58 protein-coding genes and 10 pseudogenes (2 of these 68 cut by a window edge) are annotated in these 115343 nt (G+C 65.0%); 35 read left to right on the forward strand and 33 right to left on the reverse strand.

Going from position 1 to position 115343, the window contains the following annotated elements; translation table 11 throughout:
• The gene (locus DM992_RS33175; protein WP_111020556.1) for an IS3 family transposase occupies positions 1–795 on the forward strand; it begins 305 nt to the left of the window's first position. Within the gene, positions 1–795 belong to an annotated coding region that runs on past the window's edge; the region does not span the whole gene.
• Between the two features lie 178 nt (positions 796–973).
• Here DM992_RS33175 and DM992_RS33180 read toward each other — a convergent pair.
• From DM992_RS33180 to DM992_RS41975, 6 genes and pseudogenes are all read right to left on the reverse strand, one after another.
• On the reverse strand, positions 974–1426 hold the full coding sequence (locus DM992_RS33180) for a TetR/AcrR family transcriptional regulator (RefSeq protein ID WP_343212485.1): 453 nt from the start codon (positions 1424–1426) through the stop codon (positions 974–976).
• A 448-nt stretch (positions 1427–1874) separates the two neighbouring features.
• Positions 1875–2615: a hypothetical protein gene (locus tag DM992_RS33185; RefSeq protein ID WP_111020557.1), complete on the reverse strand. Its 741-nt coding sequence runs from the start codon at positions 2613–2615 to the stop codon at positions 1875–1877.
• 283 nt (positions 2616–2898) lie between these two features.
• Positions 2899–3396, reverse strand: coding sequence for a hypothetical protein (locus DM992_RS41970; RefSeq protein WP_162631794.1), 498 nt, complete (start codon positions 3394–3396; stop codon positions 2899–2901).
• A gap of 175 nt (positions 3397–3571) precedes the next feature.
• A pseudogene (locus DM992_RS43050) lies at positions 3572–3914 on the reverse strand (DHCW motif cupin fold protein).
• A 185-nt stretch (positions 3915–4099) separates the two neighbouring features.
• Positions 4100–5298, reverse strand: a pseudogene (locus DM992_RS33195) (IS3 family transposase).
• 67 nt (positions 5299–5365) lie between these two features.
• Complete coding sequence (locus DM992_RS41975) at positions 5366–5641, reverse strand: hypothetical protein (protein ID WP_162631795.1); 276 nt, start codon at positions 5639–5641, stop codon at positions 5366–5368.
• 1058 nt (positions 5642–6699) lie between these two features.
• Here DM992_RS41975 and DM992_RS43440 point away from each other — a divergent pair.
• The 4 genes from DM992_RS43440 to DM992_RS33210 all read left to right on the forward strand — a co-directional run bounded on the left by DM992_RS43440 (position 6700) and on the right by DM992_RS33210 (position 10417).
• A complete protein-coding gene (locus DM992_RS43440) occupies positions 6700–6834 on the forward strand; it encodes a hypothetical protein (protein WP_275427581.1) in 135 nt (44 codons plus the stop codon).
• Positions 6835–7137: 303 nt separating this feature from the next.
• Entirely contained in the window at positions 7138–8466 is a 1329-nt protein-coding gene (locus DM992_RS33200) for a hypothetical protein (RefSeq protein WP_162631796.1), read from the forward strand.
• Between the two features lie 15 nt (positions 8467–8481).
• Positions 8482–9234 carry an iron-containing redox enzyme family protein gene (locus DM992_RS33205; RefSeq protein WP_111020559.1) on the forward strand — a complete coding sequence of 251 codons (753 nt, stop codon included), beginning with the start codon at positions 8482–8484 and terminating at the stop codon, positions 9232–9234.
• 229 nt (positions 9235–9463) lie between these two features.
• Positions 9464–10417 (forward strand): cupin-like domain-containing protein, encoded by a 954-nt coding sequence (locus DM992_RS33210; protein WP_105393962.1) that lies wholly within the window; start codon positions 9464–9466, stop codon positions 10415–10417.
• Positions 10418–10671: 254 nt separating this feature from the next.
• On the opposite strand, the gene DM992_RS33215 is transcribed toward DM992_RS33210, so the two are convergent.
• A complete protein-coding gene (locus DM992_RS33215) occupies positions 10672–11616 on the reverse strand; it encodes an ornithine cyclodeaminase family protein (RefSeq protein WP_105393961.1) in 945 nt (314 codons plus the stop codon).
• Entirely contained in the window at positions 11613–12584 is a 972-nt protein-coding gene (locus DM992_RS33220; RefSeq protein WP_239511508.1) for a threonine/serine dehydratase, read from the reverse strand. The genes DM992_RS33215 and DM992_RS33220 overlap by 4 nt, the downstream gene beginning before the upstream one ends.
• A 501-nt stretch (positions 12585–13085) precedes the next feature.
• Between DM992_RS33220 and DM992_RS33225 the strand changes: the two are divergent.
• Together DM992_RS33225 and DM992_RS33230 are read left to right on the forward strand one after the other, a co-directional pair.
• A pseudogene (locus tag DM992_RS33225) lies at positions 13086–13232 on the forward strand (transposase); the annotation flags it as partial.
• Between the two features lie 163 nt (positions 13233–13395).
• A pseudogene (locus DM992_RS33230) lies at positions 13396–14594 on the forward strand (IS3 family transposase).
• 385 nt (positions 14595–14979) lie between these two features.
• On the opposite strand, the gene DM992_RS33240 reads toward DM992_RS33230, so the two are convergent.
• The 14 genes from DM992_RS33240 to DM992_RS33305 form a co-directional block, all read right to left on the reverse strand.
• On the reverse strand, positions 14980–15891 hold the full coding sequence (locus DM992_RS33240) for an amidohydrolase family protein (protein WP_111020560.1): 912 nt from the start codon (positions 15889–15891) through the stop codon (positions 14980–14982).
• Between the two features lie 69 nt (positions 15892–15960).
• The gene (locus DM992_RS33245) at positions 15961–16884 is read right to left on the reverse strand and encodes an AEC family transporter (protein ID WP_111020561.1); all 924 of its coding nucleotides are present in this window, start codon (positions 16882–16884) and stop codon (positions 15961–15963) included.
• Entirely contained in the window at positions 16836–17993 is a 1158-nt protein-coding gene (locus DM992_RS33250; RefSeq protein ID WP_111020562.1) for an FAD-dependent oxidoreductase, read from the reverse strand. The genes DM992_RS33245 and DM992_RS33250 overlap by 49 nt, the downstream gene beginning before the upstream one ends.
• A complete protein-coding gene (locus tag DM992_RS33255; RefSeq protein ID WP_059241114.1) occupies positions 17983–18333 on the reverse strand; it encodes a cupin domain-containing protein in 351 nt (116 codons plus the stop codon). The genes DM992_RS33250 and DM992_RS33255 overlap by 11 nt, the downstream gene beginning before the upstream one ends.
• Positions 18320–19501, reverse strand: a complete 1182-nt coding sequence (locus tag DM992_RS33260; protein WP_111020563.1) for a CoA transferase — start codon at positions 19499–19501, stop codon at positions 18320–18322. The genes DM992_RS33255 and DM992_RS33260 overlap by 14 nt, the downstream gene beginning before the upstream one ends.
• The gene (locus DM992_RS33265; protein WP_111020564.1) at positions 19498–21093 is read right to left on the reverse strand and encodes a methionine--tRNA ligase; all 1596 of its coding nucleotides are present in this window, start codon (positions 21091–21093) and stop codon (positions 19498–19500) included. The genes DM992_RS33260 and DM992_RS33265 overlap by 4 nt, the downstream gene beginning before the upstream one ends.
• 13 nt (positions 21094–21106) lie before the next feature.
• Positions 21107–22372, reverse strand: coding sequence for an ATP-grasp domain-containing protein (locus tag DM992_RS33270; RefSeq protein ID WP_111020565.1), 1266 nt, complete (start codon positions 22370–22372; stop codon positions 21107–21109).
• Positions 22373–22387: 15 nt separating this feature from the next.
• Positions 22388–23743, reverse strand: a complete 1356-nt coding sequence (locus tag DM992_RS33275) for a SidA/IucD/PvdA family monooxygenase (protein WP_111020566.1) — start codon at positions 23741–23743, stop codon at positions 22388–22390.
• A complete protein-coding gene (locus DM992_RS33280) occupies positions 23740–24885 on the reverse strand; it encodes an FAD-binding oxidoreductase (protein ID WP_111020567.1) in 1146 nt (381 codons plus the stop codon). The genes DM992_RS33275 and DM992_RS33280 overlap by 4 nt, the downstream gene beginning before the upstream one ends.
• Entirely contained in the window at positions 24882–26294 is a 1413-nt protein-coding gene (locus DM992_RS33285) for a lysine 2,3-aminomutase (RefSeq protein ID WP_111020568.1), read from the reverse strand. The genes DM992_RS33280 and DM992_RS33285 overlap by 4 nt, the downstream gene beginning before the upstream one ends.
• A gap of 174 nt (positions 26295–26468) precedes the next feature.
• A complete protein-coding gene (locus tag DM992_RS33290; protein WP_111020569.1) occupies positions 26469–27797 on the reverse strand; it encodes an MFS transporter in 1329 nt (442 codons plus the stop codon).
• A gap of 71 nt (positions 27798–27868) precedes the next feature.
• Complete coding sequence (locus DM992_RS33295) at positions 27869–28756, reverse strand: oxaloacetate decarboxylase (RefSeq protein ID WP_060233159.1); 888 nt, start codon at positions 28754–28756, stop codon at positions 27869–27871.
• An 8-nt stretch (positions 28757–28764) separates the two neighbouring features.
• Positions 28765–29655, reverse strand: coding sequence for an amidohydrolase family protein (locus tag DM992_RS33300; RefSeq protein WP_111020570.1), 891 nt, complete (start codon positions 29653–29655; stop codon positions 28765–28767).
• Between the two features lie 71 nt (positions 29656–29726).
• Positions 29727–30989: an MFS transporter gene (locus DM992_RS33305; RefSeq protein ID WP_239511546.1), complete on the reverse strand. Its 1263-nt coding sequence runs from the start codon at positions 30987–30989 to the stop codon at positions 29727–29729.
• Between the two features lie 157 nt (positions 30990–31146).
• Here DM992_RS33305 and DM992_RS33310 point away from each other — a divergent pair, with 157 nt between their 5' ends.
• Positions 31147–32043 (forward strand): LysR family transcriptional regulator, encoded by an 897-nt coding sequence (locus DM992_RS33310; RefSeq protein ID WP_111020572.1) that lies wholly within the window; start codon positions 31147–31149, stop codon positions 32041–32043.
• Positions 32044–32454: 411 nt separating this feature from the next.
• On the opposite strand, the pseudogene DM992_RS33315 reads toward DM992_RS33310, so the two are convergent.
• Positions 32455–33672: pseudogene (locus DM992_RS33315) on the reverse strand (IS3 family transposase); the annotation flags it as partial.
• Positions 33673–34028: 356 nt separating this feature from the next.
• On the opposite strand from DM992_RS33315, the gene DM992_RS33320 reads away from it, so the two are divergent.
• The 15 genes and pseudogenes from DM992_RS33320 (at position 34029) to DM992_RS33395 (ending at position 87956) form a co-directional block, all read left to right on the forward strand.
• Positions 34029–34343, forward strand: coding sequence for a helicase (locus DM992_RS33320; protein ID WP_111020573.1), 315 nt, complete (start codon positions 34029–34031; stop codon positions 34341–34343).
• A gap of 645 nt (positions 34344–34988) precedes the next feature.
• Positions 34989–35828, forward strand: a complete 840-nt coding sequence (locus tag DM992_RS33325) for an alpha/beta fold hydrolase (protein ID WP_239511509.1) — start codon at positions 34989–34991, stop codon at positions 35826–35828.
• A gap of 157 nt (positions 35829–35985) precedes the next feature.
• Positions 35986–36936 carry a UDP-glucuronic acid decarboxylase family protein gene (locus tag DM992_RS33330; RefSeq protein WP_111020575.1) on the forward strand — a complete coding sequence of 317 codons (951 nt, stop codon included), beginning with the start codon at positions 35986–35988 and terminating at the stop codon, positions 36934–36936.
• Between the two features lie 198 nt (positions 36937–37134).
• Positions 37135–38445 (forward strand): diaminobutyrate--2-oxoglutarate transaminase family protein, encoded by a 1311-nt coding sequence (locus tag DM992_RS33335; RefSeq protein ID WP_111020576.1) that lies wholly within the window; start codon positions 37135–37137, stop codon positions 38443–38445.
• A gap of 77 nt (positions 38446–38522) precedes the next feature.
• Entirely contained in the window at positions 38523–39494 is a 972-nt protein-coding gene (locus DM992_RS33340) for a TauD/TfdA family dioxygenase (protein ID WP_111021568.1), read from the forward strand.
• Positions 39495–39705: 211 nt separating this feature from the next.
• Positions 39706–44121: a beta-ketoacyl synthase N-terminal-like domain-containing protein gene (locus tag DM992_RS33345; RefSeq protein ID WP_111020577.1), complete on the forward strand. Its 4416-nt coding sequence runs from the start codon at positions 39706–39708 to the stop codon at positions 44119–44121.
• A complete protein-coding gene (locus tag DM992_RS33350) occupies positions 44118–47441 on the forward strand; it encodes a type I polyketide synthase (protein WP_111020578.1) in 3324 nt (1107 codons plus the stop codon). The genes DM992_RS33345 and DM992_RS33350 overlap by 4 nt, the downstream gene beginning before the upstream one ends.
• 110 nt (positions 47442–47551) lie before the next feature.
• Positions 47552–53227, forward strand: coding sequence for a type I polyketide synthase (locus tag DM992_RS43055; RefSeq protein ID WP_239511547.1), 5676 nt, complete (start codon positions 47552–47554; stop codon positions 53225–53227).
• Between the two features lie 34 nt (positions 53228–53261).
• Positions 53262–60830 (forward strand): annotated as a pseudogene (locus DM992_RS43580) (aminotransferase class III-fold pyridoxal phosphate-dependent enzyme); the annotation flags it as partial.
• A 13-nt stretch (positions 60831–60843) separates the two neighbouring features.
• Positions 60844–62460, forward strand: a complete 1617-nt coding sequence (locus tag DM992_RS33370) for an MBL fold metallo-hydrolase (protein ID WP_111020582.1) — start codon at positions 60844–60846, stop codon at positions 62458–62460.
• Entirely contained in the window at positions 62448–66362 is a 3915-nt protein-coding gene (locus DM992_RS33375) for a non-ribosomal peptide synthetase (RefSeq protein WP_111020583.1), read from the forward strand. Before DM992_RS33370 ends, DM992_RS33375 begins: the two co-directional genes overlap by 13 nt.
• Positions 66359–75454 carry a non-ribosomal peptide synthetase gene (locus tag DM992_RS33380; protein WP_111020584.1) on the forward strand — a complete coding sequence of 3032 codons (9096 nt, stop codon included), beginning with the start codon at positions 66359–66361 and terminating at the stop codon, positions 75452–75454. The genes DM992_RS33375 and DM992_RS33380 overlap by 4 nt, the downstream gene beginning before the upstream one ends.
• An 87-nt stretch (positions 75455–75541) precedes the next feature.
• Positions 75542–85696: a non-ribosomal peptide synthetase gene (locus DM992_RS33385; RefSeq protein WP_239511511.1), complete on the forward strand. Its 10155-nt coding sequence runs from the start codon at positions 75542–75544 to the stop codon at positions 85694–85696.
• A 63-nt stretch (positions 85697–85759) separates the two neighbouring features.
• Positions 85760–86239, forward strand: coding sequence for a hypothetical protein (locus DM992_RS33390; RefSeq protein ID WP_111021569.1), 480 nt, complete (start codon positions 85760–85762; stop codon positions 86237–86239).
• A gap of 16 nt (positions 86240–86255) precedes the next feature.
• The gene (locus tag DM992_RS33395; RefSeq protein WP_111020585.1) at positions 86256–87956 is read left to right on the forward strand and encodes a cyclic peptide export ABC transporter; all 1701 of its coding nucleotides are present in this window, start codon (positions 86256–86258) and stop codon (positions 87954–87956) included.
• A gap of 114 nt (positions 87957–88070) precedes the next feature.
• On the opposite strand, the pseudogene DM992_RS43070 reads toward DM992_RS33395, so the two are convergent.
• Positions 88071–88250 (reverse strand): annotated as a pseudogene (locus DM992_RS43070) (AMP-binding protein); the annotation flags it as partial.
• Positions 88251–88390: 140 nt separating this feature from the next.
• Here DM992_RS43070 and DM992_RS33405 point away from each other — a divergent pair.
• Positions 88391–89293, forward strand: a complete 903-nt coding sequence (locus tag DM992_RS33405) for a LuxR C-terminal-related transcriptional regulator (RefSeq protein ID WP_111020586.1) — start codon at positions 88391–88393, stop codon at positions 89291–89293.
• A 312-nt stretch (positions 89294–89605) separates the two neighbouring features.
• Here DM992_RS33405 and DM992_RS33410 read toward each other — a convergent pair whose 3' ends face one another.
• A complete protein-coding gene (locus DM992_RS33410) occupies positions 89606–90439 on the reverse strand; it encodes a helix-turn-helix transcriptional regulator (RefSeq protein WP_111020587.1) in 834 nt (277 codons plus the stop codon).
• A gap of 773 nt (positions 90440–91212) precedes the next feature.
• On the opposite strand from DM992_RS33410, the gene DM992_RS41980 reads away from it, so the two are divergent.
• The 5 genes from DM992_RS41980 to DM992_RS33430 all read left to right on the forward strand — a co-directional run bounded on the left by DM992_RS41980 (position 91213) and on the right by DM992_RS33430 (position 99841).
• A complete protein-coding gene (locus tag DM992_RS41980) occupies positions 91213–91377 on the forward strand; it encodes a hypothetical protein (protein ID WP_162631798.1) in 165 nt (54 codons plus the stop codon).
• Between the two features lie 462 nt (positions 91378–91839).
• The gene (locus DM992_RS33415) at positions 91840–93588 is read left to right on the forward strand and encodes a cholesterol oxidase substrate-binding domain-containing protein (RefSeq protein ID WP_111020588.1); all 1749 of its coding nucleotides are present in this window, start codon (positions 91840–91842) and stop codon (positions 93586–93588) included.
• A 474-nt stretch (positions 93589–94062) separates the two neighbouring features.
• Positions 94063–95262, forward strand: coding sequence for an efflux RND transporter periplasmic adaptor subunit (locus tag DM992_RS33420; protein WP_239511512.1), 1200 nt, complete (start codon positions 94063–94065; stop codon positions 95260–95262).
• On the forward strand, positions 95259–98450 hold the full coding sequence (locus DM992_RS33425) for a multidrug efflux RND transporter permease subunit (RefSeq protein ID WP_111020590.1): 3192 nt from the start codon (positions 95259–95261) through the stop codon (positions 98448–98450). Before DM992_RS33420 ends, DM992_RS33425 begins: the two co-directional genes overlap by 4 nt.
• Complete coding sequence (locus tag DM992_RS33430) at positions 98447–99841, forward strand: efflux transporter outer membrane subunit (RefSeq protein WP_111020591.1); 1395 nt, start codon at positions 98447–98449, stop codon at positions 99839–99841. The genes DM992_RS33425 and DM992_RS33430 overlap by 4 nt, the downstream gene beginning before the upstream one ends.
• A 123-nt stretch (positions 99842–99964) precedes the next feature.
• Here the strand turns inward: DM992_RS33430 and DM992_RS33435 are convergent, their stop codons facing one another.
• From DM992_RS33435 to DM992_RS33455, 5 genes and pseudogenes are all read right to left on the reverse strand, one after another.
• Positions 99965–100867 (reverse strand): LysR substrate-binding domain-containing protein, encoded by a 903-nt coding sequence (locus DM992_RS33435; protein ID WP_111020592.1) that lies wholly within the window; start codon positions 100865–100867, stop codon positions 99965–99967.
• A 267-nt stretch (positions 100868–101134) separates the two neighbouring features.
• Positions 101135–101263: pseudogene (locus DM992_RS33440) on the reverse strand (IS3 family transposase); the annotation flags it as partial.
• A gap of 34 nt (positions 101264–101297) precedes the next feature.
• Positions 101298–102506, reverse strand: coding sequence for an MFS transporter (locus tag DM992_RS33445; RefSeq protein ID WP_111020593.1), 1209 nt, complete (start codon positions 102504–102506; stop codon positions 101298–101300).
• Between the two features lie 5 nt (positions 102507–102511).
• Positions 102512–102745 (reverse strand): annotated as a pseudogene (locus DM992_RS43075) (IS3 family transposase); the annotation flags it as partial.
• 262 nt (positions 102746–103007) lie between these two features.
• Positions 103008–103274 (reverse strand): annotated as a pseudogene (locus DM992_RS33455) (helix-turn-helix domain-containing protein); the annotation flags it as partial.
• Positions 103275–103394: 120 nt separating this feature from the next.
• Between DM992_RS33455 and cqsA the strand changes: the two are divergent.
• The gene (cqsA, locus tag DM992_RS33460) at positions 103395–104804 is read left to right on the forward strand and encodes an alpha-hydroxyketone-type quorum-sensing autoinducer synthase (protein ID WP_111020594.1); all 1410 of its coding nucleotides are present in this window, start codon (positions 103395–103397) and stop codon (positions 104802–104804) included.
• A 39-nt stretch (positions 104805–104843) separates the two neighbouring features.
• Here cqsA and DM992_RS33465 read toward each other — a convergent pair whose 3' ends face one another.
• Both DM992_RS33465 and DM992_RS33470 read right to left on the reverse strand, forming a co-directional pair.
• The gene (locus DM992_RS33465; protein WP_111020595.1) at positions 104844–105869 is read right to left on the reverse strand and encodes a response regulator; all 1026 of its coding nucleotides are present in this window, start codon (positions 105867–105869) and stop codon (positions 104844–104846) included.
• Positions 105869–107239, reverse strand: a complete 1371-nt coding sequence (locus tag DM992_RS33470) for an ATP-binding protein (RefSeq protein WP_239511513.1) — start codon at positions 107237–107239, stop codon at positions 105869–105871. Before DM992_RS33470 ends, DM992_RS33465 begins: the two co-directional genes overlap by 1 nt.
• 1210 nt (positions 107240–108449) lie before the next feature.
• On the opposite strand from DM992_RS33470, the gene DM992_RS33475 reads away from it, so the two are divergent.
• From DM992_RS33475 to DM992_RS33500, 5 genes are all read left to right on the forward strand, one after another.
• Positions 108450–110147: a M4 family metallopeptidase gene (locus DM992_RS33475; RefSeq protein ID WP_111020596.1), complete on the forward strand. Its 1698-nt coding sequence runs from the start codon at positions 108450–108452 to the stop codon at positions 110145–110147.
• Positions 110148–110185: 38 nt separating this feature from the next.
• Positions 110186–110500, forward strand: a complete 315-nt coding sequence (locus DM992_RS33480; protein WP_111020597.1) for a hypothetical protein — start codon at positions 110186–110188, stop codon at positions 110498–110500.
• Positions 110501–110744: 244 nt separating this feature from the next.
• Entirely contained in the window at positions 110745–112235 is a 1491-nt protein-coding gene (gene ansP / locus DM992_RS33485; RefSeq protein ID WP_034182575.1) for an L-asparagine permease, read from the forward strand.
• A gap of 319 nt (positions 112236–112554) precedes the next feature.
• Positions 112555–113910, forward strand: coding sequence for a nitrate regulatory protein (locus tag DM992_RS33495; RefSeq protein WP_111020599.1), 1356 nt, complete (start codon positions 112555–112557; stop codon positions 113908–113910).
• A 336-nt stretch (positions 113911–114246) separates the two neighbouring features.
• Complete coding sequence (locus tag DM992_RS33500) at positions 114247–115089, forward strand: formate/nitrite transporter family protein (protein ID WP_111020600.1); 843 nt, start codon at positions 114247–114249, stop codon at positions 115087–115089.
• 72 nt (positions 115090–115161) lie between these two features.
• Here DM992_RS33500 and DM992_RS33505 read toward each other — a convergent pair whose 3' ends face one another.
• Positions 115162–115343, reverse strand: the 3' end of a protein-coding gene (locus DM992_RS33505; RefSeq protein WP_111021571.1) for an ABC transporter ATP-binding protein. The gene runs 733 nt beyond the window's last position; the window shows 182 of its 915 coding nt (coding positions 734–915); the start codon falls outside the window, past its right edge — the gene reads right to left on this strand; it ends in the stop codon at positions 115162–115164.

The following is a 115343-nucleotide window of genomic DNA, read 5'->3' on the forward strand; positions in this document are numbered from 1 at the left end:
CGGCGGGGTCTCTCGCAACGCAAGGCATGTTGCTATCTGGGGCTGAGTCGCCGGGTGGCCACCTATACGCTCAAGCAACCGGAGAAGGATCGGAGCCTGGGCGAGCAACTGATGGTGGCCGCGCAGGAAGTGCCGCGCTTCGGCTACCGGCGGATGTCGGCCTGGCTGGCGATGGGCGAGTCGCGCGTGCGGCGAATGTGGCGAGCCTTGCAGCTCAACATTCCTCGGCGGCGTCCGCGTCGTCGTCGTTGTGGCAACGACATTCGCTTGCCCGGTGCGACACAGCCGAATTCGGTCTGGAGCTACGACTTCGTGCACGATCAACTGGTCGATGGGCGGGCGTTGAAGATGCTTTGCGTGATCGATGAATACACCCGCGAGTGCCTGGCGATCGAAGTCGGCTCCAGCTTGCGGTCGCAGGATGTCATCCTGACGCTGTCGCGACTGATGCGGCTGTACGGCAAGCCCGCGTTCATTCGGTCTGACAACGGCGCCGAATTTACCGCTGCCAAGGTCATGCGCTGGCTGCGGGATGCTGCCATCGGTCCGGCCTTCATCACGCCCGGCAGTCCGTGGCAAAACGGGTTCGTCGAGAGCTTCAACGGCAAGTTGCGTGACGAATTGTTGAACCGGGAATGGTTCCGCAGCCGCGCCGAAGCCAAGGTGCTCATTGAACGCTGGCGGCAGTTCTACAACGAGCGCCGGCCCCATAGCGCGCACCGCTATCAACCTCCCGCCACGGTCCGTCGAGCCTGGCTGGATTCCGATAATATCGACACGAGACTCACTGCCTGATTGGCTACAAAATCCCGCCGCAGGTCAGAGGCACGCAGCAATCCCGTTCCAATAGTCGACAGACTTTGAAGCCAAAGCGGCTGTTGAATTCATGAATGATCATTCTCAAAATCATTAAAAAATTCGGCATTGACTTTTAGCGGATGCCGCCGACCGAGCTATGACACTCGGATATGCTTCACGTCACTGCGCGCAACGCCATGTCGACGATCGATGCGAGTGCAGTCTCATTCATGTCGACCTTACCGAGCACGCGTATCCCTTGAACCATGCATAGTAGGAATCGCCCGGCTTCCTCTGCGTCGAGACGACGATCGAATTCGCCGACTTGCTGACCTCTTGCTATCGCGAGACTGAATTGCGTCGCTATACGCTGTAAAGTCGATTCAATATTTGACCGCAGAGCATGATCGCCCGGCAGGAGTTCGATCACCGTATTGGTAATAAAGCAGCCATGGCGCTCGGATAGATTCACGCTCACCTTCGTATAGTGCAGCAGCGCTTCGCGAAGGGCTTGCCGTGGAGGTAAGTCGGCAGTCAACCTTTCCTTCAGTCGGGCAACGGCCCCTTCTGCATAACGGTCGAACGCCGCGACGAGCAATCCATGCTTATCGCCAAACGTTCTATACAAGCTGCCTCGAAAGACCCCGGTCGCTTCGCATAGCGCATCGACGGGGTCGCGTGGTAGCCGTGTTCCCAAAATACTCGCGCAGCGGCCTCGACCGCGTGGTCGACGTCAAATTCTCGCGGTCGTCCACGTTCGGCGGCACGCGCCCTGCGGTGGCGCTGTGTATCAGTCGTGTTCATGCAAGCGATATTAGGACTATTCAGTCTCAAAATCAACATCTCACGCGATGGTGATGAACATCGGTCGGTTAGTTGGTGCAAGGCGCGCCGCTCTCGACTTCAGTGAGGAGACGGACGATTTGCAGAAGCACGTTTTCCCCATGGACCGTTGAACGCCCAGAATGCGACACTCGAAGGTCGCACTATGCTCGAGGTTAATGTCTCAAACTGGCCGGCAGGCGACGGCGAGATCGATGCAGCCGACCAGGCGGGATCGTGACTAGTCCTGGCGATTAGTCAGGTCGGTGCCACCGACCTGACTTGTCACACACGCTGACTCTTTCATCATTCAGCCGGACTTGCTCCTCATTTACCTTCAGCGAGGTCGAAAGATCAATGTCAAAGGCGACATTGAGCGCCTGCCTGACATGGATAGCCTCAACGGGAAGCTCCCAGGTCAGGAATACCTGAGTGCAATCCTGGTCGGGCGGGAAGTCGTCCACATCAAAACCGCTGCTGCCGCGCCGAATGACGCCATGAGGCTGGCAGGTATCGAATATCAGAACCGAACCCCGGATCAGGGGGATTCGAAGACCCAACGACGGAAAGTGTACGTCCTGACCCTTATCCTCGCTCAGGAAGAGATTGCAGAAGGCCGCGCCGCCATACTGCTCTCCGTCGTGGTGATACCTCGCGCCGCGGCAAGCCATGAGAGCGACGTCACTGGAGGCAATTACTCCGGGCAGTCCAAGCTTGCTCGCCCAATCAGCCACTGCCTGCACGCAGTGCGAGTAGTCCGGCCAGCGCGCTCGTGCTCGTGCCAGAGGTAACGCCTCAACATCCCCAGGTTCCAGGGTCATGCGGGACGAAATCTCCCTAGCCCAATCCGCGAGCAGACGCGCCGGCGGCTCTGGCACGTCGACCGTGCCCGACAGCACGATGTCACTTACGCGCCGACTGCGGATGGCGTCGCCCCTCCAGAAATAGGAGGTGAGGACGTTTTGGGGCCGGGGTTGCAGGGAAGGGTAGCTCATTTGTCGCAGTGTAAAGCGGCTACCTTGGTCGCCGTGCCATCTCGTGCCAGTGAATGGCGCTTCCCGACAGCGGAAGCCGCTCGACGTCGCCCTGCACCGCTCGACGGCGACTTCCGATCCTAAGCGGGAGTAGCGTATGCGAGACTCGGTGCCGCAGAGCAGTCCGCCGAGTGGCCACGGGACATGGGGACTCGCTTCCCGCGTGCTAGCCGCCTGGCTCAGTGTGACTAGGGGTGAAAGGCCGAAGTGTATCTTCTCGGGGCAGTTCTGCTGGGGCAGCATTTCAGTCAAACCGCCTCAACACCCATGATCCTGAATTGCCTTTGATGAAGTCAATCCCCCATTCCGTGTTGACGACGTCTGAAAAGTAATGGAATTCAACCTCGTCAGGCGAAATGTCGACATATGCCAGATATTCCTCGTAATCCATTTCCTTCGGAAGCGATCGAGCAGCGGCGTCCATCTCGACAATATTGCCGAGAACCTCTTTGGCAATGTCGATAAATCGATGATCAATCCTTGAATCGAAACTAGGCACATAAATTTCAAATTCGAAAAAGTCAGCCTTTATCTTGCAACAACCTCGTTCCGGGCGCGACGGAAAGAATATCGCTGATGAGTCGGGCTCATCGGCTCTAACATATTCTCCGCGCTCGAATTTGTAACGCCCAGCCTCACGATGTGGCTGAATTTCAAGAGGTGATCCCGTAAATTGGTCCAAATAGTAAGAGGATGGTTGTGTATCGAGAGCGTACTCGTTCATGGTCAGTGCTTGAAGCATGGCAGAAAACCGTTGCTAGTTGACGGCGCGAGGCAGTGACCGTCTACATTGATTGCTCGAAATTGTCGACGATCTGAACCAAGATGGCGAACGTCTTTTCCTGGCCGACTGCCACCCGATGCGGTCGACTGTATCCGACCCAGAGCGGTTCTTTGACGCGCTCAATGAAGGCCGCTCAGTCAACGATGAAGAGCTTCGCACCCGTCTTCGTATAGGACCGGTGTGGCTCCGCGTTATCGCCAACCTGGTAACTCATGCCGGCGGTCAAGACGAACTTCCGTCCATCTTCGATGGGTTGTTTCCAACTCGCCTTCGAGGCAGAAAAGGACGTGCCCTTTTTGACACCAATGGTCCGCTAGATAGCCAGATGTATATTCCACCATTCGTACTCATATTTGATTCGGCTTTTCACCGAGAAAACGTGTGCCCCAATAAGCTATTCCGGTTTCCCCTTTGTGCTCCGTCGTCTCGACTTCAGCCCAGTTGGTCGTGCCGAAGGCAAATGAGTCCATTTCCATACCGGTGTTCCCTCGTCAAAATTAGTCTCGTGCGCATACGCTAATCGGCCATCGTGCTCCGTACCTCACTACCGCATTCCGACGACGTGGCGCGAGGGGAGATTGTTACCCGTTCACTGAACTTATTGTTCGCGGACTGCGTGGCAATGTCGAAATGACCCTGCCTCGTTTTCACGTACAGCAACTCATGCGGCGATCAAGCTGGCCTCGTAGTCGACGGGGGCAAGGAAGTCGATCGAGGTGTGCAGGCGTTGCCGATTGTAATAGCCCTCGATCCAATCGACGATATCCAGGCGTGCGTGGGCACGCGTTTCGTAGTGAGTCTGGTAGATTCTTTCGACCTTCAGCGTCTTGAAGAAGCTCTCCATCGGGGCGATATCCCAAGCGTTGGCACGGCGGCTCATTGAAACGTTTATCTTGAACGCGACGGTCAATTTCCTGTACGCGCGACTGACGTATTGAGCGCCGCGATCGGAGTGCAGCAGCAATCCCGGTGGCGGTTAGCGTTGCCAGCACGCGCTGCGCAACGCCTGGCAGACCAGGTCCGCGTTGATCCGCTCGGACATCGACCAGCCGACGATGCGTCGGCTCGCCAGATCCAGGATCGCCGCCAGATACAACCAGCCCTCGCCGGTCTTGATGAACGTGATGTCGCTTACCCAAGCTTGATTGGGCCGCCAGCCATCGAAACGCCGATCCAACAGATTCGGCGCCACCGGCAGGCGATGGGTCGAATCCGTCGTCACCCGATACGGGCGCTTGTAGACCGGGCGCAGCCCCTGGCGTTGCAGGCTGCGACGCACGCGTTCGGCGCTCGCCGGCCGGCCCTGAGCACGCAACTGTCGCACGATACGAGGACGGCCATAGCTGCCGCGGCTGGCACGATGAATGGCGGCGACCTCAGCGTCCAACATGGCATTGGCCAGTGCCCGCCGACTTGGCTCCCGGCCGCGCCACTGGCAATAGCCGCTGCGCGACACACCCAGAACCCGGCAAAGCCGACTCACGCTGTACTGGTCGCGATGTGCGTCAATCCAGGCGTACCTCACCGCGACCCCTTCGCGAAGTACGCCGTCGCCTTTCGAAGAATTTCGATATCCAGTTTTGCGCTGGCCAGTTCCTTACGCAGACGACTGTTCTCGGCCTCCAGGTCGCTGACCGGACGACGACTTGAGCTCGGTGCACTCGGCGCCGGCCCTGCTGCGGCCTGCGCACTTCCATCGCGCCGATCACGGCACCAGTTTCCCAGCGTCGCCACCGGCACGCCCAGCCTGCGAGCAGCCTCATGCTGACCGACGCTCTCAGCCAGCCGCACCGCCTCAACCTTGAATTCCTTCGTGTACTGCCGTCTCGGTACCACGTTCTCTGCCATGTTCTTCTCCATACAGTCAAAAAGTTATCAAACTTCTTGCTGTACGTGGAATCGAGGCAGGGTCACAACCCTCGTGTCATCATCGAGATGGGACGCCGGTGATGGGAAACAAATTGCCTTCCAAAAATGGAAGCTCATAGAACCCCTCCTCAAAACGTTCCCACGGAATCGGTTCTCTGCATCGCACAGTCCACGCCACACGGTCATCCAGCACTACCCGGCACATTCTTCCCGCCGTCGAGACAAATTTTTCGCATCCCGTAGCGATTCGAACCACTTCAACTACACGGCCATTTAGGTTCGGTGCTGATTTGATATGAACGAGGAGCGCCCAGTCTCCGATTTTGATCCCCATGATGCACTCCCGCCTGCCCCCGTGGCACCGAACCGACTCACCGCGCATACACACACATCGGCGACACCGCCGTACGGTCATGAGGACTGTCACCAACACCGCTATTCCCGACCACCACGACATGTCCATGCCGCCGAAAATCGGTCAAGCCACCTGGCTGACACTGACTGCCAAGGGGAATCTCGTGTTCTACATGTTGCAGAAATGAAATATGCCCCCAGCAGCCGTCCAAAAATTCACGCCAGACAGCGCGCTCCGGAAGAGTCTGGATCGACAGACAAAGCTCCGATTCAAGCCTCGAGCCCGATCCAGCCTACGATCTTCGGCAACGCTTCTACAGCGGGCAAACAACGCTTGCTTCCAGTCCGCGCGCATTCGCACCGGTACCCTGTCAAGAGCCAGTAACGTGCCACACAATGCAAGCTATTGATTTATCGAAATAAAAACCCATCCAGATGGGGCCTAGCCCGACGCGATGGCCGAAATGTTTCACGGTTGATCAGCCATGATGCGGAAAGAGTCACGACAATTCCAGTGTCGTCATATAAGCAGAGCGCGTGGCCGAGCTATCCACGTCAATGAGCGTCACAAGCACTTGATTCAAATTGGTAACAGCGCGAGGCCCAGAATGGCCGCCCCTCCTCCCCTGATGTCGTGCAACCGCCCTCCATCAAAACTGGCCGCGTGTTCGAGAGTCCGACCACTGGCACACACTAACCATTCGCCCCGTTGGCAAACGCAAGCGTTTCCCATCGTGGCCAGCCAAGTGCTCTCGACCCCGCTATTTGTTCCACCGCGTTGACAGCAATCGTTCCCATCATGATCAGATCCGTCCCTTTTCACGACCAGTTTCAAAACCACGAAATCGATACCAAGATTAAATTCCCGAAATTGATGAACCCACAAAATCCGAAACCGAAACAAATATAATTCGCCCTTGACAAGAAAAAATAAATAACTAACCTACCCTCATTGCTTTCTCGGAAAGCTCGCAATAGTCACAAAGTGCCGTTCCACCCATCCGTTTAATTCAATAAAAAATTTGCTAGGAGACAATCATGGAATCGGACGACATATGGGGCCACAACACCTCATTCAATAACAACCTCACCGTTGCGCGCGTCGACGATCGACTTTTCGGCATCCCTGTCTCTGCCTTGCCTTCTTATTTCCGCCGGAATTGTCCTTATTGACACCAATACCCAAAACTATTCAAACGGCCGCCTCATTTTCAGCCAATTTCACCCGAGCAGCCTCCTCTGAGAGTCTGGAATGCTTATATCGTGCCGCGCGCTTCCGTTGCGCAATCGATATCGGGTCTTCGCGTGATGTCACTCAAAAACAACCAATCACGAAGTGCTTTTCTTTTTCCATCACTCTAAACGAGCTTGATCGACCATGTTTTATAAGCGCCTGATTAACCGCGGTACCACAGGCAATTCATTCTCGCAATATCAGCCAGGAGAATAACCATGAGCTCAGTAATTCATATTGATTTGCTGGAAGATTTGCTGCTCGTCACGACCAAGTATCTGGAACAGGTCGAGGACGTGGCGGATCAGATCGATCTGGCAATACGTTCAGGCGATGCACGCGCGTCGCGATCCTTCGCCCGAGGATTGCGAAGCGACGGAAGTCTGGTCGCACGTTTCGAGCGCGCAACCCGTTCGCTGCGCGATGATGGCCTGCGAGCGGAACGCACTGCACGCGCACTTCGCGACGAGGAGCTGCGCGCCGAGCTGGCTGACCGTGCCGCTCGCTCACTGCGCGCCGATCGCGCCGCGCGTTCCGGGCGGGCAGATCGCGCTGCACGCTCGCTGCGAGACGAAGAGCTTCGCGCCGAGCTGGCCGACCGTGCGGCGCGTTCGCTGCGCGACGAAGAACTCCGTGCAGATCGCGCTGCACGCTCGCTGCGAGACGAAGAGCTGCGCGCCGAGCTGGCCGACCGTGCGGCACGTTCGCTGCGCGACGAAGAACTCCGCGCCGATCGCGCTGCACGCTCGCTGCGGGACGAAGAGCTTCGCGCCGAGCTGGCCGACCGTGCGGCGCGTTCGCTGCGCGACGAAGAACTCCGCGCCGATCGCGCCGGTCGCGCTGCACGCTCGCTGCGGGATGAAGAGCTGCGCGCCGAGCTGGCCGACCGTGCGGCACGTTCGCTGCGCGACGAAGAACTCCGCGCCGATCGCGCTGCACGCTCGCTGCGGGATGAAGAGCTGCGCGCCGAGCTGGCCGACCGTGCGGCACGTTCGCTGCGCGACGAAGAACTCCGCGCCGATCGCGCTGCACGCTCGCTGCGGGACGAAGAGCTTCGCGCCGAGCTGGCCGACCGTGCGGCACGTTCGCTGCGCGACGAAGAACTCCGTGCCGATCGCGCTGCACGCTCGCTGCGGGATGAAGAGCTTCGCGCCGAGCTGGCCGACCGTGCGGCACGTTCGCTGCGCGACGAAGAACTCCGTGCCGATCGCGCTGCACGCTCGCTGCGGGATGAAGAGCTTCGCGCCGAGCTGGCCGACCGTGCGGCACGTTCGCTGCGCGACGAAGAACTCCGTGCCGATCGCGCTGCACGCTCGCTGCGGGATGAAGAGCTTCGCGCCGAGCTGGCCGACCGTGCGGCGCGTTCGCTGCGCGACGAAGAACTCCGTGCCGATCGCGCTGCACGCTCGCTGCGGGATGAAGAGCTTCGCGCCGAGCTGGCCGACCGTGCGGCGCGTTCGCTGCGCGACGAAGAACTCCGCGCCGATCGCGTTGCACGCTCGCTGCGGGATGAAGAGCTTCGCGCCGAGCTGGCTGCTCGCGCAGAAAACGGGCTAGAAGTCATCAAATAATCCGGGCAGCGAAAATTGACGACTCGATCAGAACTGGAACAGCGAATCGACAGCCTCCTGGCTGGTGAGGTTGATCGTATCCTGACTACCGTTCCGTACGCGGGACATCTCATTTCTGAGGAGCAGGCTCTCGATGACGAATATTACATTCGACATCGCATCGAGACGATCAAGCGCATCATCCTCACTGCCAGAATCGATGCGCTGGCTCTGGCTCGCATGATCGAGGAAGACTATGAAAGCAGCCGTCTATGGGGCCGTTACACCGCGGATGAATTGAATCATGACCTCCTCTTCAGACGCGATCTCCATCAACATGGATGCAGTAACGAAACCATAGACGGCACACCTCCGCTCGCTGCGACGCGAAATCTCATCATTTATCTTTCGCGGCGGCTAGAGGAAATCGGATCACTCACCGCAGTCGCTTATTCGTTGTTCGTCGAGTGGAATTCCGATCGCGTCTCTGCGCGGGTCGTCAATCGTGCGGAGCGCCACTATTCCGCCAAGCACGTTTTGGGCGCACGCAGTCATGTTCATTTCGATAAGAACGCGAACCACTACGCGATGATCCTGGACATCACCGACAAGCTGGTTGGCCGTCTGAAGGACGAGAATGCGCTTTTCGACACTTTAAAGGAGCTTGCGTCGTTGTTCTGCGCTTACTTTCAGGAACTGCACGACGTCACCATTGGCCAACGAGCGGAAGCGTTCTCCTCGCCCCAACCCGCGCCGTCGGAGCGTGACCTGCACGCCGTCCAGTCGTAAGCATCGGTTGCGAGTCTTCCACACCCGGAAGGCCAGCGTGGAGGCGACGGAAGCGCAATCTGATGAATGTGTAAGGCAAGCGGCGTCGCCGGACACATTCATGCAACGTCCCAGCCATTACGTAGAGGGATAGGAGGATGACGAAGATCCGCCGAACGTATCAAAGAGAAGGCGCGCCGTCGGTCTAACCGGCTGGTGGTGCGCAGGAGATCAACATTCCATACCAAGCATGAACGCCGAACGTTTGCGCAAGGGTTTCGAATGTGACGGCAAGTCAGATCGGATCGGGATTCGTCGAATCGACATCGCCCCCCGACGATCCCTTCCTGTCATTCCGGTCACGCGAAATCGGGTACAAGCGGAATGCGTTCCACAGACAATCATGAATCCTTCCGTTACTAATCGAGCATGGCTCCCGACCGCACGCCTGACTGAGCGGGTCACGACACCCAGCGCAAAGGAATTCTATCGGCACTATGTACGGCCGGGACTACCGGTCGTCCTAAGAGGGGCAGCACTTGGGCTGGGTGCCATTCAACACTGGAGTTCGACATATCTGAAAGCCGCGGCGGGAAAACGCTCAGTCCCGATCGAGTTTTCCCCTGACAAGGAATTCGCGCTTCCGGAGCGCATCGGAAAAGATCGCATTCACTCGAAATTTGGCCGCTTTGTCGACTATCTGCTCGACGGCGACGCCAGCAGCCCGACGACCTATTATCTGGCGCAGGTCGATACGTTGCAATACCTCCCCGAACTGGTCGGCGACATCGTCCGGCCCTCGTTTGCACCACTAGCGGAAATCATGCGACCTCCCTATCTGTGGATGGGGATCGGGGGCAACGCGTCGACTCTGCATTACGACTCCTACGACAACCTCTACGCGATGGTCAGCGGCCGCAAGCATATCACTCTGTTTCCACCGTCGGATCGCGCCCATCTCTACCCGTACGTAGATCAGCGCAAGCACGGGCACTTCAGTCGGGTCAATCTTCGTTGTCCAGATCTCTCGCAGTTCCCGGGCTTGCTGAACGCCCGGCCCTTCGAGTGCGTGCTATGCCGGGGCGATATTCTCTACATCCCCGAAGGCTGGTGGCACTATCTGCGCTCGCACGGGCTCAATGTCGCGGTTAACTGGTGGTGGATCGAAGACAGCGCCAAATCCACTCACGCGCATTCCGTGTGATGCAACCAGGCTAATTCAGCTCCGTAAGCGACCGACATCAAGCGGCGCTCCGCGTCCGACCTGCCCTGCGACGCGGAGCCAGCCTCAACCGGCGAGAGGGCGCGTCACGGCTCAGTGCCCGAACCAGATACCAATACGCGACCGCAATCGATACGTCCTCACGTCCGGCCCAGCTAACAACACGATCGGTGCGCGACGGCAACGTCACCTGCCCGTCGTCGTCGGCCGACGCCGCTCCGCCACCTCCGCTCCGTCTATCGACTGACCACGCTCGCCGCAATCTGCGCATCCTGCACCGCGACGCCAGTCAAATCCGCCAGCGTGATCTGAGCCCGATCGGCGTCGTTGCGGCCCCGACGCTTTTCGGCAAGCAGGACCCCTATTTCCACCAACTTATCCGTGTGAATGAGTCGCGCGGATAACGCGTGGGAAACCTCGCCATACTGACTGCACTGCGCGATGGAGTCGACCACGACGGCGCCCGCCCGGGCAGCGATGCGCGGATCGAGCTCCTGCTTCCCAGCCGCGTCGGCTCCCACGGCCGTGATGTGGGTGCCATCGCGAATCCACTCTGCTTGAAGCAGCGCTTCGCGTGAAGGTGTCACCGTGACGATCAGGTTCGCATTTCGCGCCACGTCCTCGGCCGTGGAATGAACCTGCACGGAAAACCCCTGCGCCGACATGTCGGCGGCAAATTGCAGACTGCGTTCCGGATTCCGTTCCCACACGTGCACCTCGCGGCACACCGTAACTGGTTTCAGATACTCCAGTTGCAAGCGGGCCTGGACCCCCGCGCCAATGATCCCGATGCCGCCAACCTGGTGTGGTGCGAGAAGACGCGCCGCTAGTTGCCCCGCGATCGCGGTGCGCACGCAAGTCAGCCAGCCTTCATCCTGCAGCAATGCGAGGGGTTCGCCCGTCGTCGCCGAAAACAGCATGACCAGCCCGCTGTTGCTCGGCAGCCCCATCTCTGGATTGTTGTAAAACCCGGAAGATGCCTTGACCGCAAATGTCGCGGTGCCTTCGACATACGCCGACTTGATACAGCACTCGCCATTGACCGAAGCAAACTGAAAATGCTGAACGGGCGGCACCTGCGCCCCACCCCGCGAATAAGCGATAAAGCCTTGCTCGACCATACGCACCGCACGTTCCACGTCAAAGCGCGCAACGATTTCATCCTTGGTCCAGATTCTCATCGCACCGCCTCAATGAATTTATCCAGCATGATGTTCCGGCCGCAGATCACGACGGCAACCGCCCGTCCCCGATATTCCGGCGCACGCTTGAGCATCGCCGCCAGCGCGACGCCCGCGGCGCCCTCGACCATCCAGCCGTCGGTTTGCGCAATGAGCCGCATCGCCGCCTTGATTTCCTCTTCGGTCACCAGTTCGGTTTTCGTGATGATTTTCCGACTGATGTCGAACGTCACGGTATCCGGCTCAATGCCGCCCGCTGTGCCATCAGAAATCGTGTCTGACTCTTCCGATTCGACGATCCTGCCAGCTTTCAGGGAGTGGTAAAGGGCCGCCGAATTGGCCGGCCAGCAGCCCACAATCTCCGTCGACGGATGCAATGTCCGGACGGCGGTGCCGACACCCGAGATCAGCCCTCCACCGCCCACGGAAACGAAAATAGCGGATAGGTCAATACCGGCCTCACGGGCTTGCTCGTCGAGTTCGAGACCGATAGTTCCCTGTCCGGCGATGACGTCGATATCGTTGTACGGCGATATGAATGTCATCTGCTTGAGTTCCGCCTGACGACGGGCTTCAAGTTCGACACCTAGCGCCGTGTCGTCGATCGTGACAACGTTCGCACCGAATGCCCGGATCGCGTCGAGCTTGAGCGGCGACGCCGTGCTGGCCGCATAAACCGTCACAGGCACGCCGGCGAGTTTGCCGGCGAGGGCGACGCCCTGTCCATGATTTCCGCTCGATACCGTCAACACACCATTGCGACGTGCCATCGAATCGAGCAAACGCATCTTGTTCCATGCGCCGCGAAACTTGAACGACCCCGTGCGCTGTAGATGCTCGCACTTCAAATAGACTTCGCAACGGCTGGATTTCGACAGTACGGGGCTGTACAGAAGCGGTGTCACCGCGACCAGCGGACGCATCGCGCGATGTGCGTCCTCGATCCTCGCGAATAAATCGTTCGTCACGGGTTCCCCCTTGTTTCGCCCTGCGGCGGTCGGGCACATCGAGCCGGTTCGCATCGGATAGACCGACACGCTTGTGCAATTTGGCGACGAATATGAAATCCCTGCGATACCCGTCCATTATGGATAGCCTATTAATTTTAGGAAGCGATCCGTCTCATTTAATGCAGGACATATACGCATTGACACCCATACAAGCATCGCGTAAAAGCTAATGCATCAGCATCGTGTATCCATGCCACCCGTATCGCTTGACCTCGATCAACGGAAATAATCTTGACACGCAATGCACAAGCGAACACTTTTTCGGAATAACGCATCCCGCTCGTCTCGCAAATCGAAATAATGATTGAAAATGGGAAATTCCAATGGCTTTGTTCTACAAGGGCTTCCCCGTTGAGCGGCACTGTCACGTTGTAGGAGGTGATCGAGTAGGATGGTAATCCCCCCCGAAAAACCGGTGTGATCAGAAGTAGAATTTTCTCGTTGAGGGAGTTCTACAGCATGAAAAAATCGAGATTCACGGACAGCCAGATCATGGACGCGCTCAAGCGCGTGGAGTCGGGGCTGTCGGTGCCGGACCTGTGCCGGGAACTTGGCATCAGCACGGCAACGTTCTACAAATGGCGCTCGAAGTACGGCGGCATTGACCTGCCCCCTTCAATAGGGCCAATGGGCTTCTAGCAAAGTCCCTTTAAGCCAACTCCTGGAAAGCGGCAGGCGCATCCGCGGTTGCCCGATGTTTCACCGCAAACTCTGACTGACCCTGCCTCGATTCCACGTACAGCAAGAAGTTTGATAACTTTTTGACTGTATGGAGAAGAACATGGCAGAGAACGTGGTACCGAGACGGCAGTACACGAAGGAATTCAAGGTTGAGGCGGTGCGGCTGGCTGAGAGCGTCGGTCAGCATGAGGCTGCTCGCAGGCTGGGCGTGCCGGTGGCGACGCTGGGAAACTGGTGCCGTGATCGGCGCGATGGAAGTGCGCAGGCCGCAGCAGGGCCGGCGCCGAGTGCACCGAGCTCAAGTCGTCGTCCGGTCAGCGACCTGGAGGCCGAGAACAGTCGTCTGCGTAAGGAACTGGCCAGCGCAAAACTGGATATCGAAATTCTTCGAAAGGCGACGGCGTACTTCGCGAAGGGGTCGCGGTGAGGTACGCCTGGATTGACGCACATCGCGACCAGTACAGCGTGAGTCGGCTTTGCCGGGTTCTGGGTGTGTCGCGCAGCGGCTATTGCCAGTGGCGCGGCCGGGAGCCAAGTCGGCGGGCACTGGCCAATGCCATGTTGGACGCTGAGGTCGCCGCCATTCATCGTGCCAGCCGCGGCAGCTATGGCCGTCCTCGTATCGTGCGACAGTTGCGTGCTCAGGGCCGGCCGGCGAGCGCCGAACGCGTGCGTCGCAGCCTGCAACGCCAGGGGCTGCGCCCGGTCTACAAGCGCCCGTATCGGGTGACGACGGATTCGACCCATCGCCTGCCGGTGGCGCCGAATCTGTTGGATCGGCGTTTCGATGGCTGGCGGCCCAATCAAGCTTGGGTAAGCGACATCACGTTCATCAAGACCGGCGAGGGCTGGTTGTATCTGGCGGCGATCCTGGATCTGGCGAGCCGACGCATCGTCGGCTGGTCGATGTCCGAGCGGATCAACGCGGACCTGGTCTGCCAGGCGTTGCGCAGCGCGTGCTGGCAACGCTAACCGCCACCGGGATTGCTGCTGCACTCCGATCGCGGCGCTCAATACGTCAGTCGCGCGTACAGGAAATTGACCGTCGCGTTCAAGATAAACGTTTCAATGAGCCGCCGTGCCAACGCTTGGGATATCGCCCCGATGGAGAGCTTCTTCAAGACGCTGAAGGTCGAAAGAATCTACCAGACTCACTACGAAACGCGTGCCCACGCACGCCTGGATATCGTCGATTGGATCGAGGGCTATTACAATCGGCAACGCCTGCACACCTCGATCGACTTCCTTGCCCCCGTCGACTACGAGGCCAGCTTGATCGCCGCATGAGTTGCTGTACGTGAAAACGAGGCAGGATCACCTAATAGCTGTGCTGCTCGTTCAGCCTGCTGTCGGGAAAGCACGCTGTTGCCAAGCGGTCGAAGCACGGACGCAATCTTCGCTGCTCGAGCGGCCCGCTCTTCGATCGAAGCCATATGGACTCCTATCAATCCACGCGACACGTGCGCTAGCAGTATTAAAGAACACGTGCAACGTGCTAGCAACGTTAGTGAACATTGGCCAAGTTTCTGTTGCAGAAACGCAACGGCTAAGCAGCCGCCAGAAAACTTCAAAAAGTCCCTGTTCGCCGAGGCTTCTTTGAGAATTTCCGCTAGCAACGTTTCTGAACACGGCTAGCGCTAATAATGAACGCCTACAGTAGATGCCGGCCAGTTCAGCCGTTCCTGTCGAATCCGTAAAACGCCGACGGCGTATCGACCAGCACCTGCCGGCGCCCAGCCTGATCCGGCAACAACGTTTCCATGTATCGATGCGCGAGCGCATCGTCGACGGCGGCCTCGTATCCGACATGCGGCCAGTCGCTGCCCCACAGCAATCGCTCCGTGCCGAACGCTTCGCGCAGCGCGTGCATCGCCGTCAGCCCCGACGCCTGCCACCGGTCGGCCCGATCGTTCCGGTAGGCGCCCGATACCTTGACCCAGACGCGCTTGCTCGCTGCCGTCGTCAACAGATAGCGAAAGCCCGGATCGTCGATCCCGAGCCGCGGATCCGGACGGCCGAAATGATCGAGCGACACGTCGAGGCCAGCGTCGACGAGCGGCGGTACCAGCGCCGGAAGGCGCGCTGCTTCCGCGTGTAGCTCCACCTGCCAGCCATGCCCGCGCAGCAGCGGAAACAGCGTGCGCCACGCGACGCCCGCGAAATCTGGATCGCGGGCGCCGATCAGGTTCAGCCGGATACCGAGCACGCCGAGCGGTGTCCACGCGGCGACCTGCTCGGCGTCGCGCGCGGGATCGATCACCACGATACCGCGCAGGCGCGCCGGCTGGGCACGCAGCGCGGCAAGCAGATAGCGGTTGTCGGTGCCGAGAAAGCTCGGCTGAATCAGCACGCCGTTCGACATGCCATGCCGGTCGAGCATCGCGAGGTACTGGTCGAGCGCCGCCTCATACGCGATCGTGTAACGATGGCCCGGCACGAGCGGCAGCGATTTCAGGAATACGTGCGCGTGCGTGTCGACGCCGGTGATCGTCCGCCGGCCGGGCGCCGCACCGGCACATCCGCCGAGCACCTCGGCCATCGCGAATCCGCCGAGTGCGCGGTTGAACGAACGCCTCGAAATCATGGGGGTCTCCTTTGTCGTTGGTCTTTTTTGAACGGCGCGGCCCCGCCGGCCGCGCAGCGGCGCATCACCCTACATCGCGCGCGCCACGATGAATATCGGGACGAACGACAGCACCGTCGACAACGCGACGACGAACGCCATCAGCCGATGATTGCCGCCGTACTGCGTGGACAGCACGTACGAATTGCTCGCGCACGGCAGCACCGAATAGAGCAGGATCAGGTTCCCGGACAGCGGCGGCACCGCGAATACCTTCGTCGCGGTCAGCGCGAGCAGCGGAAAGCCAACCAGCCGGATCGCGGTGGTCACGAGCCCTGCGCGTACGAGCGCCGCCTCCTTGCGCGGCAACGGCAGCCGCAACGCGGCGCCGACGCAGATCAGGCTCAGCGGCAGCGCGGCGCCGCCGAGCACGTCGACGGTCTGGTCGAGCGCAGCGGGCAGGTGCCAGCCTGTCAGGTTGAGCACGATCCCGAACGCGCTCGCGACGATCAGCGGATTCGCCGCCACCTTGCCGACGATTCGCACGAACCCCCGACCGCCGGCCTGACCGTGCTCGAACGACAGGAGCACAAGCGTGTTCGAGATCGCGACCATGTACGCGACGACGACCGCCGCGATCCCGTAGTCGGCGCGGCTCAACAACCCCGACGCGACCGACAGGAAGATGTAGCTGTTGAACCGGATCGAGCCCTGGACGATCGACGTGAAGGACGCGTGCGGCACTGCGTATATCCGGCAGCCGAGCACGACTGCGGCCAGCACCGCGAGCGTGAGGCCCGTCAGCAGCAGGATCGTCGACTTCGACGATGCGTCGAGCGGACCGGCCAGTCCGATCGAATGCACGAGGAAAGCGGGAAACAGCACGTAATGGGTGAGCTTTTCGGCGGACGGCCAGAAAGCCGCATCGACCAGCGCGATGCGACGCACGGCAACGCCGATGCAGATCAGCGCGAAGGCGGGCGCGACGGCGACCCAGGCGAGTTCGGTATGCATGGTTGAACGGGTTCGGTGAAGTGAGTAATCGGTGACTCGGCCCGATCGTGAGCCGATGGCCAGGGCATGGTCGTGGCGGGATCGGGTTCGAACGGCAGCCCGACGGCCGCAAGCGCTTCATACGCGAGCGCCGGCGCGAAACGCACGCCGGAGCCCGACGCGCCCGCCACCGAGCAGCCGTTGCGGCCGAACGGCGCGACCCGTGGATTGCGGTCGGCCGTGTAACCGTCCACGGCCGCGCGCGCGGCGAGATGGGCATCGCGCAGGCCCGGGAAATGACGCTCGAGCAGCCGGCGCGCCAATGTCCGTTCGTCGGCGCTCGGCGCGACGCGCGCGCCGGCGGCACAGCCCCACGCGTGCGACGTGATGCTCAGCAGCCAGCCGCGCCGCGCGTGCATCGGCGCAAGGAACGCCTGCGCATCCGGCAGGTAGACGACCGGCGCATCCGGCGCGGGCGGCAACGCGCGCCCGTCGACATCGAACGCAACGATCTTCTTGGTGACGATGTCCGGTCGTGCATCGCCGCCCGCTTCTCCGTCGACGGCCGGCCACGGGCCGCTGGCATGCACGAGCCGGTCGGCGTGCAGCGTCACGCCGTTGGCCACGACGATCCAGCCGCCGGCGCCGCGCGTCACGTGCGTGACCGGGGCATCGAAGCGCTCGACGGTGTGCGCGCCCGTCAGGTAGTGCGCGACCAGCCGCGGCACGTCGACCAGCCACGCGCGGCCGCTGCGCCACAGACGCGCGCCGGCCGGCAGCGCGCCGAGCGGTGTGGCGCCGGTGTCCGGCGGATCGTCGGCCACCGGCGGCGCGAGCAACGGGCCGCCCGCGTCGGGTGCGTCCGCAACGAACGCGAACGGCGCGTCGCGCACGCAGCATCCGGCACGCGCCCACGCGGCGTAGTACGCGTTCGCGACCAGCGAGCGCGCGCGGCGCTCGCCGCTGCCGCAGAACGGCGTAATCACGCCGGCCGACAGCGCCGTGGCCGTCTGCACGGCCGGCCGCGCATCGAACACGGCGATGCGCAGCGCGCCCGCATGCCGCGCCGCCACGTGCGCGATCGTCGCCCCCGTCACGCCCGCGCCGACGATCGCGAGGTCAACCCGCATCGGCCTGCCACCAGACGGTGCTGATCACGAGCGGCGTCGCGCCGTCGTTTTGAACCTGGTGCGAGCGGTGCGATTCGAAATACAGCACGTCGCCGGCCCGCACGCGCACGGGCTCGCCGTCGTAGGTCAGCCGGCCGCTGCCCTGCGCGATCATCCAGCATTCGCGTACCGCGTGGACGTCCAGCCGCGACGTGCAGTTCGGCTCGACCGTAAACAGGCCGCCGCGAAACGGAATCTCGCCGTCGCCGAGCCCTGCGAAATCGGCCTGGCGCAACACGACGCCCGGCACATGCGATTCCGGCGGCAACGCGCCGACGTGCGGAAACTTACGCGCGTTCATCGTGCACCTCCTCCCCGACCAGGCCCAGTTCCGCGAGAATCGCGTCGCGGTCGCGATCGAGCGCCGGTGCGGCCCGGCGCTTGGCCGGATCGGGGCAGCCCGAGATCTTGATCGGCGTCCCGACGAGCCGGTACGGGCCGACGTCCGGATCGTCGACGTCGATCAGCATGTTGCGCGCGGCCGTCTGCGGATGAACGACGGCCTGGTCGACCCGGTTGATCGGGCCGGCCGGCAGCCCCGCGCGCGCGAACCGCTCGCACCAGGCTTCGACGCCGTGCGCCGCCAGCAGCGCGTTGAGCGTGCGTTCGAGTTCGGCCTCGTGATCCTTGCGCGCCTCACCGCCCGCGAAACGCGGATCGGCCGCGAGCGCCGGCACGCCGAGCGCGTCGCACAGCAGCCGGAACAGCTTGTCGTTGCCGGCCGCGATGATGAGCGGGCCGTCCGCCGCGCGGTAGACACCGAATGGCGGCGCGATCGCCGGCCGATAACTGCCGACCGGCCCCGTTACTTCACCGGTCGCGAAGTAACGGCCGATGAAATACTCCATCAGCGCAAGCTGGCAGTCGAACATGCCGATATCGACCTTCGAACCCTGCCCGGTGCGGCCGCGCCGCACGAGCGCCATCAGCAGCCCGGTCGTCAGGAACAGGCCGGCCGCGAGATCACCGATCGACGGCCCGACCCGCACGGGCATGCGCCCGGGTTCACCCGTCACGCTCATGATCCCGCCGAGCCCCTGGACGATCATGTCGTATGCGCGGTGGTCGCGATACGGCCCGGTGTGGCCGAACCCCGATGCGCTGCCGTAGATCAGGCGCGGGAAACGCGCATGCAGCGTGTCCCAGTCGTAGCCGATGCGCGCCATCGTGCCGGGCCGGAAGTTCTCCGTGACGACGTCGGCCTTCTCGAGCAGCGCGTCGAGCACGCGGCGGTCGGACGGGTCCTTCAGGTCGAGCGCGATGCTCTCCTTGCCGCGGTTGAGCGACGCGAAATACGCGGACTTGCCGCCGTACCACGGGCCGTACGCGCGTGCGTCGTCGCCGGTCGACGGCCGCTCGACCTTGATCACGCGCGCGCCGTGATCGGCCAGCAGCATCGTGCAGAACGGCCCGGCCAGCACGCGCGTCAGGTCGACGATCACGAGCCCTTCGAGTGCGCCTTCCATCATGCAACCTCCCGCATGCCGGGCGGCAGGACCGCCGCCAGGTCTCCCGGCGTGACCGGGTCGAAGTTCGCCAGCGGCGTGACTACCGGCACCGACAGCCGTGCGAAGTCGCCCGCGTTCGGCTCGCCGCGCAACCCGAGCGCGCGCCACGCGGTCTGCGCGAGCGCCGGCATCAGCGGCCATGCGAGCAGCGCGAAGCCCTTGGTCCAGCCGTACAGGTCGCCGGCCGCGCGCGCGCCGTCGAAGTGCGCGCTCCAGCGCTCGACGATGCCGGCCAGCGCCGTCGGGTCGAACGTCGCGAAATCCATCGCGCGCTGCGCGTCGCGCCACGCCGCCTCGGCTGCCCGCGCCGTCTTGTCGGCCGGCACGCGCGCCGCGAGCGGCCCGCCGATCGACTCGGCCACGTGCCGCCGCACCGTCGCGTACGGCCCGTTCACGAAGCGGCAGAACGCATCGCGATCGAAGTCGGTGCGGGCGCCGACCGGATTGGTCGACGCGACGAAGAAGCGCACCGCGTCGGCCGGCACGCGCGTGCGCGCCGCGAGGTCCTCGACCCAGATCGCCCAGCGCAGGCTCGTTGAGAACTTGCGCCCTTCCAGCGTGTAGAAGTGATTGATCACGAAACGGTCGAACGGTTTCGACACGCCGTCGGCCATCGCCATCGCCTGAATGCCGACCAGATGCGACACGCAGTTGTCGATCCCGAATCCGTTGACGGTGATCACGTCCGACTCGCGATCGAACGGGTTCGCGCGCAGCCCGTGCTGGCGGGCATAGAGATCGCCGACGAAGCGGATCGCGCCGAACAGCAGCCCGTGCCCGAACAGCGTGCGCGGCGCGCCGTCGAGCGCATACGGCAGCCCCCAGCCGGCATGGCTCGTCAGGCGGAAACGCGCGCCGTCGCGCGCGAGATGGCGGCGCGCGATATCGACGAACTCCGGTGCGGTCTCGGTGCCGGCCAGCTGCGCGACCAGCGCGGCGGGATCCGCGATGTCGAAGAACAGGTTGTCCTGCTCGCGCATCGCGAGCGTCTCGCCCCAGCGCGCCGACGGTTCGTGCACGTCCTCCGGCTGGAAATGCGCGCCGCAGTCCTCGCAGAAGAATCCCGACACGTCGCGCGCGCACTGCGGGCAGCGGCCGAGCAGGAAACTGCCGGTCACGTAAGCGTCGCGCGTGGCCGAGTACGGCAGGCGCTCGCGCACCGTCGACACGCGCCGCTGCGCGGCCAGCCGCGCGACGAGCCCGTCGTGCGCGGCGAGGTACGCTTCGTGATGCGCATCGCCGAGCGGATCGACGAACAGGTCGACGTCGATGTTCATCGCGGCGAGATCGTCGACGATGCCCGCGCAGCTCTGCCGCGCGAGCGCCGCCGCGTCGATGCCGGCCTGCCCGGCGCGCAGCGGGATGTAGGAATCGTACGGGTCGCTCGCGCATGCGATGCGCGCGACCTCGCCGCGGCTGCGCAGGTGGCGCGCAAGCATGTCGAGCCGCAGGTACGGGCCGGCGATATGACCGAGGTGCAGGCGCCCGTTCGGCGCCGGCATCGCGGGCACGAGCAGGTAGTGGCGCGGGTCGCGGATCGTGTCGATCGGCATGATGGCCTCCGGGTCAGTCCAGCGTGACGGTCACGTCGGCCGCGAGTTCGCGCAGCAGCGCCACGATGTCGCGGTCGAGTTCGCACTGCGCGATCAGGTACGCGATCTCGTACGCCTTGAACACGTCCTTCGGCAGCGCCATCTGCGCGCCCTTGCCGGCGACGACCTGCAGGAACCGCAGCTCCGGCCGCCGCCACAGCCGCTCGAAGCCCTCGACACGGGCGATGCGGCCGAGCCCCGGCGGCATCACGATGCGCTGTCCGGCGCGCGTCGACGCGGTGCCGAGCCGGTCGTCGAGCGGGCCGTCGATCGCGCCGCGTGCGAGATCGAGCACGGTGCGGTACGGCGAGAAGCCCGCGACGCTGTACGGGATCAGATGCGAGTTGATGAACTCGCCGCCGAGCCGCCCGCCGATCTCGAGAATCTTCGGACCGTCGCGCGTCACCATCACGTCCGCGTGGAAGCCGCACCAGTCGATGCCAGTCGCCGCGACGCCCGCGCGCACCATGTCGCGGATCGCCGCCTGCATGTCGGCCGGCAGCAGCGACGGCGTCACGTTCTCGTACTGGATCGGGATCGACCGGTCGAAGGTCTTGTCGATGATCGCGTTGATCGCGACGCGGCCGTGCGCGACGACGCCGGACACCGAATGCTCGCTGCCCGTCAGCTGCTCCTCGAGCAGCGCGTGATCTCCGTACAGGCTGAACATCTCGCCCTTCTCCGGCAAGTTATACGCGCGAAACGCGCGATAGACGTCGACAGGGTCGGCGAGCCCATCGACCGGGAAGATGCCGCGGCTGCCGGAGTTGCCGGCCGGCTTGAGCAGCGCGGGCGCACCGATCCGCTTCAACGCGGCGGTGAATTCGGCTTCGCTGCTGACGACCGCGTAGCGCGGGTTCGCGTTCGGCACCGCGTCGAGCACGCGGCGGGTCGCGGCCTTGTCGCGCACGTTGAGCGCGGCGTCCGGCGCCGTGCCGCGCAGGCCGAGGCTATGCGACAGCCGGCTCGCGAGCACGACTTCGAGATCCTTCCACGCGACGACGCCGGACAGCTCGACGCGATGTTCGCGCAGGTAGTCGAGAATCGTCCGCTCGGCCGCATCGTAATCGCCGAGCCGTGTCGGAATGATGCCGGCGCAGCCGAACGAGCGGAACGCGTCCGGCGTCGGCGTCGCCACATAGAGGTCGAGCCCGAGGCTGCGCGCCGCGTCGATTTCGGCGATCCGCTCGCCCGGAAGCGCGCGTGTGTCGAGATACAGCATGGCCGGTGCATGGGTCATGGCGAGGTGCTCCTGTCAGTTCACGAGTTGTTGGGTGGCGGCCTGCGGGGCGTCGCCGTGCGGCCAGTCGACGAAACCCGGCGGCGTGCCGACCTCGTAGATGGACGCGCCCGCGATCGCATTCGCGATCCGGCCGCTGCGCCACGCGGCCAGGCTCAAGTTCGGGTCGGCGATGCCGCGCGTCGTGCGCGCGGCGTTCTGGAAGAAAATCCGCGCGGCGCTCGGCCGGTTCCAGCGCACCGCATAGTCGTCGTCGAGCTCCGGCGCGCCGTTGCGCGTGTGCATCTCGAAGCGCAACGATTCGAGCGCGCCGGGCATCTGGAATTCGCTGCCCGTCGCGAGCAGCACGACGTCCGCATGCAGCGGCGCGTGCACGCCGGTGCCGTCGTCGACGCTCAGCACGTAGCCGCCGTCCGCGCGGTGCAGGTTCGCCATGCTGCGGCCGGGCATCAGTGAGCAATGGCCGGTGCGCCCTTCGATGTGGGTGATCTCGTAGAGCCGCTGGTAGATCGCCGTCAGCAGCGGCAGCGTGACGCCGTCGCTCGCGAGGCGCTGCGTCTCCAGCGCGTCGCGCTTGCGCTCCGGCGACAACCGCGAGAAATGTTCGTTGTATTGCGGCACGAACCATTCGTTGACGAACGGTGAATCGTCCATCGGCAGGAAGTTCTCGCGCCGCGTGAGCCAGGCGATGTGCGCGGGCGCCGCGTCGCCCGTCAGCCCGAGCAGGTGCAGCGCCAGCTCGGCGCCGCTCTGGCCGCCGCCGACGATCGCGACGCGCCGGCCGGCGAGCGCCGGCCGCGCGGTGCAGAACTGCGACGAATGCAGCACGTCGGCGCCGAGGTGCGGCCGCGCGCACGCGGGCACGGTCGGACGCAGGCCGACGCCGACCACGAGGTTCGCGGTGCGCACGACGCCGTTCGAGGTCGTGACGCGCAGCGCGCGCCCGTCGCGCACGACGCTTTCGACTTCACAGTCGAATCGCAGGTTGTCCAGGGACGCGCACACCCACTGCATGTACTGTTCGAACTCGCGGCGGCGCACGGTCGGAAAGCGCGCGTTCGCGAACGCGTACAGCCGTTCGGTGCGTTGCAGGAACGCAATGAACGAGTAGCGGCTGCACGGATCGGCCAGCGTCACGAGGTCCTTCAGGAAGCTCGTCGTCAGAGACGAATCGGCGAGCATCAGCCCCGGATGCCAGCGGAACTCGGGCCGGCGTTCGACGAACAGCGAGCGCAGCCCGCCCAGCGGCGCCAGCAGCGCCGCGAGGCTCAGGTTGAACGGACCGACGCCGATACCGAGCACGTCGACTTCTTCCCCGGCAAAGGCCCGCGGCTTCGCGCCGTCGAGCGTCTGGAATTCGAAAGTGTTCATCGCGCCTCCCCGGCACCGGTGATCGAATCGTGAAAGGCAACGTCGTCGGCCTGGCCGAGCACGTGCGCGGCGAGCGCCGCGCCGCCGTGAACGGCCGTGGCGATCCCGCTGCCGCAATAACCGCCACACCAGCCCATCCGTCCGGCCGTGCCGACATGCGGCACGCCGAGCGCCGTGAAGCCGAGCGGCGCGGACCATACGTGCTCGACGCCCACGTGCTCGAGCGCCGGGAAATACGCGGCCAGCCGCGCACGCAACGCGGCCTCGACGCCCGCGGGCGGAAAGTCGGCCGCGAGGCCGAGCCGGCTGCCGAACAGCAGCCGCCCGCTGTCGTCGAGCCGGAAATAGTCCTTGTCGGCGGACAGCGTGCCGTACGCGCGCGGCTGCCGCGAAATGCAACGCTGCGTCGCGTCGTCGAGGATGCGGGTCGCCAGCAGGTGCGTGTCGTAGCGTTCAAGCGGCGGGCGCAGGTCGGCCGGTAGCAGCGGCCAGGCATCCTCCGCGCACACCAGCACGGTGCCCGCGTCGAGCGTCGCATCGCCTAGGTCGAGCGCGGCCGCACCGGGCGCGAGCCGCACGGCATTCACGCACACGCCGCGCCGGATCCGCACGCCGAGCGTGGTGGCCCGCATCCGCATCGCATCGCGAAGCGCGCGCGGCCGGATCAGTGCGAAGCTCAGGTTCAGCAGCCCCGCGACCGCGCGCGCCGCACCGGTTTCCTGCGTGACCGCCTGCGCATCGAGCCACGCGACGCGCGCATCCTGCCGCGCCGCGTAGTACTCGAAGCGGTGCGCCAGCTGCACCGCCGACGCGTCGTCGCACGCGAGCGTGATATGGCCGGGATGCGCCCAGCCGCACGCGAGGTTGCGGCTGTCGACGAAGCGCTTCAGGTAAGCGATGGCCTGTGCGGCCGTGCGCTCGGCGGCCTGCGCCTGCGCGGCCGAAATCGGGCCGCGCGGCAGCGCCGGCGCGACGCTCGCGACCGAGCCGAAGTTGAATGCGCTCGGCACGTCGCCGGGCGGATCGGCGTCGCAGACCTCAACCGTCGCGCCCTGCTCCGCCAGGTGGATCGCGGCGGACAGCCCCGTGTAGCCGCCGCCGACGATCGCGACGTCGGCGGTTCGTGTGCCGGGCGCTCTCATGCGTGCTCCGGCTGGTGTTGATGCGCGGCGACGAATGCGCGGTACGCCCCGTCGAAGAAGAACGTGGGCTCGCCATCCGGCGGCTCGAGCTGGTCGAGCCAGCAGGCCGTCGCCGAATACTTCGCGAGAAACGGCCGTCGCAGCCAGCGCGGATCACGCGCCTGCAGGAAATTCAGCAGGAAGTAGCGCTGCCCCTGCAGTTCGAGCGTGCCCGCGACTTCGACCTTGCCCGGGCCTGCGCTCATCGACGGGCCGCGCGCGCTGCGCGCGAGCCCAGACACCGACGCGATCGCAGTGTTGTAGATGTCGAGCGCCCGCGCGAGCGGCAGCTCGAAATAACCGCGCGGCCCCGTGTCGCGCTCGACGAACATGTAGTACGGCACGATGCCGAGCCGCACCTGCCCGACCCAGTTGCGCCGCCAGACTTCCGCGTCGTCATTGATATGGCGCAGCACCGGCCCCTGCGAACGGATCACGACGCCGATGCGGCGCAGGTTCATCACGGCCTGCTCGGCAATCTCCGTCGACAGTTCGCGCCAGTGGTTCAGGTGCGCCATGACCGTCACGTTGCGCCCGGCATCGATCAACGTGCGCAGCAGCGCGAGCAGCTCGGGCGTATCCGGATCGCTGACGAAACGGTACGGCCAGTAGGTCAGCGCCTTCGTGCCGATCCGGATGTTGCCGACATGCTCGAGCCCCGGCTCCAGCAGCGGCGTCAGGTACTCGCGCAGGCGCGCCGCGCTCATCACCATCGGATCGCCGCCCGTCATCAGCAGGTCGGTCACTTCGCCGTGCGCGCGCAGGTACGCGTGCAGCCGCCCAGCTTCGCTCGACGCGAATTTCAGCGACGCGTCGCCGACGAACTGCGGCCAGCGGAAGCAGAACGTGCAGTACGCATGGCAGGTTTGCCCGTGGCTCGGGAAGTACAGCACCGTCTGCGCATACTTGTGCTGGATGCCCGGGCAGGGCTCGCCGCCCAGTTCCGGCTCATTGAGCCGCTGGTCCGCCGGGTGCGGGTTCATCCGGGCGCGCAGGCGCCCGACTAGCGCGTCCAGGTCAGCCTGGCGCGCCGCGTCGCGCGACAGCGCGGCCAGCTCCCCGAGCTCGTCGGGTGCAAGCATGTCGGGCTGCGGAAACGTCAGCCGGAACAGCGGGTCGTCCGGTACGTTCGTCCAGTCGATCAGTTGCTCGACGACATAACGGTTGACCTTGAACGGCAGCACGCGTGCGACCAGCCCGATCTGCTCGCGCATCGACGCCGGCAGCATCGCGAGCTGCGGGATATCGTCCAGCTTCGACCGATTGTACGCCTTGAACACGGGATGGACCGCGATCGGCGGCCGTGGCAGCACACCACTCGGCACGCCGTCGCGCGTGGATATCCGTTGGCCCTCGGATAGTTCGATCATTGACTCGACTCCATTTTTTTAGATGTACTAATGTATGTCGTGTGTTTCGTCTGCTAGCCTCCGACGCCGAGGCAGCCCGTTGGCGTCCTGCAGATACTAGAAGCAATCGCCGCGGCGAAGCATTACGGCCGTGTTATTTATCCATAAGCGTTTCGCATGCGGCTTCGCACCAATTCAGCGGGGAGCGGCAGCGCCCACCGCCGGCCGAGCCGGTCGCGCGCGCCTGGCCGGATGGGTTTCCGGCATCCGCCAGTACACGGCCAGCGAAATCGCTGCGCACGCCGCCACGTACCAGAAGAACATCGATTCGTTGCCAACCGCCTTCAGCCGCAGCGCGACGAATTCGGTCGTGCCGCCGAGGATCGCCGTCGTCAGCGCGTAAGGCAGCCCGACCGCCAGCGCGCGGATCTGCGGCGGGAACAGCTCGGCCTTCACCAGCATGTGCACCGACGTGAAGCCGCTCAGCACGACCAGCCCCGCGAATACCAGCGCGAACGCGGCGAGCGGTTCGTGCACATGCCCGAGCGTCGTGAAGATCGGCACGGACAGCAGCGTGCCGCCGATCCCGAACCACAGCAGCACCGGCCGGCGGCCGACGCGGTCCGACACGAGGCCGAACAGCGGCTGCAGCGGCATGTACAGCAGCAGCGCGGCGGTGCAGATCCAGGTCGCCGTTTCCTTGTGCAGCCCGACCGAGTTGACGAGGTATTTCTGCATGTAGACCGTGTACGTGTAGAACGCCACGGTGCCGCCGACCGTGATGCCGATCGCGAGCAGCAGTTCGCGCCAGTGCGCCGCGAGGTCGGCCGTCATGCGCGTCTTCGCCGCGCGCGCCCGGCTGGCGATGAACGCATCGCTCTCCACGACGTTGCGGCGCATGTAGAGCGCGAACAGCGCGAGCACGCCGCCGACGAAGAACGGAATCCGCCAGCCCCAGCGCTCGAGGTCGTGCGTGCCCGCGAAGATGCGCTGCATCGCGAGCATCAGGCCGAGCGCGACGAGCTGGCCGGCGACCACGCTCACCTGCAGGAAGCCGACATAGAAGCCGCGCCGGTTCGGCGGCGCGATCTCGCTCAGGTAGGTCGCGCTGGTGCCGTATTCGCCGCCCATGCTGAGCCCCTGCAGCAGCCGCGCGGCGACCAGCAGCGCCGGCGCGAGCACGCCGATCGTCGCGTACCCGGGCGTGACGGCGATCAGCATCGATCCCGCGCACATCGCGAGCACCGACTTCGTCAGCGCGGCCTTGCGTCCGCGCCGGTCCGCGTAGACGCCGACGAGCCAGCTTCCTGCCGGCCGCGCGATATACCCGACGGCCGCGATGGCCGCCGTGTTCATCAGTTGCACGGTCGGCCGGTCGGCCGGAAAGAATGCCGGCGCGAAGTAGATCGAGAAGATGCTGTACGCGAGAAAGTCGTACCACTCGATCAGGTTGCCGGCGAGCCCGCCGACGATCGAGCCGATGCGCGGCCGCTCGCCGGCCGCCCCGGTGGGGGAAATTGCCACGCTCGTCTCCTGTTCTTGTTCGTATGTGCCGGGCGGCCGCCGGTGTTGCCGGCCCCGCCCGTGCCGGCGGCTTATGCGCGATCGGCCCCGTAGCGGGCGTCGAGCGCGTCGAAGCGCGCCTTGTCGACGAGCCGCTGCCGTTCGGCGAACGGCGCGACGAGCGCGGGGTTTTCGTCGAGCCGGCCCGTGTCGCGCAATTCGGTCAGAGCGGCCTGCATCCCGTGCACGGCCCCCTGCAGCGCCGCATTCGCGTACAGCACGACGCCGTAACCGAGGCGCGCCAGTTCGTCGCGCGAGCGCGTCGGCGTCTTGCCGCCGATCACGATGTTGATCAGCTGCGGCGTGTCGAACAGCGCGGGCAGCCGCTCGACGTCCTGCGGCGTGTCCATCGCCTCGATGAACAGCACGTCCGCGCCGGCTTCCGCGTAGCGGTGCGCGCGCTCGATCGCGTCGTCGATGCCGTGGACGGCGGCCGCATCGGTACGCGCGACGATCAGCAGGTTCGGATCCACGCGCGCGTCGACGGCCGCCTTCAGCTTGCCGACCATTTCCGCGGCCGGAATCACTTCCTTGCCCGCGAAGTGACCGCATTTCTTCGGCAGCACCTGATCCTCGAGCTGGATCGCGTCGGCGCCGCTGCGCTCGAGCGTGCGAACCGTATGCAGCACGTTCAGCGCGTTGCCGAAACCGGTATCGGCATCGACCATCAGCGGCAGGTCGACGGCGCCGCGCACGCGCGCGGTGTGCTCGGCCAGCTCGCCGAGCCCGACGAAGCCGAGATCCGGCAGGCCGAGCGACATGTTGGTGACGCCGGCGCCGCTCAGGTACAGCGCGCCGAAGCCGAGATCGGCGGCGATCCGCGCGCTCAGCGCATTGAATGTGCCAGCGACGAGCAGCCCCTGGCGGGCGGCGATGCTGCGCCGGAACGCGGCGCGACGAAGGGCGGTTTGATCGGACATGCAGGGCCTCATTGGTCGAAACGGAACAGGGTTCGCGGCGAGTCGCGCAGCACGCGCGTGCGCTCGCCGGGGTCGGGCAGCCAGCGTTCGAGCGCCGCGCAGGTCGCGCCGAAATCGACGCGCTCGCGATGCTGCGTATGCGGCCAGTCGCTGCCCCACACGAGCCGCTCGGCCGTGAACGCGGCGCGCAGCGCCTGCGCGGCGCCGAGCGCGGCATCGGTGCCGTCGCCGGCCAGGCTGTTGCGGTACGCGGCCGACAGCTTGACCCATACGCGGCCGCTATCGGCGCGCGACAGCAGGTGACGGAAGCCGGGATCGCGCTCGCTGAGCGTCGGCGACGGGCGGCCGAAATGGTCGATCACGAGCGTGCACGATTGCGCGAGCAGGCTCGCGGCGATCACATGCAGGTCGGCTGCATCGCGATGAATCTCGACATGCCAGCCGAGCGCGTTGATGCGTGCGAACAGCGCGCGCCACACCCGCGTGCCGAAATCCGGAATCGGCAGGCCGATCAGATTGAGCCGCATGCCCACGACGCCCGCGCGATCCAGCGCGGCGAGCGCATCGTCGTCGATCACCGGATCGACCACCGCGACGCCGCGAAAGCGGCGCGGGTAGCGCCGCAGCACGTCGACGAAGAACCCGTTGTCGGTGCCGAGAAAACTCGGCTGCACCAGCACCGCGTGCGTGATGCCGTGCGCGGCGAGATGCGCGACGTACGCGTCGAGAGACGCATCGTAGTCGGGCGCGTGGCGCACGACCGGCGCGAGCGGCAGGCCGCGCGCAAACACGTGCGCGTGCGCGTCAACCGCCGCGACGGCGGCCGGTGATGCGTACCACGCGGCCGTGACCGGCACCGCTGAAACCGGTTCGACCGGCGGATTCACTGCTCGATCCATGACGACTTGCCTGCAAGAGGTGCCCGGCCCGGCAGCGGGCGACAGGCGACGGAATGAACGAAAGACGAAACCTACAGCGAAGCGCCGGCGCGCGCGTCGCCGTCGGCGCCCGGCCCGGGAGCCGCGTCGGGCAGGCGGCGCCCGCGCGTTTCCGGCAGGAACCACACCGCGATCACGACCAGCCCGTACGCGATACCGGCATCGATGCCGAGCGCCGTGCCGAGCGGCAGCGATTCGCCCATGCGCCCGACCAGCACCGGAAAGCCTGCCGACACGATGCGGCCGAAGTTGTAGCAGAAGCCGACGCCGCGTCCGCGCACGTTCTGCGGATACAGCTCGTTGAACAGCGTGCCGAGCGTCGCCGGGATACCGGCCGAGCACAGCCCGAGCGGAAACCCGACCAACAGCATCGCGATGTCGTTCAGCGGCAGGAACACGTACAGGTTCACCATCACCGCGCAGCATGCGGCGAACAGCATCACGTTGCGGCGGCGGCCGATCCGGTCCTGCAGGTACGCGCTGACGAAGCAGCCGCAGATGAACGCGACGATCACGACCGCGAGATACGTGCCGGTGCCGAGCACCGACAGGTGCCGCTCGGTTTTCAGGTAGGTCGGCAGCCAGATCGTGATCGCGTGATAGCCGCCGTGTGCGCCGACGCCGATCAGGCCGCCGACCACCGTCGTGCGCAACACCGACCGGTCGAAGATGCCGACCGTCTGCGTGTCGTCCGCCTGCGCAGGCGCAGGCTGCGCGCGCGGCGGCTCGACAATCGCGCGACGGATATACAGCACCAGCAGTGCGGGCAGCGCGCCGATCGCAAACAGCACGCGCCACGCCCATTCGGCCGGCAGCCACGCGAACACGATCATGTACAGCAGCACCGCCGCGCCCCAGCCGAAACCCCACGCGCTCTGCACGACGCCCATCGCCTTGCCGCGATGGCGCGCGCCGACCGTTTCCGCGAGCAGCACCGCGCCCGCGGTCCATTCGCCGCCGAAGCCGAGCCCCTGCAACGCCTTCAGCACCAGCAACTGCTCGAAGTTCTGCGCGAACGCGCTCAGGAACGTGAATGCAGAGAACCAGCACACGGTGATCTGCAGGGCCCGCACGCGCCCGTAGCGATCGGCGATTACGCCGGCCAGCAGGCCGCCGAGCGCGCCCGACACGAGCGTCACGCCGCCGATCAGGCCGGCTTGCCCCTTGCCGATGCTCCAGGTCGCGAGCAGCGCCGGGATCACGAGGCTGAACATCTGGGTGTCGAGGCCGTCGAGCGCCCAGCCGGCAAAGCAGCCGCGCAACGTGCGCCGTTCGGTCGTCGAGAGTTCGCGCATCCAGGTCAACGGAGGTCTCCTCGTGTTGTCGCCGTGCGCCGCCTGGTCGCGCCGCTATCGGAGGCGCCGCCGGTATCGACGACGCCCGATGTGCATCCTATGAATCATTTGGATAATTCGCTACCATGTTTCGAATAATTATTCATAACGCACGCTTATGGAAATCAGGCACGTCCGCTACTTTCTCGCCATCGCGGATTCCGGCAGCTTCACGCGCGCCGCCAGCGCACTGGGTATTGCACAGCCGGCGCTCAGCCAGGCGCTGAACCGGATGGAAAAGGAGCTGGGCGTCCGGCTGTTCGACCGGTCGAGGCGCGGCGCGACGCTCACGCCGGCCGGGCTCGCGATGGTCGACGACCTGCGCCTGAGCGTCGCGCGGCTCGACGCGGCCGCGCACCGAGCAGGCGAGATCGGCGCGCAGCGCGCCGGGCACCTGACCATCGGCTTCGTCAGCGCGGCGCTGTTCGACACGCTGCCGCGCGCGATCCGTGCACTGCGCGAGAGCGCGCCCGACGTCGAGCTCGTGATGAGCGAGATGAGCAATGCCGAGCAGGCGATCGCACTCGAACGCGGCGAGATCGACATCGGGCTGCTGCATACGCCGGTCGCGGTCAACGGCCGGATGCGCGAGAAGCTGATCAGGCGCGACCCGCTCGTCGCGGTGCTGCCGAAGGAGTTCCCGCGCCAGCCCGACGGCACGGTGACGCTGGCCGATCTCGCCGCGGCCGGCCTCGTGTGGTTTCCGCACGATCAGCTGCCGCTGATCCGCGCCGGTATCCTCAGCGCGTTCCGCCAGGCCGGGCATCCGGTGGACATCGTGCTCGACGTGAACCGCACGCTGACCGTCGTCGCGTGCGTCGCAGCCGGGTGTGGCGTGTCGCTGCTGCCGCGCTCGATCCACGCCTTCGCGTTCGACGGGGTGATCTACAGCCCGATCCACGACGGCGCCGCGCTGCCGAATTTCGAACTGAGCGCGATCTGGCCCGCCCGGTCGCGCCCGACACTCGCTGACCGCTTCGCTGCACTGCTGCCGTCGGCGGACACGCGTTTCTGAGCGGCTGACTTGACCAGGCAGATGCCCGGCGCCCGTCATCCGAGTTTGGGTACGCATACGACATTGCTTCTCGCACGATCATGGGCGCATATGGAACCTCACGCTTTACGTGCTGGCGTCGTTCTTCCGCCGTGTAAATGCATTTAAATGTCGGGGCTGATCTGATTTAAGTGTCGACTCTTATTCAGATCACAACTCTTACCTACCCCCTTTAAATCGACCCGCGGCGATGCCGCTGCTTCACGCGGGCGTGGAGCAGCCCTCTGAAACACAGGACATCGCCTCCCACGTAACCTAGCGGGTACGCCTAAAACTGATTTGCGTGAACAATTGCGATGCGGTGATAAGGTTCCCTATCCTGCTTGCGCATTCATCAATTCGTTGCATCGACGGGTTGAATCCGCAACTATCAGCCGCCGACTCGATGGCCGAATCCAGCATGGTATTGACGAGTTCAGCATCTGGCCGCGTGCCGATCGTCCAGCTCACGACAAGGCCGTCGAAGCAGTCGATCAGCGGCGACAGATAGACCTTGCCCGCTGGGATCTGGAATTCGGTGATGTCGGTGAGCCATTTCTGATTCGGAGCGGCCGCACCGAAATCGCGATTGATAAGGTTCTCCGGCGCGGGGCTGATTTCTCCACGATAGGAGCCGTAGCCGCGTTGTCTGGTTGTAGCAGCAGCGAGACCTCCCTGCCGCATCAACCGTCGCACGACCTTCTCTGAGATGAATACCTGCTGCCTGCCTAGTGCAGCGCGGATTCGGCGATAGCCGTAGCAGCGGTAATTGAGCTCGAAGATGTTGGCGATGACGCCACGTGCGGCTGCATACTTGTCGGCCAATAGCAGCCGTGCACGATGATAGAAGTAGGAACTGCAGGCAAGCCCCAGGACGGAAAGCAACTCCGGCAACGCGTAAGTTTGCTTCAGGGCGTCAACCAGCATCGTCTTCTCCCGGTTGCTCAGGAGTTGCGGGTTGCCGCCCATCTCTTTTTTTATCAGTTCGTTCGCCTTCTTGAGGATGTCGCGCTCGAGCTCGAGCTTCCGGATGTCGCGTCGAAGCGATTCGACCTGCTGTTCCAGCTCTGCACGCTCAAGGTTCGGTGCGGGCTTCTTCTGGCGTCTCATGGATGCTGGAGCCGCCTGACCGAGTAGCTGGCTCTTCCAGTTGTACAGCAGAGGCCTGCTCACGCCGGCTCTCCGGGCAACGACGCTCGCGCTTCCCTCTCTGGTGCACAGTTCAATGACGGCCGCCTGCCTGGCCTCGTGCGATTTCGGAACGCTGCTAGCGAGTCTGCCGACAATACGTTTTCCGATCTCGCGGCACAATTCTTCTATCCATTGGGAAAACGTTCCACGACTCGGATAGCCTAACGCCTTCAAGGTCGCAGCAGCACATCGGTCATGGCTCAGAAAGTGATCGACGGCAATCCGCTTCTGTTCGGCTGAATACCTTGGCGCAACACGAACATAGCCGGCTCGCAAATCATGACGCTGTTCGTATTCGCGATGCCAGGCCTTCAGCGAATTCTTCGTCGGGTAACCCAGCTGCCTGATGGTCGCCCTGATGCGCTTGCCCAATTTAAGATGCAGCTGAACTGCTCGAATGCGGTCTTCGTACGAGTACACAGACTACCTCCAGGTAGTCCAAGATTTTGTCCGCACCCCCTTGTACGGCACATCGGTGTTCGTCGCGACAGTCGTCAAAAGCGCCATGCCGCTAATCCGAATTAGCGGCATTGAACGCCATGCAAACAAAGCCCGACGGCCGTTGCATAGCAGTTCAAGTTCGGTTCAATCACGGCGGAAACGGGCTCACGGTCGCGTGCAAGGCACGCTTTCGGCCCTGCGGCGGCGTCCCGCCTCACCAGAAATCGCCCCTGTTAGACTGCCTCTCAGCGACCGCGGCCAACGCAAAACATGGCCGATTTTCGGCGGATCCTCGCGCAGCGTTAGAATAGCGCCCCTTCTCATGGGAGACGACAATGTCCTGGTTCGTTTATGAAGTGCCCGAGTACCACGAAGACGCTGCGCGCATCGAACCCTTCAGCGACCTGCGCAACCGTGTGCTGAAAGTCGGTGGCCTGGCCATGGCGGACGAACTGGAAAGCGTTCGCGAGAATGCCGCGGCGACAGCGGACACGCCCGAGCGCCCCCTGCGGACTCCGGAGAATCCGCAGGTCTTTCCGATTCCTTACGCCGACGCCATGATCCTGGTCGGGTTCATCTTCGATCTGAAACGCGAATTCCGGCAGTTGGTCGTGTCACCTGTGGAAATGCCCTGGCTGAAAGACGCGTAGCAGGCGGTCAGAACGGAAGCCGACGGGAGAGTTGCTCCTGTTCTGGAGTCGGGGTGCGAATATCCAGCGCACGCTTTCGGATACACATGCGTCGAGTTGGAACGGCCCCCGGTATGAGGGAGTGCCTTGCCTGACCAGCGTTAGAGTGGAGCGCCCCCTATGCTGCCACGTCAATCGCAGCACGCGACGGGCACACCGATGGGTGGCCGAAGGCCTGCAACAGCTGGCGAACCCAATGTGAGCACCCTGCCCGTTCAGGCGCAGACCTTCGTTATTGCGTAATGCTTAAAACGAGGAAAAAACGCAACAAAACCAACCTCGAACCCGGCCATTCTTAAATGGCCGGCAGATGTACATCTGCATTCGGGTGTGACATCAGGGGACGATATTTTCGACTATGCGCGTCCCCTTTTCCTACGACATACATCCACGCGGCCTCATGTTTAACTCATGCCAAACCGGATCGGGCGTATTCCGAATCCGGGCGGCGCGCGCCTTGAATGTTCACGAAGCCAATCAATGCTTCCATGACTTCCGGTGTGCTTCACGCACTGCCTTTGTACAGCGATGACGAACCGGCTATAGGCGTGTGAACCGCGGCGCGCTTGGCTATCGCGCCCGCTTCTCTCCAAGTGAAGATTGCCGATGCATCGCCATGGCAACCATGACCGGAACTTTAATGGTGAAAAACGCCGAACACATGAATTTCCGCAGCGCGATTTCCTGTGCGCCAGTAGCAAACGAGCCGCTCGAGTGCCCGCTCGCATGCATCTGATCTGTTTTCCCTATGCGGGCGGATCGGCCGCCGTTTATCGTGGTCTGCAAGCCTTGTTGCCCGGCATCGAAGTGCGCCGTCATGAACTTGCAGGCCGAGGCAGCCGCCTGTCCGAGCCTGCCGTACGAGACATGTCGACGCTGATCGACGCGTTGCTGTTCGACTTGGACAACTGCTTCGATCGTCCCTTCGCACTGCTCGGACACAGCATGGGCGCGGCTATTGCCGTCGAACTGGCGCTGCGGCTTCCCGCCCAGGCGCAACCGAACCTCCGGCATCTGTTCGTGAGCGGGCGCGCCGCACCGGGCAAGGAGCGACCTGTTCGACGCATGCAGGCGCTGGACGACCGCGCCTTCATCGATGCACTGCACGAGATGGGCGGCACACCGAAGCCGGTGCTGGACAACAGCGAACTGATGGCACTGCTGATGCCGGCGCTGCGTGCGGATTTCACGATGATCGAAAACTACCGGCCCGCGCCCGGGCGCAGGCTGGCGGTGGACATCACCGCGTTCGCGGGCCGGGCGGATGAACAGGTCCCCGTTGATTCCGTTGCAGGCTGGGGCGCCGAGACGACCGGGCACTTCGATTTTCATGTCATCGAAGGAGATCATTTCTTTATGAGAAGCGAAATGCGGACGATGGCCGGCATCATCGCGGCGCGCCTGCGGCGCGCGGAATACGTTGCATCGAGCGCACTGCAGGCATGACGGGCCGATCCTCGCGATCGGCGTGCCGGCCGGTGCCGTGATCGTCGAATGAAGAGGCCCGCGCACCCTATCGGCTTCCATGCCGGAGCCGCGGGCCGGTCAAGCATGCCTGGAGGCCCCGCGTCGCTTCCTTGCGCGCGATACTTGGAGTGCAATTGTGCAACGTGATCGAAAGCGAATCCTCGTAACAGGTGGCGCGGGTTTCCTCGGTTCGCATCTTTGCGAGCGTCTGGTCGAACTCGGTCACGACGTATTGTGCGTCGACAACTATTTCACCGGCACGAAGCAGAACGTGGCTGCGCTGCTCGGCAACCCGAGCTTCGAGGCGCTGCGCCACGACGTGACCTTTCCGTTGTACGTCGAGGTGGACGAGATTTACAACCTCGCCTGTCCGGCTTCGCCAATCCACTATCAATTCGACCCCGTGCAGACCACCAAGACCAGCGTGATGGGCGCGATCAACATGCTGGGGCTCGCCAAGCGTACGCACGCACGCGTTCTGCAAACCTCGACAAGCGAAGTGTACGGCGACCCCGATGTGCATCCGCAACCGGAGAGTTACCGGGGCAACGTCAACCCGCTCGGGCCGCGCGCCTGCTACGACGAAGGAAAACGTTGCGCGGAGACCCTGTTCTTCGACTATCACCGCCAGCAAAACGTGCGAATCAAGGTGGTACGCATCTTCAACACGTACGGGCCACGCATGCATCCCAATGACGGCCGCGTGGTTTCCAACTTCATCGTGCAGGCGCTGCGCGGCGAGGACATCACGCTGTATGGCGACGGCAGCCAGACCCGAGCGTTCTGCTACGTCGACGATATGGTCGACGGTTTGATCCGGATGATGGCCACGCCCGCGGACCTCACCGGCCCGATCAATCTCGGCAATCCGCACGAGATCGCGGTCAGCGAACTTGCGCAGATCATTTTGCGCCTGACCGGCTCGAAGTCGCGGCTCGTATTCCGTCCGCTGCCGAAGGATGATCCGACACAACGTTGCCCCGATATTGGCCTCGCACGCGCCCACCTCGACTGGGAGCCGACGGTCGGGCTCGAAACGGGGCTCCGGCGGACCATCGACTATTTTCGCTCGACCATGCCGGCTTGACGCCGCGTCCGGAAACCACGCTTCGATGCTCGGGGTGCGATCGCATGACGTAGTGACGCTGCATCGCCTGTGTCCCATTTTTACGTGACAGACGCGATATGGACTACATGGTCCAATCAGGCCGTACCGTTACGCCATTGGCCAGGATGCAGCGATGCCAGTGTCCATCAATCCGCCTAGCAAGCCGGATCTCCGCGCATGGAAAAACTTGAGTATCTGAAGCATGTCGAATCGAGGGCGCGAACCTACGCGACATCTTTCCAACGGCTGTTTACCCATGCCAAAGGCATACGCGTACGCGACTCCGAGGGGCAGGAATACATCGACTGTCTGTCAAATGCTGGTACGCTCGCGCTCGGACATAATCACCCGGAAGTCAATGAAGCCGTCATGCGGTTTCTGTCGTCCGATCAAATACAACAGGCACTCGACCTGGCGACGCCGGCAAAGCACGCGTTCGTCGAGCAGCTTTTCTCGCTGTTGCCCAAGCAGATCGCCGAATCCGGCAAGATCCAGTTTTGCAGTCCCAGCGGGGCGGATGGCGTCGAAGCGGCTATCAAGCTGACCAAGCACTATACGGGCCGCTCGACGATCATGGCGTTCCACGGCGCCTACCACGGCATGACGGCCGGCGCACTCGCCGTGTCGGGAAATCTCACGCCGAAATCGGCCGGCGGCAATGGACGCGACGTTCATTTCCTGCCTTATCCCTATACTTTTCGCTGCCCGTTCGGCACCGATGGCTCGGCGACCGATCAACTCAGCATCAACTATATTCGGACCGTCCTGTCCGATCCCGAGAGCGGGATAACGAAACCCGCGGCAATCATTGTCGAAGTCGTGCAAGGCGAAGGGGGCTGCATCCCCGCTTCCGACGCCTGGTTGATCGAGTTGCGCAACCTGACGCTGCGGCATGAAATCCCGTTGATCGTCGATGAAGTGCAGACCGGACTCGGTCGAACCGGCGCCCTGTTCGCGATCGAACATTCCGGCATCCGGCCGGACGTACTGGTGTTGTCGAAGGCATTCGGCGGCGGCTATCCATTATCGGTGGTGGTCTATGACAAGCGCCTCGACACCTGGCCGCCAGGCGCGCACGCCGGCACCTTTCGAGGCAACCAGATTGCGATGGTGGCCGGCTTGTCGACCATGCGCATCGTCGAACGAGACGGTCTGTCGGCGCACGCGGACAGAGTCGGAAAACTACTGGTTGCCGGCCTCGAAGGGCTTGCCGAACGCTTCCCCTGTCTGGGCCAGATACGCGGCCGCGGCCTGATGATCGGCGTTGAAGTCGTCATGCCCGGCCCGCATGGCCAAGCCGGCCCGACCCATGCAGAACTGGCAAAAGCCATCAAGCTGAACTGCCTGAGAAACGGACTCGTCATCGAAACCGGCGGCCGCAACGGCGCGGTACTCAGGTTCCTGCCGCCGCTGATCGTTTCGGAAGCGGATATCCACGAGATTCTCAATCGCTTCGAGCATGCCGTGGAAACGGCCTGCCGTGCATAACCACACCGCGGTGCGACCACGCGGACCGACCGGTTCGGGTTTCACCGTGATCCACGTTCAGAAAAGGACTATTGATGATGCGGGGCATGACGGAACGCAAGCTGCTTGCCGACGGGAGCTCTCCGTGGCTGCTGGAGCCTGCGTCGAACGGGCGCGATATCGTGCCGGCGGTGAACGACAACCGAGCGGAGCTGGAATCCCGGCTTCTCGAACATGGCGCGCTGCTGTTTCGTGGCTTCGACGTTTCGTCCGTGGGCGCCTTCGAAGCGTTTGCTGACGCAATTTCGGCCCATAAGTCCGACTACGTCTATCGTTCCACTCCGCGCACCTCGATCGGCAATGGCATATTCACCGCAACCGAGTATCCGCCGAGCGAGACAATCGCACTTCATTGCGAAAACGCGTATCAACGAAGCTGGCCGCTGAGCGTTGCATTCTGTTGCCTTACTCCGGCCACGACCGGCGGTGAAACGCCGATTGCCGACATGCGCGAGGTGAGCCGCAGGATCGGACCGCGCATCCTGCAGAACTTCGAGGCGAAACAAGTCCGCTATGTCAGGCACTACCGGCGGCACGTCGACATTCCGTGGGAAACCGTCTTCCAGACCTCCGACCGCAGCCAGGTTGCGGCCTTCTGCGCAGACAACGGCATCGAGCTCGAATGGCTCGACGACGACACGTTACGCACCGCACAGATCAACCAGGGTGTGGCTTACCATCCGGTAACCCGCGACAGGGTGTTCTTCAATCAGGCACATCTGTTCCATATCTCGAACCTGGAAGCATCGCTTGCCAGTTCGATCGTCAGCCTGTTCGGCAATGACCGAATTCCGCGCAATGCTTTCTATGGCGACGGGAGTCCATTCGATCTCGCCGACATCGAGCAGATCCGCAACGCATTCCGCGAATGCGCCATCACGTTTCCATGGCAGCGAGGCGACGTCCTGCTGGTCGACAACATGCGCTTCGCGCATGGCCGCAACCCGTTCGAAGGCGAACGCAAGGTCGTCGTGTCACTGCTGGACCCGTACTCCCCCGACATCGAATAAATGGCCGACCGTCAGCCGGCGCGAGCATGCAAATCAATAAAAGTCCATATTGATCAAGTGTGCGAAACGCCGTGTCCATGGATTACGGGGCAGACGTCGTGTTAGAGCGATGCTCTAATTTCAATGCCATCCAATTCAGCAAGCAAGCTTGGCGGGATCGCCGCAACTGGTCCTGAGAAATTCAACGTTTGGCAGACAACGAAGGTTGAGTATGCTTCCCGATACAAAATTCAGGACTGTTACGGAAATATTGATATTTCGCGGCAAGGTCGAACCTGATAAGACGGCATTCATTTTTCTCGAGAACGGCGAATCGGAACTGACTCGACTCACGTTCGGCGACCTGGACAAGCGGGCTCGCGGCATCGCCGCCAGGCTGCACGGCATGGCGCAACCGGGCGATCGCGTCCTTCTGGTCTATCCGCCCGGACTGGAATTCATCTGCGCGTGGGTGGGATGCCTGTACGCCGGCCTGATCGGCGTGCCTGCCTATCCTCCGCGCAGGCATCGTCGCGCGGATCGTCTCAAGGCCATCGTCGCCGACGCCCGGCCGGTCGTCGCGCTGACCGACGCAGCCACGCTCGACGGCATGGTGCATCGCGAGGACGGCTATTCCGACACGCTGGAACTGAAGATCCTGGCGACGGACCAGGGCTTCGACGCACCGGCCGAACAATGGCGCGCACCGGAAATCACGCCGCAGACGCTGGCGCTTCTGCAATACACGTCAGGCTCCACCGGTACGCCAAAAGGCGTGATGATCAGCCACGCGAACATCCTGAGCAATATGGCGGTCATCGCGGAGGCGAGCGATGCCGATGCGTCGGCGGTGTTCGTCAGCTGGCTCCCGGTGTTTCACGACATGGGTTTCTTCGGGAAGGTGCTGCTGCCGATCTATCTCGGTGTGCTGTCGGTGCTGATGGCACCCGCGGCATTCGTGCAGAAACCCATCCGCTGGCTGCAGGCAATCACGAAATATCGCGGCACGCATTGCGCCGCGCCGGATTTCGCGTATGACCTGTGCGCGCGCAAAATATCCGATGAAGCCCGCGCGCAGCTGGATCTGAGCAGCTGGCGGGTTGCATTCAACGGCGCGGAACCTGTGCGCGCGGAGTCGGTGGCACGTTTTTCGCGCGCATTCGCCGCATGCGGCTTCGACGCGCAAGCCATGCGCCCGGTCTACGGCATGGCCGAGGCGACCTTGTTCATCTCCGGTCAGCCGGCACGCTCGCTGCCGCTCGTGGCGGACTACGACGCCGACGGCCTCGCGCAAGGCGTGGCAACGAGAAGCGACCGCGGCAAGCGCCACGCGCTGGTCTCATGCGGTCGGACCTGGGCGGAGCACCGCCTGCGGATCGTGAATCCGGATACCGGTGAGCGCTGCCCGCCCGACCGGATCGGCGAAATCTGGTTGACGGGCCCGAGTGTCGGCGTCGGCTACTGGAACCGCGTCGAGGAAACGGAGCACACCTTTCGCGCGAAGCTGGATGGCGATGACGCGCGTTACCTTCGCACGGGCGATCTCGGCTTCGTCGATGGCGAGAACCTCTTCGTCACTGGCCGTTTGAAAGACCTCATCATCGTCGCCGGCCGCAATCACTACCCGCAGGATCTCGAACAATCCGCCGAAGCAAGCCACCCCGCGCTGGCGCCCAACGCGTCGGCGGCTTTCTCGATCAGCGTCGATAACGTGGAGCGGGTCGTTATCGCATGCGAAGTGCGCCGGGAAGCGCTCAACACGCTGAGCGCCGAAGCCGTCGCCGCGGAGATCCGGCGCAAGCTCGCCGAAGAGCATGACGTCGATCTGTATGCGGCGATCCTGTTGAAGCCCGCCACGATCCTGCGCACGTCCAGCGGAAAAATCCAGAGGAGCCGAATCAGACAGGCATTCCTCGATGAACAGGGGCTCGCGATCGCGGGCGAGTGGCGGCGTTCGTTTTCCCCGGAGGTCGCACCCTCCGCGACAGCGGCACGCGACACGCAAGCGCTGGTGCAATGGTGCGTCGAGCGTGTTTCGCGTCTGTCGGGAATCGACTCCGGCAATATCGACCTCGACGCGCCGTTCAGCATCTATGGGCTCGATTCGCGGGACGCCATCATGCTCTCGGGCGAGTTGCAGGACTGGCTCGGGCTGCCGGTTTCCCCTACCGTCGTCTACGATTTTCCGAGTATTTCCCTGCTGGCGCGCCATTTGAGCGGCACCGGGAATGCCATGCCGGGCCAGGCGCCCGGTTCAGCCGAAGCACGCGCGGATATCGCCATCGTCGGCATGGGATGCCGTTTCCCCGGCGCCAGTAACCCCGACGCTTTCTGGCAGCTTCTGCTGCAGGGCCGGGACGCGGTCGGCGCGTCGCAGCAGCGCGCCGGCGACCTTCCGCCCACCGGACTGCTGGAACAGGTCGATCTGTTCGATGCGGCGTTCTTCGGCATCAGCGCTCGCGAAGCCGAATCGATGGATCCGCAACAGCGTCTGCTTCTCGAGGTTGCCTGGGAGACGCTCGAGCACGCGGGGATCGCGCCCCGGAGTCTCGCCGGCGGACGCACCGCGGTCATCGTGGGCATCAGCAATTCGGACTACATCCGTCTGGCGCAGGAAGAAGTCGCGGATGTGGGCCCTTATGTCGCGACCGGCAATGCGCTCAGCGTCGCCGCCAACCGCATTTCCTACACGCTCGATTTGCGCGGCCCGAGCTGGGCGGTCGATACCGCGTGTTCGTCGTCGCTCGTCGCGGTTCATCAGGCGTGCCGCGCGCTGCAGCGCGGCGAGTCCGATGCGGCGCTTGCCGGCGGCGTCAACCTGATTCTGGCGCCGCAATTGAGCGCCTCCTTCACGCAATCGGGCATGCTTTCGCCGGACGGCCGATGCAAGGCGTTCGATGCGGCAGCCAACGGTTATGTGCGCGGCGAAGGCGTGGGCATGGTGCTGCTCAAGCGTCTCGACGATGCGCTCGAGAACGGCGACACCGTGTTCGCCGTGATCCGCGGCTCGGCGATGAATCAGGATGGACGCAGCAATGGCCTGACCGCGCCCAATGGCCCGGCCCAGCAGGCCGTGATTCGCAGTGCGCTGCACGATGCCGGCGTACGCGCGCAGGACATCGGCTTCGTCGAAGCACACGGTACGGGAACGCCGCTCGGAGACCCGATCGAGTTGAACTCGCTGGCGGCGGTCCTGGGCGAATCTCGTCGGCCGGACGATCGCTGCTGGATCGGTTCGGTCAAGACCAACATCGGCCATCTGGAGTCGGCGGCGGGCATCGCCAGCCTGATCAAGACCGCCCTTGCGCTACACCATCGTGCCATTCCGCCGAACCTCCATTTCCGGTCGATCAATCCTCAAATCGCGCTCGACGGCACGCCCTTCCGTATTCCGCAGCAGGTCACGCCGTGGCATTCGGAACACGGGCCGCGCATGGCCGGCGTGAGTTCGTTCGGCTTCGGCGGCACCAATGCGCACATGATCCTGTCCGAAGCGCCAGGGCCCGGGGAGATCGAAGCCGACCCGGCGGCACCCGCGGCGCGCGTCGTGACGCTCTCCGCGCGCACGCCCGAAGCGTTGCAGGCGCTGGCGGCGTCCTATGCGGCGTATCTCGACGCCCATCCCGAGGTCCGCGTGCGGGATGTCGCGTTCACGGCAAATACCGGGCGCACCCACTTCACGCGGCGAGCGGCCATCGTCGCATCGAGTCTCGATGCGTTGCGTTCACGGCTGGACGCCGTTTCGGCCGGCGAGCCCGTCGAGACACCGCCTGCGGTGACCTTCCACTTTTGCGCCGACGACGGCGGCAGCGCCGACGCGGTTCGGCAATTGCGTTCAGACAGCCCCGCCTTCGGCGCGCTGATGCAGCGGCAATCCGACGCGCCCGGGCGCGTCTGCGCCGAAGCCGACTTCACGGCATTCCAGCGCGCGCTGGCGCAACTGTGGATGTCGTTCGGCATTACGCCGGGCGCCGTCAGCAGCACGGGCGACGGGCATCGCGCCGCAGCCTCGCTGGCGGGCGTGCCGCAGACGCCGGACGGCGGTGCGGCGGGAAACCACGGCGTCGTGATCGAAATCGGCGCGCACACGGCCGCGTGGGACACGATCCTGCACACGCTCGCCGATCTCTACGTACGCGGCGCGTCCATCAACTGGGATGCCGTGGAGCAGGACGCACCGCGCCGCCGGCTCGCCCTGCCAACCTACCCGTTCGAGCGTCGCGGCTTCTGGATCAGTCCACGCGCGCCTCGGCATCCGTTGCTCGGGCGACTCATGGAGCCGTACGCGCATTCGCCGGCCACGTGGATCTGGCAGTCGCGTCTTGACGCTCCGGCAACCACCTTTCTCAGCGGTCATCGCGTCAAGGGATCGCCCGTGCTGCCCTATTCCGCCTATGTGGAAATGGCGCTGGCAGCAACTTCGGAAATCGGCGCCGCCAGCCATAGCACGTTGAAGGACCTCGCACTGCATGCGCCGTTGCCGCTGCATCCGCATGAATCGCGCACCGTGCAGACCGTGCTGAGTCGCCAGTCCTGGGGACCGTTTTCGTTCGCCGTCTATCACCGGATCGACGACACCCGCACCACCGCGGCATGGCAGATGTGCGCGAGTGCCGAAATTCACGAATCGGATCGGAGCCACGCATGAAATTCGGCCTGATGTTCTTCGCCAGCAGTGAAGAGGCGCTGTCCGGCAACAAGTACCAGCTCGTGATGGAAAGCGCGCGTTTCGCCGATGCGAACGGGTTTTCCAGCGTCTGGGTGCCGGAGCGCCATTTCACCGAATTCGGTTCGCTGTACCCGAATCCCGCTGTCCTGCACGCCGCGCTTGCCGCTGCCACCCAACGCGTGAAGCTGGTTGCGGGCAGCGTGGTCGCAGCGCTGCACAACCCGATCCGGATCGCGGAAGAATGGTCCATGGTGGACAACCTGTCGAACGGCCGCGTGGGCGTGTCGTTCGCGTCCGGATGGAATCCGGACGACTTCGTGTTCGCGCCGGACAAATACGCGACCCGGCAGGACGACATGCTGACCACGATGCGCGCCGTCCAGCATCTGTGGCGCGGCGGTACGCTGGATGCGCGCAACGGCGTCGGCAAGCCGGTGCAGTTGCGCATCTATCCGACGCCGGTGCAGCCGGAACTGCCCGTCTGGGTGACTGCCGCGAGCAATCCGCAGACCTTCGTGCGCGCCGGTGAAGTCGGCGCGAACCTGCTGACCCACGTGCTCGACCAGGATCGGGACCAGCTCGCGCACAAGATCGCTCTCTACCGCGACGCGCGCGCAAAGCATGGCTTCGATCCGGCGGCCGGCACCGTGTCCGTGATGCTGCACACGTTCGTCGGCGACGATGCGGCGCGGGTGCGCGAGCAGGCGCGTGCGCCGTTCTGCAACTACATCCGCAGCAATATCGGGCTGTTGAACGGGCTGGCGCAGAGCCGCGGCCAGTCGGTGGACGTGCGCGCGATGGGCGCGCGCGAACTGGACGAGTTCGTCGAGTTTCTCTATGAACGCTTCGCGCAATCGCGCGGCCTCATCGGCACGCCGGAAACCTGCGTCGAACTCGTGCGGGATCTCGAGTCGATAGGCGTGGATGAAGTGGCCTGCCTGCTCGATTTCGGTCCGCCGGTCGAGCTGATCCTCGGCAATCTTCCACAGTTGCGTCGACTCCGGGAGATGTGCGCTCCCAGGCGATCCGCCGCGCCAACGAGATTCGATGCCGCTGCGGTGCAGGCCCGCTGCACCGAAACGACTTCGGGCGACGACTTCAATGGCGAAATCCGGCAGCACGGCGTGCAGATCGACGGCGTGTTCAACGCAATCCAGCAGATCTGGCGCACGGCCGGCGAGGCGCTGGGGAAAATCAGCCTGCCGGCGGACGCGCCGGCATCGTCGCAATACCAGGTGCACCCCGCTTTTCTCGACGCGTGCAGCCGCGTGCTCGCCGCCGCTATCGATCCGGACGCGCTGGAGGCGGGCGACCTGTACCTGCCCAGTTCGATCGGCGCGGTACGTGTTCATCAGCCGCCGTCGTCAGCAGATGCGTGGAGTCACGCCACGCTGCGCAAGCCGAGCGGGCAAGGCGCGCTGGAGGGCGATATCCGCGTCCATGACCTCGCCGGGCGACTGCTGATCGAGATCGATGCGCTGCGGTTGCAGCATGTGCGCGCCGGGCGAGCCGTCGAGCGGCACGACTTGTCCGCGCTGCTTTATCAGCGCGTGTGGAGACCGTCGAGCGTCGACGCGGCAAACGGCGGTTCGGCGCAGGGCGAGTGGCTGATTCTTGCCGACCGTGGCGGCGTCGGCGCGCAACTGTCCGGCCTGCTGGAAAGCGTGGGCGATACGTGCACGCTGCGCTTCGCCGACGCGACGCCGGAACTGTCCGCGCTCGACCGGCCGCTGAAGGGCATCATTCACCTGTGGAGTCTCAATCTCGCGCCCGCCGACGTCGCGGCGAGACGGCGTGCCAGCGCGAGCGTGCTGCAACTGGTCAGGACGCTGGCGTCACGCGCACCGGCAGCCCGGCAGGCGCGTCTGTGGCTGGTGACGTCGGGTGCGATGAATGTGCTGGACGGAGAATCGACCGCCGTCGCGCAGGCCCCCCTGTGGGGATTGGGCCGCGCGATCGCCGTGGAGCATGCGGCGATGTGGGGCGGGCTCGTCGACCTCGATCCCGCGCAGCCGTCAGCGGCGCACATCGTGCAAGCGGTACAGGCTGGCGGCCGTGAAGACATGATCGCGTTTCGCCGCGGACAGCGCTACGTCGCGCGCATCGCCCGCGACAATCGCGAATTCGTCAGCCACCGTCCGATCAGGTTCCACCATGACGCGACCTATCTGGTGACCGGCGGGCTCGGCGGGCTCGGCCTGCGGCTCGCGTCCTGGCTCGCCGCCAACGGCGCCGGCAAAGTCGTACTGCTCGGGCGCGGCGCGCCCTCCCCGGCAGCCGAGAAAATCCTGCGGACGCTCGACGCGCGGTTCGTTCGCACCGACCTGTCGCGTCGCGAGGACGTCGCGCAGGCGCTCGGTGAAATCGCGCATTCGATGCCGCCGCTCAAGGGGGTCTTTCACCTCGCCGGCGCGCTCGACGATGCGCTGCTGACGCGCCAGGACGACGACTTCTTCCATCGCGCCGGTAGCGGCAAGGCCGATGGCGCCTGGTATCTGCACGAACTGACGGCCGATCTGCCGCTCGACCATTTCGTCCTGTTCTCGTCGATGGCCGCGCTGATCACCATGCCGGGCCAGGGCAACTACGCGGCGGCGAACAGCTTCCTCGACGCCCTCGCGCAGCATCGGCGCGCGCAGGGGAAACCGGGGCTCAGCGTCAATTGGGGGCCGTGGGCGGACATCGGCCATGCCGCCACCGACTACGGACGGCGCGCGCACGAACAACTGGCCGCACTCGGCGTCGGCACGCTGCCGCCCGAACTGGCCATCGCGACGCTGGAACGGCTGATGGCGTCGGGCGTCGCCCAGTCCGGGGTGGCGCGCATCGACTGGCCGACCCTGTTCCGGGTCGATGCGCCGGCCGCCGGGTCGGCGCTGTTTTCCGAACTCGCGCAACCGGCCGCGCAGCCTGCGCAGCAGGAGACGGCATTGGTGCGCCAACTGCATGCGTGCGCGCCGCGCGAGCGGGTCGAACTCGTCACCGACACGCTCGCGAAGATGCTGGCCGAGACGCTGCGGCTCTCCAGCACCGACGCCATTGCGCCCGAGCAATCGCTGCTCGATCTCGGCCTGGATTCGCTGATCGCGCTCGAACTGACCGACCGCCTCACCAAGGCGTTCGGAAGGCCGTTTCGCGCGACGCTGTTCTTTTCCTATCCGAACCTGCAAACGCTCGCCCAATACGTGCTCAACGAACTGTCGCCTTCGCTTCCTGCTCCTGTCGTCGACGAAGCATCCGAAGACCTCGACGAAGACGATCTTTCCGAACTGATTGCCCAGGAGATCGGCGCCCAATGAACGCCAAGGCCACGCATGCACTGAAAGCCGCGCTCGACGAACTGCGCCTGCGGCGCGCGGAAATCGCGGCGCTGCGTTCGGACCGCAACGAGCCGATCGCGGTCATCGGCATGGCTTGCCGCTTCCCCGGCCGCAGCGATACGCCGGACGCGTTCTGGCAATTGCTCGATGACGCGCGCGATGCCGTCACCGAAGTGCCGGGCGAACGCTGGGACATCGATCGCTATTACGACCCCGATCCGGCCACGCCCGGCAAGATGGCGACCCGCCACGGCGCCTTTCTCGAACGTGTGGATCAATTCGACGCGGCGTTCTTCGGGATCGCGCCGCGCGAAGCGACCTACCTCGATCCGCAGCAACGGCTCCTGCTCGAAGTGGCCTGGGAGGCGCTCGAGAACGCCCATCTCGCGCCCGAGCGCTTCCGGCAGTCCGCCACCGGCGTGTACGTCGGCATTACCTGCTTCGATCATGCGATCCAGGTGTCCAATGCGTCGATGCCGTCGAGCAGCTACGCCGGCACGGGCAGCGCGCTGAACATGGCCGCGGGCCGGCTGTCGTTCGTGCTGGGCCTCACCGGCCCGAGCATGGCGATCGATACCGCCTGCTCGTCGTCGCTGGTCTGTCTGCATCTGGCCTGCGAAAGCCTGCGCTCGCGCGAAACCAGCATGGCGCTCGCGGGCGGCGTCAACCTGATGCTGTCGCCCGAGGTGATGGTCAGTTTCTCGCAAGCGCGCATGCTGTCGCCGGACGGACGCTGCAAGACCTTCGACGCGGCGGCGGACGGCTATGTGCGCGGCGAAGGGTGCGGCATGGTGGTGCTCAAGCGCCTCGCCGACGCGCTCGCCGACGGCGACCGGGTGCTCGGTATCGTGCGCGGCACGGCGGTCGACCAGGGCGGTGCGGGCGGCGGGCTGACCGTTCCGAGCCGCGATTCGCAGGAACGGGTGATCCGCCGCGCACTGAACCAGGCCGGCCTCGCGCCCGGCGACGTCTCCTATGTCGAGGCCCACGGTACCGGGACGTCGCTCGGCGACCCGATCGAGGTCGAAGCGCTGGCTGGCGTCTACGGCCCCGGGCGCGCAGCGACCGAGCCGCTCGTGATCGGTTCGGTCAAGACCAATATCGGGCATCTGGAATCGGCCTCCGGCATCGCCGGCCTGATCAAGGTCCTGCTGTCTTTCGAGCACGACCGGATTCCGGCGCACCTGCATTTCACGCAACCCAATCCGCATACGCCGTGGCAGGACATCCCGATCCGCGTCGCGGCCGATCCGGTCACGTGGCGACGCGGGGAACGCAGGCGAATCGCCGGGGTGAGCGCGTTCGGATTCAGCGGCACCAATGCCCACGCGATCGTCGAGGAACCGCCCGTCGCGCCAGCGCACGCGGCGCAGCGCGGGCTGCTGCTGCTGTCGGCCAAATCCGAAGCGGCGCTGGCGGCGCTCGCGCAACGCTACGAGCGCGCGATCGCCGGCGCGACGCCGCGGGAGCTGGCCGCCATCTGCCGCGCCGCCGCCACCGGACGGAGTCACTATCCGTTTCGCGCGGCCTATGTGTCGGGCGTGAGGGAAGCGTCGGCGGCAGCGGCGCGCACGGGCAAGGCGTTGCGCATGGGCTTCGTGTTCGGCGCGCCGGACACCGGCGTCGCGCGCGAGCTCCACGCGTCGGAACCGCTGTTCCGCGACGCGTTCGCGCGTTGCTCGGTGCCGCTGGAGGCACTCGATACCGACGCGGGCCGCTTCGCGATCCAGTTCGCGTGGGCGGAACTGTGGAAGGGCTGGGGCATCCGCCCGTCCGTCGTGTCGGGCCACGGCGTCGGCGAATATGTCGCGGCCTGCGTGGCGGGCGTCGTGAGCGTTGCCGACGCGCTGCGCCTCGTGGCCGCCCGGTCGGATGCCGAAGCGTTGCGCGCCGCACTTCAGGACACGCCGCTCGCACGGCCGTCGGTCCGCCTGATCTCCGGCTGTCTCGGTGCCGAAGTGACCGACGAGGTGACGCATCCGCAGTACTGGTTGCAGCTTGCCGGGGCGTCGGAGCAGGCCAACGCCCCGCACGCGCCGGAGGGGCTCGCCGACGGCTGGCTGCCGCCGCCATGCGCCGGCGATGCACTGGAGCGCGCACTCGCGGTGCTGTACGTGCAGGGCTGGCAGTTCGACTGGAGCGCGCTGTTCCCGGCGCCCGCCCAGCCCGCCACAACCCTGCCGAACTACCCGTTCGAGCGGCAGCGCTTCAGCCTGGAGAAGATCCGCTCGCCCATCGTCGGCATGGATGCCGGCAGCATCGACCAAGCGTTGCGGCACCTCAAGTCGTCAGGCAAATACTCGGAAGACGTGCTGAACGCCTTTCCGGACCTGCTTAGGACTGCGTTCGCCCCCGCCGAAACCGCCGCCCCGACCGCACAACCGCTCTATCACGTGGTGTGGGAGCCGCAAGCCGCGTTGCCGGCGGCCCGGTTCGCCGCCGACGCGTCGCCATGGCTGATCTTCGCGGACGCGAGCGGTGTCGGCGAGCGGCTCGCGGCGCTGCTGCGGGAGCGCGGCGCATCCTGCTCGCTGGTGCGCCCCGGCCTTGACCATGGCGCCGGCGCGGAAGCGGGCTGGCAGATCGCGCCGGAGCGGCCGGACGATTTTGTCCGCTTGCTGAACGAGACCGCCGCCCCCGGCCAGCGCATCGTCTTTCTATGGGCGCTGGACGAAGCCGTCGGCGAGACGCGCATGTCCACTGCCCTGCTGCATCTCGTGCACGCGCTGGTCGGCAGCGAGCGCGAGTGGACGCCTTCGACCCGGCCCAGGATCCGGGTAGTCACGCGCGACGCGGTGGAAGCCGGCGAAGCGCCGCACGTATCGGGGTTCGCACAGGCTGCGCTGTCGGGCCTGGCACGCGGGGCGATGATCGAGCATCCGGAATGGTTCGAAACCGCGATCGATCTCGATCCGGCCGCGCCGGAGGACGAGACGCAGGCGCTGCTTCAGGAGATGCTCGGCGAGAGCCGCGAAGAACAGGTGGCGTTGCGGCACGGCGCGCGCCATGTCGCGCGCCTGAGCCCGCTCGCGCAAGCCGAAACGGCCGCGCTGCGGGTCGCCCCGGACGCGGCCTACCTGATCACCGGCGGGTTCGGCGCGCTCGGGCTGCACACCGCCCGGTGGCTGGCGGCGCGCGGTGCGGGCACGCTGATCCTGGTCGGCCGGCAAGGAGCCGCGAGCGGCGAGAGCCGGCGGGCGATCGCCGAGCTGCGTGAGCGGAACGTGTCGCTGCGCTGCGAGTGCGTCGATATCGCCGACCCGGTGGCGGTCACCGATTTTTTCGACGCGCTCCGGCGCGACGGCGTGCCGCTGCGGGGCATCGTGCATGCGGCCGGCGTCGTCGGCTACAAGCCGATCATGCAGGTCGAGCGCGAGGAGCTCGACGCGGTCCTGCAACCCAAGGTCGCCGGCGCGTGGCTGCTCCATCAGCAAAGCGAGCACTTCCCGCTCGATTTCTTCATCCTGTTTTCGTCGATCGCGTCCGCGTGGGGTTCGCGCGAGCAGGCGCACTACAGTGCCGCGAATCGATTCCTCGACGCGCTCGCGCATCATCGCCGCAGCCGGGGCCTGCCGGCCCTGAGCGTGAACTGGGGACCCTGGGCGCAAGGCGGCATGACGTTCCCCGAGGCGGAAGCACTGCTGCGGCGTGTCGGCATCCGTTCGCTGGCGGCGGATCGCGCGCTCGACGTGCTGGATCATCTCCCCGCCGTGCCGCAGGTGGCGGTCGTCGATATCGACCTGGCGCTGTTCCAGGGCTCCTACGAGGCGCGCGGACCCAAGCCGTTCCTCGATCGCGTGCGGGTGGGCGAAAGCCCGCCAGGCGCGCCGGCGATGCCGGCGTTGAGCGACGCATCGCCGCGCGAGCGAAAGCGCCTGCTGGCGGACAGCATCGATCGCGCGGTTGCCCAGGTGCTCGGCTACGAAGCGGGGACGCTGGATCGCGACCTCGGCTTCTTCGAGATGGGCATGGATTCGCTGATGGCGCTGGACGTGCGCACGCACCTCGAAAAAGCGCTGGGCATCCCGTTGTCGGTCGCGCTGTTGTTCGATCATCCGACGGTCAACGCCCTCGCGAATTTCCTGGCGGAGCAGTCGTCCGGCACCGCGCCGCAAGCGCACGCGGCGCCGACGCAGGCCGTGCCGGCGCAGCCGCGGCCGGTCGCGCCGGCCATCGAGGCCCGCGAGGCCGGCACGCCTGAACCGATCGCGATCGTCGGCATGAGTTGCCGGTTTCCCGGCGCCGCGCATGATCTCGACGCCTATTGGCGGCTGCTGAACGACGGGGTGGATGCGATCTCCGAAGTGCCGCGCGAGCGCTGGGATGTCGACGCGTACTACGATCCGGATCCGGAAGCGCCGGGGCGCATGTATTGCCGCTTCGGCGGTTTCCTCGACGACGTCGATCAGTTCGATCCGGCCTTTTTCCGTATCACGCCGCGCGAAGCGGCCGCGATGGACCCGCAGCAGCGCCTGTTGCTCGAAGTCAGTCACGAAGCGCTGGAGCATGCCGGCATTCCCGTCGACAGTCTCAAGGGCAGCCGGACCGGCGTCTTCGTCGGCATCACCACCAACGATTACGCAAACCTGCAGCTTCGCAACGGCGGCGGCAGCGGCATCGACGGCTATTTCTTCACCGGTAATCCGCTCAACACGGCGGCCGGCCGCATCTCCTATGGACTGGGCGTGCAGGGGCCGAGCATGGCGATCGACACCGCCTGCTCGTCGTCGCTCACCGCGATCCATACCGCCAGCCAGAATCTCCGAAGCGGCGAATGCGATCTCGCGATTGCGGGCGGCGTCAATCTGATCCTGTCGCCGGACAACTCCATCGCCGTCTCGCGCACGCGGGCGCTGGCGCCGGACGGACGCTGCAAGACCTTCGACGCGGCGGCGGACGGCTTCGTGCGCAGCGAAGGCTGCGGCGCGCTGGTGCTCAAGCGCCTGTCCGATGCGCTCGCCGCGGGCGATCGCGTGCTGGCCGTGCTGCGTGGCTCGGCCGTCAACCACGACGGCGCGTCGAGCGGTTTTACCGCGCCGAACGGACGCGCGCAGGAAGCCGTCATCCGCCAGGCGCTGGGCGGGCTTCCCGCCGCGTCCATCGATTACGTGGAAGCGCACGGCACCGGCACCCCGCTGGGCGATCCCGTCGAGGTGCAGGCGCTGGCGACGGTGTTCGGCGAAGGCCGCGACGGGGGCCGGCGGCTGCGCGTCGGCTCGGTGAAAACCAACATCGGCCATACGGAATCCGCCGCCGGCATCGCGGGGGTCATCAAGGTCGTGCTGTCGCTGAACCACGACCGCCTTCCCGCCCACCTGCATTTCCGCCACCCGAGCCCGCTGGTGCAGTGGGACGCGCTGCCGATCGAGATCTGCGCCGAGGCGAGCGCATGGCCGCGCGGCGAGCGGCCACGGCGAGCCGGCGTCAGCGCGTTCGGCGCGAGCGGCACCAATGCCCACCTGGTGCTGGAAGAAGCGCCCGCGCCGGCGCGGGCGGCGACGCCGTCGAAACACAAGGTGCATCCGCTGGTGCTGTCGGCCAAGACGCCGGCGGCATTGCGAGAGCTTGCCGGGCGCTATCAGCGGCGGCTCGAAGCCGAACCCGGTCTCGATATCGCGGCCGTGGCGTTTTCGGCGGCGACCGGCCGCTCGCATTTCGCGCATCGGCTGGCGCTGCCGGTGACGTCGATCGAGGACGCCATCGACAAGCTGCGCGCATTCCAGGCGAAGGAACCCGCCGGCGCGGCGCAGCCCGCCCCCGCGTGAAGATGGCATTCCTGTTCACCGGCCAGGGCTCGCAATACGCCGGCATGGGCCGCCGTCTGTACGACGCGTATCCGGTGTTCCGCGACGCCATCGACCGCTGCCGCGCGGTGGCCGATCCGCTGCTCGACAAACCGTTGCTCGAGGTGCTGTCGGCCCAGAACGACGATATCCACCAGACCGGCTACAGCCAGCCGGCCCTGTTCTCGCTGCAGTTCGCGCTCACCACGTTGCTGGCGTCGTTCGGCGTGGTGCCCGACGCCGTGATGGGCCACAGCGTCGGCGAGTACGCGGCGGCTTGCGCAGCCGGCGTCTTCTCGCCGGAAGACGGCCTGCGGCTGATCGCCGAACGCGGCCGGCTGATGCAGGCGTTGCCCCGCGACGGCGAGATGGCGGCCATTTTCACCGACCTCGCCACGGTCGAGCGCGCGATCGAGGCCTATCCGCACGATGTCGCGGTGGCGGCCGTCAACGGTCCGGCGAGCATCGTGATCTCCGGCAGGCGCGAGCGTATCGCGATGCTGGTCGACGCGTTCGCTGCGCGGGACATCCGGTCCGTGCTGCTCAATACGTCGCACGCGTTCCACTCGCCGCTGGTCGAGCCGATGCTGGACGGCTTCCAGGCCGTCGCGAAAGCCGTGCCCGTCGCGCGCCCGGCAATCCCGTTCTATTCCAATCTGACGGGCGCCGTGATGGACGAGGCGCCCACCGACGACTACTGGCGCCGTCACTGCCGGGAGCCGGTGCAGTTCGCGAGCAGCGTCGAGCGCCTCGCCGAAGCCGGTTTCAACCTGCTGGTCGAAATCGGCCCCAAGCCGGTGCTCGTGAACCTGGCCCGCGCGTGCTGTGCGCCGGACGCCGGGATCCAGTCCCTTGGCCTGCAGCGGCCGCAAGTCGAGCAGCAAGCGCTGATCGAAACGCTGTCGAGCCTGTATGCCCGCGGCGTCGATGTCGATTGGGCCTCGACCGAAACACCCGCGCCCACGCGCGTCGCATTGCCGTCCTATCCCTTCCAACGCAGCCGTACCTGGTTCCAGAAAGCGGACACGTCCATGACTCAGACAAGCGCATCACCCATCGCCGCAACGCCGACGCACAACCGTAGCGGCGAGGTTCTCGAATGGCTCCGCGGCAAGATCGGCGAATTGATCCAGGCCGATCCCGCCACCATCAACATCGACCTGCCGTTCCTGGAGATGGGTGCCGACTCGATCGTGCTGATCGAGGCCATCCGGCACATCGAGAAGCAGTACGGCGTGAAGCTGGCCATGCGCCGCTTCTTCGAAGACCTGGCGACGGTGCAGGCGCTCGCCGAGTATGTCGCGGACAATCTGCCGGCGGCCGCCGCGCCGTCCGAGGCCGAGTCCGTCGCGGGACCGTCCACGGCGGCGGCCGCGGTCGCGCCATCCGCGGAGATGCTTGCGCCGCTCGCCACCGCCCCGGCGGAATGGGTGGCGGTCGAAGGCGGCTCCACGGTCGAGCGCGTGTTGCGGGAGCAGAATCAACTGCTGTCCCACGTGATGAGCCAGCAGATGGAACTGCTGCGCACGTCGCTGACCGGCCAGGCCGGCGTGCGGCCGACGGCGGTCGCCGCGCGAGCCGCCGCGAGCACGGCGAGCGTCGCACCCACGGCCGCGATCGCGGTCCCGGCCGCCGCGCCCGCAACGAAGCCCGCGCCTGCAGCTGCGGCCGCGGCGGACGATCGGCCTCCCAAGCCGATGATGCCGTGGGGCAGCCCGGTCGAACAGCGGGCGCGCGGCTTGTCCGCCGTGCAGCAGGAGCATCTCGAAGCGCTGATCGTGCGCTACACGACGCGCACCCGGAAATCGAAGGACTCGGTGCAGGCGTCGCGCCCGGTGCTGGCCGACAGCCGTGCCACGGTCGGCTTCCGCTTTTCGACCAAGGAGATGCTGTATCCGATCGTCGGCGATCGCGCGGCCGGTTCGCGGCTGTGGGACATCGACGGCAACGAGTACATCGATTTCACGATGGGCTTCGGCGTGCATCTGTTCGGTCATACGCCGGACTTCATCCAGCAGCAGGTCACCCGCGAATGGCAACGCCCGCTCGAACTGGGCGCGCGCTCCAGCCTCGTCGGCGAAGTGGCCGCGCGCTTTGCCCGCGTCACCGGCCTCGATCGCGTGGCGTTCTCGAACACCGGCACCGAGGCGGTCATGACCGCCATGCGGCTCGCGCGCGCCGTGACCGGGCGCGACAAGATCGTGATGTTCACGCATTCGTATCACGGCCATGCCGACGGCACGCTCGCCGCGGCGAACGCGGAAGGCGTGACGGAAACCATCGCCCCCGGCGTGCCGTTCGGCTCGGTCGAGAACATGGTCCTGCTCGACTACGGCAGCGAAGCCGCGCTCGAAACCATTCGCGGCATGGCGTCGACCCTCGCCGCCGTGATGGTGGAGCCGGTGCAGAGCCGCAACCCGTCCCTGCAGCCCGTCGCGTTCCTCAAGGAGCTGCGCCGCATCACCGAGGAGGCCGGCGTCGCGCTGATCTTCGACGAAATGATCACCGGCTTCCGCGTCCATCCGGGCGGCTCCCAGGCCATGTTCGGCATCCGGGCCGATCTCGCGACGTACGGCAAGATCATCGGCGGCGGCCTGCCGCTGGGCGTCATCGCCGGCACCAGCCGCTTCATGGACGCCATCGACGGCGGCATGTGGACCTACGGCGACCACTCGTTCCCCGCCGCGGACCGCACCGCGTTCGGCGGCACCTTCTGCCAGTATCCGCTCGCGATGGCGGCCGCGCTGGCCGTGCTGGAGAAGATCGAACAGGAAGGCCCGGCGCTGCAGGCCGTGCTCAACGAACGGACCGCGCAAATCGCCGAGACGTTGAATGCGTTCTTCGTGGAGGCCGAGGCGCCGATCAAGGTGACGTGGTTCGGCTCGATGTTCCGCTTCGAATTCACCGAGAACCTCGACCTGTTCTTCTATCACATGCTCGAAAAGGGCATCTACATCTGGGAATGGCGCACCTGCTTCCTCTCCACCGCGCATACGGATGCCGACATCGACCGGTTCATCCGGGCGGTGCAGGACAGCGTCGCCGACCTGCGCCGGGGCGGTTTCATCCGGCCTCACTCGAAGCACGGCACGGTGGCCGCGCTGAGCGAAGCGCAGCGCCAGCTGTGGATCCTGTCGGAAGTCGATCCCGAAGGATCGCTGGCCTACAACGTCAACACCACCCTCGAACTGAACGGCCGGCTCGACGAGGCCGCCATGCGCGCGGCCGTCCAGGGTCTCGTCGATCGGCATGAAGCGCTGCGCACCACGTTGACGCCGGACGGGTCGGGCCAGATCGTGCATCCGTCGCTGAAGCTTCAGATTCCGCTGATCGATACGGACCAGGACGCGTGGCGGGACCACGAAAGTCGCCAGCCGTTCGACCTGGTGAACGGTCCGCTGTTTCGCGCCGCGCTGGTGCGCCTGGACAGCGAGCGTCACCTGCTGGTGATGACGGCCCATCACATCATCTGTGACGGCTCGACGTTCGGCATCCTGCTCGAGGATCTGGCCCACGCTTATGCCGGTGCTGCACCGGCCGCGGCGCCGCTGCAGTTCCGCGAGTACCTGAAGCAGCTCGACGGCCAGCGCCACAGCCCGGAAACGAAGGCGAATCGCGCGTACTGGCTCGCGCAATGCGCGCGCCGGGCCGACCCGCTGAATCTTCCGTTGGACTACCCCGGCCCGCGGTGAAGACGTTTCACGGCGAGCGCGTGTCCCTGCATCTGGACGCGGCGGAGGCCGCGTCGCTGCGCGCCGCCGCCCGTCAGAACGGCTGCACGCTCTACATGATGCTGCTCGCGGGCTTCAATATGTTCCTGCACCGCATCGCCGGCCAGCAGGAGATCGTCACCGGCATCCCGGTGACCGGCCGTTCCGTGGCCGGCAGCGATCGCCTCGCCGGCTACTGCACGCATCTGCTGCCGCTGCACTCCACGCTGCCCGAGCAGGCCACCGTGGCCAGCTTCCTGGCCGGCACCCGGCAGAACCTGCTCGACGCGCTCGAGCACCAGGATTATCCGTTCGCCGAGCTGGTCCGCGAAATCGGCGCGCAGCGCGATCTCAACGCCGCGCCGCTGGTATCGGCGGTCTTCAACCTCGAACCCGTGTCGGCGCTGCCCGAACTGCCCGGCCTGACGGTCGGTCTGGTCGCCCCGCTGATCCGCTATACCGCGTTCGATCTGAACGTCAACGTGCTCGACGCGGGGCAGGAACTGCTGATCGATTGCGACTACAACGCCGATCTGTTCGACGCGAGCACGGCGCAACGTTTCCTCGCCATCTACCGGACCTTGCTGATGCGTCTCACGGACGATGCGTCGGCTGCCGTTGCCCGGCTGCCGTTGTCGAGCGATGCGGAGCGGGATCTGCTGACCGTCGAATGGAACCGGACCGAAGCGGATTTCGGCGATGCTGCGGCACAACCGCTGCATCGGCTGTTCGAGCAGCAGGTCGAGCGCACGCCCGACGCCGTCGCCGCCGTCTGCGACGACGCCTCGCTCACCTACGCCGAACTCAACCTGCGCGCCAATCGCCTCGCCCATCGGCTCATCGAGCTCGGCGTCGTTCCCGATTCCCTCGTCGGCGTGGCCATGGAGCGCTCGCTCGACATGATCGTCGCGCTGCTCGCGATCCTCAAGGCCGGCGGCGCTTACGTCCCCGTCGATCCCGACTACCCCGCCGAGCGTGTGCGCTTCATGATCGACAACGCCCAGTTGCGCTGGCTCCTCACCCAGCAGCATCTGCTTGCCGCGCTGCCCGGCACCGACGCCCGCGTGATCGTCGTCGATCGCGACACGCTCGAGCTCGACGCCGCGCCCGCGTCCAACCCCGCGCCTGCGCTGAGCGGCGACAACCTCGCCTACATGATCTACACCTCCGGTTCGACCGGCAGGCCCAAGGGCGCGCTCAACACCCATCGCGCCATCACCAATCGCATCCTGTGGATGCAACACGCCTACACGCTCGGCACCGACGAGTCCGTGCTGCAGAAAACCCCGTTCAGCTTCGACGTCTCGGTCTGGGAATTCTTCTGGCCGCTCAGCGTCGGCGCGCGCCTCGTATTCGCCCGACCCGGCGGCCAGCGCGAGACCGACTACCTGGTCGAACTCATCGAGCGCGAACGGATCACCACGGTCCATTTCGTGCCGTCGATGCTGCGCGCCTTTCTCGATCATCCGGAGCTCGACGCGCACTGCACGTCGCTGCGCCGCGTCGTATGCAGCGGCGAGGCGCTGCCCTATGACCTGCAGCAGCGTTGCCTCGAGCGCCTGGACGCCAAGCTGTACAACCTCTACGGCCCCACCGAAGCCGCCGTCGACGTGACCGCATGGGAATGCCGGCGCGACGACCCGCACCGCATCGTGCCGATCGGCCGGCCCATCGCCAACACCCGCCTCTACATCGTGGACCCGCAGCTGCAGCCCGTGCCGCTCGGCGTGGCGGGCGAGCTGCTGATCGGCGGCACGCCGGTCGGCCGCGGCTATCACGGCGAACCCGAACTGACCGCAGAAAAGTTCATCGTCGATCCGTTCTCCAACGACCCGCACGCACGCCTCTACCGCACCGGCGATCTCGCGCGCTACCGGCCCGACGGCAACATCGAGTTCCTCGGCCGCATCGATCACCAGATCAAGCTGCGCGGCCTGCGCATCGAACCCGGCGAAATCGAAGCGGCGCTGACTTCGCACCCGCTGGTCGACGCCGCCGTCGTGGCGCTGCGCGGCGCGGACGACGGCGCGCGACTCGTCGCATGGCTGCACTCGTCGCACCCCGAAGCCGAACTGATCGAAGCGGTGCGCGGCCACCTGCGGCAGCGGCTGCCGGATTACATGGTGCCGTCCGCGTTCGTCGTCGTGCCCGCGTTCGAGCATCTGCCCAACGGCAAGCTCGATCGCGCCAGGCTGCCCGAACCCGGCGACAACCTGGACCACGTTGCGCCCGTCAACGCGCTCGAAGCGCAGTTGACGGCGATCTGGCAGGAAGTGCTCGGCAAGGCCCGGATCAGCACGACCGCCAATTTCTTCGAGCTGGGCGGCAATTCGCTGTCCGCGACGAAGGTCGCCGCGCGCATCCGTCGCGATCTGCATGCGAAGCTGGAAATCCGCAGCCTGTTCTCGCACCCCACCATTTCGAGCCTCGCGAAACGCATCGCCGATACGCAGCCGATCGATTACGCGCCGGTGACGCCGCTGCCGGCGCAGGTGCATTACGAACTCTCTCCCGCCCAGACGCGGCTGTGGGTTCAGGATCGCCTCAATGCGGCGCAAGCCGGCGGGCCGGTGCCCACGTCCCTGCTGTTCGAGGGCGTGCTGGACGTGGATGCGCTCGTGCGGGCGTTCCGCGCGTTGAGCGAACGTCACGAGATCTTGCGCACGCGTTTCGTGCTGGCCGGCAATCAGCCGGTCCAGCAAGTGCTGCCGCCCGGCGAAGCCGCCTTCGCGGTCGAGGTCGTGGATCTGCAGGATGCCGAGGACCGCGATGCCCAGGCCATGTCGATCTATGCGAGCGAACGGCTCGCGCCGATGGATCTCGCCACCGGTCCGCTCTTCCGCGTCAAGCTGCTCAGGCTCTCGGAAGTCCGTCACGTCTGCATCTGCACGATGCATCACATCGTGAGCGACGGCTGGTCCACGGAGGTGCTGCTCGACGACCTGTCGAAGATCTATGACGCGTTTGTCCAGCGTCGCGACAATCCGTTGCCCGCACTCCCGATCCAGTACAAGGATTACGCCGGCTGGCTGAACCGCCTGCTCGCCGGGCCGGAAGGCGAACGCATGAAGGAATACTGGCTGACCAGGCTGGGCGGCGGCCTGCGTTCGCTGGAACTGCCGGGCGACCTCGATCAGCCGGCCGTGCCGAGCTGGAAATCCTGGCGATTCGAACTGCCCGCCGCCGAGACGACGGCGCTGGAATCGCTCGGCAAGCGCCACGGCGCGACCTTGTTCATCGCGCTGCTGTCCGCGATCAAGGCGCTGTTCTACCGCCGTTCCGGCCAGGAGGACATCGTCGTCGGCACGCCGGTCGCGGGCCGCGAGCTGCCCGAACTCGAGTCGCAGGTCGGCCCCTATCTGAACGTGCTGGCGCTGCGCGATCGCGTCTCCGGCGACGATCGTTTCGATACGCTGCTGACCCGGGTGCGGGACACCACCATCGAAGCGTTCTCGCACCCGCTGTATCCGCTGGATCGCCTGCTCGACGCGCTGCGCATCAAACGCGTTGCGGGACGCAATCCGCTCTTCGACATCGGCCTGACGCTGCAGAACCAGCGACAAGGCGCCGTCGATCGCTACGCGGGGCAAGTGCGCATTGCCGAGCTGCCGGACCACGACCTGCAGGGTGCGGACCCGGAAGCCGCGACGGACTTCTGGTTCCTGGCCGAGCCGCGCGCCGAGGGCCTCGCGATCAGCGTCGTCTATCACGCCGGGCGGTTCAGCGAGGCCCTGGTACAAGGCCTCGCCAACGAACTGACGTCCGTCATCGGGGAAGTGCTTGCCAATCCGGGCGTTCGCATCCGGAACCTGACCTTGGGACAACGCGCGCTGCACGCCGAAGCGCGCCAGCCCACCGTCGAACTCAGCGCATTCTAAGGAGCCTTCGTTGACTATTTCGTCCAACACGCAGGTCTACCTGCGACAAAACATCCAGTTCGAACCGCTGATCAACGGCTGGTACGCGTGGTTTCACACGCTTCCGCCGTTGACCGCCGCCCTCAACGTGGCCGAGCGGTTCCTGCCGCTGATGAAGTCCTATGCCGCATCGCCGATGATGCATGCGGCGGCCTGCAAGGATCCGGCGATGCGCGGCGGCCCGTTCCTCGACCTGGGCGGCAAGCGCGTCGACGAAATCCGCGCGCTGATCGAGCAGACCACCCGGCGCGCGACCCTGCAACTGGAACTGGCGAAGGCCTACAAGGCGTTCTCCACGCTGCTGCTGGAACAAGCCAAGGGGATGGCTTCGGACCCGCTCTACCCCGAGATTCCGGAGGTGTTGAAAGGCTATGTCGAGATCTACTACGACCTGAACCACAACCCGTCCTTCCGGGTGTTCGAGAGCCTGCTGTACGCGGGCCCGCTCTATGCACGCGATGCGCAGAGCATCGCGCTGTCGGCGATCGAGGAGAACACGCCCCGGCCATTCATTCTCAGCACGCCCCGGCTCAGCGACGAACGCACGCTGTTCAGCAACATGGCCTTCGACGATCGCGCGCTCGACGCGCTGTTCCGCATGCGCGACACGCCCGGCAGCTACGCGAAAATCGTCGATCTGATGCGCGTGGAGGAGAAGGACGAGCCGCTGTTCCGCTCGTTCTTCGTCGAACAGGCGCCGGCGCCGAAACCGGATCGTTCGTTCGACGGCGACGACATCCGCATCCGCTACTACGGCCACGCGTGCCTGCTGGTCCAGAGCCGGGGCGTGAGCATCCTGATCGATCCGGTGATCAGCTACGGCTACGACACCGCGCTGCCGCGCTATACGTTCGCCGACCTGCCGGACCAGATCGACTACGTGCTGATCACGCACAGCCATCACGATCACATCGTCCTCGAAACGCTGCTGCAGCTTCGCCACAAGGTCAAGACCGTGGTGGTCGGCAGGAATCTCGACGGCTTTCCGCAAGATCCGTCGCTGGAACTGGCGTTGCGCAAGCTCGGCTTCGACGACGTGCTGGAAGTTCGGGATGCTCAGGAAATCAAGGTGCCCAACGGGGCCATCACCGCCATTCCGTTCCTGGGCGAACACAACGACCTGGCGATCCAGAGCAAGCAGAGCTTCATGATCCGCTTCGGCACGCGTTCGGTGCTGTGCATCGCCGATTCGTGCAACCTGGACCCGCACCTTTACGAACATGTCTTCCGCCTCGCCGGCAAGCCGGACACGCTGTTCGTCGGGATGGAAACCGAGGGTGCGCCGCCGTCATGGGTCTATGGACCGCTGTTTCCCAACGCGCTGCCGCGCGATATCGATCGGTCGCGGCGGGCGCGGGGCTGCCAGTTCGGCGAGGCCGCCGCGCTGGTGGACGACTTCGCGTTCAACGCGGCGTATGTCTATGCGATGGGTCAGGAGCCGTGGCTGAACCACCTCCTCGACAACACCTTCGACGAAAACTCGCCCAGCCATATCCAGTCCACCCAGTTCGTCGCGCACTGCAAGGCCAAGGGCATCGCTTCCGAAATCCTGTACGCGACGAGGGAGATCGTGCTTTGTCAGAACTGAATCTCAACGCGCTCTCGACCAGCGGGCAATACCAGGAACACGTGGCGTTCTGGAACGACGCGCTCGGTCGCATCGACGAAGACTTCCGTCTTCAGCAGGCGTGGCAGGCGTATGCGCTGCCGCTCGGCCCCGCGCCGGCCCTGACGTTCGAGCTCGACGGCGACGCGGCGGCGGTGCTGGAGAAGCTCGCCGCCGGCAACGAGCTGGGCGCGTTCGTCGTGCTGCTGGCGGCGCTGTTCCGTGTGCTGGGGCGCTACAACGACGCGGCCGGCCTGTTCCTGGATACGCCGCGCCTGATCGTCGAACCCGCGAGCGGTCCCGTCGATCCCGTCCCGCTGCTCGACGCCGTCGAGCCCGGCCCGACGGTTCGCGCGTATCTGAACCAGATGCGCGACAGGGTGCAGCGCAGCTATTCGTATCAGGATTTTCCGATCGCCGCCCTCGCGCACAAGCTGCATGGCGAACGGCACACGACCAACGTCGGCGTGCGCTTCGACGGTCTGCACGAATCCTGGACGTCGGCCGACTACGACCTGTCGATCGAGATCCGCCATCGCGAGCGCTACGAGATCGTGCTGACGGGCCGGCCGACGGTGTTCACGCTGCATTATCTCCAGCATGTCGCGCGACACCTGCGCAACGTGCTGGCCGGCTTCGGCACGCTGGACGCTCCGCTCGACACCGTCTCGCTGCTCGACGACGAAGAACGCGCGCGCCTTCGTTCGCGTGCGGCGCCCGTCGCGGTACATGGAACCTTCCTGGAACAGTTCGCGCAACGGGTCGCGTCCGCGCCGGACAGCATCGCCGTGGTGACCGCCGATGCATCGCTGACCTACGCCGAACTGGACGACCAGGCGTCCCGGCTGGCGAGCTTCCTGCTCGCGGAATACGCGATCGAACGCGGCGACGTGGTGGGCGTGGTGGCCGACCGTTCCGAGCGCTGGATCGTCGGCGTGCTCGGCGCCCTCAAGGCGGGCGCGGTGTATCTGCCGCTCGACCCGGAGTTTCCGCGGGAGCGGCTGCGCTTCATGATCGAGGACGCAAAGGTCAAGGCGCTGCTGACGCACTCGGAACACCTGCCGTTGCTCGCCGATTTCTGGGCGATCCCGATGTTCGCCCTCGATTTTCAGCTCGACACGCTGGCGCCCGCATCGGCGGCGGCGCAGGTCGAGGTCCGGCCGGACGATGCGGCGTACATCATCTACACGTCCGGCTCCACGGGCGTGCCCAAGGGCGTCGTGCTCGAACACGCAGGGCTCCTGAACATGGCGCAGTACCATGTGGACGCCTTCGGTTTCGATGCCGCCGACCGGTTCGTTCAGTTCTACTCCCCGGGCTTCGACGGCTCGATCATGGAGATTTTCGTCACGCTGCTTGCGGGCGCGCGCCTGGTGCTGGCGAAGCCCGCCGTGATCCGGGACGTGCCGCGTTTCGTCGAATATATCGCGCAGCAGGGCGTCACCACCATCAACGCGACGCCCGCCTATCTCGCCGCGCTCGACTGGAACGCGCTCGGCGCCGTGAAACGCGTCATCAGCGCGGGCGACAGCGCCCGCGTGGCGAATCTGCGCGAGCTGGCCCGGACCCGCACGTGCCACAACTCGTACGGCCCCACCGAGGCAACCGTGTGCATCGCGGACTACGTGGTCGACCCGGCGACCGCCTACGGCGCCTGCCTGCCGGTAGGCCGCCCGATCCACAATACGCACCTGTACCTGCTCGACGAGCACGGGGCGCTGGCCCCGGAGGGCTGCACGGGCGAAATCTGCGTGTCCGGCATCGCACTGGCTCGCGGCTATGTCGGCCGGGACGACCTGACGGCCGCCGCTTTCGTCGACCACCCGTTCGAGGCGGGCGAGCGCCTCTATCGCACCGGCGACCTCGGCGTCTGGCTGCCGGACGGCAACCTGGAAGTCACCGGGCGCCGCGACACGCAAGTGAAGATTCGCGGCTATCGCATCGAAATGGGGGAAATCGAAGCGGCGCTCCGGCAGCACGCCGACGTCGCCGACGCGATCGTGTTCGTGCGCGAGGACGCGCCGCAGCACAAGCAGCTGGTGGCCTGCGTCGCAACGGTGACGGCCAGCGTCGCCAGCCTGCGGGAACACCTGAAGGAACGCCTGCCCGAGTTCATGGTGCCGGCGTCGATCGTGACGCTCGAACGCCTGCCGCTGACGCCGAACGGCAAGCCCGACCGCAAGGCGCTCGCCGCGCTGGAACTGGCGCCCGTGCCGAGCGAAACAGCGTACGCCGCACCGACCAATGACGTCGAAGCGCGCCTGGGCAAGATCTGGTCCGAGGTGCTGGGCCGCGAGCCGATCGGCGTGCACGACAATTTCTTCGAACTGGGCGGCGACTCGATCCTGATCATCCAGGTGATGTCGCTGGCGCAGCAAATCGGCCTGAAATTCACCGCCGATCAGTTTTTCGCGCATCCGACCATCGCCGAGCTGGCCCAGGTTGCAGTGGAGGCACCGTCGATCCGGATTTCGCAGGAGCCGGTGGTCGGCCCCGCCCCGCTGACGCCGATCCAGCATTGGTTCTTCGCGCAGGACGTGGCGGATCCGCACCACTACAACCAGTCGACGATGATCGAGGTGCCCGCGTCGCTGCGGCCGGACGTGATCGAGCGTGCGCTGGCGGCCGTCGCGACGCATCACGACGCGCTGCGGCTGAGTTTCGAGCGCGTCGCCGGTGCGTGGCAGCAATCGCATGCGGCGCCGCCGCTGGCGATCCCGCTCGGCGTCACGTCGCTGGCGGGCGCGGCACCCGCCGCACGGCAGGCCGAGATGCTCGCGACGGCCACCCGCATGCAGGAAAGCTTCACGTTGTCCGTGGCGCCGCTGCTGCGCGCCCACCTGTTCCGGTTCGGTCCCGACGCGCCGCAACGCCTGCTCGTGGTGGCGCACCATCTGGTGATCGACGGCGTCTCGTGGCGCATCCTGTTCGAAGATCTGTACACCGCGTGTCGCCAGCTCGAAGCGGGCGAAGCGGTGCAGCTCCCGGCCAGGACGACGGCCTGGCGCGACTGGTCGACGCGCCTGTCCGAACTCGGCGCGACCGCGCTCGACGGGCTGGACTACTGGCTCCAGGAGAACGCCGACGAGCGCGCGTGCTTCGACGACATGCCGGTCGGCACCGTCGCCGAGGCCGGCACGGCGGTCATCGAGTTCGACGCGCAGCAAACGCTCGCGCTGTTGCAGGACGTGCCGCGCGCGTTCAATACCCAGATCAACGAAGTCCTGCTGACGGCCCTGCTGCTCGCGTTCGGCGACTGGACCGGCAACGCGTCGCTGGTCGTCGATCTCGAAGGCCACGGCCGCGAGGACCTCTTCGACGGCGTCGATACGTCACGCACGATCGGCTGGTTCACCGCGCACTATCCGGTGTTCCTGAACGCCGGCGACGCCACCGTGGCGGTCGAGGCGCTGCGCCACGTCAAGGAGCAGCTGCGCGCGGTGCCGATGCGCGGGCTCGGCTACGGCATCGCCCGCTACCTCGGCAACGACGCCGGCATCGCGGCGGCGCTGGAACGGCAGCCGCCGGCGCCGGTGCGCTTCAACTATCTCGGCCAGGTCGATCGCGTGCTGGCCGACGACACCGGCTGGAAGCCGGTGCTCGACTTCCAGAGCCCCGAGCACAGCCCGCGCGCGCGTCGCGGCCATCTGTTCGAGATCGACGGGATGGTGTTCGACGGGCGTCTGCGCCTGACCTGGCACTACAACCGCGAGGCCTGCGCACCCGGCGTCATCGAACAGCTGACGCAGTGCTACCGCAGCCGTCTGCTGTCGATCGTCGCGGCCAGCGGCGACGGCCCGCGCGGGCTGAGCCCGTCGGACTTTCCGGCCGCGCGCATCAGCCAGGAAGCGTTGGACGCCCTTGTCTCAAGGATCAAATCGTGACATCCCCCACCATCGCCGATATCTACGAGCTCTCCCCGATGCAGGAGGCGATGCTCTTTCATGCCGTGCACTCGCCCGGCACGAGAAGCAGCTTCAACCAGCTCGGTTGCCGGATCACCGGCAGCCTCGATCCCGTGCTGTTCCATGCCGCATGGCAGCAGCTCGTCGATCGGCATCCGGTGATGCGCACGTCGTTCCATTGGGAGGAATTCGACAAGCCCATGCAGGTCGTGCACGCGCACGCCACGCTGCCGTGGGTGCAGGACGACTGGCGCGACCTGCCGGAACACGAACAGCGCACGCGGTGGCGCGCGCATCTCGAAGACGACCTGGCCGAGGGCTTCGCACTCGATCGCGCGCCGCTCGTGCGCTGTCGCCTGGTGCGCGTCGCTGCTGACGCATACCTGTTCAGCTGGAGCCACCATCACATCCTTGCCGATGGCTGGTGCCTGTCGCTCGTCATCGAGGAGATCTTCCAGGTCTATGGCGCGCTCGCGCGGGGCGTGCCGCCGGCGCTCCCCGCGGTGCGCCCCTATCGCGACTATATCCAGTGGCTGCAGCAGCGCGAGCCGCAAGCCGCGCAGCAATACTGGACGCGCTATCTCGAAGGTTTCCACTCGCCGACCCCGCTGCCCACGGCCGCGCGCGCGGAAGCGGGCGAGCGCTTCGGCCAGGGCCTCGCACAAGTGCAGGCCGACCTGTCGGCCGACCTGAGCGCGCGCCTGCGGCAATTCGCGGCCCGGCATCACGTCACCCTCAATACCCTCGCGCAAGCGGCCTGGGCGCTCGTGCTGTCGCGTTACAGCGGGGAAACCGACGTGGTGTTCGGCGCCGTCGTGTCCGGGCGGGGCGCCAACCTGCCGGGGATCGAAACCATGCTCGGCCTGTTCATCAATACGGTTCCGGTGCGAGTGCGGGTCGACCCGCGGCAGCCGCTGGTGCCGTGGCTGAAGATGATCCAGGCGCGCGTGGCCGCACGTGCGCAGTTCGAGCACACCCCGTTGCCCGACATTCAGCGCTGCAGCGAAGTGCCGCTGACGACGCCGCTGTTCGAGAGCAACATCACGTTCATGAACTACCCGCTCGACGCGTCGCTGACGCATGGCGCGCACGGGCTGGCGGTCGACGAGGTGCTGCTCTACAACCGCGCCGACATTCCGCTCGAATTCGTGGTGACGGCGCGCGACGACTGGCAGATGGAACTGTCGTTCGACCCGCGGCGCTTCGATGAAGGCACCATGCAGCGGATGCTGGGCCACGTGGCCGCGACGCTCGACGCCTTCGCAGCCGATCCGAACCGGCTGCTCGGCCGCCTGCCGATACTGCCCGAGGCCGAACGCCGGCAGTTGCTGGAGACCTTCAACGACACCGCCGTGCCCTTCGACGCCGCGCGCACCGTGGTGCATCGCCTGGAGCAGGCCGCCGCGGACCATCCCGAGCGGCCCGCGGTCGAGTACCAGGGCAACGTCCTGAGCGCGGGCGAACTGAATTCACGCGCCAACCGCACCGCTCACCGCCTGCTGGCCGCCGCCGAGCTGGGGCCGGACGCGCTGGTCGCGATCTGCATGCACCGGTCGGCGCGCCTGATGGAGGCGATCCTCGCCGTCTGGAAGTGCGGCGCTGCCTATATTCCGATCGACCCCAACTATCCGGTGGCCCGCATCCGCACCATTCTCGAGGATTCCGGCGCCGCCCTCGTGATTACCTGCGACGGCCTCCTGCCCCCCGAGCTGGCCGCGCTCGCACCGGTCGTGGCGCTCGACGCCGCCACCGATATCGTCGACGACACCAATCCCGGCCGCGCCGTATCGCCCGACAGCCTCGCCTACGTGATCTATACGTCCGGCTCCACCGGCAAGCCCAAGGGGGCGATGGTCGAGCACGCCGGCATGCTGAATCACATGCTCGCCGAGATCGACGAATTTTCGATCTCGGCGTCGTCGGTGATCGCGCAAACCGCACCGCATTGCTTCGATATTTCGGTCTGGCAATTTTTCACGGCGCCGCTCGTCGGCGGCAAGACCGTGATCGTCGACGACGAATGCATTCGCGATCCCGCGAGTTTCGTCACGACCCTGGAAGCCGCCCGGATCAGCATCGTCGAACTGGTGCCGTCCTATCTGTCCGCCGTGCTCGACCGCGCATCGGAACGGCCGGCGCTGATGCGGCACCTGCGGCACCTGCTCGTCACCGGCGAGATGGTCAGCCCGGCTTTGGTGAAACAGTGGTTCGACGTGTTCCCGGACATCGCTCTGGTGAACGCCTATGGCCCTGCGGAAGCGTCCGACGACGTCGCGCAGCACCGCATGACGTGTGCGCCGACCACGCCTTACGTACCGGTCGGCAAGCCGATCCGCAACGTGCGCATCTACGTCGTCGACCCGCAGATGAACCTGTGCCCGATCGGGATTCCCGGCGAACTTTGCGTGTCCGGCGTCGCCGTCGGCCGCGGCTATCTGAACAACGAAGCCGCTACGCGGGAGGCTTTCGTCGAGGATCCGTTCCATCCGGACCGCGGTGTCCGCCTGTACCGCACCAGCGACATCGGCTGCTATCTCCCCGACGGAACGATCGTGCTGCACGGCCGCAAGGACCACCAACTGAAGATCCGCGGCTACCGCATCGAGCTCGGGGAGATCGACAACGCGCTGGCCGCCATTCCGGAAATCCGCCAGGCGGCCGCGCTCGACTATCGCGACGAGACCGGCCGCGCCGCGCTGTGCGCGTATGTCGCGTTCCGCGACGGCGCGTCGCTGAGCGACGCCCGGATTGCCGCCGCGTTGTCCGCCACGCTGCCGGACTATATGGTGCCCGGCATCTACGTGGTGCTCGACGCGCTGCCCCTGAGCAGCAACGGCAAGATCGACCGCAAGGCGCTGCCCCCGCTGGACCGGTCGCGGCTGTCCGCCGCGGCACACGCGCCGACGCTGCCCCGCACGCCCACCGAGACGCTGCTGTGCCGCATCTGGGGAGAAGCGCTGGGGATTCCGTCGCCCGGCATCCACGACAACATCTTCGCGCTGGGCGGCGATTCGATTCTCAGCATGCGCATCGTGTCGCTGGCCGCCAAGGCGGGCCTGAAGCTCACCACCCGGCTCATCTTCCAGCATCCGACAGTTGCCGAGCTCGCCGCCGTGGCTACGCGCGGCACGGTCGGCGCGGCGGAGTTCGTCGCGTCGTCCGGGCCGCTACCGCTGACGCCCATCCAGAAGCGTTTCTTCGCGCAGCGCATGGACGACCCGGACCAGTACAACCAGGCGGTCCTGCTCGACGTGCCGGCGGATTTCGATCCGGTCCTGCTGCGCCAGGCGCTCCGGCACGCGGTCAAATGGCATGACGCGCTGCGGCTGCGCTTTCGGGCAGGCGCGTCCGGCTGGGTCCAGGAAGTCGTCGACGATCCGGAGGTCCCCGTCGGCGTATTCGACATTCCGCGCGATCGGCTCGCGCAGCACGTCGCGCAGTCGCATGCGAGCCTGAATCTGTCGGACGGCCCGGTCTTGCGCGCGGACCTGTTCCGCGTCGACGAAGGCCGTTCGCTTCGTCTGCTGCTGGTCGCCCATCATCTGGTCGTCGACGGCGTGTCGTGGGGCGCACTGCTCGAAACCGTGTACGACGCCTATACCCGCCTGCGCAACGGCAAGGCGCCCGAATTCGCGGGCGGCAGCGCGACCTGGACCGCATGGACCCGGGCCATCTCGAACTGGGCCGGCTCCGGCGCGGCCGACGCCGACATCGCCCATTGGCAGGCCCTGGCGCGTTCCGCGCTGCCCGGCCTGCCGCTCGATCGCGCCGCGTCGGCCGGCGCCAATACCGTGTCGTCCGCCGAAACGATCGTGGTCGAGCTGGCTGAAGCCGCCACCGCTGCCTTGCTGGGCGCAGCGCCGCGCGCCTACGACGCGCAGATCAACGACGTGCTGCTTGCCGCGCTCGCGCGTGCCGTCAGCGACTGGAGCGGATGCGCCGACGTCCTGCTGGATCTCGAAGCGCACGGGCGCGAGGAACTGATCGAAGACCTCGACATCTCGCGCACGGTGGGCTGGTTTACGTCCGTCTTCCCGGTCGTGCTGACGGTCGATGCCGGTTCGCACGATCCGGCTCGCCTGGTTGCGTCGGTCAAGACGCGGCTGCGCGCGGTGCCGACCGCGGGCATTACCTGCGGCCTGCTGCAAGACCGGCTCGACGGCCCGGCTCCGCAGCCGCAACTGCTGTTCAACTACCTGGGCCAGACCGACCAGCTGTTCACCGCCGCACGCGACTGGAAACAGGCCGCGGAGCCAAGCGGGGACGGCCGCAATGCGAACCAGCTGCGCGAGCACCTGCTCGACGTCAACGCCTACGTGACCGGCAACCGCCTGCACGTTGCGTGGGAATTCAGCCGGGCCTGCCACGACACGGACACCATCCGGCGCGTCGCGCAAGCCTACATCGCGGCGCTCGAAACCCTGGTCGCCGACCATGCCGTCGAGTCCGCATCGCCCCGGCCCGCGACCGGTCTGCCGCAGGCGCCGACCTCGGTCGCGCCGGACGAGATCGCCGACGTCTACGCGCTTACGCCGACCCAGCAGGGCATGCTGTTCCACGGCCTGTACGAACCCGCGTCGGATGCCTATTTCAGCAGCCTGAATTTCCGTATCGACGGGGCGCTCGACGTCGAACGGTTCCGCCGCGCATGGGATACCGCGGCGCACCGGCACGACATCTTGCGAACCTCGTTTCACTGGGAAGAAACCGAAAGCCCCGTGCAGGTCGTGCATCGCCGTATCGACTTGCCCTGGCACGAGGAGGATCTGCGCGCGGCATCCGCCGTCGAGGCCGAGCAACGTTGGGAAGCCTACGTGGCGCAAGACCGGGCGCGCGGCTTCGACTTTACCCGCGCGCCGCTGATGCGGCTCGCGCTGTTCCGCGTGGGCGATCACGCATGGCGCTTCCATTGGAGCCATCACCACCTGCTGCTCGACGGCTGGAGTTCCGCCCGGCTCCTGAGCGAAGTGGCCGCCGCCTATCAGGCGCTGCCGGCCGAAGGCGCTCCGGAGCGGCACGCGCCGCCCGCCTTCGCCGATTACGTGCGCTGGCTGGCGCGCCAGGGCGTCGCGGCGGCGGAACGCTTCTGGAAGACGAGGCTGGCGGATTTCCCGGCGACGACGCCGCTCGTGCTGGGCCGCCCCGAACTCGACGGCACGGCCGCGCCGGGCGCCTATGTGGAAGAGCCGCTGCTGCTCTCCGAAAGCGACACGCAACGGCTCGTCGCCTTCGCGCAAGCCAATCGCCTCACCCTCAACACGCTCGCGCAGGGCGCGTGGGCGCAGTTGCTGAGCCGCTATAGCGGCGAAGCGGACGTCGTGTTCGGCACGATCGTGTCCGGTCGCCCGGCGTCGCTGCCGGCGTCGGACGAGATGGTCGGGCTGTTCATCAATACGCTGCCGGTGCGGGTCCGCATCGACGCGCGCCCGACGTCCGCGTGGCTCGCACAGTTGCAGATGGATCTCGCGCGGCAGGAGGACTATGCGCACTATCCGCTGGCCGACATCCAGAAATTCGCCGGCCTGCCGCCCGGCGTGCCGCTCTTCGAAAGCCTGCTCATCTTCCAGAACTATCCGGTCGAGGAAGCGCTGGCCGATGCGCTGCCCGGCCTGCGAATCGGCGAATTCCAGGTGTCCGATCCGAACAATTACCCGCTGACCCTGATCGTGACGCCGGGCAAGCGCCTGTCGCTGCAGGTGCTGTACGACGATGGCCGGTTCGACCGCGAAACGATCGTCCGCCTGCTGGGCCATGTCGAAACCCTGCTCGTCGGACTCGCCGGCGCGGAAGATCGCCCGAACCGCAGCGTTGCGCTCCTCACCGCAGCCGAACGGGACGCCATCCTGCTGGGCTGGAACGATACGTTCGCGCCGATTCCGTCCGACCGGACGCTGGCCGAACTGATCGAGACCGTCGCCGCCGCGCACCCCGAGCGCATTGCGGTCCGCTGCGGCACGGAGGTCCGCACCTATCGGGACCTCGTCGAAGGCGCCAACCGGATCGCCGGTCATCTTCTGCACACGGCGCCGATCCAGCCGGACGACCGGATCGCCGTCTGGATGCCGCGCTCGCCGCTGATGCTGGAAACGATCCTGGCCATCTGGAAGTGCGGCGCGGCGTATGTTCCGGTCGATCCGGCCTATCCGGCCCAGCGGGTCGAGACCATCCTGACGGTGGCCCGGCCGACCATCATCGTCACGATGGACTGCGTGCCGCCGCCGGCGCTGGCGTCGATCCCGCTGGTCGATCCGGCTCGCCTGCCCGACCATCGCGGCGCCGAAGCGCTGGCGCCCGTGACGCCGCGTTGCCGGCCCGCGGATCTCGCCTACGTGATCTTCACATCGGGTTCGACCGGCCAACCGAAGGGCGCGATGGTCGAGCATCGCGGCATGCTCAATCACGTGCTCGCGATGGCGCGCAGGGTCGGGCTCGGCGCGCAGAGCGCGGTGGCCCAGACCGCTTCGCACTGCTCCGATATTTCGGTCTGGCAGTGCTTCGCGGCGCTGGCGTCGGGCGGCATGACGGTGATCTATCCCGATGCCGTCATCCTCGAGCCCGCGCGCCTGATCGACAGCCTGCACCGCGATCGCATCACGGCGATGCAATTCGTGCCGTCCTATCTGGCGACCTTTCTCGGCGAGCTGGAACGGCACGCGGCGCCGGCTTTCCCGCACCTCGAAACGCTGCTGACGACTGGCGAAACCGCTCAGCCCGCCTCCGTGCGAGCCTGGTTCCGACTGAATCCGGCGGTCCGGCTCATCAACGCCTATGGACCGACCGAAGCGTCGGACTCCGTCGCGCACTACAGCATGGCGCGCGCGCCGGATCTGCCGGCGATCCCGATTGGCCGACCGATCGAGAACCTGCGCCTTTACGTCGTGGACGCCGACATGAATCCGTGCCCGATCGGCGTCAAGGGCGAGATCTGCATTGGGGGCGTCGGCGTCGGGCGCGGCTACCTGTTCGACGAGGCACGCACCCGGGCGGTGTTCCGCGACGATCCGTTCAGTCCGGAACCGGGCGCGCGCCTGTATCGCACCGGCGATATCGGCTGCTTCGGGCCGGACGGCAATCTCCACTTCTTCGGCCGCCGCGACTTCCAGGTCAAGATCCGCGGGTATCGCATCGAGCTCGGGGAAATCGAAGCCGCGCTGACCGGTCTCGCAGGCATTTCCAACGCCGTCGTGGTCGCCCGCGAGACGCCGGACTCGGAAATGACCCTGTGCGGCTACGCGTCGGGTACCGGCTGGACGCCCCTAAGCCTGCGCGACGCACTGCGCGAAAAGCTGCCGGCGCATATGGTGCCCGACACCGTGATGCTGCTGCCGGCGCTGCCCGTCATGCCGAACGGCAAGATCAACCGCGCCGCGCTGCCGCTCCCGGATGCCGCGTCCGTCCCCGACGGCGTGCCGGCCGAACCGCAGACGCCCGTCGAAGCGGCGCTGCTGCGCATCTTCGCCGAGGTGCTCGGCCGCCGGCCGAACGGCATCGACGACGATTTCTTCGAGCATGGCGGCCAAAGCCTCAAGGCGATCCAGATGGTCAGCCGGATCCGGCGCGAACTGAAACTGAACGTCGCGGTCGCCGACATCTTCCATGCGCCGTCGCCGCGCGCGCTCGCGCAGAAGCTGGCTTCCACGCCCGCCGACGGTGCCGGCGGCGACGCGATCATCCCGGCGCTTGCCGTGCAACCGTCCTACGCGGTGTCTCGCGCACAGAAGCGGATCTGGCTCGCCAGCCGCAGCGCGGATCCGTCCACGTACAACATGGCAGGCGCGCTGCAGCTGGACGGCGCCGTCGACACGGCGCGTCTCGTCCTTGCGTTCGACCGGCTGGTCGATCGCCACGAGAGCCTGCGCACGGTGTTTGCGATGATCGAAGGCGAGCTGCGGCAACGCATCCTCACCCGCGAGGCATCCGGATTCCGGGTCGAGCACATGGATCTGGCGGACGATGCCGGGCCGCAAGCGATCGATGCGCTGATCCGCGCGGAGAGCGAGCAGCCGTTCGATCTCGCGTCGGGACCGCTCTTTCGCGTCAAGCTGGTCCGGCTCTCGCCGACGAAACATCTGCTGCTGCTGAACATGCACCACGTGATATCGGATGCGTGGTCGATCCGCGTGCTGACCGACGACCTGCATGCGCTGTATGCGGGACGCCACCTGCCGCCGCTGTCGATCCAGTACCGCGACTACGCCGCGTGGCACAACGCGAGCCTCGAAGGTCCGCGCGCCGCCGCGCATCGTGCGTACTGGCTCGAGCAACTGGCGCCGCCGCTGCCCCGCCTGCAACTGGCGTCGGACTTCCCGCGCCCCGAGCGGCTCGGCCATGCCGGGCAGACGCTCGAAGTCGAACTGCCGGAGCCGCAGGCGGCGGAACTCGCGACGCTGGCCCGCGCTCGCCATACGTCGCTCCATGCGGTGCTCCTCGCGTCGTTCTGCGTGTTGATGCACCGCTACACGGGGCGTGAGGACATCGTCATCGGCAGCGTCTCGGCCGGGCGCGACAGCGAACAGCTCGAATCGCAGATCGGGGTGTACCTCAACACCGTCGTGCTGCGCGTCCCGGTGCGGACATCCGCGACCGTCGAGGAGGTGATCGACGGTGTGGCGAAGGCCTCCACGGATGCGCTCGAACACGCGTCCTATCCATTCGACGTGCTGCTGGACGACCTGAAGATCCGCACGCCGGCAAGCCACTTCCCGATCTTCGACATTCAAGCGAACCACGTTTCGATGCCAGCGCCGCAGCCTGGCCTTCGCATCACGGACCTTTCGCAGACGGACACCACGGCCAAGTTCGACCTGTCCTTCCAGATCGTGGAAAGCGAAGGCAAGCACCTCATCCAGTTCATCTACAACACCCACCTGTTCCGCCCCGCGACCATCGCCGCGATGCGCGATCGACTGCTCGCGATCCACGACGTCTTCCGCCGTGATCCGACCACGCCGATCGATCGCATCCCGCTCTCCGACGATGCGCCCGCCGCGCGCCCACGGGTACGGGTCGGCCTGCGCCTGAAGCGCGCGCCCGAAGTCACGGCCGACGACGCGCTCGAGGAAAAAACGTGATGCAGGCCAGCCGGGGTTCGAGCGGCGGGCGCCATGCGCGCTGCTTCGGGTTGTTTCAGGTGAACAAAACGTCTCAAGGAGTTTTCTGTGCAAGACAATAACGTGCTGGTCACCGACCATCGCTATGCGCCCACCACGCGATTCTGGCGCGAAAGCCTTTCCCGGGTCACCGGCGTCTACCGGATCGCCGCGCACGCCCCGAGTCCGCAGCCGGGTCGCCTGCTGTCCCGCACGGTGCCGCTCACGCCCGCGTCGCTCGACCTGTTGCGGCGCATCGGCGACGGCGAGCTGGCCGAATTCGCCGTCACGGCGGCGGGCGTTGCGTTCCTGCTGTGGAAATTCTTCCGGATTCCGGTCGCGGTGCTCGGAACGCCGGGGCTTGCCGAGCATCCGCCGGCCCGGGTCGCCACCGTTCCGCTGATCATCGAGGTACGTCCCGAGGAGCGCATCGAGGACTACCTGTCGCGCGTGGCCGGGATCGTGGAAGACAGCTACGCCGAGCATCAATTCCCGCTGGAAACGCTCGTGCGCAACGAAAAGGACATGGATCTCGCGCAGCTCACGAAGGTCGCGCTGGTGGACGATCGGGTGCACCACGCGCTGACCCGTCAGGACGACGACCTGCAGGTGCACCTGCGGCTCGCGCGCGGCGAAATCGAGCTCCGTCATACCGACGCCATCGAGCCTTTCGTCATCGACGGTTTCGCGAGCAGCCTCGGCGCGGTGCTGGAGGCGTTCGAACACCTCGACCAACTCGTCGGCGACATCGACTCGAGCTCGCCGGAACAGCGCCGGCTGCTGGCCGCCTTCAACGAAACCGCGGCGGCCGGGCCCGGCCACCCCACGGTCGTCGACATGTTCGAAGCCCAGGTCGCCCGCACGCCCGCGGCGCCGGCCCTGGTCACCGACAGTTCGCTGATGACCTACGCCGACCTGAACGCCCGGGCCAACAGCCTCGCACATCAATTGCGCGACCGCTACGGCGTCGGGCCGGAATCGCTGGTCGGCGTCATGCTCGACCGTTCCGAATGGATGATCGTCGCGATTCTCGGCATATTGAAGGCGGGGGCGGCGTTCGTTCCGCTGGACCCGGCGTATCCGGCCGAACGGATCAATCACATCCTCGGCGACACCGGCCTGTCGCTGCTGGTGACCCAATCGAGTCAACTGGCGCAGTGGTATGAATTCTCCGGCGTGACGCTGTTGCTGGATCAGGAACTCCCGGGCTGGACGCCGTTGCCGGACAATCCGCCGCGCCATGCCGAGCCGTCGCACCTGGCCTATGTGATCTACACGTCCGGCTCGACCGGGAAACCGAAAGGCTGCCTGCTCGAACACCGGAACCTGGCCCACTACATTGCGTGGGCCGCCGGGTATTACTTTCCGGAAAGCACGACCGGCAGTTTCGGCCTGTACAGCTCGCTTTGCTTCGATTTCACGCTCACCAACATCTTCTGCCCGCTGGTGCGCGGCAAGACGCTGCGCATCTATCCGCAGTCGGAAAGCATCGACACCATCCTGGCCCGGATGTTCCAGCCCGGCAGCGGCGTCGACACCCTCAAGCTCACGCCCACCCACATTCACCTGCTGGAATACATGAACCTGGCACGCTCCGGCGTGCGCAAGGTGATCGTCGGCGGCGAGGAACTGACGCCCCAGCACATCGCCACGCTGCGGAAGATCGATCCCGCGATCGAAATCTACAACGAGTACGGTCCCACCGAGGCGACGGTCGGCTGCATTGTCGAGCGCGTCGAGGACGTGCCGTCTACGGTGCTGATCGGCCGGCCCATCGCCAACACCCGGGTGTACATGCTCGACGACGCCCTGCGGCCGGTTCCGATCGGTGTGCCGGGGGAAATCTGCATCGCCGGCGACGGCCTCGCGCGCGGCTACCACAAGCGGCCGGACGTCACCGCCGCAAAATTCGTCGAGCATCCCTTTCCCGGCGAAGCGCGCCTCTATCGCACCGGCGACATCGGCCGCTGGTTGCCCGACGGGCGGATTCAGTGCTACGGACGCGTCGACGACCAGGTCAAGATCCGCGGGCACCGTGTCGAACTGGGCGAGATCGAGGCCGCGCTCACCGCGCATGAGGATGTCGTCGGCGCAGCGGTCATGCTGCGCGAAACCGCCCAGGGGGTGCGCAAGCTGGCGGCCTACGTCAAGGGTTCCGCGAGCTTGAGCGTTGCGGACCTGCGGGCCTTTCTGGCCGGGAAACTGCCGGACTACATGGTTCCGTCCGACATTTTCCCGATCGCCGAATTTCCGCTCAACGCCAACGGCAAGCTGGATCGCCCGGCGCTCCTGGCCATGGAGCCTGCCGCCGCGCCGGAGGCCGCCAGTCTCGACGCAACGCCGATCCAGCTCGAGCTGGTGCGCATCTGGCGCGAAGTGCTCGACAATCCGGCCGTCGATCTCACCGGCCGCTTCTTCGACTACGGGGGGGATTCGCTGCAGGCGATGCAGCTCGTCTCGCGGATCTGGGGCAGTTTTTCCGTCGAGATCGGCATCGACGCCATCTTCGAACTCCAGACCATCAGCGCGGTGTCCGACCTGATCGAGGCGTCGTCGCCCCGGACCGATTCGATGGCCGGCAACATCCTGCCCCGCTCGCTCGCGAACGACCTGCCGCTGTCCTTTCCGCAGCAGCGCCTGTGGTTCCTCGCGCAACTGGAAGGTCCGTCGGCGACCTACAACATCTCGAGCGCGCTGCGTTTCGACGGCGATCTGGACATCCCGCGCCTGCGCGCCGCCGTGTCCGAAATCAGCCGGCGTCACGAGATCCTGCGCACCACGTTTCCCGCGGTCGACGGCCGCGGGGTTCAACGCATCGCCCCACCGGCACCGGTCGCGCTTGACGTCGTCGACGTCGCCACCGAGTCCGACACGCTCGCGCTGCTCGCCGAGGAAGCCGACCGCCCATTCGATCTCGCCGCCGGCCCGCTCTATCGTGTCGTGCTGTATCGCGTGCACGCGCGCCTGCACGTCTTCGGCATCACGATGCATCACATCATTTCGGATGCATGGTCGTCGGGCATCCTCATCGGCGAACTGGCCGCGCTCTATGCCGGCCGGTCGCTGCCGGAACTGGCCGTCCAGTACGCAGACTACGCCGGCTGGCAGCATGAACGTCTGGCATCCGCCGACACGCATCGGGAACTGGCGCTCGTCAGCGCGGCGCTGGCGGACGCGCCGGATCTGATAGAACTGCCCACCGACCGCCCCCGCCCCGCGATCCAGCGTTTCCGCGGCGCGGTTCTGCCGTTCCAGCTGAACGTCGAGCGCTCCGACGGCCTGCGCGCGATCGCGCGCGCGTCCGGCACCAGCACGTACATGGTCGTGCTCGCCGCGTATGCGCTGCTCCTTTCGCGGTACAGCAACCAGCAAGACCTCGTCATCGGCTCCCCGATTGCCAATCGGCGTTCCAGCATGACCGAACCGCTGATCGGCTTCTTCGCGAACATGCTCGCGCTGCGCGTGGATCTGTCTGGCAATCCGACCTTCGGCGAACTGCTGGCGCGCGTGAAGCGCGTCGCGCTGGACGGCTATAGTCGCCAGGAAATTCCGTTCGAGCAGGTGGTGGACTCGCTCAAGCTCGAACGCAACCTAAGCCGCACGCCCGTGTTCCAGGCCGTGTTCGCCTATGAGAAAGCGCAGCCCGATGCGGTGAACTTTCCCGGTCTCACGGCCACGCCGGTGTCGGTGGAGACCCACACCGCCAAGTTCGACCTCACGCTGCATATCCAGGATGCCGACCACGGCCTCGCGGGCTCGCTGGAATACAACCTGGACCTGTTCGACGCCGACACGATCGATCGCATGGCGGAACACTTCCGCACGCTCGTCGATGCCGTCGTCGCCGATCCGGGCCGGCCGCTCAGCGAGCTGTCGTTGTCGAGCGATGCGGAGCGGGATCTGCTGACCGTCGAATGGAACCGGACCGAAGCGGATTTCGGCGATGCTGCGGCACAACCGCTGCATCGGCTGTTCGAGCAGCAGGTCGAGCGCACGCCCGACGCCGTCGCCGCCGTCTGCGACGACGCCTCGCTCACCTACGCCGAACTCAACCTGCGCGCCAATCGCCTCGCCCATCGGCTCATCGAGCTCGGCGTCGTTCCCGATTCCCTCGTCGGCGTGGCCATGGAGCGCTCGCTCGACATGATCGTCGCGCTGCTCGCGATCCTCAAGGCCGGCGGCGCTTACGTCCCCGTCGATCCCGACTACCCCGCCGAGCGTGTGCGCTTCATGATCGACAACGCCCAGTTGCGCTGGCTCCTCACCCAGCAGCATCTGCTTGCCGCGCTGCCCGGCACCGACGCCCGCGTGATCGTCGTCGATCGTGACACGTTCGAACTCGACGCCGCGCCCGCGTCCAACCCCGCGCCTGCGCTGAGCGGCGACAACCTCGCCTACATGATCTACACCTCCGGCTCGACCGGCAGGCCCAAGGGCGCGCTCAACACCCATCGCGCCATCACCAACCGCATCCTGTGGATGCAACACGCCTACACGCTCGGCGCCGACGAGTCTGTGCTGCAGAAAACCCCGTTCAGCTTCGACGTCTCGGTCTGGGAATTCTTCTGGCCGCTCAGCGTCGGCGCGCGCCTCGTATTCGCCCGACCCGGCGGCCAGCGCGAGACCGACTACCTGGTCGAACTCATCGAGCGCGAACGGATCACCACGGTCCATTTCGTGCCGTCGATGCTGCGCGCCTTTCTCGATCATCCGGAGCTCGACGCGCACTGCACGTCACTGCGCCGCGTCGTATGCAGCGGCGAGGCGCTGCCGTTCGACCTCCAGCAGCGTTGCCTCGAGCGCCTGGACGCCAAGCTGTACAACCTCTACGGCCCCACCGAAGCCGCCGTCGACGTGACCGCATGGGAATGCCGGCGCGACGACCCGCACCGCATCGTGCCGATCGGCCGGCCCATCGCCAACACCCGCCTCTACATCGTGGATCCGCAGCTGCAGCCCGTGCCGCTCGGCGTGGCGGGCGAGCTGCTGATCGGCGGCACGCCGGTCGGCCGCGGCTATCACGGCGAACCCGAACTGACCGCAGAAAAGTTCATCGTCGATCCGTTCTCCAACGACCCGCACGCACGCCTCTACCGCACCGGCGATCTCGCGCGCTACCGGCCCGACGGCAACATCGAGTTCCTCGGCCGCATCGATCACCAGATCAAGCTGCGCGGCCTGCGCATCGAACCCGGCGAAATCGAGGCCGCACTGCGCGAGCATCCGTCGGTCGACGACTGTGTCGTGATCGCGAAAACCGACGGAGCCCGGACGTTCCTCATCGCCTATGTCGCGACCGCATCGCCGGACATCGCCGATCTTCGCGGCTATCTGCGCGGCAAGCTTGCGGACTACATGGTGCCGTCGAGGTTCGTCGCGCTCGAATCCTTGCCGACGCTGCCCAACGGCAAGATCAACCGCAAGGCGCTGCCCGTCCCGGCGGACACGGACGACGCGGCTCGGTTGCACGCGCCTGCCGTCACACCCAGGGAAGTCCTGCTGGCGGCTATCTGGCAAGACGTGCTGCAACTGCAGTCCATCGGCATCCACGACAATTTCTTCGAACTTGGAGGCGACTCCATCCTGAGCATCCAGGTGATCTCGCGCGCCAATCAGGCGGGACTTCGCGTGACGGCGAAACAACTGTTCCAGTATCAGACGATCGCCCAGCTGGCCGCCGCGCCTGAAGAACGGGCAGCGCACGCGCCGAGCGTCAGCCCGCTGGGCGATGCGCCGCTCACACCGGTCCAGCACTGGTTCTTCGAACAGGAGATCGATGCGCCGTCGCACTACAATCAAACGGTCCTGATCCAGGTGCCGTCGGATATCGACGCGTCGAAGCTCGCCGACGCGTTCCGACAAGTCTATGAACATCACGATGCGTTGCGCCTGCGTTTCTCGCGCAGCGCCGGCGGCTGGACGCAAGAAGTCGTCGCAGGTGGCGAGATGCCGGCGCTCTTCGCGAAGCAAGCAATAGCAGGCGACGCCGGCGAGCGCATCGCAGCCATGCGCGCTGCCGCTGCGCAAGCGGAACGCGGCATCGACATCACGCATGGCCCGTTGCTGGCGGCCCGGCTTTTCTGCTTTGCCGACGAGCCGCTCGCCCGCCTGTTCGTGTCGATTCATCACCTTGCGGTGGACGGCGTGTCATGGCGCGTGCTCCTCGAGGACCTGCACGCCGCGTACCACGGCCAGCCGTTGTCCGAGAAGACCACTTCGTTCCGCGAATGGGCCCTGCACCTGCAGCAACTGGCTCGGTCGCCTGCCATCGGCGACGAAGCCCCGCTGTGGCAAGCCCTCCTCTCGCAGGACGTCGAGCCCATGCCGGTCGATTATCCGGCCGCGGGCGCGGCCGACAACACGGTCGGCGACGCGGCATCCGTTTCATTCGAACTGGACGAAGCCGAAACCGCGGCGTTGCTGCGCCGACTGCCACGGGCCTACGACACCCGCATCAACAACGTCCTGCTCGCCGCGCTCGCGCAAGCATGCAGCATGGTCACGGGCAACGCCCGCACCCGGATCGATGTCGAAAGTCACGGCCGCCATGTCTCCGATGCGCCGATCGACGTCAGCAGGACGGTGGGCTGGTTCACCTCCATCTATCCGATCGTCCTCGAGGTCGACGCGATGCAGACGCCGGAGGAAGCGTTGCGCGACGCGCAGCAACAGTTGCGCCGGATTCCCGCCGAAGGCCTCGGTTATTCGCTGCTCCGCTACCTGGGCCCCGACGACGCCGTGCGTGACAGCCTCGCCGCGCTGCCGAATGCCGACATCCTCTTCAACTATCATGGCCAGCTCGATACCGTGCTGAAGCAGTCCGATGGCTGGAGCCCGGCTGCCGAAGACCTCGGTTCGCTGCGCTCCGAGCGGTCCCTGCGCACGCATGCGTTCGAGATCGTCGCCGCCGTTTCCGACGGCAAACTTCAGGTGGACTGGCGCTACGGCGAGCGTCTCCACCAGCGGCAGACGGTCGAAAACCTGGCCGCGCACTTCAAGGACCGGTTGCTCGACTTCGCGGCGTCGGTTCCCGACACCGCGTGGGACGACCTCGAAGACAGCTACCCGCTCTCGTCCCTGCAGCAGGGCATTCTGTTCCATTCGCTATACGAGCTGGATCCCGCCGCCTATTTCCAGCAGTTCAGCTTCGTCGTCAACGGCCCGCTCCAGGTGCCGGCGCTCCGGCAAGCCTGGGCCAATGCGCTCGCGCGCCATGCCGTGTTGCGTACCGCGTTCGCGTGGGCCAATCGCGATCATCCGGCCCAGACCGTCCGGCACACGGTCGATCTGCCGTGGACGTTCCTCGACTGGCGATCCCGCGATGCAACCCGCCGCGCGCAGGACTTCGATGCATTCCTCGCCGACGACCGGCGGCGCGGCTTCGATTTGCAGCGGGCGCCATTGTTCCGCTGCACGCTGATTCAGGAAGCGGAGACACGCCATCGGTTCTGCTGGAGCGCGCACCACATCATTCTCGACGGCTGGAGCACCGCCACCCTGATGAAGGAAGTGTTTGACGATTACCTGTCGCTCGCCCGCACCGGCACGCCCGCGCTCGCAGCGTCGGCGCCGGGATACCGCAGGTACATCGACTGGCTCGCGCGCCATCCTCGTTCGGCCGACGAAACCTGGTGGCGCGCCGAACTGGCCGGGTTCCATGCCGCCACGCCGATCGCGGCCAATCCGGCCGGGCAGATCTCCGGCGATGCCGCACGGCAGGACAAACGCAGGACCCAGCAATTCCTGCTGGACGAAGCCCTGACCGCTCGGCTGCAAACGCTCATGCGAACCCATCGCCTCACCCTCAACGTCCTGGTCCGCGCGGTCTGGGCGTTGGTGCTGCGGCGCCGCGCCGGGACGGACGACGTCGTCTTCGGCGTCACCGTGTCCGGTCGCCCGCCGCAGCTCGACGGCGTCGAATCGATCGTGGGCCTGTTCATCAACACGCTGCCATTTCGCGCGCGCATCGCGCCGGAACGCCCGTTCATCGAATGGCTGGCGACGGTTCACGCAGCCCAGACGGCGATGGAGCCGCATTCGTACAGTTCGCTGGTCGATATCCAGTCGTGGAGCGAACTGCCCGCCCGCGACAGCCTGTTCGACAGCCTGCTGGTATTCGAGAACTTCCCGGTTGCCGCCGCCCCCGATCTCGGGCACGACGAGATCGAGATTCTCGACACCCGCGCGTTCGCGGAAGCGCATTACCCGCTGACCCTGACCGTACACCCGGACACGCGCCTCGGCTTCCATATCACGCACGATGCGCACCGCGTCGCCCCCGAGGTGGTCCGGCAGATGCTGGACATCATCCGCGCGTTGCTGGAACGATTCGCCGACGACCCGGCCCAGCTGACCGGCGAGCTCGCCGATGCGCCGGTGCCGGCCGCCGGCGGCCAGCCGGGCGCGCCGCGCGGCGCGCCCGCCTCTCGCGTCGAACCCGACGCCGGTGCGGCCACGACGGCCCGCACCGGCGTGCCGACGGCGGACGAAAGCTCGTTGCTGGAAATCTGGCAGCGAATCTTCAAAAGAAACGACATCACGGTCAGCGACAATTATTTCGACCTCGGCGGACACTCGATCATCGCGATCCAGCTGATGGCCAATGTCGAAAAAGCGTTCGATCGCCGGCTGCCCATTTCGTGTCTGTTCGAGAATCCGACCGTCGAGAAACTGGCGGCGGCATTGGCCAGGAAAGCGCCGGCCGCCCCCGCCGGCGGACTCGTGCCGATCCGGGACGGCGGTCCCGCCGCGCCGCTTTTCCTCCTTCCGGGCGCCGGCGGGAACGTGGTCTACTTCCACCCGCTCGCGAACCACCTGACCGAAGCTCACGCGGTGCACGGCCTGGAAGCGCTCGGCCTCGACGGTTCCTGCCTGCCGCTCACCCGCGTGGAAGACATCGCGGCCCGTCATATCGAATGCATCTGGCCGCTGGTGGGCGCGGGTCCGTACTACCTGGCGGGCCACTCGTTCGGTGCGCAGGTGGCGCTCGAAATGAGCCGGCAGCTCGTCGCCAAGGGCGCCGTCGTCAAACTGCTGGCGATCTTCGACGCTTCCGCACCCATCGACAGCTCGGCCGCAACGTACTGGCAAGACTGGGACGACACCGAATGGCTGGTCGCGATCGCCCACGAAATCGGCACCTTCCTCGGGACCGACCTTCAGGTGACGCGAGAAGACCTCGTCCCGCTCGACCCCGACGGTCAGGCCGGCCTGATCCTCGACAGAATCGGCAACCGCGGCAACTGGTTTGCGGATGCCGGATCCGACCGCCTGCGCGCCTATCTGCGCGTCTATCAGGCCAACTTCAAATCGCGCTACGCGCCGCAAGCCACCCCGCTTCCCGTGCCGATCGCGTTGTTCCGCAGCACCGAGCGGGATCCCGGCGACTACGATCCGTCGCCCGAGATAGCGCAGCTCCGCCTCGACCCGACCTGGGGGTGGTCCCGCTTCTCGGCGCTGCCCGTCGAGGTAATGGACGTACCCGGCGACCACCTGACCATGCTGCTCGACCCGCACGTCGCCGTCCTCGCTACCCGCGTCAATCAGTTTCTGGAAAAAAAAACACTCATGAAATCAGCACAGACGATCGACAACGCTTTCGCCCGCAAGGTCTGCATCAATCTGGACCGGCGCCCCGACCGCTGGGAAGCCATGCAAAGAAAATTCGCCGAGCAGAACATCCTCACGGTGGAGCGGCTGCCCGCCGTCGATGCAAGGCTGGTGACCGTGCCGGAATCCTTGAGCCATATGCGTCCGCAGGACTACGGCTGCACGATGAGCCATCTTGCCGCGGTGAAACAGGCCAAGGCCGCAGGCGCGAACGAAGTCCTGATCTTCGAAGACGACGCCTTCTTCGACCCCGACTTCGCCGCGCGCTTCCCCGAGTTCATCGCGCAAGTGCCGAACGACTGGCACATGCTGTTTCTGGGCGCCTATCACTTCACGCCCCCCATTCCCGTCGCGCCGAACATCGTCAAAGCCGTGGAGACGCTCACCGCGCACGCCTACGTCGTCAGGGACTCGCTTTATGACGCATTCATCGCGATCAACGAAAACCCGCCGGCGATCAACGACCGCAACAACCTCATGCTGCAGCAGAAGTTCAATTGCTACTGCTTCGAACCCAATCTGGTCGGACAGGAGTCCGGTTACTCCGACATCATGGACGAAGTCGTGCCGGAAAAGCCGCTGACCTATTCCCTCCCGATTCCGGATGGCTGGTAACGCCTGCGGCCGGCGCTCGCTGCGATCCCCTGCGGTCCCTATCTCAACAGGCCATTGAAGCTCATGAAAACCATCACCGTTGACCTCGAAGCGGAGTTCGTAAAGTCCGCGCTCGATTCGCTTCACCGGGACTGCAAGCTCGGCGAGGCAATTTCGCTGGCTTATGGGAAATGCGAATCGATCGACGACGTGATCGATCTGATTTTTCCGTTGATCACGAAGAAACGGCGGGTCGATTACATCCTGATGTACAGCATAGAAAGGAATCCCCGCACCCTCCTGCAGTTTCTTCGACTGATCGAATCGCGGTTGACACGGAACGACAGCTGGACAGTCGCGTCGGTCGAGGCTTCGTTGCGTAGCGTGGCCGATTCATCGGGCCTCGGCTGGGACCGTGCGCAGCGCTTGCTGAAGTGCTGCATCCTGTTTTCCGACTCGCCGCTGGAAATCGTGGAAAGCATCGCGTTCCTGGGCAAGCACGAAACCTCGTCGAGATTGAGATCAGCGGCAAGAAACGTCGAACTCAGCCACCTGATCAACTGAGCAATATTGGCGACTCATGGATTCCACTCAAAGTAAATCGCCGCCGTGGCATTCGGCCGCCACCCTGATGTGGCGCAGTCATCCCTGGTTGACCCTGGGTACGGTCCTTACGGGCCTCGTCAGCGGCATTGCGTCGATCGTGGGCGTCGGATTGATCAGCAGGGTGCTGCATGACCAGGATGACCGACAGACGCTGCTGATGATATTCATTGCGGTGAACGTCATCGCGGTTTTCTGCAGGAGCAGCGCCGCCGTGATGCCCTCCTATGCCTGCATGAAAGTCATGACGAGATTGCGCGTCAACCTATGCAAAAGGATCCTGGCGACCCCACTGGACGAAATCGACAGGCGCGGCGCCCCGAATATCCTGACCATGCTGACGCAGGACATTCCGCAGTTGAGCCAGACCCTGCTCACCATACCGACGATCATTGTTCAGTCCGTCGTCCTGGTATGCAGCATCGCCTATCTCGCCTATCTGTCGTGGATCGTTTTCGCTTCGACAATCACCCTGACAATCGTTGGCCTGGCGCTTTACCTGTTTTTCTATCGAAAGGCGGTCAATTTCACGGAAAGAGTTCGCGATGAATTTGTCCAGTTCAATGAATATACCCATGGCCTCGTGTTCGGCATCAAGGAACTCAAGCTCAACAGGGCCAGACGACGCTGGTTTACCAAGGCTGCGATCGAATTATCATCGAAGCGCGTGGCAGGATTCAATTACATAGAACGCTTCTGGTTCATGAGCGGCGACAGCATTGGCCAGATCACGGTAGCGGTCCTGCTCGGATTTTTGCTTTTCGGCGTACCTTCGTTCGGCGTCGTGGACCCCTCCGTACTCACGGCGAGCATTCTGGCCGTGCTCTACATGATGGGGCCTTTGACCATGCTGATCAGTATTCTGCCGATCGTGGCCGAAGGCAAAACCGCGCTCGCCCGGCTGGCGGAATTCGGTTTTTTGATCGATGACAGCGATGATTCACGCGAGGAACCGCCCCATCCGCGCACCAGGGAATCCTCGGCGAATTCATGGCAACTCATTGAGCTGAAAGATGTGAAGATGAACTACCGTGACAATGATTCGTCGGTCGATTTCGTGCTCGGCCCCATCAATATGACGATTCATGCCGGAGAGCTCGTCTATGTCATCGGTGGAAACGGCAGCGGCAAAAGCACGCTGGGCAAAGTACTCAGCGGCCTCTACGTGCCTACCGAAGGCCACATCGCCCTCGATGGAAAGGTCATTGACGACGCTGCCAGGGAACGGTACCGCAATCTGTTTTCCGCCGTATTTACCGATTTCCATTTGTTCAATCGCATCATCGGGCCGGACCGTGAAAATGCGAGCATCGAGCTTGCCCGCAAATATCTCGAAACCCTGAAACTGGCGGACAAAATAGAGATCAATGGCAAGGACTACTCGACAACCAGAGCCTTATCGACAGGTCAACGCAAGCGACTGGCGTTGCTTTGCGCCTATATCGAGGATCGCCCGATTTACATCCTGGACGAATGGGCTGCCGATCAGGATCCGGTTTTCAAGAGATTTTTCTATGAAGTGCTGGTTCCCGATCTGAAATCCCGCGGGAAATGCGTCATTATCATCACCCACGACGATCAGTACTTCAAGCTCGCCGATCGAGTCATTCGCCTGGATAGCGGCCGCATCTTCTCCGATACGGCCATGTGTGCCGTCCGAGCCGAAGTTGCGGGATGAGCAGCGATCCGGATGCGGTGCGTGCGTTGCAGCGCCGCGCAGACCCGATCCGCCACACCGTCCCACGACCGAATGGCGCAGCGGCCACACGTGGGACGAATCGAAATCGAACCACGTGCGCGGCTGCTCGATCAGGTGCAGCACGTTGCGACGCCCGACCATCACAGCCTTCGGCTTACCGGTCGAACCGGACGCGTAGATCGCGCAGGCGAGATCGTCATGGCGCGACGCCGGTTCGACGTAGCCGTCGGTGACCGCGCGCTGTCTGTCGCAGAAAAGTGCGACAGTCGCCACGCGCCGCGCCGGATTCGGCGACCGGCGATGCGTCGCCTGTCCCGGCTATCCGTTACAGACGCGTTCGCCGCCGGGTGTTTAAATCATGTCGGCAACCATGCGCGCAAGCGCAGCTTCAACGTCTCATCAGGAATCCGTTCATGGAGTTCAGCAGATTGTTCGCACACGTCGGCGAAGCGATCTCAAGCAGCGGGAGCCGACGCTTTCCCCGAGTGATGTACAGCCTGATCTCTGCGGCCGTCCCCGTCGACGAGATTCGCATTTCGGAGCTCACGGTCGACGCGACGCCTGACGGCGATCTCGGGGTGCGCAGCCTCGGCGCGGTCGGCGCGGCGCTCGCGATGGCCGGCCCGGCAGCTGCCTGTTACGGGCCGCAGATGCCGCCGCGCCCGGGCGCGAGCCGCCTGCACGTCGATGACACGCTCGCCGGCCACGGCCCGACCCACGCGCTGCTCCGTCGCTTCGTCCTCATGCAGGCTGCGATCGTGCCGCCGCGTTGCGCGCAATTCCACCTCTTGACCCGCAAGCGGGGCCACTATTACCTGATCTCGCTGTATCGCACGAACACGTTCGACGACTTCTCTTCGCGCGAGCAGACCGTCCTCAAGGAGCTCTCGCACGTGCTGTTTCCGATCGTCGAGACCCACGTCGCGGCGCTCGATTCGACTCCGCCGCCCGCCCACGTGGCCGCCGCCGCGCCGCTGGCGACGCAATCCGGCCGGGAGCGCGTGGCGCGGCGGTTCGCCGACCGTCTGCGGCAAGCCGGCGTCAAGCTGTCGACGCGCGAGATCGAGGCATGCACGGCGCTGCTGGCCGGCGACACGGTGCCAGCCATCGCCGTGCGTTTCGCGCTGCGCGAAAGCACCGTCGAAACCTACCTGAAGCGGGCAGCCGTCAAGCTCGGCTTCGGCGGGCGCCATGGTCTCACGCGCTGGATGCTCGACGAGGCGGCGGGGGCCGCGGGCGAGGCCGCGACTGGAGCACGCCGAGACGGCACGAGAAGCGTGCGGCGCGACTGTGCATCGCCGTACCTCGGCACCTGACGCATCGGCACCCGAAGGCTAGCGGTCCGAACGCGCGCCGGCGCCGCGGCGCGCCAGGAACTGCAGCCCTCGCGACGCCGACGCAGGCGACGTGCAAAACAGCATCGGATGGCTGCCGTCGGCCTACACCTCGAGCCGCGCCCCGGCAATCAGGCCGACGATGGAGACCGAACCGCTGCACCCGGTGACATCGTCATCGCCCGCGACGGCGAGCGTCGGCGCGCGCACGCGCACCAGCAATCCCGGCACGCCGGTCGGCGCGCTTGCCGCGCGTCGGGTATCGGCGCGGAGCCCGCGCCCGGCGTGACGGCATCACGCCGCCGACGCGCACGGCACGTAATCGTCGATCATCCATTTCGTGAGCCCGTGCCGGCCGCTGATGCCGAGCTTCACCGCGGCGCGCTTGATGTACGTCTCGACCGTACTCTCCTTCACACCGAGCTCACCGGCCATTTCGCGCAGCATCTTGCCCGTGAGCAGGCCGAGGCACACTTCGCTTTCGCGCGCCGACAGCACGACTGCCGCGCGCGCAAGCCGCGATTCGAACTCCTGGCGCAGCGCCTCGACGGCAGGCATGCCCGCCGTCGCACCTTGCACCGTCGTGCCTTCGAGGTCGCCGTGCCGGCGCGTCGACGCATGCCACTCGACGAGCGGCAGCAGCGTATCGGCGAAATTCTTCAGGAACGACATCTCCTGCAACGAGAAGTCGCAATGCGACGCTGTTCGATGCAGCGAGATCACGTAGCGGCGATTCGCCTTGCACGACACGAGATGGCACTGAAATCCCCCTCCCGGCCCGCGCGGCGGCGCGACTTCGCTGCCATTGCCGCTGCGCATCGGCGGATTGATGTGAATGAGCTGCCGGTCGCAAGCAGCCACGATCCGGTTCAACAGCGGATGCGTTGCCGGCGGCCGCTCGCCGTGCGCGGCCGGCCCGCTGCTGCGCCCGTCGTCACCCGGCGCACCGAACGCGCCGAGAGATTGCACGTGGACGACTTCGCCTGCCGGCTCATCGAGTGTCCATTCAGTCATCCGGGTGATCGCGAGCGGAATCGACTCGACCAGCAATGCATGCATGTCGGATGCGAACCGCTCACTGCCGGCGCTCGAAATCACCTTCCCGAGCTTCGAGAACATCGCGAACATCTGACTCTCCTTGTTTCCTTGTTGTGCGTGCTTGAGGACGGCGGCGCAACGCCAGCGCGGGCGAGCCGGCGCGGTTTGCGCGGCGCGCGTTTCGTCGCGCGTTCTCGCATTGCACGCGCCGATGTGTTCGGCTCGCGCGAAACGGCGGCGCGCCGTGCTCCTCTGTTCAGTTCGATGCGAAACCGCGTGCGGGGACGACGGCGGCGGCCAAGCCGCGGTCGCATTGAGTGGCGATCGTTACCAATGCCCCTGCAAGAAGCTGAAACGTCCATTTCAGTCATTGAGCGTTGCTGGGTGAAAACGTGCTGCCGCCGAATGCACTGAAGGCCGGAACTGGAAAACCCGGCACCGGCCCGGAGCGGGCACGTTCCCGGCGGATTCAACGAAAAAATCACGATGAAAAAATGAAACTATCCTTTCCATTGAATTTTATCCACGAATACCCCAGCCGCGTATGATAGCGGCGATTTAAAATATCTGCATTTATCCTGTAATTAGTTTTTTAGCCACGCCGCTTGCAGACCAAAAATCAACAAATCTGCAAGCCGTTCACGAACAAAATTCTGGCAGGCCAGATAAATCTGGCCTTTGTTTACCACGAAATTTTGTAATAGTCACCCGAGCACCGCATACCATGGATTTTCGTCCAAGAGGCCTTATTCGAGAGAAGAATCGGCGATTTTCATCACGTCACCACCGCTCACCGACGTGGCCTCAAGCACTTTCCTCCGGACATTGTTTCGATTTGATAAACGATCGATTCAATCTTCGTGATGGAAAAGCACAATATTCGCCGCCTACTTTCGGCAGCCCATTGTCGATTACACCTTCAGGCGATAAAAATCGCCGCAAATAACATTTCCGGCGCCGCCGATACGGGTGTCGCAAAATATCAACAAATGGCGAAATCATTGCCCGTCACAAAATATCCATATTGAATCACACGTAATTTATCCCCCCGCCGCTTGCCGCCCGGCAGATAAATTGCTACGCTTTTCCAGCCAAATAAACGACAAATCGCCAGCCGATTTTGAACTGCAGTCAGATTTATTTAAAAAAACGAAACATGAAAATAAATATGCACGCGCAATCATCTTTTATCGATCGTCCCGGCTAGCGCTTCGTCACACGCGATTCAGTCGAATTTCCATATCCACCTGCCGGCAGGGCAGGCCGACGGCCAGTCGAAGAAGTCGCCGGCGATTTTTCGATTCGCTTCCAGACGTCCGTGATGACGCGCGGCCGCGCATTGTCGAATGCACCGTCCTCTTTTCAATCCTGGCCTGCCAGCGCGCAACGCTCCCCGCGCGTCACGCCTGCTCGAATCACCACACTGGCCTCAACGCGTCATTTGTCGTCTTTCCGATCTGTAAAACAATTCCGAGAAATTGGAGCACACCATGAGTCACGACTTTCGAGACGAGCCTGCGCCGCGTCGCGCCTTCCTGGCCAACATGGCGAAACTCGCGGCGGCCGGCGTCGTCACCGGCTGGACACCGCTCTACCAGATTGCCGCGCACGCGCTGACGGCCGGCGCGACACCGCCCGGTTTCCCGGCCGACATTCCGCTTTACAAGCAGGCGTTCCGGAACTGGAGCGGCGAGATCGCCGTGCAGGACGTGTGGACCGCCGCGCCACGCTCCGCCGACGACGTCGTCGCGACGGTCAACTGGGCCCGCACGAACGGCTACCGGGTACGTCCGCGCGGCTACATGCACAACTGGTCGCCCCTGACGCTGGACCCAAGCGCCGGCGCCGCGAACCTCGTGCTGCTCGATACGACGAAGTCGTTGACGGCCGTCTCCGTCGACACGTCGGCGAGCCCGGCGCACGTCACTGCGCAAACGGGCGTCTCGCTGGAGTCGCTGCTCGCGACGCTCGAGCAATATGGCCTCGGCATGGTCGCCGTGCCCGCGCCAGGCGGCATCACGCTCGGCGGCGCGCTCGCGATCGACGCGCACGGCACCGCCGTACCGGCGGCCGGTGAAACCTTGCAGCCGGGCCACACCTACGGCTCGCTAAGCAATCTCGTGGTCGCGCTGACCGCGATCGTGTTCGATCCGGCCCGGCAGCAATACGTGCTGCGCCGGTTCGAGCGCAGCGATCCCGAGATCGGCGCGTTCCTCGCGCACATCGGGATGGCGTTCGTCGTCGAAGTTACGCTGATGGCAGGCCCGAACCAGCGGCTGCGCTGCCAGAGCTTCGTCGACATCCCGTCTTCCGAACTATTTGCGCCGGCCGGCACGTCGGGCCGAACGATCTCGTCGTTTCTCGATCGAGCGGGCCGGATGGAAGCGATCTGGTTCCCGTTCACGACGTGCCCTTGGCTCAAGGTCTGGACGCCGACGCCCAGCAAGCCGTTCCTGTCGCGCACCGTCACGCAGCCGTACAACTATCCGTTCTCCGATTCGATCTCGCAGTCCGTCTCGGATCTCGTCAAGCGGATCGTGATCGACGGCGAACGCGCATTGACGCCGTTGTTCGGCCAGACGCAGCTGGCGATCACGACCGCCGGCCTCGCGCTCACGCTCAGCGGGGACATCTGGGGCTGGTCGCGCACCGTGCTGCAGTACATTCGGCCGACGACGCTGCGCGTCACCGCGAACGGCTACGCGGTACTGGCGCGGCGTGCCGACGTACAACGCGTGATCAGCGAATTCGTGCAGTTCTATCAGAATCGCATCGACGCATACAAGGCACGCGGCGAGTACCCGATCAACGGCCCCGTCGAGATCCGGGTCACCGGTCTCGACAAGCCGGCCGATGCCGGCGCCGGCGCGGTCGTTCCAACGCTGTCCGCGCTCAAGCCGCGCCCCGATCACCCGGAATGGGACATCGCCGTATGGTTCGATATCCTGACGTTACCGGGCACGCCTGGCGCCGATCGCTTCTATCGCGAGATCGAGCAATGGATGCTCGCGAACTACACCGGTTCGTATGCGACGCTGCGTCCCGAATGGTCGAAGGGCTGGGGCTATACCGACACGGCCGCCTGGCAGGATGGCACTATGCTCGCCACCACGATCCCGAACCTGCATCGTGAAGGCCAGCCGCCGTCGAGCAGCTGGGATGCGGCGCGCGCGACCCTCGAACGCTACGACCCGCACCGGATCTTCCGGTCACCGCTGCTCGACCGGTTGATGCCGTAGCAATCCCGGCGGAAGCCGGCGCTGCGCGCTGCCATGCGCGCAGTGCCGCGCGTGCGAGAACTCTTTTGAACATGGCGGGAAGATTCCGAACCCCTCTCGACCAGTTCAGGTGTCTGTCGGTAAATCGTTTCCGTCCCCGACCGGGGTTGCACCGATTCTTTCCATACCTGTCTTCGCCTTCTCGCAGCAGGCGAACCATCAGCCGCCTCTTCTCCACTTCCTCCGAACCGGCGGCCCGAATTGCCTGAGCAGGCATCCGGGCCGCTCGCCGCAGCAGCACGCCCCCCCGCGCACTGCCATTTCCTGCCGAGCCCGCTCACACACCGCCGACAAGCGGCGATTCGTGACTGCGGAGTACAAGTTCTTATGCCGTTTTGTCCGTTTATCGGCCGCTCGCCACACACGATACTGCGCACCATCCGGCGCGTGGCGCCTCACTCGACAATTCGCACGAACATGAACCGATACCCAGGATTGAAGCGCATCGCTCGACGGGTCGCGCTTGCCGCCGCTCCGATGGCCGCGCTCCTCGCATTGCCCGGCTGCCAGTCGGACGACAAGGCGGCGGCCGCGACGCCGAGCGTGATCGTCAGCCCGCCCGTCGCCCGCGACGTCAACGACGTCGACGTCTATACCGGGCGCTTCGACGCCGTCGATACCGTCGACGTGCGCCCGCGGGTGAGCGGCTATCTCGACAAGGTAGCGTTCCAGGATGGCGCGACCGTTCGGAAGGGCGACCTTCTGTTCGTCATCGATCCGCGCCCGTACCAGGCGGCCGTCACGGCCGCGCAAGGCGCACTCGAACGCGCGCAGTCGCAACTGAAGCTGAGCCGGCAAGATTTCGAACGTGCCAGCGTCCTGATCAAGACCGACACGATCGCACAGAGTCTCTACGATCAACGCCGCCAGGCCGTGCAAAGCGCACAGGCTGAGGTAACGAGCGCACAAGGCGCGCTTGAGCGCGCACGGCTCGACCTGTCCTTCACGCGCATCGTCGCCCCCATGTCCGGCCGCATCAGCCGCAAGCTCGTCAGCGAAGGCAATCTCGTGAAAGGCGGCGACAGCGACGCGACCGTGCTGACGACGATCGTGTCGCAGGATCCGATCGCTATCTACTTCGACGTCGATGAAGAAAGCTACCTGCGCTATACGCGCGAAGCGCAGAAAAGCGGTAGCAATGCGTCTTCGCGGCAGGTCGCGATCGCACTGCCGGGCGACGCCCAACCGTCGCTGACGGGCACGATGGATTTCATCGACAACCGCCTCGACAACTCGACCGGCACGCTGCGGCAACGCGCGCGCGTCTCGAACCCGGACCGGCGCCTGAGCCCCGGCCAGTTCGGCCGCGTCTACCTGTCGAGCCGCGTCGCGCATCATGCGCTGCTGGTACCCGATTCGGCCGTCGCGACCGACGCGACGCATCGCGTGCTGTATTTCGTCGACGCGAAGGGCACGGTCGCGATCCGCCCGGTGACCCCCGGCCGCCTGCACGGCAACCTGCGCGAAATCGACGCCGGGCTGAACGCCGGCGACCGCGTGATCGTCGACGGTTTCCAGCGCGTGCAGGCCGGCGACAAGGTCAAGGCCGTGCCGCGCGCGATCGATGCAACGAATACAGCGGCGTTGGCCCAGGCAACCGACAAGGCCAGCGGCACGACCGGGAGCGCGCAATGAACCTCGGCCGCTTGTCCGTCCAGCAGCCGGTGCTCGCGATCGTCCTGTCGATCGTACTGACGATCGCCGGTGCGTTGGCCTATTTCTCGCTCTCGGTGTCCGAGTACCCGGACATCGCGCCGCCGACCGTCGTCATCCAGGCAACCTATCCTGGCGCGTCTGCGGAAACCGTGTCGCAAACGGTATCGACACCGATCGAGCTCGAAGTGAACGGTGTCGAGGACATGCTGTACATGTATAGTCAGGCGACGTCGGACGGCAGCCTTAACATCACCGCGACGTTCAAGCCGGGCACGGATGTCGACAAGGCGCAGGTGCTCGTGCAGAACCGCGTCGCGCTGGCGACACCACGCCTGCCGGAGCCGGTGCAGCGTAGCGGCGTATCGGTGCGAAAATCGTCGCCGACGCAGCTCGGCACGATCTTCCTGTACTCGCCGGACCAGCGCTACGACCCGCTGTACGTGTCCAACTACGCAATCCGCAACGTCGCGGACGTGCTGAAGCGTATCGACGGCGTCGGCGACATCAACCCGCTCGGCGCGCGCGAATACTCGATGCGCATCTGGCTCGATCCCGAGCGCGTCGCGTCGTTCGGCCTGAGCCCGAGCGACCTGATCGCCGCGGTGCGCGCGCAAAACACTCAACTCGCGGGCGGCGTGGTCGCACAGGCGCCGATCACGAACCAGGCGTTCCAGCCGAACCTGATCTTCGAAGGGCGGCTCAAGCGCCCCGAGGACTTCAGCAACATCGTCGTCAAGCAAGGCAAGGACGGGCGGCTCGTGCGGCTGAAGGACGTCGCGCGCGTGGAAGTCGGCGCACTCGCATACGCGACCGACAGCTACATGCTGCGCCACCCGACGATCGCGCTGCAAGTGCTGCAGCAGCCCGGCGCGAACGCGGTCGCGACGATGGACGCGGTCGAGAAGAAGATGGCGGAACTGAGCAAGGACTTCCCCAAGGGCATCGTCTACAACATCGGCTACAACCCGACCGCGTTCATCAGCGACAGCATCCACGAACTGGTCAAGACCATCTACGAAGCCGTCGTGCTCGTCGTGTTCGTCGTGCTGCTGTTCCTGCAGGGCTGGCGGCCGTCCATCATCCCGATCCTGTCGATTCCGGTGTCGCTCGTCGGCACATTCGCTGCAATGGCAGCGCTCGGTTATTCGATCAACAACCTGACGCTGTTCGGTCTCGTGCTCGCGGTGGGGATCGTCGTCGACAATGCGATCGTCGTCGTCGAGAACGTCGAGCGACACTTGTCGACCGGTGCAGGGCCGCGCGACGCGACATTGTTGACGATGAAGGAAGTCGGCGGCGCACTGTTCGCGATCACGCTCGTGCTTTGCGCGGTGTTCGTGCCGACCTCGTTCATCCCCGGCATCTCCGGCCAGTTCTTCCGCCAGTTCGGCGTGACGATTGCCGTGTCGACAGCGATCTCGTTCTTCACATCGGTGACGCTCGCGCCTGCGCTATCGGCCATGATCCTGAAAGCGCATGCCGACGAACACGATGCGGCCGCGCCCGTGTCGCGGATTGCCACGTTGTTCTCGCCTGCGATGCGCGTCGTGCAGCGCTTTGCGAACGCGTTCAACCGCGTGTTCCGGCGCCTGTCCGATGCGTATGGCAGGCTGGTCCGGAAAATCGTGCGAATCATCCCTGCGATGGCCGCCCTGTACGTCGTACTGATCGCCGCAACCGGCTATCTGCTCGTATCGAGCCCGAAGGGCTTCATTCCGGCACAGGATCGCGGCTACCTGGTCGTGCTTGTGCGGATGCCCGACGGTGCGACGCTCGAACGCACGAGCGCGGTCGCGCGCAAGATCGAGGACATCGCACTGTCGGTGCCGGGGGTCGCCCGCGTGCCGGTTTTTTCCGGCGTCAATGCGGCGACCGGTACGAATTCGTCGAACAGCGCCGGCTTGTTCCCGGTGTTCAAACCGTGGCCGGAACGCAAGACTCAGGGGCTGACGATCGAGAACATTGCAGCCGAGATGCGTCAACGGCTGGCAAGCGTCACGGAAGCGTCGATCGTCGTCGCGATGCCGCCGCCGGTGCAGGGCCTCGGCAGCACAGGCGGCTTCGCGATGCGACTCGAAGACCGCAACGGCCTTGGCACCGCCGCGCTCGCCAAGGCGACGCAAGAACTCGTCGCCGCCGCCAACCACACGCCCGGCATGGTCGGCGTCTATACGCCCTACTCCGCAACGAGCCCGCAGGTGCATGTCGAACTCGATCGCGAGAAGGCCGAGATGCTCGGCGTGCCGAGTCAGGAAATCAACGATGCGGTCGAAACCTATTTCGGTTCGACCTACGTCAACGACTTCAACATCGTCGGGCGTACCTATCGCGTCACCGCGCAGGCCGACCTGCCGTTCCGCGCCGACGCATCCGATCTCGCTCGGCTGAAGGTGCGCAACCGCGAAGGCGACATGGTGCCGATCGGCAGCGTGACACGCATCGACGATACGCTCGGCGTCGATCGCGCGCCGCGCTACAACCTGTACCCCGCCACGGAAATCAACGGTGATACGGCACCGGGCCTCGGCTCCGGCTTCGCGATCAAGACGATGGAGACGCTCGCCAAACAGGTGCTGCCGCCCGGCATCTCGTTCGAATGGACCGATCTGTCGTACCAGCAGACCACGGCCGGCAACACCGGGCTGCTCGTGTTTCCGCTGTGCGTGCTGCTCGTGTATCTGGTGCTTGCCGCGCAGTACGGCAGCTGGAGCCTGCCCGCATCGATCCTGCTGATCGTGCCGATGTGCCTGCTTGCCGCATCGCTCGGCGTGCGCGCACTCGGCCAGGACGTGAACATCCTCACGCAGATCGGCTTCATCGTGCTGGTCGGGCTTGCCGCCAAGAACGCGATCCTGATCGTCGAGGTCGCGCGGCAACTGGAGGCCGACGGCATCGAACTCGTCGACGCCATCGTCGAAGCGTGCGTGCAGCGGCTGCGCCCGATCGTGATGACGTCGCTTGCGTTCATTCTCGGCGTCCTGCCACTCGTGATCTCCGAAGGTGCCGGCGCAGAAATGCGGCAGGCGGTCGGCGCGGCCGTGTTCTTCGGCATGATCGGCGTGACGTTCTTCGGGCTGCTGTTTACGCCCGTCTTCTATGTGATGGTTCGCCGGCTCGCGATGCGCAAGACCGCTGTCGCGGCCGTCGCGACGGAGGTGGTGCAATGAAGTTCGTTCGACTTGTGGCCGTGCTGTCCGCAGCGGCCGTCCTGACCGCGTGCACCAGCGCGCCGGTCGCCAACGTCACACCGCCGCCGCTGGCTTCGACGTATGCGAATGTGGATCTGTCGGCCGGCGGCCCGGCGGCCGACACCGTCGCATGGTGGCACGGCTTTCACGATCCGATTCTCGACCGGCTGGTCGACACGGCGCTCGCGAACAATCTTGACCTGAAGGCCGCGGTCGCGCGCATTGACGCGGCGCGCGCGGTACGGATCGGCGCGGCGTCGCAGTGGCTCCCGTCACTCGACCTGAATGCGAGCGCCGGCCGCCAGCGGCAATCGGCATCGCAAGCGTTCCCGACCGATACGCCGACGACCGGCAACGCGTTCGATCTCAATGCAAGCCTTGCATGGGACATCGATATCTTCGGGCGCATCCGTCAGGGCGTGTCGGCCGCCGACGCGGACATCGCGTCCGCGCAGAACGATGCGGCGGCCGTGCGGATCGCGACGATCGACGAAACCGTGCGTACCTACGTGACGGTGCGCGGCCTCGAGCAGCGCCTGACACTGGTCGAAGCCAACGCGTTGAGCCAGCGCAGCACCGAGGAGTCGACGCGGCGCCTGTTCGACGCGGGCGTCGTACCGATTGCCGACGTCGACCGCGCCGCCGCGCAGACGGAGACGACGCTGGCCGAACTGCCCGCGCTGCAACTGCAGCGACAGGCAGCGATCCACCGGCTGTCGATCATCAGCGCATCGACGGTGCAGGACACCTACGCGCAACTCGACCCGCCCGCGCCAGGGCCGGCATGGTCGGCCCCCGCGCCGGGCATCGGCACGCCGGCCGATCTGCTGCGCAGGCGACCGGACGTCCGCGCAGCCGAGGCGCGCGTTGTCGCGGCCTATGCGCGGATCGGCGTAGCCGAGGCCGACTTGAAACCGCACTTGCAACTGATCGGCGTGATCGGTGCGGCGATCGATGGCTTCTCGGGTGCCACGCTCGCGCGTTCGCTGGCATGGATGGCCGGCGCCGGTGCCAGCGCGCCGCTGTTCGACGGCGGACGGCGGCGCAGCGTGGTCGCGTTACGCCGCGCAGAGGCCGATCAAGCGGTCGCCGCCTATCGCACGGCAGTGCTGACGGCAGTCAGCGACGTCGAGACGTCCGTCGCGGCGACTGCCCGCAATCACGGTCGCACCGAACGCCTCGAACGCGCGGTGGCGAATGCGCGCGGCGCGTATATGCAGATCAACCGGTCGTGGCGCAGCGGTGAATCGGCGTTCATCGATACGCTTGAAGTGCAGCGCTCGCTGCTCGCGGCCGAGGATGCGCTCGCGCAGGCACGGACCGACGAAATGCTCAGCAAGGTCAGGCTGATGAGCGCGCTGGGGCAATAAGTGTATGCGGCAGGATCGATCGATGCCGCGCATTGATCGATATACGCAAAGGGCGACGGATTCGATCGATACCGAACCCGTCGCCCTTTATTTGCTGCATGACCGATCACGCATGGGCCATGCTCAGTCGATGTCGCCGACGTCCTTCAACTCCGCGCTGACGTAATCGAGAAAGCTGACGATCCGCGACGATAACGTCGCGTTGCGATAGAAGACTGCGTGGATCGGCTGGCGGAATTCGATGGTGTCGTCGGCGAGCAGTTCGACGAGGCTGCCGTCGCGACGATGGGCGCCTGTCATGTAGTCTGCCAGGCACACGATACCGGCGCCATTAAGCGCCAGCGTCAGCAGCGTCTCTCCGCTCGATGCCTGCAACGCCGGCTGAACTCGATACACATCGCCGTCCGCGTTACGCAACGGCCAGTGGTTCAGCGCCTCCGGCTGCACGAAGCCGAGCACGGTATGGTTCGCGAGGTCAGCCACGCCGGCAGGCACGCCGGCCTTCTCCAGATAGCCCGGGCTGGCGAGAATGCGTAGCCGACTGCCGCCGAGCTTACGCGCGTGCAGCGTCGAATCGCGCAATTCTCCGATCCGGATCGCAACATCGGTACGCTGTTCGAGCAGGTCGATGATCTCGTCGCTCGTATGAAGTTCAACCTCGATCGCCGGGTACGCCTCGCGAAACCCCGGCATCATCGGTGCGATCACGTGCTGCATGAATGGCATCGCAGCATTGATCCGCAGACGGCCCGCCGGCATTTCGCGCTGCCGCGCGATCTGGTCCTCGGCAAACTCGACCGATGCAATAATGTCTCGCGCATAGTCGAGGAAAACGTTGCCCTCTTGCGTCAATTCCAGCCGGCGTGTCGTGCGTCTAATCAGCGTCGTATTCAGTTTATCTTCGAGACGCCGCAGAACGCGGCTCATCACGGAGGTCGGCTGGTGCAATCGGTCCGCTGCACCTGTCAGCGAACCAATGTCCGCGATCGTCACGAACGCGAGCATTTCGTCTAGTGTGGTCTTCATGAAGGAGAATCAGGCACCAATCGTAAACCGCCACGATAGTGTGACTTTGTTCCGCTGATAACCATAAGTCGGAGCGAATCATATTTGATTCCCAGTCAACAAACTCGACGAAACCCGGATGTCCGCGGTGTATGGAGTTTGCGATCGACGTGCATGCATGCCTTCGCGGTCTGCCAGCGCGTGCAGGCGGTGGCAGCCGTACCGACGGCGCTCGTGCGCCAGTTCCACCAGACGTGCCGCCAGCAATTCGTCCTCGTGGTCCGGCGTTTTGTTGTCGTGCAATACGCTGCGAGAAAGCCCGGCGGGCCGGCAGGCGCGGCGCCCGGATATGTCGACCTTCTCCCGAGTCGCTGCGACCGCTTCTCCTTTGACCTGCGGGCTCAGTGCTTTCCCTTGACGACTCCGGCTGGCCCTGTTTGCCGGCGCCAGGTCACGAGGCGTCCAGCCCCTTCTGTACGTACCGCGATAACGGGAGTGTCAGTAGAAGGATTGACGCCAAGGCGAGCAGCGCGGTTGGGACACCCGCAATGTCGCCCAGACGGCCGAACAGGACCGGCGACAGAGCGCCAGCGCCGATGGTGCCCGTATAAAACAACGCGAATGCCTGCTCGCGCTTGCCGGCACCCGCCAGTTCAGGCACGACCCCGTAGAGCACCGACGACGTCCCGTTCAGGGCGAGTCCCAGCAGCGGCAGAATCGCCATCATTGCGAAGAGCGGCGAGAACACCGCGACCACGATCAGCAGCGACGTGGCAGACTCCGTGAGCCACACTGTCTTCATCATCCCGATCCGCGCGCCCAGATAGCCGCAGAACAGCTTTCCGAATGCACCGCCCACGAACAGCAACGTCAGCGCGAGACCGATACCGGCGGTGCCGGCACCCTTGCTTTTCAGCAGGAACGGCAGGAACGTCAGAAAGCCCATCCGCACGGCACTGTCGAGGGCGCCGGTCGCGAGCAGCGCGCGCAAGCCGCCGGACGAACCGCTGCCGATGGCCGCTTTCGGTATCGTCTCGCGCGCCGCATGCGGTGCGCCGTGCGACGGAATCAGCCACCACAGCAGGCCTGCTGAAACCACGCCAAGCACACCGATCAGTGTCGCGCCGGTGCGCCACGTCACGACCGTCAACAGAAGGCCGATCAGGCCTGGTATCAGCGTCTTGCCGATGTCGCCGGAGAAATTGTACTGGGCCAGCGCCTCCTTCACGCCCCCGCCTGCCTCGTAAGAATCGGTGACCATCGAGGACGCGAGCGGATGCTGCGTGCTCGCGCCCAGTCCGCCCAGCACCAGCGCGACCAACAGCACCGCCAGCCCCGCGGCCTGACCGGCGATCAGGTAGGCAACGCCTGCGAGCGCGGTCCCCGCCACCAGCATGCGCTCCCGCCCCCATCGCCGCGCTGCCCGACTCGCGAGCAACTGGAAACCCGCCATCACGCCGGAATAGAGCCCGCGTAATAGGCCGATCTGCGCGTAATTGATAGCGAACTGCACTTGCCAGATGGGCAGAAGCACGTAGATGACGTCCGTCAACCCGTCGTGTACAGCGTGCGCGACACATGCGGCCACCAGCGAGCGGCGACGGGACGCATCGGGGTAATGCCGGGTCCCAAGAGAGGCTTCGCTTTTCAAATCGCTCATTTCGTCTATTGTTGTGCGGAATGTCGGTTGCAGTGCGCTGAAACTCGTGGGGCAATGGGCCAAGCAGCAACCTGATTCAGATCGAAGCGCTGCGTAGATGCAGCAGGCGATCGGTAATTGAGACGCGCCGGCATACGCTCCCGGCTATAGAAAATCTCGATGTATTCGCTGATCGCGCGCCGTGTCTGCTCGCGCGTAGCGAGCCATTGATGATAGACCAGAACGCTCTTCGGCGTTCCCGCCGACCTGCCTGATTTCTTCGGCCATTTCAATCTTGGGGAACGGTCTCGGGTGATCCGCGTGAACAATACTGCTTCTTGAACTGGTCGGGCGTCAGGTATGACAGACTCGAATGCGGTCGGATGTCCCGTGACACAAACTCGGGACCGTAGTACATGCAACTAGCGAGACGCATGGAAAGACGTGTCCGGATGTTTGGCGCGTGATGCGCGTTGTCGATCATACAGTCGCACCGCTCGGCACCCAAGCGCCTCGCCTCCCTCAGAGCATATCGATGAGCGCCGCCGAGATCGCCTTGACGATCGCCTCCACCTTGTTGGGCGCGCCAAGTTTCACGAGGATGTTGTTGACGTGAAAAGTCACCGCCCGCTCCGCGATGCCGAGGATCTGACCGATCTCCCATGCCGTCTTGCGTTCGGCGGTCCAGCGCAGCACTTCGCGTTCACGCGCCGTCAGCACGACGCTTGCCGCTGGCGCGAGCTTCGGCACCATGAAGCCGCTCATCAGCGAATGTGACAGGTTCGCGAGTCGACGAATCCGGCGCAGCGATCGCTAAGCCTGACTTCCTTACATTAATATTCCATATAATCGTCGAACGATATTTTCCAGCCCATCATTTTATTATTCAAATGATGGGAAATTTTTCTAATGGCATACATTTTACGATACGGAAAGGATAGACGGCATCTCTCTGTTAAGAGCATCGCGATTTTTTATGACAAGCAGGTGGCTCATTATGCAGCGCTGCACAACCGTGCAGTTGACCATAAGGAGCTTAAAGTGTCCGAACATTACAAAGGTAAATCCAAGTCGAACGTTGGCGGAGCCTCGCTTCCGGCATTCGTTGCTGAACGTGTCACACGCTATTATCTCGAACGCGTTCAAGGAAACTGGAACGGTGGCCATATTATGCGAGGACGTATGCCTGGCCCCGACGCGTTGCATTTGTCGAGCAACGATTATTTGTCGATCGCCCGACACCCGGACATCCTCGAATCGATGTGTGCAAGCATAAAGTCGGCGGGCAATGGGATGCTGATGTCTGGCATATTTCTGCACGGTGCATGTCCGTTGCTTGAGCTCGAAGACAGGTTCGCCCGCTTCATGGGCTCGGAATCAGCCATTCTTTGTCAATCCGGCTATGCAGCGAATACCGGCTTGCTTCAGTCGATCGCTTCCGCTGAAACACCTGTATACCTCGACATGATGGCCCATATGTCGCTATGGGAAGGCGTGCAAAGCTCCGGCGCGAAAGCGGTCGCCTTTGCCCATAACGATGTCGACCATCTCGCGCGGCAAATCCGTCGTCACGGGCCTGGCATCGTCGTCGTCGACTCGATTTACAGCACGAACGGCAGCGTTTGTCCGCTGGCCGACGTCGTCGATGTGGCAACAACGGCCGGCTGCGTGCTGGTCGTCGACGAATCACATTCGCTCGGCACGCATGGGCCGGATGGCGCAGGGCTCGTCGTCGAGTTGGGGCTGACCGATCGTGTGCACTTCCGCACGGCGAGTCTCGCAAAAGCGTTCGCTGGCCGCGCGGGTGTGATCAGTTGCTCGAGCCGATTTCAGGAATACTTCAAATTCGAATCGCGTCCGGCTATCTTCAGCTCGACATTGCTTCCGCATGAAGCCGCCGCGTTGGAGGCCACGATCCTCGTGATCGAAAAGGAAACATGGCGGCGCACGCAGGTCGCAGAAAATGCACGGTACCTGCGCGAGCAACTCACGCGACTCGGTTATAACCTTAATGGGAGTGAAACTCAAATCATCGCACTCGAGTCCGGCACGGAGCAACGAACGATCAAACTGCGCGACGCGCTCGAGTCGCATGGCATTTTCGGCTCGGTCTTCTGCGCGCCTGCCACGGCGAAAAACCGCGCGCTAATTCGGCTGTCCGTTCATGCAGCACTTACTCACGACGAGTTGCAGCGGATCGTCCAAGTCTGCGAAGCGATTCGCGATGAAGTGGAGCTCGATGACTGGCCGTCAACACAGCGGACGCGCGCCAGCGCACGCACGATCGACCGGATAGCGGCCATCAGGCAAGCAGTGTAAGCAACAGAAACGCCTAAACGATCACGTAGCCCCGGGGATTCACACCCGTGAATCCCCTTTTACATCTATATGTCGATCGAGGCGGTCGAGATAGTCGTCGTAGGAAACGACGGAACCCAGTTCGAGGCCCGGTGGATTCTTGATGACGCTGCACGTGTAGACTTGCTGGCCTCGCACGACCATCGCGGAATGCATGTACGGCTGCCACGACTTGCACCCGACCGGATAGTACCCCTCCGAATCGGGGAAGTAAGGCGCATGATGGCCATTGTCGAGCTCGGCGAGAAACGCGGCGGGCGCGCCACGCTCGACGGCGATTTCGCGGGTCGCGCGCAGCGCGTCCTCGGTATGCACGAGTAGCAGATAAGGCGTGCCTGCACTATCGAGCATCACGAGCCCCGTCGGGCGCGTTGACAGGTAATGCTCGACAATGCCGAGCTCGCGAAAGATTTCCGTCGCCTTCGCGACGAACGCCGGATCAACCAGAAACCGGTATTCGGACAAGCCGAGCGCTTCGATGACTGTGCGTTGCGTCTGGTGCAGATACGCGCGCTTCAGCTCGTCGATCGCTTCATTGAGGACGGAAACGACGTGAACGTCCTGTTTGCGAATGAACCGGTCAATGAGGCCTTCGTTGAAGCTCTTGACTGCCAGCTGTTCATTGGCCTTCCCGGTAAGAATGATCTTCTTGATGGCCGGATCGGCGATGCGTCGGCAGACTTCCAGGCCGTTCATGCCCGGCATGTCATAGTCGACGACGACAACCGACGTCCGCTCGAATCGCCGCGCGTTGTGCATCTGGCGTCGGATCGCGTCGATCCGAATTGCGATCACCTCGTGGGCGTCACTCTGTTCCGTCCGATCGTGATAGCGGCAGAGGAAGTCTTCGGCGGCGAGCGGCTGGATCGCTTCGTCGTTGATAGCGCTGATCGCGCGCTCTGCCGAATGGAAGAAGCGAAATGCCAATTGTGTGTCGAGCTGCAAGCTCAGATTGGCGAGAAAGGATGCACTGTCGTCAATGAAGCCGACCGTGGTCGGGAATGCGAAGGGTTCGATCATGATCATCAGGGTAACGGAAAGGTCAGTACAAACTGTGTGTACGCGTTCTTCGTCGACGTGCATTCGATCGTTCCACCGATTGCCCGCATAACATCACGACAGAAGGCCAATCCGATCCCGGCACCGAGCGAGACATCGTCGTTGATCACCGAAGAGGTGTAAAAACGCGTAAAGATGTGAGGCAGCGCGTCGGGCTCGATTCCCGACCCGTTATCGCGAAACACAAGACGGTTCGCCTGCTCCAAGCGGTAGAGCCGAATCGAAATGTTGCCATTGTCGATGCCGCTCAACGAGCGCAGCGCATTTTTGATGAGATTGAACAGCACGTGTACTATCAGCGTCTCCGAGCCTTGAAACTCGAAGTCGTCAACGAGATCACAGCGGATTTGGTCGCGCTCGACTCCGCGAAACGGATAGCGATGCAGGGTCGTTTCAACGCAGCGCGCAATTGAGCAGCGCTCGGGCCTTTGATCGAAGCCGCCGGTAAAACGCGCATTGACGAGTAACATGTCGATCACCGAATTCGACAGCAAAGCCTCTTGTTCGATCCGTTCGAGTACGCCGTGCATCGACGACAGATGCGCGAAGCGGATTTTCGGAATGTGGAGGCCGCTGCGCTGCGCGAGGTCGTAGCTGGCGAGAAGCTGAGGCAGAAAGCGGCTTAGTCCCGCCGCGCCGGCACGGATCGCCAGGAGCGGCGTGCGAAGCTCATGCGCGACGCTGCCCGCGGTGGCGACCATCGCGCGCTCTTGCTCGAATCGAATGCGTGCCGTGTCGTAGTTGGCTATGGCACCGATGAGGATCGCGAACGCCAGGATAGCGAGATGCGCGAAATATGGCGTGTCGAGATGAATCGGCGTCGTAGTTAGGCAATAGGCGACGACGGCCAAGCTGACACCCGCGACGAAGCTAAGTAGCAGCATGAGCCAATCAAGCAGCAGCACCGCCACGAACGCGGCGATCAAGCTGCTCTCGACCCAAACCTGCGAGCCATCATTTTTCAACAACATGAACGTGAAGAAAAATGGTAGAGCATAGAGAATAATGGCGTACCAGTAGTAGGGCAGAAACCCGCGCACGGCAGCCGGCCATCGGTGATGAAACAAGACGGGCAGAAAGAGTATCGATCCGATGAGCCGCAGCGATAGATTCTCGTAGCGTTGCGGAAAGACTTCGTGCCAGATGTAGTAATAGAGCGGAAAGCCGATAATGGCGACGATCGCGAACGGACGCAGGCGTCCCTCGACATATTGCATATTGCGCAATGCCGGTTCAAACGCTTTTTGGATGCTGCGCTGCAGCGAATTGCTTCGGCGCTGAACGTGCATGCTGCTTCTCTCTCCAAATTTGTGTTTTTGATATGCCTTCAGCTCCACTCGTTCCTCGTCGAAATTTGAAGAATTCGGGCATTGGCAAATATGCTAGCCTCCAGCAGTTCCCTCGCCAGCATGTTATCAGTAAAGCCTCGCCACAAACGCCCCTCGCGGCTGATTAATCTGGACCGGCAGAGCTTCTGCATCGGCCGACGAGTGTTGTTGTCGATTGATTTTAGAGGCCAGCGGCGCTTTTACCCTTCGCCCCATTTTAGCGTGGGTATCTCGATGGCCCACCGGTTAGGCCACGGTCCCAGCGAATGCCAAGCTTCGTGAGGATTAACGCACTCGTACTGACTCAACCGGCAGTTTCCCGGCCAGTCCTGCCACACGTGACCACGACGGCGCTACCCGGTCAGCTTCGTTTCCTTGTCCGCATATTCGTCCGACAGGCAGCGCAGCCGCGTTGCACTTGCCAGTGTGCATGTCCGCGATCGTCTGCCGGCGCGTGTCGGCCGCACAGCACCAGCGGCTATTCAGCACGTCTTGTCCCGAGGTCTGCCGTTCATGCCCGCCGCGCACCGGAACCGGTATTTCGCGGCCTGCCCCTGATAGTCCGCCGCCAGGAACTCGCCACCCCGACGATGCGCGGCAGCCTGCAGGTGATCATGAATATGTGAAGCCGCTATTTCAGAAGGCTTTTTGGCTAGCGGTCGCAGCAACAGAGGTATCGAGAGGTCGCCAGGAGCCAGCCTGCGACCGGCAATTTTATGCCGCTCGGAGCGGGGGGACGAGGTGTTATTCCTCCCCCGCATGCTGCGGGCCGACCATTCAGCCCGGGCTGCCGGTATCTATGCCGGTACATTTTCCGATCAGCGAGTTCCACATAACGATAGCGCCATAGTGACAAGAAATAGTATTTAATAAAGTAAGTTGTGACCGTCGTTGCCGTTCCGCCCCACATCGCCCATTCCGCTCGAGCGGCGTCACGCTACACCCCGCCCGCCCCTGAGCCTCCCCTCCCCAAGCGCACTCCTCCAGCGCGATGTCGCCGATACCGCCAACGCGGCCGACAAGATCATTTCATATTTCTCACCAAATCCCGACTTGATTAACATCGGAAGTATAAAAAATTAACCTGTCAGAAAATATCTTGTAATTATAAAAGCGACCTTCTAGCATGCCCCTGCGGTTCGCGACATGTCTCATATCAAAGTTTTTACTTGATGCATTCCTCGAAAGTCACGCTTTTATTCATAATCTGGGGGATTACATGAAGAAACTGTCTCGTCTGCTGTCCATCACCGCGATTACCCTCGCCAGTCTCAGCGCTTTTGCCCAAGCCGGTGACCAGCCGGCCGCGGTCGACAGGGCGCTGCAACTGATCCAGCAGAACCCGTCCGCCTTCAGCCTGGCTACCGGCAGCGCCGCTCGCACCTTGAAGTTCGCGGCGCCGCAGGCGAGCACGCCGACGGACGGCGACCAGTTCCGGGTGCGCGACGTGATCGTCGATCCCGACGGCACCGAGCATGTGCGCTTCGACCGCTTCTACGCGGGTCTGCCCGTGATCGGCGGCGACGTCGTCGTCCATTCGAACCAGGGGCAGCTGAAGCAGGCGAGCCTGACCCAACCCGCGCCCATCGATCTCGCCGGCAAGATCGGCAAGGTCGGCGACCGCTTCGTGGTGCGCAACGCGCCCGACGTGGGCGCGGCCAGGGTCAAGCGCATCGCGGCCGCGCGTTTCGACTCGGACGTGCGCCGCATCGATGACGCGGAGCTCGTCGTGTTCGCGCGCGACGTCACGCCGACGCTGGCCTACGCGGTGCGCGTATACGGCAAGGCGACCGACGTGCACGGCGATGCCGTGCTGTACTACGTCGACGCGCGCACGGGCACCGTGCTCGACGCGCAGGACCTGATCAAGACCGCCGCCGCGACCGGCACCGGCCGCTCGCTGTACTACGGCAACCTGACGCTGACCACCGACCAGACCGGCACGAACGCGTACCGGATGCTCGATCCGACCCGCGGCAGCGGCTCCGTCTACGACGGCCGCGGGCTGATCGCGGAGGACGTCGAGCAAGCGACCGACCTGCCGATCTTCACGAGCAGCACGAACGTGTGGGGCAACAGCTCGACCACCGACCGGCAGACCGTCGCCGCCGATATCGACTACGGCCTCGCGTTGACTTGGGACTACTACAGGACTACGCACAACCGTAACGGCATCTTCAACGACGGGCGCGGCGTGAAGAGTTTCGCGCACGTGGTGTTCGACACCGGCAGCGGCACGACCGGCGCGAACGCGGCATGGATGCCGTCGCACATCATGGTGTACGGCGACGGCCAGTCGGGCACGAGCCTGCCGAAGCCGGTCGTGTCGGTCGACGTGGCCGGGCACGAGATGAGCCACGGCGTGACCGAGGCCACCGCCAACCTGAATTATTCGAGCGACGCGGGCGGCCTGAACGAATCGACGTCCGACATCTTCGGCACGCTCGTGAAGTTCTACGCGAACAACCCGAACGATCCCGGCAACTACGTGATCGGCGCGCGCGTGGTGAGCGGCGGCCTGCGCAAGATGTACAAGCAGGATCTCGACGGCCGGTCGTTCAGCTGCTATCCGTCCGGCGGCTTCTCGTGGTCGAATCCTCGCCACGATCCGCACTTCACGTCGGGCGTCGGCAACCGCTTCTTCTACCTGCTGTCGGAAGGACCGGCGGTGCCGTCGACCGACACCGGCCTGTCGAGGACGCAGCTGGTCTGCAACGGCGACACGACCTTCAGCGGCCTGGGCCGCGAGAAGGCGGGCAAGATCTGGTACCGGACGCTGACCGTGTACCTGAACGCCAACTCGAGCTACCCGAGCGCACGGCGTGCGTCGATCCAGGCGGCGAACGACCTGTATGGCGCGAACTCGGCCGAGAGCGCAACGGTCGCGCGCGCGTGGAGTGCGGTCGGGGTGAATTGATCGCGCTTGTGGCGGCGTATTGAGCGCCGGAAGCTCGCGTGGCGCTGCTTCGCTGCGGAAGAAGGCGAGCCGACCAAGCACATGCGGCGCTCGGGCATGAGAAAGGCAGGTGTCGGTCAGCCGCCTGCGATTGCAGGCGGCTGACCGGTTTCGGATTCGGCCCGGCGCTGATTGCGCTCGTCACCGATCGCGTGTTCGGCAATCCGAAGATGATCGGCAACCCGATCGGCATCATCTGCGCGATCGCGGCCGCACTCGCGCTCGCCATCGAAGTTGCGGTTGACGAGATTCGGCGCAGAAGCCGAAATGGTGCACCGTCGAAGGCAACGCACCCAAAACGGGAAGCCATATAACGAAAAGCTTTCCATCAACCCCCTATGCACAGATTCGAACAGGCTCAGTCCAAATTTGCATGCTGTTTGTGAGCGGAATTACGGCTGAATACTTTCGTGTCTGACCGTGCCCCTCGCTGTTGCCGGCGAGCCGCGACCAGGATGCCCGACGTGTCTCTGCGCGTCGTGGTCGCGGGTGCCGGTGGGTCCTGATCGTCACGCGATCCGGATGAATGCGATCACGAAAATGCAAGAGGGTGCAGCCATGGCATCGATTCCTGAACCGTCGCCGACCGGCGAAACCAACAAACGCAGCTGGCTCGAATCCCACGAGGCCGGTTATCACAAGACGCTCGGCAATCGACAGGTACAGATGATCGCGATCGGCGGTGCGATCGGCACGGGGCTTTTCCTCGGGGCCGGCGCGCGACTGCAGGCTGCGGGGCCGTCGCTCGCTATCGTCTACCTGGTGTGCGGCGTGTTTTCGTTCCTGATCCTGCGTGCGCTCGGCGAGCTGGTGATGCACCGGCCGAGCAGCGGCAGCTTCGTGTCGTACGCGCGCGAATTCCTCGGCGAGAAGGCGTCTTTCGTCGCGGGCTGGATGTATTTCCTGAACTGGGCAATGACCGGCATCGTCGACATCACCGCGGTCGCGCTCTACATGCATTACTGGACGCCGTTCGCCGGTATTCCGCAATGGATCTTCGCGTTGATCGCGCTCTGCATCGTCGCCACGATGAACCTGATCGGCGTGAAGTGGTTTGCCGAAATGGAGTTCTGGTTTGCGTTGATCAAGGTCGCTGCGATCGTACTGTTCCTCGGCATCGGCTCCGTGATCCTGGGCACCGGCGGACACGTCGCGGGCCATGACACGGGCATGCACCTGATCACCGACAACGGCGGTTTCTTCCCGCACGGACTGATGCCGGCGCTCGTGCTGGTGCAGGGCGTGGTATTCGCGTTCGCGGGCGTCGAACTGGTCGGCACGGCCGCCGGCGAATGCAAGGATGCGCGCAAGGTGCTGCCGCGCGCGATCAACAGCGTGATTTGGCGCATTGCGATCTTTTACGTCGCGTCGGTCGTCCTGCTCGTCTGCCTGCTGCCCTGGAGCGCGTACAAGGCGGGACAAAGCCCGTTCGTCACGTTCTTCGGCGCGCTCGGCGTTCCCGGTATCGGCTCGGTGATGAATCTGGTGGTGCTGACGGCGGCGCTGTCGAGTCTCAACTCGGGGCTGTATTCGACCGGGCGCGTGCTGCGTTCGCTGTCGATGGGCGGCTCGGCGCCCGCGTTCCTCGGGCGGATGAGCGCGCAATCCGTGCCGTACGCGGGCATTCTCGTGACGGTCGCGATCTACGTGATCGGCGTTCTGCTCAACTATCTGGTGCCGTCGAGCGTGTTCGAGATCGTGCTGAACATCGCATCGCTCGGCATCATCAGCACGTGGGGGTTCATCATCGTCTGCCAGATGAAATTCCGGGCGGCCGTCAAACGCGGCGAAGTGGACGACGTGCCGTTCAGGATGCCCGGCGCGCCGGTGACATCGTGGCTCACACTGCTGTTCCTGCTCGGCGTGCTGGTCCTGATGGCATTCGACTATCCGAACGGCACGTGGACGATCGCGTCGATTCCGCTGGTCGCACTGCTGCTCGTCGCCGGCTGGAAGTGGTTAAGCGGCCGCGCGCGCCGTGCGTCGCTCAAACCGACGATTCCGTCGGTAACGCTCACGCAGAGCGTCCTCGAAAAGGGCGACAACTAGGCGACGCCCGATAGCGGGCGGCGACCGACCCGAGCTCGGCGGCCACCCCGCACGGTTCAGGGAAATCCCACGACATCGTTTGACGAAATGCTGGCGGGCGAGCAGGTTCGCCCGCGCTACTCGCAAGTCAGGGCGCGGCTCGACACGCCGAATCCCGCGAGCCTCGCCCGGAAAGTCCACGACGGGGAGGACGTGTTCCGCAAGGCGGAACCAAAACTCGTCAGCGGAGTCCGCCGCAGCGGCTCCGCCTTCCTACGACACCAACATTTATTGTCCGCACTACACTGCATTTAGCCCCCTGCCGCCGTTCAACGCCGCCATGTCCGCCACCGCCCTGCAATTCGCGCTGCTCGCCAAGCAGCAGGAAATCGCGTCGCTGCGTCGCGTGGCCGAACAGATCGAGCTGATCGACCTGCTCGGCCGCCTGATCCACGCGCTGCAGCGCGAGCGCGGCGCGACCAGCATCTATCTGGCGTCGCTCGGCCGGCGTTTTGTCGCGGAACGCGCGGCGGCACGCGGCGAATCCGCACCGCTCGTCGCGCAGTTGCGCGAGCGCCTGGATCTGGAACTGGCGCCCGCGCTCGGCTCGACGTCGCGCCTGCTATCGCTGATCGCATGGGTGCTGCTCGACCTGGAATCGCTGGATGCGCTGCGGGAACGGATCGACCGCATCGCGCTGTCCGCGCCGGACTCCGTCCAGGCGTTCAGCACCGTGATCGGCGGCCTGGTGGAGCTGATTTTCCAGCTTGCCGACAGTGCGGCCGATCCGTCGGTGTCGCGCATGCTGATCGCGCTCGTCCATGTCGTCGAAGGCAAGGAGGAAGCGGGGCAGGAACGCGCCGTCGGCGCGCACATGTTCGCGGCGGGCGCGTTTTCGGCGGACCAGCAGCAGCGCCTGCTGTATCTGATCGCGGCGCAGGAGCGCAGCCTCGAAGTCTTTGCGAATTTCGCGAGCGCCGAACAAAACGCATGGCGGGAAACCCGCATGACGGGGCCGCACGTGGCAGCGCTCGAGAAGCTGCGACGCATACTATGCACGGCGCAGGCGGGCGACACGCTCGATGCGGGCCTGAGCGAAGCCTGGTTCGACGCCGCGAGCGCCTGCATCGACGATCTCTGGCACCTTCAGATCGCGCTGACGCTGCAGGTGCAGGAAACGTGCGACGCGCGGATTGACGACGCGCATCGCACGCTGCGCGACTCCGAGCGCCTGATGGCGCAGTTGCGGAACAATCCGCCGCCGCATATCCAGGCCCTCGCCCATTTCTTCGCCGGCGATCCGCTGTCGGCGCGCGCGGCGGTTCACGAACTGCCGGAGCGCCTCTCCGGCGCCGACCCGTCGACGCTCGCCAGCCTCAAATCGCTGCTGGAATCGCAATCGGCGCGACTGGCCGGAGCGGAGGTCGAACTCGACGCGGCACGTCGCGCACTTTACGAACGCAAGCTCGTGCAGCGCGCGAAAAACACGCTGATGACGCGCTTCAACCTGCGGGAGGACGAGGCGTACCGGATGCTGCAGAAAGCGTCGATGGACGGCAATCGGCCGCTGGCCGATATCGCGGAAGACGCGCTGACGTCGCCCGACCGATTCGTCGACGAGCACGCGCAGCCTTCCACGCGGCGACGTACGCAGCGAAGCGCGCCGAAGCCACCGCGCGACGACGGCACGACCTGACCTGACCGGAGCGCGCGACGCGCGACGCACCGCGGTAGCGCCCACCGCGCGTGCAGGAGGCACGAATTGCACCGCGCGAGTGCGATTCGCCGCGATCGGCTCGCGGCCGCCGCCCCCGGCATATCGCGCCCCGCCTGCCTGCGTCGCGATTTCCCCGCCACTGGTATGAAAGTTGCGAACAACACGTTCGTCGGGCTAATGGCGGCCTGACGGTCGCGCCATGTCGAACCATGGCGAACGATCCATATGGATAACAGCGTCCGCGCCGGGCACTCGCATGTCGAGCGAGTGCCCGGCGCGGTTTTTTTTGCCCGTCCAACCTTACGAGCGCACACCATGGCCTACCTCACGCCCAACGAGTTCGTCACCAAGATGGTCGACGCCGGCGAATCGAAACTGTCGATGTCGACCCGCGATACGCTGATCCGCGCATACATGGCGGGCGCGATCCTCGCGCTCGCGGCCGCGTTCGCGGTCAGCATCACGATCAACACCGGCAACGCGCTGGTCGGTTCGCTGCTGTTTCCGGTCGGCTTCTGCATGCTGTACCTGCTCGGCTTCGACCTGCTCACCGGCGTCTTCACGCTCGCGCCGCTCGCGGTGATCGACCGCCGGCCCGGCGCGACCTGGGGCGGCGTGTTCCGCAACTGGACGCTGGTGTTCTTCGGCAATTTCGCGGGCGCGCTGACGGTCGCGCTGTTCATGGCGATCATCTTCACGTTCGGCTTTTCCGAGGCGCCGAACGCGATCGGACAGAAGATCGGCGGCATCGGCGAAGCGCGCACGCTCGGCTATGCGGCGCACGGCGCCGCCGGCATGCTCACGCTGTTCGTGCGCGGCGTGATGTGCAACTGGATGGTATCGACCGGCGTGGTCGCCGCGATGATGTCGACGTCCGTTCCCGGCAAGGTGATCGCGATGTGGATGCCGATCCTCGTGTTCTTCTACATGGGTTTCGAGCATTCGGTCGTGAACATGTTCCTGTTCCCGTCCGGCCTGATGCTCGGCGCCCACTTCACGATCGTCGACTATCTGCTGTGGAACGAGATCCCGACGGTACTCGGCAACCTGATCGGCGGGCTGCTGTTCGTCGGCGCCGCGCTGTACAGCACGCACTACAAGACCGCGCCGAAACGCGTGCCCGCTGCGCCGGTGGGCGTCGTCGCGCGCAAGGCCTGATCCGCCCTGCGGCCCCGAGGCAAGTCGTGACAGGCCCCTCGCTGCGTTCGTCGCGCAGCGGGGCCGCGTACGTCACTCGACGTTGTCCGCGACGTCCGTCATCCGGATCATGTGCGGGCGTACCGCGTCTTCGTCCGGCGCTTCGCCCGTCGGCGCCGGATGAATCAGTGCCTCGAGCCGCGCCTTCGTCGCGATGAATTCCGGCGTGTTGAACTGCGAATATCCGCGCGGGCGCGGCACCGGCACCTCGATCA

This window comes from Burkholderia sp. JP2-270, from assembly GCF_003233675.1.
Classification (GTDB): Bacteria; Pseudomonadota; Gammaproteobacteria; order Burkholderiales; family Burkholderiaceae; genus Burkholderia; species Burkholderia pyrrocinia_C.

Bases quoted from the DNA above. Each gene is read 5' to 3' on its own strand.
- DM992_RS33185 (WP_111020557.1), bottom strand. From the start codon at position 2,615: ATGAGCTACCCTTCCCTGCAACCCCGGCCCCAAAACGTCCTCACCTCC.
- DM992_RS41970 (WP_162631794.1), bottom strand. From the start codon at position 3,396: ATGCTTCAAGCACTGACCATGAACGAGTACGCTCTCGATACACAACCA.
- DM992_RS41975 (WP_162631795.1), bottom strand. From the start codon at position 5,641: ATGGGGATCAAAATCGGAGACTGGGCGCTCCTCGTTCATATCAAATCA.
- DM992_RS43440 (WP_275427581.1), top strand. From the start codon at position 6,700: ATGGAATCGGACGACATATGGGGCCACAACACCTCATTCAATAACAAC.
- DM992_RS33210 (WP_105393962.1), top strand. From the start codon at position 9,464: ATGAACGCCGAACGTTTGCGCAAGGGTTTCGAATGTGACGGCAAGTCA.
- DM992_RS33215 (WP_105393961.1), bottom strand. From the start codon at position 11,616: ATGAGAATCTGGACCAAGGATGAAATCGTTGCGCGCTTTGACGTGGAA.
- DM992_RS33240 (WP_111020560.1), bottom strand. From the start codon at position 15,891: ATGATTTCGAGGCGTTCGTTCAACCGCGCACTCGGCGGATTCGCGATG.
- DM992_RS33245 (WP_111020561.1), bottom strand. From the start codon at position 16,884: ATGCATACCGAACTCGCCTGGGTCGCCGTCGCGCCCGCCTTCGCGCTG.
- DM992_RS33250 (WP_111020562.1), bottom strand. From the start codon at position 17,993: ATGCGGGTTGACCTCGCGATCGTCGGCGCGGGCGTGACGGGGGCGACG.
- DM992_RS33255 (WP_059241114.1), bottom strand. From the start codon at position 18,333: ATGAACGCGCGTAAGTTTCCGCACGTCGGCGCGTTGCCGCCGGAATCG.
- DM992_RS33260 (WP_111020563.1), bottom strand. From the start codon at position 19,501: ATGATGGAAGGCGCACTCGAAGGGCTCGTGATCGTCGACCTGACGCGC.
- DM992_RS33265 (WP_111020564.1), bottom strand. From the start codon at position 21,093: ATGCCGATCGACACGATCCGCGACCCGCGCCACTACCTGCTCGTGCCC.
- DM992_RS33270 (WP_111020565.1), bottom strand. From the start codon at position 22,372: ATGACCCATGCACCGGCCATGCTGTATCTCGACACACGCGCGCTTCCG.
- DM992_RS33275 (WP_111020566.1), bottom strand. From the start codon at position 23,743: ATGAACACTTTCGAATTCCAGACGCTCGACGGCGCGAAGCCGCGGGCC.
- DM992_RS33280 (WP_111020567.1), bottom strand. From the start codon at position 24,885: ATGAGAGCGCCCGGCACACGAACCGCCGACGTCGCGATCGTCGGCGGC.
- DM992_RS33285 (WP_111020568.1), bottom strand. From the start codon at position 26,294: ATGATCGAACTATCCGAGGGCCAACGGATATCCACGCGCGACGGCGTG.
- DM992_RS33295 (WP_060233159.1), bottom strand. From the start codon at position 28,756: ATGTCCGATCAAACCGCCCTTCGTCGCGCCGCGTTCCGGCGCAGCATC.
- DM992_RS33300 (WP_111020570.1), bottom strand. From the start codon at position 29,655: ATGGATCGAGCAGTGAATCCGCCGGTCGAACCGGTTTCAGCGGTGCCG.
- DM992_RS33305 (WP_239511546.1), bottom strand. From the start codon at position 30,989: ATGCGCGAACTCTCGACGACCGAACGGCGCACGTTGCGCGGCTGCTTT.
- DM992_RS33310 (WP_111020572.1), top strand. From the start codon at position 31,147: ATGGAAATCAGGCACGTCCGCTACTTTCTCGCCATCGCGGATTCCGGC.
- DM992_RS33320 (WP_111020573.1), top strand. From the start codon at position 34,029: ATGTCCTGGTTCGTTTATGAAGTGCCCGAGTACCACGAAGACGCTGCG.
- DM992_RS33325 (WP_239511509.1), top strand. From the start codon at position 34,989: ATGCATCGCCATGGCAACCATGACCGGAACTTTAATGGTGAAAAACGC.
- DM992_RS33335 (WP_111020576.1), top strand. From the start codon at position 37,135: ATGGAAAAACTTGAGTATCTGAAGCATGTCGAATCGAGGGCGCGAACC.
- DM992_RS33340 (WP_111021568.1), top strand. From the start codon at position 38,523: ATGCGGGGCATGACGGAACGCAAGCTGCTTGCCGACGGGAGCTCTCCG.
- DM992_RS33345 (WP_111020577.1), top strand. From the start codon at position 39,706: ATGCTTCCCGATACAAAATTCAGGACTGTTACGGAAATATTGATATTT.
- DM992_RS33350 (WP_111020578.1), top strand. From the start codon at position 44,118: ATGAAATTCGGCCTGATGTTCTTCGCCAGCAGTGAAGAGGCGCTGTCC.
- DM992_RS43055 (WP_239511547.1), top strand. From the start codon at position 47,552: ATGGCTTGCCGCTTCCCCGGCCGCAGCGATACGCCGGACGCGTTCTGG.
- DM992_RS33390 (WP_111021569.1), top strand. From the start codon at position 85,760: ATGAAAACCATCACCGTTGACCTCGAAGCGGAGTTCGTAAAGTCCGCG.
- DM992_RS33395 (WP_111020585.1), top strand. From the start codon at position 86,256: ATGGATTCCACTCAAAGTAAATCGCCGCCGTGGCATTCGGCCGCCACC.
- DM992_RS33405 (WP_111020586.1), top strand. From the start codon at position 88,391: ATGGAGTTCAGCAGATTGTTCGCACACGTCGGCGAAGCGATCTCAAGC.
- DM992_RS33410 (WP_111020587.1), bottom strand. From the start codon at position 90,439: ATGTTCGCGATGTTCTCGAAGCTCGGGAAGGTGATTTCGAGCGCCGGC.
- DM992_RS41980 (WP_162631798.1), top strand. From the start codon at position 91,213: ATGGAAAAGCACAATATTCGCCGCCTACTTTCGGCAGCCCATTGTCGA.
- DM992_RS33415 (WP_111020588.1), top strand. From the start codon at position 91,840: ATGAGTCACGACTTTCGAGACGAGCCTGCGCCGCGTCGCGCCTTCCTG.
- DM992_RS33425 (WP_111020590.1), top strand. From the start codon at position 95,259: ATGAACCTCGGCCGCTTGTCCGTCCAGCAGCCGGTGCTCGCGATCGTC.
- DM992_RS33430 (WP_111020591.1), top strand. From the start codon at position 98,447: ATGAAGTTCGTTCGACTTGTGGCCGTGCTGTCCGCAGCGGCCGTCCTG.
- DM992_RS33435 (WP_111020592.1), bottom strand. From the start codon at position 100,867: ATGAAGACCACACTAGACGAAATGCTCGCGTTCGTGACGATCGCGGAC.
- DM992_RS33445 (WP_111020593.1), bottom strand. From the start codon at position 102,506: ATGAGCGATTTGAAAAGCGAAGCCTCTCTTGGGACCCGGCATTACCCC.
- cqsA (WP_111020594.1), top strand. From the start codon at position 103,395: ATGGCATACATTTTACGATACGGAAAGGATAGACGGCATCTCTCTGTT.
- DM992_RS33465 (WP_111020595.1), bottom strand. From the start codon at position 105,869: ATGATCATGATCGAACCCTTCGCATTCCCGACCACGGTCGGCTTCATT.
- DM992_RS33475 (WP_111020596.1), top strand. From the start codon at position 108,450: ATGAAGAAACTGTCTCGTCTGCTGTCCATCACCGCGATTACCCTCGCC.
- ansP (WP_034182575.1), top strand. From the start codon at position 110,745: ATGGCATCGATTCCTGAACCGTCGCCGACCGGCGAAACCAACAAACGC.
- DM992_RS33495 (WP_111020599.1), top strand. From the start codon at position 112,555: ATGTCCGCCACCGCCCTGCAATTCGCGCTGCTCGCCAAGCAGCAGGAA.
- DM992_RS33500 (WP_111020600.1), top strand. From the start codon at position 114,247: ATGGCCTACCTCACGCCCAACGAGTTCGTCACCAAGATGGTCGACGCC.